The organism is Marinobacter sp. 2_MG-2023, from assembly GCF_030546935.1.
GTDB lineage: Bacteria > Pseudomonadota > Gammaproteobacteria > Pseudomonadales > Oleiphilaceae > Marinobacter.
The window spans coordinates 57,672-173,014 of the sequence record NZ_JAUOPH010000003.1 but is presented as its reverse complement, the minus strand read 5'-3'; the positions used below and the strand labels follow the sequence as shown (position 1 = coordinate 173,014).

The 115,343-nt window shown below is 51.9% G+C and carries 105 protein-coding genes, 1 tRNA gene, 1 pseudogene and 1 riboswitch (2 of these 108 cut by a window edge); of the genes and pseudogenes, 50 read left to right on the top strand and 57 right to left on the bottom strand.

What is annotated here, in order from left to right:
* From Q4501_RS08125 to Q4501_RS08105, 5 genes are all read right to left on the bottom strand, one after another.
* On the bottom strand, positions 1 to 553 hold the beginning of the coding sequence (locus Q4501_RS08125) for a flagellar hook protein FlgE (protein ID WP_303595724.1). Its footprint begins 1,379 nt before the window's first position; 553 of the gene's 1,932 nt are visible here — the first part of the coding sequence; the start codon lies at positions 551 to 553; its stop codon lies off the left edge, out of view.
* A 26-nt stretch (positions 554 to 579) separates the two neighbouring features.
* Positions 580 to 1,257, bottom strand: a complete 678-nt coding sequence (locus tag Q4501_RS08120; RefSeq protein WP_303595723.1) for a flagellar hook assembly protein FlgD — start codon at positions 1,255 to 1,257, stop codon at positions 580 to 582.
* Positions 1,258 to 1,276: 19 nt separating this feature from the next.
* On the bottom strand, positions 1,277 to 1,726 hold the full coding sequence (flgC, locus tag Q4501_RS08115) for a flagellar basal body rod protein FlgC (RefSeq protein WP_303595722.1): 450 nt from the start codon (positions 1,724 to 1,726) through the stop codon (positions 1,277 to 1,279).
* 34 nt (positions 1,727 to 1,760) lie between these two features.
* Complete coding sequence (flgB, locus tag Q4501_RS08110; protein ID WP_303595721.1) at positions 1,761 to 2,159, bottom strand: flagellar basal body rod protein FlgB; 399 nt, start codon at positions 2,157 to 2,159, stop codon at positions 1,761 to 1,763.
* Between the two features lie 226 nt (positions 2,160 to 2,385).
* Positions 2,386 to 2,949 (bottom strand): nitroreductase, encoded by a 564-nt coding sequence (locus Q4501_RS08105; protein ID WP_303595720.1) that lies wholly within the window; start codon positions 2,947 to 2,949, stop codon positions 2,386 to 2,388.
* A 152-nt stretch (positions 2,950 to 3,101) separates the two neighbouring features.
* Between Q4501_RS08105 and Q4501_RS08100 the strand changes: the two genes are divergently transcribed.
* Positions 3,102 to 4,547: an adenylate/guanylate cyclase domain-containing protein gene (locus tag Q4501_RS08100; RefSeq protein WP_303595719.1), complete on the top strand. Its 1,446-nt coding sequence runs from the start codon at positions 3,102 to 3,104 to the stop codon at positions 4,545 to 4,547.
* On the opposite strand, the gene queF is transcribed toward Q4501_RS08100, so the two are convergent.
* From queF to Q4501_RS08085, 3 genes are read right to left on the bottom strand one after another with little or no spacing between them, the layout of a single operon-like run.
* Positions 4,548 to 5,366 (bottom strand): NADPH-dependent 7-cyano-7-deazaguanine reductase QueF, encoded by an 819-nt coding sequence (queF, locus tag Q4501_RS08095; protein ID WP_303595718.1) that lies wholly within the window; start codon positions 5,364 to 5,366, stop codon positions 4,548 to 4,550. It lies immediately after the preceding gene.
* Between the two features lie 53 nt (positions 5,367 to 5,419).
* Complete coding sequence (locus Q4501_RS08090; protein ID WP_303595717.1) at positions 5,420 to 6,193, bottom strand: ABC transporter permease; 774 nt, start codon at positions 6,191 to 6,193, stop codon at positions 5,420 to 5,422.
* Positions 6,190 to 7,140, bottom strand: a complete 951-nt coding sequence (locus Q4501_RS08085) for an ABC transporter ATP-binding protein (protein ID WP_303595716.1) — start codon at positions 7,138 to 7,140, stop codon at positions 6,190 to 6,192. Before Q4501_RS08085 ends, Q4501_RS08090 begins: the two co-directional genes overlap by 4 nt.
* Positions 7,141 to 7,535: 395 nt before the next feature.
* Here Q4501_RS08085 and Q4501_RS08080 point away from each other — a divergent pair, with 395 nt between their 5' ends.
* On the top strand, positions 7,536 to 8,522 hold the full coding sequence (locus Q4501_RS08080) for an organic solvent ABC transporter permease (protein ID WP_303595715.1): 987 nt from the start codon (positions 7,536 to 7,538) through the stop codon (positions 8,520 to 8,522).
* On the opposite strand, the gene Q4501_RS08075 is transcribed toward Q4501_RS08080, so the two are convergent.
* The 3 genes from Q4501_RS08075 to Q4501_RS08065 form a co-directional block, all read right to left on the bottom strand.
* The gene (locus Q4501_RS08075) at positions 8,512 to 9,822 is read right to left on the bottom strand and encodes an HD-GYP domain-containing protein (protein ID WP_303595714.1); all 1,311 of its coding nucleotides are present in this window, start codon (positions 9,820 to 9,822) and stop codon (positions 8,512 to 8,514) included. The two genes, Q4501_RS08080 and Q4501_RS08075, sit on opposite strands and share 11 nt — an antisense overlap.
* Before the next feature lie 185 nt (positions 9,823 to 10,007).
* Positions 10,008 to 10,619 (bottom strand): hypothetical protein, encoded by a 612-nt coding sequence (locus Q4501_RS08070; RefSeq protein ID WP_303595713.1) that lies wholly within the window; start codon positions 10,617 to 10,619, stop codon positions 10,008 to 10,010.
* Positions 10,620 to 10,697: 78 nt separating this feature from the next.
* Complete coding sequence (locus Q4501_RS08065; RefSeq protein ID WP_303595712.1) at positions 10,698 to 10,976, bottom strand: PilZ domain-containing protein; 279 nt, start codon at positions 10,974 to 10,976, stop codon at positions 10,698 to 10,700.
* Positions 10,977 to 11,204: 228 nt separating this feature from the next.
* Between Q4501_RS08065 and Q4501_RS08060 the strand changes: the two genes are divergently transcribed.
* Together Q4501_RS08060 and Q4501_RS08055 are read left to right on the top strand one after the other, a co-directional pair.
* Complete coding sequence (locus Q4501_RS08060) at positions 11,205 to 12,221, top strand: Fe(3+) ABC transporter substrate-binding protein (RefSeq protein WP_303595711.1); 1,017 nt, start codon at positions 11,205 to 11,207, stop codon at positions 12,219 to 12,221.
* Between the two features lie 155 nt (positions 12,222 to 12,376).
* Entirely contained in the window at positions 12,377 to 14,065 is a 1,689-nt protein-coding gene (locus Q4501_RS08055; protein WP_303595710.1) for an iron ABC transporter permease, read from the top strand.
* A gap of 14 nt (positions 14,066 to 14,079) precedes the next feature.
* On the opposite strand, the gene Q4501_RS08050 is transcribed toward Q4501_RS08055, so the two are convergent.
* Together Q4501_RS08050 and Q4501_RS08045 are read right to left on the bottom strand one after the other, a co-directional pair.
* Positions 14,080 to 14,565 carry a thioesterase domain-containing protein gene (locus Q4501_RS08050; protein WP_303595709.1) on the bottom strand — a complete coding sequence of 162 codons (486 nt, stop codon included), beginning with the start codon at positions 14,563 to 14,565 and terminating at the stop codon, positions 14,080 to 14,082.
* A 130-nt stretch (positions 14,566 to 14,695) separates the two neighbouring features.
* Positions 14,696 to 16,363: an AMP-binding protein gene (locus Q4501_RS08045; RefSeq protein WP_303595708.1), complete on the bottom strand. Its 1,668-nt coding sequence runs from the start codon at positions 16,361 to 16,363 to the stop codon at positions 14,696 to 14,698.
* A gap of 240 nt (positions 16,364 to 16,603) precedes the next feature.
* Between Q4501_RS08045 and Q4501_RS08040 the strand changes: the two genes are divergently transcribed.
* The 12 genes from Q4501_RS08040 (at position 16,604) to Q4501_RS07985 (ending at position 32,379) form a co-directional block, all read left to right on the top strand.
* Positions 16,604 to 17,578 (top strand): ABC transporter substrate-binding protein, encoded by a 975-nt coding sequence (locus tag Q4501_RS08040; protein ID WP_303595707.1) that lies wholly within the window; start codon positions 16,604 to 16,606, stop codon positions 17,576 to 17,578.
* Between the two features lie 69 nt (positions 17,579 to 17,647).
* On the top strand, positions 17,648 to 18,550 hold the full coding sequence (locus Q4501_RS08035; protein WP_303595706.1) for an ABC transporter permease: 903 nt from the start codon (positions 17,648 to 17,650) through the stop codon (positions 18,548 to 18,550).
* A 9-nt stretch (positions 18,551 to 18,559) separates the two neighbouring features.
* A complete protein-coding gene (locus Q4501_RS08030; protein WP_303595705.1) occupies positions 18,560 to 19,354 on the top strand; it encodes an ABC transporter ATP-binding protein in 795 nt (264 codons plus the stop codon).
* A 541-nt stretch (positions 19,355 to 19,895) separates the two neighbouring features.
* Complete coding sequence (locus Q4501_RS08025; RefSeq protein WP_303595703.1) at positions 19,896 to 22,034, top strand: adenosylcobalamin-dependent ribonucleoside-diphosphate reductase; 2,139 nt, start codon at positions 19,896 to 19,898, stop codon at positions 22,032 to 22,034.
* Between the two features lie 28 nt (positions 22,035 to 22,062).
* On the top strand, positions 22,063 to 22,761 hold the full coding sequence (locus Q4501_RS08020) for an NrdJb (protein WP_303595701.1): 699 nt from the start codon (positions 22,063 to 22,065) through the stop codon (positions 22,759 to 22,761).
* Between the two features lie 724 nt (positions 22,762 to 23,485).
* Positions 23,486 to 24,133, top strand: coding sequence for a hypothetical protein (locus Q4501_RS08015; RefSeq protein WP_303595699.1), 648 nt, complete (start codon positions 23,486 to 23,488; stop codon positions 24,131 to 24,133).
* Between the two features lie 86 nt (positions 24,134 to 24,219).
* Positions 24,220 to 25,464, top strand: coding sequence for a site-specific integrase (locus Q4501_RS08010; RefSeq protein ID WP_303595697.1), 1,245 nt, complete (start codon positions 24,220 to 24,222; stop codon positions 25,462 to 25,464).
* A complete protein-coding gene (locus Q4501_RS08005) occupies positions 25,446 to 27,038 on the top strand; it encodes a site-specific integrase (RefSeq protein ID WP_303595695.1) in 1,593 nt (530 codons plus the stop codon). Before Q4501_RS08010 ends, Q4501_RS08005 begins: the two co-directional genes overlap by 19 nt.
* Positions 27,035 to 29,215 (top strand): hypothetical protein, encoded by a 2,181-nt coding sequence (locus Q4501_RS08000; RefSeq protein ID WP_303595693.1) that lies wholly within the window; start codon positions 27,035 to 27,037, stop codon positions 29,213 to 29,215. Before Q4501_RS08005 ends, Q4501_RS08000 begins: the two co-directional genes overlap by 4 nt.
* Before the next feature lie 10 nt (positions 29,216 to 29,225).
* On the top strand, positions 29,226 to 29,720 hold the full coding sequence (locus Q4501_RS07995) for a hypothetical protein (RefSeq protein WP_303595691.1): 495 nt from the start codon (positions 29,226 to 29,228) through the stop codon (positions 29,718 to 29,720).
* A gap of 2 nt (positions 29,721 to 29,722) precedes the next feature.
* Positions 29,723 to 30,178 carry a VPA1267 family protein gene (locus tag Q4501_RS07990; RefSeq protein WP_303595689.1) on the top strand — a complete coding sequence of 152 codons (456 nt, stop codon included), beginning with the start codon at positions 29,723 to 29,725 and terminating at the stop codon, positions 30,176 to 30,178.
* Positions 30,175 to 32,379, top strand: a complete 2,205-nt coding sequence (locus Q4501_RS07985) for an AAA family ATPase (RefSeq protein WP_303595688.1) — start codon at positions 30,175 to 30,177, stop codon at positions 32,377 to 32,379. The genes Q4501_RS07990 and Q4501_RS07985 overlap by 4 nt, the downstream gene beginning before the upstream one ends.
* Before the next feature lie 108 nt (positions 32,380 to 32,487).
* Here Q4501_RS07985 and Q4501_RS18500 read toward each other — a convergent pair.
* The 4 genes and pseudogenes from Q4501_RS18500 to Q4501_RS07970 form a co-directional block, all read right to left on the bottom strand.
* Positions 32,488 to 32,679: pseudogene (locus Q4501_RS18500) on the bottom strand (integrase core domain-containing protein); the annotation flags it as partial.
* 495 nt (positions 32,680 to 33,174) lie between these two features.
* The gene (locus tag Q4501_RS07980) at positions 33,175 to 33,924 is read right to left on the bottom strand and encodes a copper resistance protein B (protein WP_303595686.1); all 750 of its coding nucleotides are present in this window, start codon (positions 33,922 to 33,924) and stop codon (positions 33,175 to 33,177) included.
* Positions 33,921 to 35,678 carry a copper resistance system multicopper oxidase gene (locus tag Q4501_RS07975; protein ID WP_303595684.1) on the bottom strand — a complete coding sequence of 586 codons (1,758 nt, stop codon included), beginning with the start codon at positions 35,676 to 35,678 and terminating at the stop codon, positions 33,921 to 33,923. Before Q4501_RS07975 ends, Q4501_RS07980 begins: the two co-directional genes overlap by 4 nt.
* 87 nt (positions 35,679 to 35,765) lie before the next feature.
* Complete coding sequence (locus Q4501_RS07970) at positions 35,766 to 36,290, bottom strand: cupredoxin domain-containing protein (RefSeq protein ID WP_303595682.1); 525 nt, start codon at positions 36,288 to 36,290, stop codon at positions 35,766 to 35,768.
* 200 nt (positions 36,291 to 36,490) lie between these two features.
* On the opposite strand from Q4501_RS07970, the gene Q4501_RS07965 reads away from it, so the two are divergent.
* Together Q4501_RS07965 and Q4501_RS07960 are read left to right on the top strand one after the other, a co-directional pair.
* Complete coding sequence (locus tag Q4501_RS07965) at positions 36,491 to 37,156, top strand: response regulator transcription factor (protein ID WP_061331749.1); 666 nt, start codon at positions 36,491 to 36,493, stop codon at positions 37,154 to 37,156.
* Positions 37,143 to 38,495, top strand: coding sequence for a sensor histidine kinase (locus tag Q4501_RS07960; RefSeq protein WP_303595680.1), 1,353 nt, complete (start codon positions 37,143 to 37,145; stop codon positions 38,493 to 38,495). Before Q4501_RS07965 ends, Q4501_RS07960 begins: the two co-directional genes overlap by 14 nt.
* 270 nt (positions 38,496 to 38,765) lie before the next feature.
* On the opposite strand, the gene Q4501_RS07955 is transcribed toward Q4501_RS07960, so the two are convergent.
* The 18 genes from Q4501_RS07955 to Q4501_RS07870 all read right to left on the bottom strand — a co-directional run bounded on the left by Q4501_RS07955 (position 38,766) and on the right by Q4501_RS07870 (position 60,093).
* The gene (locus tag Q4501_RS07955) at positions 38,766 to 39,380 is read right to left on the bottom strand and encodes a tyrosine-type recombinase/integrase (protein ID WP_303595678.1); all 615 of its coding nucleotides are present in this window, start codon (positions 39,378 to 39,380) and stop codon (positions 38,766 to 38,768) included.
* A 267-nt stretch (positions 39,381 to 39,647) separates the two neighbouring features.
* Positions 39,648 to 40,040 (bottom strand): helix-turn-helix domain-containing protein, encoded by a 393-nt coding sequence (locus Q4501_RS07950; RefSeq protein WP_303595677.1) that lies wholly within the window; start codon positions 40,038 to 40,040, stop codon positions 39,648 to 39,650.
* A gap of 24 nt (positions 40,041 to 40,064) precedes the next feature.
* The gene (locus tag Q4501_RS07945) at positions 40,065 to 41,417 is read right to left on the bottom strand and encodes a HipA domain-containing protein (protein ID WP_303595675.1); all 1,353 of its coding nucleotides are present in this window, start codon (positions 41,415 to 41,417) and stop codon (positions 40,065 to 40,067) included.
* Positions 41,418 to 42,124: 707 nt separating this feature from the next.
* Entirely contained in the window at positions 42,125 to 42,685 is a 561-nt protein-coding gene (locus tag Q4501_RS07940; protein WP_303595673.1) for a hypothetical protein, read from the bottom strand.
* Between the two features lie 86 nt (positions 42,686 to 42,771).
* A complete protein-coding gene (locus tag Q4501_RS07935; protein WP_303595672.1) occupies positions 42,772 to 43,446 on the bottom strand; it encodes a hypothetical protein in 675 nt (224 codons plus the stop codon).
* 87 nt (positions 43,447 to 43,533) lie between these two features.
* The gene (locus tag Q4501_RS07930; protein WP_303595671.1) at positions 43,534 to 44,418 is read right to left on the bottom strand and encodes a HEPN domain-containing protein; all 885 of its coding nucleotides are present in this window, start codon (positions 44,416 to 44,418) and stop codon (positions 43,534 to 43,536) included.
* Positions 44,419 to 44,506: 88 nt separating this feature from the next.
* Positions 44,507 to 45,343: a hypothetical protein gene (locus Q4501_RS07925; RefSeq protein WP_303595670.1), complete on the bottom strand. Its 837-nt coding sequence runs from the start codon at positions 45,341 to 45,343 to the stop codon at positions 44,507 to 44,509.
* 70 nt (positions 45,344 to 45,413) lie between these two features.
* Positions 45,414 to 46,265 carry a DUF3800 domain-containing protein gene (locus Q4501_RS07920; protein WP_303595669.1) on the bottom strand — a complete coding sequence of 284 codons (852 nt, stop codon included), beginning with the start codon at positions 46,263 to 46,265 and terminating at the stop codon, positions 45,414 to 45,416.
* An 83-nt stretch (positions 46,266 to 46,348) separates the two neighbouring features.
* Positions 46,349 to 47,143, bottom strand: coding sequence for a hypothetical protein (locus Q4501_RS07915; RefSeq protein WP_303595667.1), 795 nt, complete (start codon positions 47,141 to 47,143; stop codon positions 46,349 to 46,351).
* A 376-nt stretch (positions 47,144 to 47,519) separates the two neighbouring features.
* On the bottom strand, positions 47,520 to 48,200 hold the full coding sequence (locus tag Q4501_RS07910; protein ID WP_303595665.1) for an SOS response-associated peptidase: 681 nt from the start codon (positions 48,198 to 48,200) through the stop codon (positions 47,520 to 47,522).
* Positions 48,201 to 48,237: 37 nt separating this feature from the next.
* Positions 48,238 to 49,176, bottom strand: a complete 939-nt coding sequence (locus Q4501_RS07905) for a hypothetical protein (RefSeq protein WP_303595664.1) — start codon at positions 49,174 to 49,176, stop codon at positions 48,238 to 48,240.
* Between the two features lie 417 nt (positions 49,177 to 49,593).
* Positions 49,594 to 50,232, bottom strand: a complete 639-nt coding sequence (locus tag Q4501_RS07900) for a hypothetical protein (RefSeq protein ID WP_303595662.1) — start codon at positions 50,230 to 50,232, stop codon at positions 49,594 to 49,596.
* A 77-nt stretch (positions 50,233 to 50,309) separates the two neighbouring features.
* Positions 50,310 to 52,397, bottom strand: coding sequence for a hypothetical protein (locus Q4501_RS07895; protein WP_303595661.1), 2,088 nt, complete (start codon positions 52,395 to 52,397; stop codon positions 50,310 to 50,312).
* Positions 52,398 to 53,049: 652 nt separating this feature from the next.
* Entirely contained in the window at positions 53,050 to 54,945 is a 1,896-nt protein-coding gene (locus Q4501_RS07890; RefSeq protein ID WP_368497341.1) for a UvrD-helicase domain-containing protein, read from the bottom strand.
* Between the two features lie 11 nt (positions 54,946 to 54,956).
* Positions 54,957 to 56,948, bottom strand: a complete 1,992-nt coding sequence (locus tag Q4501_RS07885) for an ATP-dependent endonuclease (RefSeq protein ID WP_303595659.1) — start codon at positions 56,946 to 56,948, stop codon at positions 54,957 to 54,959.
* Positions 56,949 to 57,281: 333 nt separating this feature from the next.
* Positions 57,282 to 57,677, bottom strand: a complete 396-nt coding sequence (locus tag Q4501_RS07880) for a group I intron-associated PD-(D/E)XK endonuclease (protein WP_303595658.1) — start codon at positions 57,675 to 57,677, stop codon at positions 57,282 to 57,284.
* A 365-nt stretch (positions 57,678 to 58,042) separates the two neighbouring features.
* Entirely contained in the window at positions 58,043 to 58,585 is a 543-nt protein-coding gene (locus tag Q4501_RS07875) for an HNH endonuclease family protein (protein ID WP_303595657.1), read from the bottom strand.
* A 617-nt stretch (positions 58,586 to 59,202) separates the two neighbouring features.
* Complete coding sequence (locus Q4501_RS07870) at positions 59,203 to 60,093, bottom strand: WYL domain-containing protein (RefSeq protein WP_303595656.1); 891 nt, start codon at positions 60,091 to 60,093, stop codon at positions 59,203 to 59,205.
* A gap of 699 nt (positions 60,094 to 60,792) precedes the next feature.
* Here Q4501_RS07870 and Q4501_RS07865 point away from each other — a divergent pair.
* Positions 60,793 to 62,502: a hypothetical protein gene (locus tag Q4501_RS07865; RefSeq protein ID WP_303595655.1), complete on the top strand. Its 1,710-nt coding sequence runs from the start codon at positions 60,793 to 60,795 to the stop codon at positions 62,500 to 62,502.
* A 658-nt stretch (positions 62,503 to 63,160) separates the two neighbouring features.
* Here Q4501_RS07865 and Q4501_RS07860 read toward each other — a convergent pair.
* Both Q4501_RS07860 and Q4501_RS07855 read right to left on the bottom strand, forming a co-directional pair.
* Positions 63,161 to 63,799, bottom strand: coding sequence for a metallophosphatase domain-containing protein (locus Q4501_RS07860; protein ID WP_303595653.1), 639 nt, complete (start codon positions 63,797 to 63,799; stop codon positions 63,161 to 63,163).
* 2 nt (positions 63,800 to 63,801) lie between these two features.
* A complete protein-coding gene (locus Q4501_RS07855) occupies positions 63,802 to 64,089 on the bottom strand; it encodes a hypothetical protein (RefSeq protein ID WP_303595651.1) in 288 nt (95 codons plus the stop codon).
* A 328-nt stretch (positions 64,090 to 64,417) separates the two neighbouring features.
* On the opposite strand from Q4501_RS07855, the gene Q4501_RS07850 reads away from it, so the two are divergent.
* The 10 genes from Q4501_RS07850 (at position 64,418) to Q4501_RS07805 (ending at position 72,096) form a co-directional block, all read left to right on the top strand.
* Complete coding sequence (locus Q4501_RS07850) at positions 64,418 to 64,831, top strand: hypothetical protein (RefSeq protein ID WP_303595650.1); 414 nt, start codon at positions 64,418 to 64,420, stop codon at positions 64,829 to 64,831.
* A gap of 777 nt (positions 64,832 to 65,608) precedes the next feature.
* Entirely contained in the window at positions 65,609 to 66,808 is a 1,200-nt protein-coding gene (locus Q4501_RS07845; RefSeq protein WP_303595648.1) for a RelA/SpoT domain-containing protein, read from the top strand.
* A gap of 63 nt (positions 66,809 to 66,871) precedes the next feature.
* A complete protein-coding gene (locus Q4501_RS07840; protein WP_303595646.1) occupies positions 66,872 to 67,165 on the top strand; it encodes a hypothetical protein in 294 nt (97 codons plus the stop codon).
* Positions 67,166 to 67,270: 105 nt separating this feature from the next.
* A complete protein-coding gene (locus tag Q4501_RS07835) occupies positions 67,271 to 67,753 on the top strand; it encodes a hypothetical protein (protein ID WP_113814885.1) in 483 nt (160 codons plus the stop codon).
* Between the two features lie 104 nt (positions 67,754 to 67,857).
* A complete protein-coding gene (locus tag Q4501_RS07830; RefSeq protein WP_303595643.1) occupies positions 67,858 to 68,253 on the top strand; it encodes a hypothetical protein in 396 nt (131 codons plus the stop codon).
* 63 nt (positions 68,254 to 68,316) lie between these two features.
* Positions 68,317 to 68,892, top strand: coding sequence for a hypothetical protein (locus Q4501_RS07825; RefSeq protein WP_303595641.1), 576 nt, complete (start codon positions 68,317 to 68,319; stop codon positions 68,890 to 68,892).
* A gap of 81 nt (positions 68,893 to 68,973) precedes the next feature.
* A complete protein-coding gene (locus Q4501_RS07820; RefSeq protein WP_303595640.1) occupies positions 68,974 to 69,519 on the top strand; it encodes a hypothetical protein in 546 nt (181 codons plus the stop codon).
* 98 nt (positions 69,520 to 69,617) lie between these two features.
* The gene (locus Q4501_RS07815; RefSeq protein WP_303595639.1) at positions 69,618 to 70,247 is read left to right on the top strand and encodes a LysE family translocator; all 630 of its coding nucleotides are present in this window, start codon (positions 69,618 to 69,620) and stop codon (positions 70,245 to 70,247) included.
* 133 nt (positions 70,248 to 70,380) lie between these two features.
* Positions 70,381 to 70,710 (top strand): multidrug efflux SMR transporter, encoded by a 330-nt coding sequence (locus Q4501_RS07810; RefSeq protein WP_303595638.1) that lies wholly within the window; start codon positions 70,381 to 70,383, stop codon positions 70,708 to 70,710.
* A gap of 174 nt (positions 70,711 to 70,884) precedes the next feature.
* Positions 70,885 to 72,096 carry an FAD-binding oxidoreductase gene (locus Q4501_RS07805; protein ID WP_303595636.1) on the top strand — a complete coding sequence of 404 codons (1,212 nt, stop codon included), beginning with the start codon at positions 70,885 to 70,887 and terminating at the stop codon, positions 72,094 to 72,096.
* A 67-nt stretch (positions 72,097 to 72,163) separates the two neighbouring features.
* Here the strand turns inward: Q4501_RS07805 and Q4501_RS07800 are convergent, their stop codons facing one another.
* Positions 72,164 to 73,327 (bottom strand): YbfB/YjiJ family MFS transporter, encoded by a 1,164-nt coding sequence (locus Q4501_RS07800; protein ID WP_303595634.1) that lies wholly within the window; start codon positions 73,325 to 73,327, stop codon positions 72,164 to 72,166.
* 110 nt (positions 73,328 to 73,437) lie between these two features.
* On the opposite strand from Q4501_RS07800, the gene Q4501_RS07795 reads away from it, so the two are divergent.
* Positions 73,438 to 74,304, top strand: coding sequence for a LysR family transcriptional regulator (locus Q4501_RS07795; RefSeq protein WP_303595633.1), 867 nt, complete (start codon positions 73,438 to 73,440; stop codon positions 74,302 to 74,304).
* Positions 74,305 to 74,362: 58 nt separating this feature from the next.
* Positions 74,363 to 74,779 (top strand): hypothetical protein, encoded by a 417-nt coding sequence (locus tag Q4501_RS07790; protein WP_303595632.1) that lies wholly within the window; start codon positions 74,363 to 74,365, stop codon positions 74,777 to 74,779.
* 100 nt (positions 74,780 to 74,879) lie between these two features.
* Here the strand turns inward: Q4501_RS07790 and Q4501_RS07785 are convergent, their stop codons facing one another.
* Positions 74,880 to 76,259 (bottom strand): NAD-dependent succinate-semialdehyde dehydrogenase, encoded by a 1,380-nt coding sequence (locus Q4501_RS07785; RefSeq protein ID WP_303595630.1) that lies wholly within the window; start codon positions 76,257 to 76,259, stop codon positions 74,880 to 74,882.
* A 318-nt stretch (positions 76,260 to 76,577) separates the two neighbouring features.
* Here Q4501_RS07785 and Q4501_RS07780 point away from each other — a divergent pair, with 318 nt between their 5' ends.
* The 3 genes from Q4501_RS07780 to Q4501_RS07770 all read left to right on the top strand — a co-directional run bounded on the left by Q4501_RS07780 (position 76,578) and on the right by Q4501_RS07770 (position 79,402).
* On the top strand, positions 76,578 to 77,402 hold the full coding sequence (locus Q4501_RS07780; protein WP_303595629.1) for an alpha/beta fold hydrolase: 825 nt from the start codon (positions 76,578 to 76,580) through the stop codon (positions 77,400 to 77,402).
* Between the two features lie 59 nt (positions 77,403 to 77,461).
* The gene (locus Q4501_RS07775) at positions 77,462 to 78,109 is read left to right on the top strand and encodes a glutathione S-transferase (RefSeq protein ID WP_303595627.1); all 648 of its coding nucleotides are present in this window, start codon (positions 77,462 to 77,464) and stop codon (positions 78,107 to 78,109) included.
* Positions 78,110 to 78,382: 273 nt separating this feature from the next.
* Positions 78,383 to 79,402: a PEP-CTERM sorting domain-containing protein gene (locus tag Q4501_RS07770; RefSeq protein ID WP_303595625.1), complete on the top strand. Its 1,020-nt coding sequence runs from the start codon at positions 78,383 to 78,385 to the stop codon at positions 79,400 to 79,402.
* Here the strand turns inward: Q4501_RS07770 and Q4501_RS07765 are convergent.
* Positions 79,364 to 81,142: a diguanylate cyclase gene (locus tag Q4501_RS07765; RefSeq protein WP_303595623.1), complete on the bottom strand. Its 1,779-nt coding sequence runs from the start codon at positions 81,140 to 81,142 to the stop codon at positions 79,364 to 79,366. The two genes, Q4501_RS07770 and Q4501_RS07765, sit on opposite strands and share 39 nt — an antisense overlap.
* Positions 81,143 to 81,329: 187 nt before the next feature.
* On the opposite strand from Q4501_RS07765, the gene cysK reads away from it, so the two are divergent.
* On the top strand, positions 81,330 to 82,301 hold the full coding sequence (gene cysK / locus Q4501_RS07760) for a cysteine synthase A (RefSeq protein ID WP_303595621.1): 972 nt from the start codon (positions 81,330 to 81,332) through the stop codon (positions 82,299 to 82,301).
* Positions 82,302 to 82,380: 79 nt separating this feature from the next.
* Positions 82,381 to 82,629, top strand: a complete 249-nt coding sequence (locus Q4501_RS07755; protein WP_303595620.1) for a DUF3297 family protein — start codon at positions 82,381 to 82,383, stop codon at positions 82,627 to 82,629.
* A gap of 43 nt (positions 82,630 to 82,672) precedes the next feature.
* On the opposite strand, the gene Q4501_RS07750 is transcribed toward Q4501_RS07755, so the two are convergent.
* Positions 82,673 to 83,566 (bottom strand): formate/nitrite transporter family protein, encoded by an 894-nt coding sequence (locus Q4501_RS07750; RefSeq protein ID WP_303595619.1) that lies wholly within the window; start codon positions 83,564 to 83,566, stop codon positions 82,673 to 82,675.
* 220 nt (positions 83,567 to 83,786) lie between these two features.
* Here Q4501_RS07750 and Q4501_RS07745 point away from each other — a divergent pair, with 220 nt between their 5' ends.
* A complete protein-coding gene (locus Q4501_RS07745; RefSeq protein ID WP_303595618.1) occupies positions 83,787 to 84,305 on the top strand; it encodes a DUF2238 domain-containing protein in 519 nt (172 codons plus the stop codon).
* 51 nt (positions 84,306 to 84,356) lie between these two features.
* Here the strand turns inward: Q4501_RS07745 and Q4501_RS07740 are convergent, their stop codons facing one another.
* Positions 84,357 to 85,601 (bottom strand): D-amino acid dehydrogenase, encoded by a 1,245-nt coding sequence (locus tag Q4501_RS07740; protein WP_303595617.1) that lies wholly within the window; start codon positions 85,599 to 85,601, stop codon positions 84,357 to 84,359.
* A 161-nt stretch (positions 85,602 to 85,762) separates the two neighbouring features.
* Positions 85,763 to 85,861: riboswitch (glycine riboswitch) on the bottom strand.
* A 167-nt stretch (positions 85,862 to 86,028) separates the two neighbouring features.
* Here Q4501_RS07740 and Q4501_RS07735 point away from each other — a divergent pair.
* From Q4501_RS07735 to Q4501_RS07725, 3 genes are read left to right on the top strand one after another with little or no spacing between them, the layout of a single operon-like run.
* Positions 86,029 to 87,243 carry a serine hydrolase gene (locus Q4501_RS07735; protein ID WP_303595616.1) on the top strand — a complete coding sequence of 405 codons (1,215 nt, stop codon included), beginning with the start codon at positions 86,029 to 86,031 and terminating at the stop codon, positions 87,241 to 87,243.
* 27 nt (positions 87,244 to 87,270) lie between these two features.
* Positions 87,271 to 87,633 carry a YajD family HNH nuclease gene (locus Q4501_RS07730; protein ID WP_303595615.1) on the top strand — a complete coding sequence of 121 codons (363 nt, stop codon included), beginning with the start codon at positions 87,271 to 87,273 and terminating at the stop codon, positions 87,631 to 87,633.
* 46 nt (positions 87,634 to 87,679) lie between these two features.
* On the top strand, positions 87,680 to 88,039 hold the full coding sequence (locus Q4501_RS07725) for a carboxymuconolactone decarboxylase family protein (RefSeq protein ID WP_303595613.1): 360 nt from the start codon (positions 87,680 to 87,682) through the stop codon (positions 88,037 to 88,039).
* 31 nt (positions 88,040 to 88,070) lie between these two features.
* Here Q4501_RS07725 and Q4501_RS07720 read toward each other — a convergent pair whose 3' ends face one another.
* The 3 genes from Q4501_RS07720 to Q4501_RS07710 are packed head-to-tail and all read right to left on the bottom strand — an operon-like array spanning position 88,071 to position 91,590.
* Entirely contained in the window at positions 88,071 to 88,733 is a 663-nt protein-coding gene (locus Q4501_RS07720) for a methyltransferase (protein WP_303595611.1), read from the bottom strand.
* On the bottom strand, positions 88,730 to 89,488 hold the full coding sequence (locus tag Q4501_RS07715) for a DUF1499 domain-containing protein (protein ID WP_303595609.1): 759 nt from the start codon (positions 89,486 to 89,488) through the stop codon (positions 88,730 to 88,732). The genes Q4501_RS07720 and Q4501_RS07715 overlap by 4 nt, the downstream gene beginning before the upstream one ends.
* Positions 89,489 to 89,526: 38 nt before the next feature.
* A complete protein-coding gene (locus Q4501_RS07710; protein ID WP_303595607.1) occupies positions 89,527 to 91,590 on the bottom strand; it encodes a dehydrogenase in 2,064 nt (687 codons plus the stop codon).
* A gap of 184 nt (positions 91,591 to 91,774) precedes the next feature.
* Here Q4501_RS07710 and Q4501_RS07705 point away from each other — a divergent pair, with 184 nt between their 5' ends.
* Positions 91,775 to 92,788: a class I fructose-bisphosphate aldolase gene (locus Q4501_RS07705; RefSeq protein ID WP_303596184.1), complete on the top strand. Its 1,014-nt coding sequence runs from the start codon at positions 91,775 to 91,777 to the stop codon at positions 92,786 to 92,788.
* 2 nt (positions 92,789 to 92,790) lie between these two features.
* Here the strand turns inward: Q4501_RS07705 and Q4501_RS07700 are convergent, their stop codons facing one another.
* From Q4501_RS07700 to Q4501_RS07670, 7 genes are all read right to left on the bottom strand, one after another.
* Positions 92,791 to 93,783 carry an MBL fold metallo-hydrolase gene (locus tag Q4501_RS07700; RefSeq protein WP_303595605.1) on the bottom strand — a complete coding sequence of 331 codons (993 nt, stop codon included), beginning with the start codon at positions 93,781 to 93,783 and terminating at the stop codon, positions 92,791 to 92,793.
* Positions 93,784 to 93,905: 122 nt separating this feature from the next.
* Positions 93,906 to 94,883 carry a tRNA-dihydrouridine synthase gene (locus Q4501_RS07695; protein WP_303595603.1) on the bottom strand — a complete coding sequence of 326 codons (978 nt, stop codon included), beginning with the start codon at positions 94,881 to 94,883 and terminating at the stop codon, positions 93,906 to 93,908.
* A gap of 135 nt (positions 94,884 to 95,018) precedes the next feature.
* Entirely contained in the window at positions 95,019 to 97,190 is a 2,172-nt protein-coding gene (katG, locus tag Q4501_RS07690; RefSeq protein WP_303595602.1) for a catalase/peroxidase HPI, read from the bottom strand.
* A gap of 379 nt (positions 97,191 to 97,569) precedes the next feature.
* Positions 97,570 to 97,788: a DUF2835 domain-containing protein gene (locus Q4501_RS07685; protein WP_303595600.1), complete on the bottom strand. Its 219-nt coding sequence runs from the start codon at positions 97,786 to 97,788 to the stop codon at positions 97,570 to 97,572.
* A 5-nt stretch (positions 97,789 to 97,793) separates the two neighbouring features.
* Positions 97,794 to 99,686, bottom strand: coding sequence for a molecular chaperone HtpG (htpG, locus tag Q4501_RS07680; protein WP_303595599.1), 1,893 nt, complete (start codon positions 99,684 to 99,686; stop codon positions 97,794 to 97,796).
* Between the two features lie 137 nt (positions 99,687 to 99,823).
* Positions 99,824 to 100,258 (bottom strand): PaaI family thioesterase, encoded by a 435-nt coding sequence (locus Q4501_RS07675; RefSeq protein WP_303595598.1) that lies wholly within the window; start codon positions 100,256 to 100,258, stop codon positions 99,824 to 99,826.
* Positions 100,255 to 100,725: a PaaI family thioesterase gene (locus tag Q4501_RS07670; protein WP_303595596.1), complete on the bottom strand. Its 471-nt coding sequence runs from the start codon at positions 100,723 to 100,725 to the stop codon at positions 100,255 to 100,257. Before Q4501_RS07670 ends, Q4501_RS07675 begins: the two co-directional genes overlap by 4 nt.
* A 151-nt stretch (positions 100,726 to 100,876) precedes the next feature.
* Between Q4501_RS07670 and Q4501_RS07665 the strand changes: the two genes are divergently transcribed.
* The 4 genes from Q4501_RS07665 (at position 100,877) to Q4501_RS07650 (ending at position 104,907) form a co-directional block, all read left to right on the top strand.
* Positions 100,877 to 102,109, top strand: coding sequence for a M48 family metalloprotease (locus Q4501_RS07665; RefSeq protein ID WP_303596183.1), 1,233 nt, complete (start codon positions 100,877 to 100,879; stop codon positions 102,107 to 102,109).
* 95 nt (positions 102,110 to 102,204) lie between these two features.
* A complete protein-coding gene (locus Q4501_RS07660; protein WP_303595595.1) occupies positions 102,205 to 102,750 on the top strand; it encodes a hypothetical protein in 546 nt (181 codons plus the stop codon).
* Positions 102,750 to 103,937: an iron-containing alcohol dehydrogenase gene (locus Q4501_RS07655; RefSeq protein ID WP_303595593.1), complete on the top strand. Its 1,188-nt coding sequence runs from the start codon at positions 102,750 to 102,752 to the stop codon at positions 103,935 to 103,937. Before Q4501_RS07660 ends, Q4501_RS07655 begins: the two co-directional genes overlap by 1 nt.
* A 187-nt stretch (positions 103,938 to 104,124) precedes the next feature.
* On the top strand, positions 104,125 to 104,907 hold the full coding sequence (locus Q4501_RS07650; protein ID WP_303595591.1) for an ABC transporter substrate-binding protein: 783 nt from the start codon (positions 104,125 to 104,127) through the stop codon (positions 104,905 to 104,907).
* A gap of 35 nt (positions 104,908 to 104,942) precedes the next feature.
* On the opposite strand, the gene Q4501_RS07645 is transcribed toward Q4501_RS07650, so the two are convergent.
* Both Q4501_RS07645 and Q4501_RS07640 read right to left on the bottom strand, forming a co-directional pair.
* Entirely contained in the window at positions 104,943 to 107,429 is a 2,487-nt protein-coding gene (locus tag Q4501_RS07645) for an ABC transporter permease (protein ID WP_303595589.1), read from the bottom strand.
* A complete protein-coding gene (locus tag Q4501_RS07640; RefSeq protein ID WP_303595588.1) occupies positions 107,429 to 108,148 on the bottom strand; it encodes an ABC transporter ATP-binding protein in 720 nt (239 codons plus the stop codon). Before Q4501_RS07640 ends, Q4501_RS07645 begins: the two co-directional genes overlap by 1 nt.
* Positions 108,149 to 108,205: 57 nt before the next feature.
* On the opposite strand from Q4501_RS07640, the gene Q4501_RS07635 reads away from it, so the two are divergent.
* The gene (locus Q4501_RS07635) at positions 108,206 to 108,835 is read left to right on the top strand and encodes an arylesterase (RefSeq protein ID WP_303595586.1); all 630 of its coding nucleotides are present in this window, start codon (positions 108,206 to 108,208) and stop codon (positions 108,833 to 108,835) included.
* A gap of 7 nt (positions 108,836 to 108,842) precedes the next feature.
* Here the strand turns inward: Q4501_RS07635 and Q4501_RS07630 are convergent, their stop codons facing one another.
* Positions 108,843 to 109,796 carry a YheT family hydrolase gene (locus Q4501_RS07630; protein ID WP_303595584.1) on the bottom strand — a complete coding sequence of 318 codons (954 nt, stop codon included), beginning with the start codon at positions 109,794 to 109,796 and terminating at the stop codon, positions 108,843 to 108,845.
* 85 nt (positions 109,797 to 109,881) lie between these two features.
* Here Q4501_RS07630 and Q4501_RS07625 point away from each other — a divergent pair.
* A tRNA-Asn gene (locus tag Q4501_RS07625) sits at positions 109,882 to 109,957 on the top strand.
* Between the two features lie 70 nt (positions 109,958 to 110,027).
* On the opposite strand, the gene Q4501_RS07620 is transcribed toward Q4501_RS07625, so the two are convergent.
* Positions 110,028 to 111,317 (bottom strand): M18 family aminopeptidase, encoded by a 1,290-nt coding sequence (locus tag Q4501_RS07620; RefSeq protein WP_303596182.1) that lies wholly within the window; start codon positions 111,315 to 111,317, stop codon positions 110,028 to 110,030.
* A gap of 137 nt (positions 111,318 to 111,454) precedes the next feature.
* Between Q4501_RS07620 and Q4501_RS07615 the strand changes: the two genes are divergently transcribed.
* Both Q4501_RS07615 and Q4501_RS07610 read left to right on the top strand, forming a co-directional pair.
* Positions 111,455 to 111,940, top strand: a complete 486-nt coding sequence (locus Q4501_RS07615; protein WP_303595582.1) for a hypothetical protein — start codon at positions 111,455 to 111,457, stop codon at positions 111,938 to 111,940.
* Between the two features lie 107 nt (positions 111,941 to 112,047).
* Positions 112,048 to 112,665: an outer membrane beta-barrel protein gene (locus Q4501_RS07610; RefSeq protein ID WP_303595581.1), complete on the top strand. Its 618-nt coding sequence runs from the start codon at positions 112,048 to 112,050 to the stop codon at positions 112,663 to 112,665.
* Between the two features lie 30 nt (positions 112,666 to 112,695).
* Here Q4501_RS07610 and rlmKL read toward each other — a convergent pair whose 3' ends face one another.
* The gene (rlmKL, locus tag Q4501_RS07605; protein WP_303595580.1) at positions 112,696 to 114,870 is read right to left on the bottom strand and encodes a bifunctional 23S rRNA (guanine(2069)-N(7))-methyltransferase RlmK/23S rRNA (guanine(2445)-N(2))-methyltransferase RlmL; all 2,175 of its coding nucleotides are present in this window, start codon (positions 114,868 to 114,870) and stop codon (positions 112,696 to 112,698) included.
* Positions 114,871 to 115,187: 317 nt separating this feature from the next.
* Here rlmKL and rmf point away from each other — a divergent pair, with 317 nt between their 5' ends.
* Positions 115,188 to 115,343, top strand: partial view of a ribosome modulation factor gene (rmf, locus tag Q4501_RS07600; RefSeq protein ID WP_048494371.1) — the 5' portion only. Its footprint extends 57 nt past the window's final position; the window shows 156 of its 213 coding nt (coding positions 1-156); the start codon lies at positions 115,188 to 115,190; its stop codon lies off the right edge, out of view.

The following is a 115,343-nucleotide window of genomic DNA, read 5'->3' as shown; positions in this document are numbered from 1 at the left end:
CGCTAATATCGTTGAATGCAAGCGGTCCCACATCCCGTACTCGGGATTCGAGCACGGACTCACGGGAATCCAGGTTCAGGTCCGTAGTCAGGCTGGTCGTTCTACGCGGCGCCAGGTTATCTGTAGCAATCTCAAGATCGCCACGGATACCGGAAAGGTTACCGTCATCGTCGGCGGTGTAACCTTGGACCCGCATGGACTGAGCGTTGACCACAAAGCCATCTTTATCGATGGTGAACTGACCAGCCCGGGAGTAACGGGTTTCGCCACCATTATTCAGTATAAAGAAGCCATCTCCACTGATGGCCATATCAAGACCGCTGTCAGTGAAGCTGATGTTGCCCTGACTGAACGACTGTTTTACGTCCTGAACGTTCACCCCGTCACCAACCGGTGCAGAGCCTCCGCTCAGAAAACCACTGGCATAGAGATCGCCAAACTGTACTCGGCTGCCTTTAAAACCTACGGTGCTGGCATTGGCAATATTGTTGCCGGTTACATCCAGATCTACCGCTGCCGCCCGCAGGCCGCTTAGTCCTGTATTAAAAGCCATAATTCACCTCTGGTCTGACACCGGTATTAATTGATTTGTTGTACATCTGACAGCGCAATGGAGCCCATGCCCGCCAGGTTCAGAGTCACCGACCCGCTCTGGCCCAGTGACACACTATCTACATTGGCGCTGACAAGGGTCGGAAGCTGAACGCTACCCTCAGAATAAGAGGCTTCAGCCACAATCTGATATGGACCCGGCGGCAAGCTGTTGCCGTTTCCATCTGTGCCATCCCAGCTGAACGCCATAACTCCCGCGGAGCTACTGCCCAGATCAATCTGACGTACCAGCTCCCCGCTCGCGCTTTGAATAGAGAGGCGCACACCACCAGTGGACGCAGGCACTTCAATGTTGCCGGAGATTTCGCCTTCAGCGCCGAGAATCCCCACTTCGGAAGGTGCGAGAACGGTTTTGCCTACCATCGCTGACGCCTGAAGCGCCTGGGAAGACCGGAACTGCCCGACCACATCATCAACGGTGCTGGTAAGCGCCTGCATTTCTTCAAGCGAGCTGAACTGTGCCAACTGGGAAATGAACTCACCGTTGTCCTGAGGCTCCAGCGGGTTCTGATTTTTCAACTGCGCCAGCATCAACTCCATGAACTCGTTCTTGCCGAGCTCACTATTGCTGCTGGTGCCACTCTGAGTCTGACTGCGATAATCAGCCAGTACATCTGAGGCTTCTGTTGCGTTAATTGTACTCATGATTCAATCCCCCGCCCCATTACTGCTGACCAAGTGTCAGGATGCGCTGCATCATGGATTTAGCCGTGTTCATAATGTCTACATTCATCTGAAAGCTTCTTGAGGAAGACATCATGTCTGCCATCTCTTCCACCACATTCACATTGGGATAGAACACATATCCGTCCTCATTTGCTGCCGGATGATGAGGTTCGTAGCGCATCTGCAGTTCCGCATCGCTTTCAACAATGCCCTCAACACGAACGCCAGCACCTGCATCCTCACTCGCCTGAACACCAAATCCTTGTTGCCCGGGGTTCAGAATTGACTGCTGAATTGCAGAGAAAACCGGCTTCCGCGCACGATAGGTTGTGTCAGTGCTGGAACTCGCCGTCTCTGCGTTGGCAATGTTTGAAGCGGTTGTATTCAGCCTCAGCGACTGCGCTGTCATTCCGGAACCGGCGATATCGAATATGCTGCCCAGTGACATGATAATTCTCCTTAGCTAATCGTAGACCCGCGGATTACTCGCCTTTGATGGCTTTAGTCAGGCCGGTAAACTTGCTGTTCAAAAACTGGAAGCTGGCCTGGTAATCCATCGCATTGCGCATAAACCGGGTCTGCTCTGCCTGGGCATCCACCGTATTACCGTCTACGGAGGGCTGGTTTGGTAACCGGTACATCAAATCTGAATCACCAGCGCCCGCTGAAGTATCCATGTGGCCTTCATGGGTTTTCTCCATGCCAAAGCCACTCATACTGTCCTGGGCCTTTTGCATCATGGCCTGAAAATCCATATCCCGGGCTTTGAAACCTGGCGTATCAGCATTGGCCATATTGTTCGCCAGAACTTCAGCGCGCTTTACTCTGGCTTCCAGCGCGTGCTGGTGAATGCCAAGAGCTTTGTCAAAAGTGATCGCCATACAACCTCCGAAATACTGTCTCCGGCGGCTTGAGGCCTTGCCGGTTTCGTTCTATGGCAGAATTAAAGCAATGCTGATGCCAGATTTTTGAAGCCCTTTAAAATAGCGACATTCAGAGGGTTACAGGAGGGGATTGAGGTAAGAGCGAAGTAAGGGGGAACGGCAAACCCGGGGAAAGCGGCAAGCTGCTTCCCCCACAGGAATAGCGGGGAAGCACACGAGGTAACTACGCAGGCCAGCGCGCCACAAACTCAGCCAGCTCTGGCCGGGGTACCGCGGGCTTGGCCGAGGATACAGAGCCGGTGTAAAGAAGCCCGATGATAGACTCTCCCTCTTCAAGCCCAAGCCCTTCGAGAACCACCGGGTTGTATACCAACTCACCGGTGCGCCACATCACGCCAAAGCCAGCATCCTCCAACGCCAGCCCCAGAAAACTCATGCCCGCGCCCGCTGAGAGTATCTGTTCAATTTCGGGGATCTTCTGATGCTCTTTGGGCGACGCGATTCCAACGATAACCATCGGTGCCCGCTTCGCTTTACCACGTATTATCTCTAGCTTCGCTTCATCGGTTTTACCCCTCATATCGGTGTACCCGGCGGCGAGCAAATCACCCAGGGCATTAAGACCTTCACCCTCGATAACCAGATAACGCCAGGGGCGCAGTAAGCCATGGTCCGGAGCACGCGATGCACACGCGAAGGCCCGGTCAAGCGTTGAGGCGTCGGGGCCCGGCGCTTCCAGCCGCGGCTCAGATGCCCGGTTGAGCAAAAAGTCAGTGACTGAACTCATATTAATAGTTTCCGCTAACTTAACGCTGGTCAGTTACAACTCAAAAAAGACCAGTGAATTGTGGGTTCTACGTAATACTGTTAACCTTTAGTCCTACTCGGCATAAAACAAATAAAATTCTACGGTTCCAGCGCCATGAGTGATCAGCGTACATGATGAGTGCTCCGGCAGATCTGCGCAATGCCAGCATCAGCGCAGGAAAATCTCTGACCTCAGAGGCCCTCAACAGCCCCATAGCTATTCCCCCGATGCCCGATTATAACGGTCGTCTAATTGCCTATACGGCAACGGCTGCCATTATTGTGGTGGGCGTATTGCAGGGGGCGTTCGAGCAATGGCACCTCTGGATGATTGTCGGCGCGCTGGCCTGGCCACATATTGCGCACCAGCTTATCCGGCAAACGTTTTTGAGAAACTCACCCCGCATTCGCCAGAAAATGCTCACGGCGGATTGCGTTATTGGTGGCGGGTTCATAGGTTGTATCGGGCTGGTTGCCATACCCTCGGTCTCGGTGGCATTGATGCTGATGTTCAGCGGTCTGATCATCGGCGGCATACGCCAATTCCTGATTGGCTCGGCCTTTATGGCGGCCTCTATTCTGGTTTTCTTCTTGGTTCTTGGGCCCGCAGACTCCTTCCAGTCCCCCCTGCTCACCAGTATGCTGTCCATCTCGTTGACCGGCTTCTATATCTGCGTCACTGCATTTTATTCGCACCAGCAGGCCCGCGCTCTGATGCTGGCAAAAACTCAGATACAAAACCAGCGCGAACAATCCATAGCGCTGTCCCACAAGCTTTCAAAATACCTTTCTCCTCAGGTCTGGCAGTCTATCTTCACCGGGGAAAGAGACGTTCGCCTTGAAACCCAGCGAAAAAAGCTTGCCGTCTTCTTCTCTGACATAAAAGGCTTTACCGAGCTTTCCGAGGAAATGGAACCGGAAGCACTCACCGAACTTCTCAACCACTACTTCAACGGTATGGCCGAAGTAGCTCTCAGGTACGGCGGCACCATCGACAAATTTGTGGGCGACTCCATTATGGTTTTCTTTGGCGACCCCACCAGCCGCGGCCAGCGGGAAGATGCGTTTGCTTGTGTATCCATGGCAATCGACATGCGCAAACACATGAAGATCATGCGGCAAAAGTGGCGCAGCCAGGGTATAAAAACCCCGCTCGAAATCCGCATGGGTATCAGCACCGGCTACACAACCGTGGGTAACTTCGGGGCTGAAAATCGCATGGATTACACCATTATCGGCAAAGAAGTAAACCTCGCCAGCCGGCTGGAATCCCTTGCAGAGCCGGGTGAAATACTCGTTTCCTACGAAACCTTCTCACTGATCAAAGACCGGATTATGTGCCGTGACAAGGGCGAAATCACCGTTAAGGGCTTCGTTAAACCCGTGCCCATTTACGAAGTTGTAGATTTCCGCAGAGACATGGGCCCGAACCGAAGCTTTATGGAACACGAACACAGTGGTTTCGCAATGTACCTGGATTCCGACAAGATCACCGAACGGGAGCGCCGGAGCATTCTCAGCGCTCTGGAAGATGCCGCAGACCGCCTGCGACAAGAAGAAGATTCAGCCCGGGACTGATTATTGACGAATCAGCCTTGGCCCCACCTGCTCCTCCGGCCCGGTACTACGCCAGGGGTTTATATCAAGCCCCCCACGGCGAGTATAACGGGCACACACAGTCAGGCTCTGCGGCTCGCAGCGATGTAACAGGTCGGTGAACAGCGTCTCTACGCAGTGTTCATGAAAGTCCTGTTTCTGTCGAAAACTCACGATATAGCGTAACAACCCGGCGCGATCGATGGCCGATCCGGTATAGCTGATCAGCACTGTGCCCCAATCCGGCTGGCCGGTCACCGGGCAGTTACTCTTCAGCAAGTGCGAGCATAGATGCTCGGTTACCACAGGCCCGGTTGCTTTCAGTGATTCAGGCGCGTAGTCATAAACCACGTATTCAACTGGCTCGTTATCAATCAGCTCATAGCCCGACGGGCGCCCGACGGCCATATCCGAATCGTCGACGCTCCGAAAGCGCACATTTACCGCTGCGCCACTGGCACTGGATAAATCCGCCGTAATAGTTTCGACAACCTGTTCGGCCGATGAAAACACCGTCTGGTTCAAGGAATTCAGGTACAGCTTGAGAGACTTGGATTCAATAATCGACGGCGCAGCGGCGGGAAACCGGATTTCCGCCCAGGCCAGGTCCGGAATGCCTCCCGGTCGAAGCCATGAGATTTCCCAGGCCTGCCAGAGATCGCCTCCGAACCAGGGCCAGCGCCCATCTTCCAGGCCGATACGGCGTCTATTCTCTGCCCGGGGCACCGGGAAAAGCAGGGCCGGATCATAGCGATCAGGGTACTCGCTGGCTTTGCCCAGCGGTGCGTTATCAAGAGCCATATAATTTCCTGAAATCAGTTCTGAATGCCAGCCTGCAAAAGCTCGCATTCACATCAGTGGCGAATACCTTTCCCTCGCGCCAGTAGTTTAAGCGCAATGAACGTAAGCACGGCGATAAAGGCGAGAATCATACCAAGAGATACAAACGGATTTACATCAGAAACGCCGAGTATGCCGAACCGGAAGCCATTCACCATGTACAGAATCGGGTTAACCATAGAAACACCCTGCCAGAACTCCGGCAGCAGATCGATGCTATAGAACACCCCGCCTAGATACGTCAGCGGTGTCAGAACGAAGGTAGGCACGATTGATACATCATCAAACTTGGTCGCCAGCAATGCATTGATAAAGCCGCCGACGGCGAACAGTGCAGAGGTGAGAAATACGGTTACCACAACCATCGGCAGGTTGTGAATCTCCAGGCGCGTGAACGCCAGCGACAGCAGGGTTACGATAAGGCCTATACCCAGGCCACGTGCCATGCCCCCGGTTACGTAGCCAGCAAGAATCACCCAGTTCGGCACCGGCGATACCAATAGCTCTTCCACGCTTCGCTGGAACTTCATGGAGAAAAAAGACGACACCACGTTCGAGTAGGAGCTGGTAATCACTGCCATCATGATCAGCCCCGGTACGATAAACGCCATATAGTCGAAACCGCCCATGTCACCGATTCTGGAACCAATCAGATTCCCGAAAATGATGAAGTACAACGTCATGGTGACCGCTGGCGGCAGCAGAGTTTGTGCCCAGATGCGGGTAAACCGGCGAATCTCTCTCAATACAATCGTGGTATAAGCGGTGAACAGAGCATTGGCATTCATTTTCCGCCCTCCATTACCGCTTCTTCAGCCGGTTCATTCTGTTCCACCATGCGGATGAACAACTCTTCCAGGCGATTTGCTTTAGTACGCATACTGACTACTTTGATTCCCTGCGCCTCCAACTGAATAAACACATCGTTAAGCACCTGTCCTTTGTGGACATCCACTTCAAGCACACCTTCACCATCCAGCCGGCATGAGAAACCATCCAGTTCCGGGGCACGCTCCAGAGTGGTTTCCGCATCCAGCAGAAAGGTCTCAAGGCTGAGCTGCTGCAGCAATTCCCGTTTGCTGGTATTCCGGACAATGCGACCGTGATCGATAATGGCAATGTTCCGGCAAAGTGCTTCCGCTTCTTCCAGATAGTGCGTGGTCAGAATGATGGTGGTGCCCTGCCGGTTCATTTCCTCAAGAAACGACCACATGGACCGCCTCAGCTCGATATCTACACCAGCCGTAGGTTCATCCAGAATCAGCAGTTTCGGTTCGTGCACCAGCGCGCGGGCAATCATCAGCCTTCGCTTCATGCCACCAGACAGCATCCGCGCTGGCGCATTTCGCTTGTCCCAGAGCCCGAGTTTCTTCAGGTATTTCTCAGCAGAGACAGCTGCTTTTTTCAGGGGTATCCCGTAATAGCCGGCCTGAATGGTGACAATATCAAACACCTTCTCAAACTGATTGAAGTTGAACTCCTGAGGCACAACGCCCAGATGGAGCTTGGCATCCGAGAGGTGGGTATCTATGTCGTAGCCGAACACTTTCACCTTGCCGCCAGACTTGGTAACCAGAGAACACACAATGCCAAGCGTGGTCGATTTCCCGGCGCCATTAGGTCCTAACAATGCAAAGAAATCCCCCTGTGCCACATGTAGGTCGATTCCCTTGAGAGCTTCAAACCCACTGCCGTAGGTTTTGGTTAGCCCCTCAATTTCCAGCGCATTGGTCATAACAGGTTCCGGTTCAAATAAGCAGTGTTGAAGAATCACTCATTCATTGAGGCACGCCCGACTTTTTCAAGGCTGACGCCCATCAGCACCAGCGCCGCGAAATACACAAACTGCGACAGATATCCCGATATAGCCATGGATGGCTCCCTATAATGCGGTTACAACAATTTACAATCGGCCGTCCACAACCGTTCCGCTGGTCCGGCCCGAACTCAGGGAATGCAAGACGAAACATGGCTGTCGCTCACCTCACTCCCCCATTACTGACTCTGCCCCGTGCGTTTCTGATCACACTATTTATCAGTCCACTTCTTTCCGGATGCTTTAGCGGTGACAGTGGCGGCACGAGCAGTGATACGAGCACGGGGAGAATCAATGCCCTGGGAATCAGCGGAATGTCCTATCAAACCGCCAGTCAGACCGGCAGAACAGATGCCAACGGGCAGTTCCTTTACTACCCGGGAGAAACACTCAGCCTCCAGGTCGGCAATCTGCTTATTGCGGAAGGTGTACCTGCTCAGGAGTGGGTAACGCCACTGGAGTTCATTCCGGAAATCAGAACACAGCTTGAGGTCCCATCTGTAGACGACGAAGGCCTCAGCACTCACACCATTACCGAACAACAACTCATTACCCGCATACCTCTAACGAACCTCACCCGCTTTCTCATAGCACTGAACTGGACGGATAACCTACGGGAGAATGAAGGCATAGAGATCCGGGATCGCGTTATCCAACAACTGAATGCAGCGCTGCCCAACCTCACAAGCCCGATCGACTTTACTGTCAGCGAAGCGGAATTCAACGCAACCGGTAATCAGCCGTCGCCTGCAAACCAGCTACTTGCCGCCATCTGTTTCTATCCTGAAGGCGATGAGCTGTGCGAGCAGCCACCCACGGAAGAGGAAATCAACAACGCGCCGGAACGCCCCGAAGATGAAGACGACTGGGCCCCAGACGTTGACTACAAGCAGGATCTGAGCGCCAGAAGGCAGAGAATTCTTGAAGCTGTCCGCTCAATGGATGAGGTTGACGCTGAAGATGCCCGGCTCTATCTCACGCGGGAGTTGAACGCCATCTCAACCACTATTGGAAACCGCTTTTACCTGGATAACCATATAGCCAGGCATCCAGACAGCGACACGAGCATAAAACAGGTGAAAATACGGCGTATACGCGGGGGCCTTGATCTTGCGAACCTGGAAGCCATTACCACCCGCCCGCAAGATGTAGTCTTGCATTCCTTCAGCTGGCAAACAGCAACAGTGGAGTATTACGTGTCAGGACCCACCGACGGCGAGTCCGAAATCGTTACAAGCTTTTTGCCAGAAGATACTTATCGATGGGTGCGCAAAAGCCTCAGGGTTGTTATTACCGACTGATCAGCCGGGAAAGGCTCCAACGCGACTCGCTGCTGGCCACATCGTAACCGGCAGGATCCAGGCCATCGGTTCCGTGAGCAAGGCATTCTTTGATGGCCAGAATTTCTGCTGCCGCCCGGCTTTCATTATACTTTGCCAGGTCAACAACCTTGGCGGCTTTCAAGGGCGCATGGTAACGGTCAGTCATCACCATGACGCGCGGCCACAACCTGCGCTTGGCCGAGGGAGAAACCACAATACCGCGCTGGCCATCTGTCAGTTCAACCAGGCTACCCGTCGGGTAAATCCCGATCGCCTGAATAAAGCTCTCGACCAGATCACCCTGAAACTCAATATTCCTCATATCGTAGAGCAGAGTCACAGCCTTCGCCGGCGTCATAGGCTCAGCAAAGCTCTCCCTCGGTTCGATAAGAGATTCGAAGAACTCAGCAAGCCCGGCTATTTTCGCCAGCAGAGGGATCCTGTCTCCACGCACGCCTTCAGGAAAGCCCGAGCCGTTATGTCGCTCACGATGCCCCTGCACCACGCTCAGTACCGCGCGTGAAAGGCCGCTGTCTTCGAGCATGGCCATACCTTTCTCAACGTAGGTACGGTAGAGCGCATACTCTTCTGGAACCAGCTGCCCTTCTCGGCTAAGTAACTCAGCAGGCAACCTGGTTTTACCAACCTGGGACAACAAACAGCCCAGGCCAAGATGATTCAGCAAACCTTCATTCAACCCCAGCTGGCGCCCGCATACGAGCGCCCACACCGACGTATTCAGAGCATGTCGATATACATGATCATCATGCTGCCGGATGCGGCTCAGCCACAGTAACGCGTCTGGCTGCCGAACTACGCTACTCACCATTTTGCTGATAACCGCAGCAACCGGCCGCAGGTCTTTGATGCCGTCAGTAGCAAAGGCCTGATAAAGGCCATCAAGCGCAACACCAGCGTCTTCCAGCAAACCATTCGACGCTTTCATTTCCCGCTTCAGCGTGGTCACGGTCCGGTAAGTTACAGGCTCTCGTATGCTCAGCGGGGGGAGGTTTAGCTCTTCTCGCCCCTCTCCCCTGCGTCGGCCTTTGGTACCAAAGGCAGGGCGTACAATTTTGGTGAGCTCTACGGAGTCCCGGGTTTCAGCGACGTCTATAGCAACCCACTTACAATGGGAGACCAGTGCGCGGATATCATCCTGGGAACGGATGTGAAAACCCTGAATGGGAAAGGGTGTCTGATGCCACGGGCGATCAAGATCGGACACAAACATGCCAACCTCAAGATCATGTACCGCAATTTTTCTCTGACAGACGCCCACGCTTCGCTCCTGAATGCGCAATTTCGATGAGTACTATTTTTATACGGATCAGCGGAATAGTCCATTACATTTTGATGTTTCAGCGTAACCGCAACAACACAGTCGGTAACGATAATCTTCAGCCCGAAACAATTTGTAGCAATGTGACAGATATCACAGGGCCACCACGAACAGCATCACTCTTATCAATCCGTACTGCAGACCGTGCGGTCAAATTCTGGAGGACGGGCGCTCATGGCCCCGCGCACCGTCTTCCGGCTGTATACAGAGTAAGGCACCGCCGAGGCGCGAATATAATCCACATTCATCGCATCCTTACCTTCACCCTTAACATCGGAAACCGTTTCACAGGAGACCAACAGTTCGAGTTGGCCGGATAGCTCTGCAATGCGTGCCTGTGGATCAGAAGGATTGACGGCCATGCATACATCACCAGAACCAGCCACCTCACCTTCGGGAGCACGCCGGTCATGGCCGCTCAAACCGCAGGCACGAATACCCTGGGCACAAGTACCCGCCTCGGCGTGGCTGTCATCGTACAAATGCCAGTCTCGCTCACTGCACTGGGTTTCAAGGAGAATTGGGGTAGCGCGGTCTGCGAGGAACCACCAGGAGGGGTATTCAGCAGTGTGCCAGGACAAACGGACTGCTCTGGGCGCGCCCCGGGAGTTCTCTGCAGAGAACATGGCGTAATGGGAATAGTAGGTGGCACAGCCAGCTTGCATAAAGAGCAACCCGGCAACAGCGAACAGGAAGGCAATGCCTTTAAAAGGTCGGTAGAGTTTTAGTGCAATCATGAGTCGCTCGTTGATCCTTAACGACAATCTCACTGAGGAAGCCCCATTATCCCTGGGAAAACGTGTCAAAAATGCCTGTCAGTTATCACTCTGATCAAACTGCAAGCCAAAGCCATCGATGGTTTTGCGAACCACAACCATGCTCAGCTCCGGTGCCGGCACGGGTAACCCCTGAACCTGAACTTTTACAGTGTCCCCCAGTTCGGGTGCAAACGGTTCTGTATCCACCACAACGAACACACCACCATCCGATATGTCCCGGGTCGAGAACACAAACTCCCCCTGTTGCTCGTGACTCACTTTTACTTTCGCACTCATCGCTGTTCGAAAGTGCTCTCTGCGGTCATCTACAGCCATCGGCCAGGTTCCAATGTGTGTCTGCGTTACGTAGCAGGTTATTGTATGTTGTTACGAATCATACCATTTAATAATGCATTTCAAAGGATAGCGCCGGTAACAGCATGTATCTCCTAGGTGATATTGACTTGGCAGGAAATACAAATGAGAATGGTTGGCGTTTTAACTCACCTATGATTATTTCGCTCACAGGTGCAAACCCGATCCGAAACATTTAAGGATGGCACTATGCGCATGAAACTGGCTGCAACCGCAGCAATCGCCCTTACCGCTCTGCCCCTCACAGCCTCTGCAGACGGCGACGTTAACATCTACTCCTACCGTCAGGCATACCTTCTTGAGCCACTGTTGAATGCGTTTGAAAAAGAAACCGGCATCAAGAGCAACGTCGTGTTTGCCAAGCAGGGCCTGGCTGAGCGACTGGAACGCGAAGGCCGCAACAGCCCGGCTGATATCGTAATGACCACCGACATCTCACGGCTTAACGACCTGGTTGAACGCGATCTTGTCCAGACCCTGGATAACGATGTACTTGAGGAAAACGTTCCGGAAAACCTGCGCCATCCAGAAGGCAAATGGTTCGGCCTGACAACCCGTGCGCGTATCATCTACACCTCTAAAGAGCGCGTCGAAGAGGGTGAAATCACCACTTACGAGCAACTGGCTGACGACAAGTGGGATAACCGCATCTGTACCCGCAGCGGCAAGCACCCGTATAACATTGCCCTTATCTCTTCCATGATTGCGCATCATGGTGAAGCTGAAACTGAAGAATGGCTGCAAGGTGTCAAAGACAACCTGGCTCGCAAGCCACAAGGCGGCGACCGCGACCAGATCAAGGCGATTGCTGAAGGCGTGTGCGATGTATCCATCGGCAACAGCTACTACTACGGCAACATGCTGAAAGATGATAGCCAGCGCCCCGCAGCTGAAGCCGTCCGCCTGGTATTCCCGAACGCTGATGGCCGCGGCACTCACATCAACATCAGTGGCATCTCGCTGACCAAAAGTGCTCCAAACAAAGACAACGCCATCAAGTTGATGGAGTTTCTGTCGTCTCCGGAAGCACAGAACATCTACGCCACAGCGAATACTGAATACCCTGCAAACCCGAACGTAACGCCCACAGGGCTGGTTGCAGAGTGGGGTGAGGTCCACCCAGACAGCTTGTCACTGCAGGTTATTGCAGAAAACCGCAACGCAGCAGTCAAACTGGTTGACCGTGTAGACTACGACGGCGAATAAATGCCTGAGCGAGGGCGGCTTGGCCGCCCTCTTATTCACCTTTAATCAACCCACTAAACTTTTAGCCAATCAACCTCGTTACTGATTCCGGTCATTGCAGCGGCTAATTGAGCTGACTACAATCGTCCCCCCTTTAACTCAATAACAGGATCCACATGAGCGAGGCTGCGACCAGCGTTAACCCCGGGCTTACCCCGCCCCTGCTGGCAAAGCGTACCTCCCGCCGCTGGATGATCAGCGCACTACTCACGACAGCCATAGTCGCGCTACCCGTCCTGTCCGTTATTGTTCTGGCCTTTTTTCCTGAAGAAAACATCTGGCCACACCTGATAGATACCACCTTGCCCCGTTACCTGGTCACCACCATCAAGCTGATGATCGGTGTCGGCATTATTACTCTGGCCATCGGCCTGTCTTCAGCCTGGGCCGTCACCATGTGTGAGTTCCCCGGGCGCAAGTTCTTTGAGTGGGCCATGCTGCTGCCTTTTGCTGTGCCGGCGTACGTAATTGCCTATGTGTACACCAGCCTTCTGGATTACGCAGGCCCGGTCCAGGGCGCTCTTAGAGACTGGTTTGGCTGGGCCAACGCTTCCGAATACTGGTTCCCCGAGATCCGTAGCCTGGAAGGCGCCACGCTGATGCTTGGCCTTGTACTCTATCCTTATGTATATCTTCTCGCTCGCGCCGCATTCCTGGACCAGTCACCTTCCCTGTTTGCCGTCAGCCGCAGCCTTGGCCATTCAGCACTCAGCACCTTTTTCAAAGTGGTTCTGCCCATTGCCCGCCCGGCCGTTGCCGTTGGTCTCTCGCTGGCGCTGATGGAAACCCTGAATGACTTTGGCACGGTCGACTTTTTTGCCGTCCAAACCCTTACCGCCGGCCTGTTCGATACCTGGATGAATCTCGGCAATCTCGGCGGTGCGGCTCAGATAGCCACAACCATGCTCATATTTGTTGTTATTCTGGTTACACTGGAGCGTTACTCCCGACAGCGCCAGCAGCAATTCGCCGCCAGAGACAACCGGGATCCGATCCGCCGCTTTACCATGTCCTTCCCACGCCAACTGATTTGCGTTGCCGTTTGCGCGGTACCGGTAGTATTCGGTTTCGTTATCCCCGGCGTCACACTGGGCGTTTATGCCTGGGAATATTTTGACGAGAGCTGGAACCCTGCATTTCTGCACAACACCCTTAACAGCCTGTTCCTCTCAGGCACTGCGGCTCTGACCACTCTATTGATCGGCATCACCCTCGCGTACAGCCGCAGGTTGCACAACACTCGCGGCATGCAGGTGCTCATGCGCCTCTCAAGTCTGGGTTACGCCATGCCAGGCGCCGTGCTTGCAGTTGGTGTTATTGTGCCCCTGGCAGGGTTTGATAACTGGCTGGACAACCTGATGCGAGATTTCTTTGGCGTCAGCACCGGCCTGCTGCTCAGCGGCTCGGCTTTCGCCATTGTATTTGCCTACACAGTGAGGTTCCTGGCCGTGTCTGCCGGAAGTGTGGAGAGCGCGCTGCAGAAAGTTACCCCAAGCATGGATATGGCATCCCGCTCACTGGGCAACAGCCCGGGCAAGACACTCGTGAAGGTGCACCTGCCCATGCTTCGTGGAACACTGATTACTGCCGCGCTGGTGGTTTTCGTGGATTGCATGAAAGAGTTGCCGGCCACGCTCATCCTTCGGCCTTTCAACTTTGAGACCCTGGCTACCTACGTGTACCAGTTTGCCTCAGACGAGCGCCTGTATCACAGCGCTCTGCCAGCGCTCATTATCGTGTTGGCGGGAATCATACCGATCATTCTGATGAGCCGTTCCATATCCAACACCCGCTCTATGGCCTGACAGACCCCACAAAACTAAGGCATCATCCTTGAGCGGGCGTCCTGCACTACAAACCGGCCCTGAAACACAGCAACCGGATCGCCTTGCGGCATGGTGTTGGGCGTTCCACAGAACACCTCGGTGGTCAAATCCAGCCGTCCCTTACCGTGCCTGGCAAGACTCTTTCTGAAGCGTTCGGGAATCTCATCCCCCGGCAGGCGGCAAATCGCGTAAAAATCCGAATTCACGGGATCAAGATAGTCGATACTACCTGTCTGAACGACGACCTTGCCTCTCAACCCAAGATCGCCAAGTGCAAGCTCGGTGACACCCCAGGCAGCCGTTACCGCAACCGAATAGACGCTTCCGCCAAAGCCAGTACCTTGATGATTGAGATTGGGCGCAAGCGGTGCACTTAACAACAGGGCGCTGCCGTCCCACGAGTGCAATTCAATTCCCAGCGCGCGAGAAAGGGGAATTTCCTCATGAATGCGCCTTTGAAATGCCGAAAGCTGAGTCATAAACTCCTCCTGATATCCATTAATTTTAGGCGCGCCACCCGCTTTCCCCAATGCGACTAACGTCGGTTCTGAAACGAACCAAGCCCGGCGAAGCCGGGCCTGGTCATAAATACGAGGATCAGACTATACCTTACTGCCAGATCACCTTCTGGCGCCGCGCATACCAATCATTCACCCTGTCCTCGTAGGCGTCTTCCACCACGTTACGCTTCAGCTTCATCGTCGGCGTCAGAAAGCTGTTCTCAATCGTCCACTCGTCACTGACTATTGTTACAAAGGCCAGCTGCTCGTGAGGGTCTACTGTTTTGTTTACCTTGGTCAAAAGCTCTGCAAAACTCTCCTCAAGCTCCTTCCTGAAGTGCTCATCCGCCATTTTCGGGCGAATTCCCTCAGCCAGCTGAATAATAGCAAAAGGCTGAGTCTGGTTGGCGCCGGAAACACAAACCATCTCAATGGACTGATGCGCCATCAAACGATTCTCAATCGGCGCGGGAGCAATATACTTACCCTTGCTGGACTTGAAAATCTCCTTCATCCGGCCCGTGATCTTGAGGCGACCCAGTTCGTCAATTTCGCCTTTGTCGCCGGTTTTCAGGAAGCCATCGTCGGTAAAGGTTTCCCTGGTTTTTTCTTCATCCTTGTAATAACCCACCATGGTGGCCGGGCTCTTTATCAGGATCTCGCCCTCAGGGCTGATTTTTGTTTCCACCCCAGGCATGCACTCGCCCACATAGCCAGTACGGGAACGCCCGGGCTTATTAATGTGAGAATAGGCGAAGTTCTCAGACATACCGTAGCCTTCAAGCAATTCAAGGCCAAGGTTGCGATACCAGTCGAGCACGTCGCTGGCCAGCGGCGCAGAGCCACTTCCTGCCAGCTTGACCTTGTCCAGGCCAAGGCCTTTGAGGATCTTTTTCTTGATCAGGCCACTCACCACCGGAATCTTCAGTAATGTCTCAAGTTTCTTCGGCGGCAACTTCTGGAGAACACCCTGCTGGAATTTAACCCACAGCCTGGGCACCGAGAGGAACAGCGTTGGTTGCGCGCGTTTCATATCCTCAACAAAGGTATCAAGGGATTCCGCAAAGAACAGGTGAAAGCCGGCGTACAAAGAAGCCAGCTCAACAAAGGTGCGCTCAAATACATGAGCCAATGGCAGGTAGGACAACATGCGCTCATCAGGGCCTACCTGCAGCACCTCCATACCACCAGCGGCCGCGAAAGCCATATTGCGGAAGCTGAGCATGACGCCTTTAGGCCTGCCGGTACTGCCCGAGGTATAAACTATGGTCGCCAGATCGTCCGCATCGCGGTGAACTTTCTCCTCCAGCGGCTGGAACCTGGCTACAATATCATCCCAGGTTTCAAAATCATTGGGCGGACTGAGCGGGAAAGAAATACAGCGCACAGATTCCGGGACCCCGGGCTTCATCATATCCCAGTCGTCCAGTTTGCCAACGAACAGAACCTCACATTCTGCATGGCCCAGCACGTAATTGACGGTGTCGGCATTCAGCGTTGGGTATAGCGGTACGGAAATATGGCCCGCCATCCAGATAGCCCAGTCTGTCATTATCCAATGAGCGCAGTTTTTGGAGATCAGGCCAATCCGGCTTTTTTCCGGGAGATTAAGTGACTTGAGGTAAGACGCCATGCGCCGGGCTTCATCAACCGCCCTGCTCCACGTGTACTCCACTACTTTGCCCCCGCCAACAGGCTGGGTCATATACAGAGAGTTGGCCTTGGCACTCTCCCAGTGGTACACCATGTCCAGTGGAAGTTTGGTTGTTGTATCCATGGATATTCCTTGCTTTCGTTATTTGAATTATCAGCACATTATTTAGACTTTAGTAGGGTATTTCAACACATTATAGCCAATGAAAGCGTGACTCAGGCCGACCACTCAGAAACTCCCTCACCGGAATATCCTGCCAGGTCAACTTCACGTTAACATGCGCTACCACCAAGGGTGCACGGCTGTGATAAACTCCGGCACCTTATCACTGCAATTACCGCAACAGACCTCGGAGATGGGCATATGGCCAAGCAAACCCTGCGCACCCTGTTGGGCGCCTCATTAATGGCACTGGCAAGCATTACACAGGCAGCAGAGCCTCGCGTTGTCGCCATTACGCAGATTGTGGAACACCCTGCGCTCGACGCCGTCTACCAGGGCGTAAAAGATGAGCTCGCAGAACGGGGCTATACAGAAGGTGACAACCTGACTGTCATGCATGAAAGCGCCCAGGGCAATTCCGCCATCGCCTCCCAGATTGCCCGCAAGTTTATCGGTGACAGTCCCGACGTGATCGTGGCCATCGCAACGCCTTCTGCACAAACTGTTGCTGCAGCCGCGCGCAATATCCCGGTCGTATTTGCTGCCGTAACCGACCCGGTTGGCGCAAAACTGGTGAAGGATGCAGAGGCTCCGGGTGCAAACATTACCGGCGTTAGCGACATGCTCCCCATCGATAAACACCTCGACATGCTGCTACGCATGGTGCCGGACGCCAAAAACATTGGCACTGTCTATAACCCCGGGGAAGCCAACGCAGTATCCTTGATTGAATTGCTTGATGAACGCCTGCAAGCCCGCGGCCTGACACTTGTTAAAGGTGCAGCCACCAAAACCTCCGAAGTTCTTGGCGCCGCCCGCTCGCTCGTAGGTAAAGTTGATGCTATCTACCTGACAACCGACAATACGGTCATCAGCGCCGCAGAAGCGGTTATCTCTGTAGGCGAGCGTGCAAAAATCCCGGTATTTGCAGCCGACACCGCGACCGTTGATCGTGGCGCCGTTGCCGCACTGGGCTTTGACTACTACGATCACGGCCGCCAGGCCGGTGTTATGGTTGCACGCATCCTTGAAGGTGAGAAGCCGGGCGACATGCCGGTAGAAACCATGGAAAAGCTTGACCTGTTTGTTAACCCGGAAGCCGGCGAACGCATGGGCATCACTATTGCTGATGATGTAATCGCCGAAGCTAAAGAAGTGGTCAAGAGCGACAAGTAACGCCATACCTACACGGGCGGCCTCTCTATCCGGAGCCCGCCCGTTTTTCTTTTACGGTGAATATCCCCCATGCTCAGTAACATTGCATTTTACGGCGCACTTGAGACAGGCCTTATTTACGGCCTGGTGGCCTTCGGCATCTATCTCTCTTTTCGCGTACTCGACTTCCCCGACCTGACCGTTGACGGCAGCTTTCCCCTGGGTGCTGCCGTTGCCGCCGTGCTTATCATCGAAGGCTGGAACCCATGGCTGGCAACCGGTTGCGCAGTGCTCGCCGGCATGGCCGCGGGTGCCGTAACCGCCATTCTCAACGTCAAGCTGAACATTCTTAACCTGTTAGCCTCCATCCTCACGATGATCGCCCTGTATTCCGTCAACCTCCGGGTAATGGGCCGACCGAACATCGCCCTGCTGGGAGAGGACACCGTGCTCACCCCCTGGTACTCATTGGGTCTTGAATACCATCAGGTGCCGGTGTTGCTGTTCGTGATTGTGATCTTCATTTCCCTGATATTGCTTTGGCGCTTCATGAAATCGGAAACCGGTCTCGCCATGCGTGCAACCGGTGCCAACGCAAGAATGGCCCGCGCCCAGGGCATTGCGACCGGTACCATGATCATTCTCGGTGTTGCAGTATCGAACGGACTGGTTGGTCTCGCCGGCGCACTGTTTGCACAGAGCCAGGGCGCTGCCGACGTAACCATGGGCGTTGGCGTGATTGTTATCGGCCTGGCATCGCTGATTGGTGGTGAAGCCGTGATCACACCGTCAACAGTTGTGCGCGCTCTTATCGCCTGCGTGGTTGGCGCCATTATCTATCGCCTGGCCATTGCCTTCGCCCTGAACGCAGATTTTCTCGGACTGCAAGCACAGGACCTGAACCTGATAACCGCCGTTCTGGTTACCCTGGCCATTGTATTGCCCGGCATCCGCACGTCTGTGGCGAGCAAACTCACCCGCAAGAAAGCCTGAGGAGGCACTATGATCAGCGCAACCGATCTGCGGCTTACCTTTGGTAAAGGCACACCGCTGGAAAACCCCGCTCTTCGGGGCATGAGCCTTACGGTTAATCAGGGCGAATTTGTTACCGTGATTGGCAGTAACGGTGCCGGCAAGTCCACGTTCCTGAACGCTCTGGCGGGCGAAGTTATCGTGGATAGCGGCACCATTGTTGTCGATAACCTCAACGTGACCAAACTGCCCACCCACAAACGGGCAGGCCGCGTGGCTCGTGTCTTCCAGGACCCGCTCGCCGGAACCTGCGAAGGCCTGAGCATCGAGGAAAACCTGTCGCTTGCCATCAAGCGCGGCCAGCGCCGTAGCCTTGGTACAGCCGTAAAGAAGCAGTACATGGAACAGTTCCGGGAAAGCCTCTCTTCACTGAACCTGGGGCTTGAGAACCGGCTCGGCGATAAAATGGGCCTGCTCTCCGGTGGGCAGCGCCAGGCAGTGAGTTTGCTGATGGCAAGTCTGACTCCCTCCGCCATTCTGCTGCTCGACGAGCACACCGCAGCGCTGGACCCCAAAACGGCCGCTTTTGTGCTGGAGCTCACCACGAAAATCATCGAAGAGCAGAAACTGACCGCTCTGATGGTAACCCACAGCATGAAACAGGCGCTGGAAGTAGGCACCCGAACCGTCATGCTGCACCAGGGCCAGGTGGTGTTCGATATTGCCGGCAAGGACCGCGAAGGTCTGGAAGTGAAAGATCTTCTGGAGCTGTTCGAAACCCAACGCGGGCTTTCCGTGGATGACGACAGCCTGCTTCTTGGTTAATGGTGAAGCGGGAGCCAGGCTCCCGCTTCTTTTTCTGCCTCTACAAAACCACTGATAACCGCCCTCTTCTGCACGATTTTCGTGCGTTTTTCAATCACAACATATAGTAATTCCCAGCTATCCAGCCCAAGCGGCGGATTTACTGGCGTTTTCCCTCTTGCAAGCCCTTAGCCCATTGAATTTCTTTGCGAGAAGTCGCTTATCAATAGTTCTGGTTAAATTCACAAAACACTATATCCTGTTATACTCTCAAAAAATAAGCCCATATATAGGGCCAACGACTTCACAGCTCACCTGCAGACAGGCAGGTGCACTAGCTGAAAAAAGCCGCGTAGGCAACCACAATCAGAGCGTAATGAGAGCGCGATCACCGGGAAATACAGCCTGCCCCGGCTTTACAAGCGCACAAGATATAGTGGTTTGCGAAGAAACTTGAAAAACAAGGGCAACTACGCAGGTTTTTGCAACGTTTTACAGAGATATGGCACCGTTAAAAGTGCCATCAACAGACAACAGACATACTTGAAAATCGAGGGTGGCAATGAACGCTAAGGCAGAGGCAGTAGTTACAACGATTCCGATGCAGGAAACTTCGCTAGACATCTGGACCAGCAAGTACCAGCTAAAAACCAAGACCGGCGAAGCGGTAGACAAGGACATCAACGCCACCTACCAGCGGGTTGCAACTGCCTTGGCGCAGGTTGAAAACAAATCTGTGCGCGCAGAGCACATGAAAAATTTCCTTTGGGCACTCAAACACGGGGCCATCCCCGCCGGCCGCATTACCTCCAATGCCGGTGCCGAAGCGCACAAGCCTGCAACCTCTACCATCAACTGCACCGTATCCGGTTCTGTTCAGGACTCCATGAACGACATCCTGGAGAAAAACCACGAAGCAGGCCTCACCCTCAAGGCTGGCTGTGGTATCGGTTATGAGTTCTCCACCCTGCGCCCGAAAGGTGCCTACGTTGCCGGCGCTGGTGCCACCACATCCGGCCCGCTGTCGTTCATGGATATCTTCGACCGCATGTGCTTCACCGTATCCTCTGCCGGTGGCCGTCGCGGTGCCCAAATGGCCACCTTTGATGTTCACCACCCGGACATCATCGATTTCATCCAGGCCAAGCGTGAAGATGGCCGCCTGCGCCAGTTCAACCTTTCCCTGCTGATCACGGAAGATTTCATCGAAGCCGTTCGTAACGACAGCGACTGGCACCTGTCTTTCCCGGTTACCGACAAAGAAGTCAAAGAAGAAGGCCTGGACCTGGCCGACCCCAGCCAGTTCGTATATCGCGACTTCCCGATACTCGATGGCTACGTGGTTAACGAAGAAGGCAAGGTGGCGTGCCGTATCTACCGCACCCTGAAAGCCCAGTTCATCTGGGACACCATCATGACCTCCACCTACGATTACGCAGAGCCTGGCTTCATCCTGATCGACAAGGTCAACCAGATGAACAACAACTGGTTCTGTGAAGACATCCGCGCCACAAACCCCTGTGGCGAGCAGCCCCTGCCCCCTTACGGCAGCTGCCTGCTGGGCTCTGTGAACCTGACCAAGTTTGTGGATTACCCGTTCACCGAGAAAGCCAGCTTCAACTACGAAAAGTATCGCAAGGTAGTGGGTATCTTCACCCGCATGCTGGACAACGTAGTAGAAATCAACGGCCTGCCCCTGGCCGAGCAGCGCCACGAAATCACCAACAAGCGCCGCCACGGCATGGGCATTCTGGGCCTGGGCTCAACCCTTGCCATGCTGCGCATGCCTTACGGATCTGAAGAGTCCGTACAGTTCACCGAAGACGTTGTTCGCGAAATGGCCGTGGAAGGCTGGCGCCAGTCACTTTCTCTGGCAGAAGAGAAAGGCGCGGCGCCAATCATGGACGAAGACTTCGAAATCACCCCGAAAATGATGGGCAAATGCCCGCAGCTGCAGAACGATGGCTACAAACTCGGCGACAAGCTCAAAGGCCGTGTACTGCACGCCAAATACAGCCGCTACATGCAGGAAATTGCCAAGGTAGAACCCGAACTGGTTGAACAGCTGGCAGAGAAAGGTGGCCGCTTTACCCACCACACTTCTATCGCACCAACCGGCACCATCAGCCTGTCGCTGGCCAACAACGCCAGTAACGGCATCGAGCCAAGCTTCTCGCACCATTACGCCCGCAACGTAATCCGCGAAGGCCGTAAAACCAAAGAAAAAGTCGACGTGTTCTCCTTCGAGCTGCTGGCCTACCGCCACCTGGTCAACCCGGGTGCTATGCCCTTCTCAGACGAAGAAGACAAAAAACTGCCCAGCTACTTCACCACCTCTGATGACGTAAGCCCGGCGCAGCACGTAGACATCCAGGCCGCCGCACAAAAGTGGGTAGATTCCTCGATCTCCAAAACCGCGAACGTACCAACCGATTTCGCCTATCAGGAGTTCAAAAACATCTACCTCTATGCCTACGACAAAGGCCTGAAAGGTTGCACCACCTTCCGCTTTAACCCGGAAGCCTTCCAGGGCGTGCTGGTAAAAGAGAAAGACCTTGAAAACACCCTCTACGAGTTCACCCTCGACGACGGCAGCAAGGTGAACCTGAAGGGCAACGAACAGGTAGAGTACGACGGCGAAATCCACACCGCCGCCAACCTGTTTGACGCGCTTAAAGAAGGCACCTACGGAAAGTATTGATCCGGAACACCGACACAGGACAGAAGACATGACAGTTAAAATCAGCAATAAAATCGTCGGCTACCGGGTTAAGAAAGCCGACACCGACGCACCCAGCGAACAGCAGGCACCGGCACAGCTGGAGCCAACGCTGCAGAAGATGAATGAATACATCGAACGGCCGGATTTTCTGGTGGGCACCACCTACAAAATCAAGCCGCCGGTGGCTGAGCATGCGATGTACATCACCATCAACGACATCCTGCTGAACGAAGACACAGACCACGAAAGCCGGCAGCCGTACGAAGTGTTCATCAACTCCAAATCCATGGAGCACTTCCAGTGGGTAATCGCCCTCACCCGCGTAATCTCTGCGGTATTCCGCAAAGGCGGCGACCTGACCTTCCTGGTGGAAGAACTGCGTTCCGTATACGACCCCAACGGCGGTTACTTCAAGAAAGGCGGCGTGTTCATGCCTTCGCTGGTGGCTGAAATTGGTGCCGTTATCGAGAAGCACCTGAAGGCCGTAGGCCTGATGGAAAGCGAGGAAATGAGCGAAACCACCAAGCGCATCCTCGCCGAAAAGCGCGCCGAATTTGAAGCCAACAACACCAAAGCAACCAACGACGACAAAGCCGGCGACTTCCCGCCCAACTCCACCATGTGCAGCAAGTGCAACACCAAAGCTGTCATCGTGATGGACGGTTGTGCGACTTGCCTGTCATGCGGCGACAGCAAGTGTCAATAGCCATAAAAAGTGGATACTTGTAACACTTAGCATCGCTAACTAAAAACCCTCAAGGAGTGATTCCTAGAGGGTTTTTTTATTTTATATGCATGTAACAATCAAAAGCCCATTACTGGAAAACAGCCATACTGCCTGAGTACTTGGACACACAATTGCCTAACCATATGTTGTGCAGGTTTTTTTAATAAAAAAAACTTGCCAAGGTCCACGAAAAATATCCAAATCCCAGGCTTCGCCTCGTAGTTTCAATCCTTTTCACCCGTCCCTATATTCCGTTCAAGATATTACGCTGCTGACAAATCGCGGTAACACTATAAAACGATAAGCTTAATCATCAGCGCAACTGCAACCAAGAGGTATTGAATAAGGGAAACGCCTCTCCCGCCCCCCTCTTTTCAACTAATGCTCTCTAACCCAGAAAGCTACTGATATGAAAATAGGGTTTAGCACGCTTAACCAACGCTCTCAGTAACGATCAAACGCACGCCTCAATTAATTACATATGTTTAATTTTTATTAATGCACTATTATTGTCTTAGTAAAAATACAAAATTATAAATATACATCGTTGATTTTAAAGAAAACAAAAACATACCATCTATTTAATTAAATATTAATTTATTCCACAATCTAAATTATATAACCAATATTTTCTAGCATCTACCATTTACATTTTAAAAAATCTAAGTCACGCTTCTAAAACCATTCATGTTGGATTTATTAAATGAATCATAATAACATTATTAATAATATTGCGGTTCTCAGGACGAAAGGCGGAAGCGGTGAACATAGAGCGGTAAATAAGATATATAAAGAAAACTTCGAGTCTTCCCACTCAGTCTTAGTTATAAGAAAGAGAGAGGATAACAAGTATATTCAGAATTCACTCCTCGAACATTTCGAACAACGTTTCCAGACAAAAACCAAAAACCACGATTCAAAACTCTATTTTAAATATATAGACGAGATTGACGAGGCAAAGAGCCAGGTCGCATCTAACTCTCTTTGGCAATGGGATCGATGGAACCAATACCAGATTTCAGCATTGAACACTTCGCTGCCAACGCACAAAATAATCTATACCTTAGGACTCGGATCTGCTGTAGATATCACAACATTCAAAAAATCATTAAACCTTTTTGACATTACATTCTTGACGGTTAATACAGAATGCACCTCTTCCATTTCTCATGCCGAATTTATTTTAAATAAGACAGAAACAGAAGAAATAAAAAACTGTTTTATCTTTGAGTGGCATGAGCATGACAAAGGAGATCATAAATGCTACAGCCACAGGATTTGTACCTCCGAAGATTGGATTCTGAGCAGAGACAACTGTGAAAGCCAACAAATATCGGAAATGTGTATTTAAAAAACTATCTTGGCTTTTAATAGTTAATATAAAGTTTTTAAATTAATTATTCGACAACCATAATCTTAAATATTAACCGAACAAAAATGAAATATAAACCAGCTTCACAGTTTAGAATTATTAAAATCTCGCACACTGAGTCTGGTGAGCGTCGCTTTATCGTTGTTAATCGTGAAACTTTGACACCAATGGAGGCGGCATCGATCTACGAGACGCATCTCAATCACCGATACGACTCCCCCGGCACACGGCAACAGCACCTTAATTCAATTGTTTACCTTTACTCTTGGGCTAAAACACAGGCCATAAATCTGGATAAACAACTATTATCTGGCGAGGGCCTTACTCAAGCTCAAGCCAGGTCTTTTGCAGCATGGCTACGCAAGTACCGAATCGAGGGTAATGGTGTCCTTCCCTATAAGAAACGCAGAACCATCAACAAAATCCTTAGTCTTTGCTCGGTCATATGTCGATGGTTCACTACTCAGTTCGCTCGCCCAGACTCCGGATCGACGCATGAACAAGTAATCAACATTCATATTTTAGTAGATGCTCAAAAGCGGATGTGGAAAGAACTGCAAACGAAGGTTAGACAAGAAATTTTCGCGCCTGACCTTTCCGATGAACAAATAAAAAAGGTTGAGCACTTTCTGCTACCGGAAAACCGGCACTCTTCGGTTGGGTGGGACATAGCGACTCGGGACTATTTAATCTGGCGAATGGCAATAGAGTTTGGCATGCGCATAGGGGAGATTCTGGCCATGCGTCTACAAGACTGCCCCGGGAGAAACTCGCCCTATTTTAAGATCGTCCGAATCGAGGAAAGAGGTCCTGATTACTTTGATCCTCGCAAGGTCCCAGCACGCCCCAAAACTCTTTCGAGACAATTGGGGATTCAATTGAGCAACACCAAATTCCCCAACCTCCTGACTGACTATGTATCAACGCACAGGTACATCAAAGCCATACATAAAGGTCGGAATATCAGAAAGTTTTTTCTTCCCCATCCGTTCTTGTTGATAGCTCGGAACGGTAACCCCCTATCCGGGAAAATGGCCGACAACGTCGCCCATAAGATCAAGGAAGGAACTGGCGTAGATTTCCATTGGCATCTTGCTCGCCATGCCTTTTTTAATCGCGCTTATTCCGCAGTAGCCGAAATCAAAGACCGTGACGAGCAGCAGGTAAAGCTTGCCGATCTGGTTGTTTGGGGAGGCTGGCAAGACCCGCAGAGCCTCGATATTTACAGCCGGAGAGCAAGGCGCGAAAGAGCCAGAACGGCTCTGCACCTCTGGCAAAAAGGTGGTGATGAATGGAACGCACTAAACTAAAAGAAGACTTCAAAACAGGCTTATTCCACGACGAAGAAGGGCGTAGCTTTGTGCGATGTGAATTCGACCCGCGCGACCCAGTGTGGATCGACGTTTCCAAGGATGTTTGGAGCGCCCAGTACGCAGGTTCTTTGCATACCATTGATTGGAGAGACGCTGACATATCGCGGGCATTATTGCCTGATCTTCAAACGCTGATTAAGGGGCGCTTGCAAAAGTCGTCGCCGCACTACCTCCGCAAAGTTGGCCATGCACTTATAACCTTCTTTAGAGCTGCTAGAGAGGCAGATGTCGATCTAGAGGAAGGCTTTGGCAAATTGGATGCACCCTCATTCCTTAAGGTCTGGGATGTCATTACGCCCGATTCTCGGAGCATTGTGAGATCCATCTATTCGGAATGCGCCGATAAACACATTGCCGGAGCTGACTATTCTCTGGCCCGCGAGATCAAAACCTGGAAAGCAAGGAGCGAAGTCGTATCCCTTCGCGAGGTCGTGCACTGGCACCCTGAGAAGGGCGCACTCACGGCCGCTGAATGGGAGCTTATCAGAGGATTCCTTGAGGAGTGGAACCTTGACGAACACCCCAACACCATCGCAACCAAAGTCTTCGGTCGAATCATGACCGAGACTCTGAAACGCCCCTCGCAAATATGGTCAATGCCAAAGAATGCGTTCTGGGTGGTACCCTCCCCAGATGGATCCAGTCCAGCCCAGTATTTTCTCCGAGTCCCAAAAGCAAAACGCCAGACAGGTGAGCCTCCAGGCACATGGCAGATCACTGAGTCACTGGGAAAAGCTATCCAGGAATACTCGCAAATTCCGGAAATTCGAGCCCTTCAAGACAGAGTCAACCGTCTTGCCGTTCTACCAGGTTACCGAGGCACTCCTCGGTGGATTCAGCACGGAGAAGTTGATGCTCAGACCGGTCAGCAATCACTTAAGAATCTGGTTAAGCAAAGAGGAATTGTAAGCCCACGTACAGGTGAAGTAATAAACCTCACGCCCTACAGAATTCGGCACACGGGGGGCACAGCGATGGCTTTGCAGGGCATTCCGAGGGAACAAATTCAGGAGGTCTTAGAGCATGACTCCCCCTTCACCGCAGATGCCTACATTCAGGCTGTCGGATCCGATCTGATGCCAGCGCTAGAAAAAGCCACGGATCGCGGCGTGGGTGAGGTATTCTCGATTCTGACCGATGCTTTTTTTTTCAAGGGTACCATCACTCAAGATATTGGAAATAAAGCAATCACAATTCCTGCCATCAATATCCATGAGCCCGCTGCTAACGAGACCCAAGCACCCGCCGTTGTGGGTGGATGTGGAAAGGATGGAGCCTGTTCAAAACACCCATTCTGGGCCTGCTACAACGGCTGCCCACATTTTCTTGCATGGAAAGAAGCAGACCATAGAAAGTCGCTGGAATACGTGGAGTCAGAACTTTCTCGTTGGGGTGAGGCAGAGGGCGGAAAGGAACGAAGTAAGCTGTACAAAGATTTCGATAGGACCGCAGCATCTATTCGAGAAGTTGAACAGCAAATCGAAGAAGCTAATGGGGATGCAAAAGAATGAATGCAGTCCAACTTGAAAACTGGCTCTCGGAGGTACCGATAGAGTCAGCGATTATTGATCTTGTCCCCAGATTATTAGCGGAAATCCCCGCGGGCTATTCCTTCGAAACCGATGAATGGGATGTTATCGAATGGGAGACGCGAGGGGTCTCCAAGAAACGCAGATCAACCTTGGCGTTTTCCAGAATCGCTCACACGGAGCTGAGAGAGATAGCCAAGCTTTGGGTATTGGATGGCCGACTCAAAAAGCAAACAGGTGTCGGCTCCGCCAAGTGGAAGATTTCAATCTTGGCCCCCTTGGCAGAAGTACTTGGTGCTCGCCCATTGCGCACGTTGAAGACAAATGACTTCTATGATGCAGAAAGCAAACTTCGAGAGGAATTCGCGCCAGGTACAGCCTTCAGAGGTTCCGGGTACTTAGAGTCCGCGTCCTCATGGCTGGGCAGGAGCCTAGGACTCCCCCTGGACTACCACAGCCGGCTCATAAACCCGAGTGTTCACGGGCGCTATGGCACGGATGAAGGCAAAGCCAACAAACTCGTTCCAGACTCGGTGTTCCGAGATTTGATTTTAGCAAGGCACCGAGAGGATCTGATCGCCAAAGACACCTTCTACTTAAACGTTCTGGTCATACAGATGGCGACCGGTTTTAGGATCAGCGAGCTAGCAGCGCTACCCGCAGATTGTCTACTCCGCGAAGGCGGCCATCTTCAAATTTTGCACTACCCGGCAAAGGGTGGACGCCCGGTCCCTCGCCCGATCCATCCAAGTATGAAAGATGTGGTTGAAGACGCAGTTTCAGCTCTGTCTGAGATCACCGCTGAAGCCCGAGCAGTAGCAAAGGAAATTCGCAGGGATCAAACTCTCGACTGGACTGCGATTTACGCCAATGAAACCGCATTGCGGTATTTCGTTGCTAAGTGGGCCAACGAATGGACCAGCAACCCGAAGCACCTAATGATTAATCCAAACGGCGCTTGGCTTAACAGAGATCAGTGTTTCGTTGATGCGATTGGCGTTCTTGAGAAAGCTGGAGGAGTCAAGACAAAGGCAGCTCAAACCCTCCAGGTCAGCAGGATAACCTTTGACAACCTGCTAGCCGCACAAGAGGCCGCTCGAAGGGGTGAGTTACCAGTTGTCGCAAACAGCAAATCCAAAGGACAGCAGAGAAACAGCTGGGATACCGATTTACGCGTAGTTTCCTTCCTGAATTTGGAAAAGCACACGTCAGTAGCAATTCGGCAAAAAAAACGAGCCTTAATCCGGGACATCCTAGATGAGGCCCAAAAAACCCAGTTGGCCGGCAAAGTCTATCCAGCACCTGACTATGACCGGGATTTCGAAGGAAGTTTCCGGTTTGAAGTGCGACCACTGATCAAAAACAAACAAGGAAAGCCCCTCATATATCCTCACGAGGCTCTGCTCGTTACCCAGAAATATGCGCTTTCAGAGCACCGTGGGACCAAGGCTGATGCGTTCACTGTAATCGGAGAGTCCGGCTTCAGTGATTGGCTTGGGGGTGTTGCTCGATCTCACGGGACTGGGAATCACGAAGACAGCGTTTTTCGACGCTTAGAAATTATTGATCGGCGCACAGGAGAGTGTGCGAAGTTCACCTCTCACGATGTGCGCCACTGGTTGAATACGATCTATCAGAACGGGGGTCTGACAGAGGACCAGATTGCACTTATCTTCAACCGAAAGCATAAGCAACAGAATGCTGTATATGACCAAACCTCGAACCGAGAGCGCTCTGAAAGGATGAAACAAGCGATCCGTGACAAGATCGCTTTGGGCGCAGCCACAGACACTTACTCTAGGCTTGCGGAATTCTCGCGGGACGATGCTGAGGATTATCTGGAAGCTGTTGTCAGAATGGTCAATCCCATGCCACATGGCGTGTGTATGCTTGATTGGAGCACCTCCCCCTGCCCCCACCACCTAAGTTGCTTCAGTTGCGAAACGGAAGATAAAGGCCCCTGCGAACATTTAATTGTCGATCCGGGCAATGAAAATCACCTAGAGGAAATGAAGCGAATCGCTAAAGAGGCTGATCTTATAGTTGAGGCAATTGAAGCACAGGGCATCGATGAGTCTCCACAGATTGACCATTTCAAGCAAGTTCGCACGAATGTGAACGTAATGCTCGAGCGAATCCCAGCGGTTGAGGTTGATTAGGAGAACTCCAATGCCAAAAGACTCCAGGCGACAGCTGCGAAGCGCAGCTCTAGAAAAACGAATTGCAACGGTCATCCGCGAGCGTGCTGACACGGCGAAAAAAGCTGGAAAGACCTTTGTCTACAACGCAACCAAAGTTGCAGAGCAAGTTCCAACGACACGCAAGACTCTGAGATCCCATGACGACCTTGTCGAACGGGTTTTGGCTGATCTCGACGCCCGCCGCCGAATGGTCGACGGAAATGCCACCGTCGAACATTTGCAGGACAAAATCGCCCGCCTGAGCGATCAACTTGAAGAAAGTGAAAGGACCATACTCGCTCTAAGGTCACACCATGCTGATATCTATGAGCGTCTATACGCCAACTCGATCGACGGAGCGCACCTCATTCGCCCGATAATCGAATCGGAAATCAGGGATGCAGGCTATTGCACGCTTTGTGGGGGCGAGAACACCAGCTCACGACAACCAAGTAATGTCGTCTCTCTGAAGGAGGGAAAGTAACCATGGCGAGTGGTAAGCAGATAGCAGCTGAAAACATTACCAAGTTCGAGGCGTGGTGTGAGGAACGCAATGCTGCTGGGGACTGGAGTGATTACATTCGCCGTGGCCAGTTGAATCGGACCGAGATTGCCAATGAATGTGGCTTCGCCAAATCTGCCCTTCGACAAAACCCAGTTCTAAAGGCCGCTTTAGAGCACCAGGAAGACACATTGAGGTCTGAGGGCACTCTCACCCTCGAAACTGGGAAAAACGCCGCAGAAGGCAATTCAGGGACACCAGAGAGCGCCATCGATAACCGAATCGTCGCTATCAATGAAAAAACGGAAAAACGCGTGAAGGCGTTTGAAGAGCAGAACGCGGCTCTCAAAGCTGAGGTCATGGAACTTCGAGAGAAACTCAAACGCTACGAGCTCATCGAAAAGCACCTCACTGAAACTGGAAGAATGGTGCGTCCGTGACCGATATATCAGTTGAGTTAACGATTAACTCCATCATCAGCCGCGGCAAAATCGGCGGTGTCATCATGGCCGGAAGTTCACCGGATGGCTTTCGGTATGTGGTTCAGTGCGACTGGCAGTTGGTTCCAGATGCCAGCCTCCCCTCGAAAGGACAACGTTGGCTTGTAAACGGGCCTGTTGAGGTTAGGAAGATCTTTGTTAATGGGTTTAGTAGACACGAGCATCAGATCAATGCGGAGAAAGCTGAACTACTTCGGCCCTCGGGCGAAAACATTATCGCCTGGATCACTGAAAACCCGCAGATCAGAGGTGTTGGGCAGGTCAAAGCACGGAAACTATATGACCGATTCGGCCCCGAACTACTGAATCTTATCGAACAAAAAGACATAGCAGAGCTCTCTACTATCGTTACTGAGGAGGCGGCTCAATTAATCTGTCACGCCTTTCAACAGCATAATGTGGGAGAGGTTCTTTTGTGGCTTGATCAAATGGGAATCAAGCGTCCGATCGGCCAAAAGGTGATCTCGTGTTATGGCGACACGGCCAGAGTAAAGGTCAAATCGAACCCTTATCTACTGATCAGCTTTGAGGCGAAGTGGAAGATCGTTGATGGAATCGCAATCACCCGCTTCGGCATCTCTGAGAATGATCCACGCCGCCTCGAAGCAGCAGTGGAGGAAGCATTGTATCGTGGCCTTCAAAATGGCCACACCTGCCTTCCCGAAAACAATCTCAGGCAGGCAGTTAAGCGGTTGTTGCTAAAGAACGATTTGGTGGATCTGGCCCTAGAGCAAGGCGAAAGCACTCAGTATCGAAAAATATTAGATCGCTACCAGCCGATTGGCACCTACCTTATTGAGCACACGGTTGCTCAGCGTCTTCACCAAATCGTTGAAGGTGAAAGCGAACAGCAAGCATCAATCTTTAAAGCTGATTCAATCAATCAAAAGGATATCGACGCAGCGATCGAACAGTACGAACAGTCACAAGGCTTTGAACTTTCACTTGAGCAAAGGCAAGCGGTTGAATGCAGCGTTGCCGCAAAGGCGAGCCTTATCTTAGGCGGAGCAGGAACCGGCAAAACAACAGTTCTCAAGGCACTTTACGAATCTATAGAAACAATTTCACCGGCGACAGCCATCTATCAGGTCGCGCTTGCAGGCCGGGCCGCACAACGAATGAGCGAAGCCACAGGCCGCGATTCCATGACCATTGCGGCATTTCTCCACTCAGTCGAAGAAACGATGCTTGGGGAGGGAACACTGATCGTCGTGGATGAAGTGTCTATGGTGGACGTGATTTTGTTCTATCGTCTTCTCGCTCACATACCTCCGGGAACGCGACTGGTGCTTGTTGGGGATCCAAGCCAACTGCCGCCAATTGGACCGGGTTTGGTTCTTCACGCCCTTGAAGGACACCCCGCCATCCCACAAACCGAGTTGAAAGTGGTGAAACGTCAATCTAAAGCCAGCGGTATTCCTGTAGTAGCCGCTTCGGTTAGAGCCCATCAACTGCCGGAATTCGCTCCTTTTGACGGGATTGGGAATGGTGTTTCGATGGTTGAGTGCCGTGAAAGTGCCCTCAACACTACGGTTCAATCTCTCTATCGCCAGTTGGGCGGCACTGGCAGCGACTACAATGTCCAAATCCTTTCTACCACTCGAACAGGAAATGGTGGCGTTCAACACATCAACCAATTGTTCCGTGATCATCTCCAACTCAACGCAGAGCCCGTATATGCCCATAGCCAAGAATTTGGCCGTGTCCAGGGCATGACGCTGGCGCGAATGCTGCTTTCAGTTGGCGACCTTGTCATGTTCACCAAGAATGATTACACCATCGACCTACGGAATGGCTCTCTGGCCCGTATCGTTTCAGCCCTGCCCGTAAATAACGAACAATCTGACTGTTGCGTCGTTGATTTCGAGGGGGTCGAGATCGCTCTTAAATCCCATCAGCTAGAAGCCCTAACCCATTCCTACTCGATTACCGTGCACAAGTCTCAGGGTTCCCAGTTCACCCGAGTTATCGTCCCAATTAGAGAGTCACGCATACTTGACCAAACATTGGTCTACACGGCTATTACACGGGGCGTTGATCAGGTCGTTCTCGTGGGTGATCGAAAGGCGGCCGAAGCAGCTATCTTAGCGCCTGCCTCGGCTGCCGGACGAAATGTCACACTTCCGGAGCTTCTGTACTAACGATTTTAACACCACCATTACCGGTAGAGCCTCACCATGGGGGCATCGTGCTTCGGGAGTCTCAGCCGGCTGGACATTCTCAAATGTGACCCTGACCTCGTATTGGGTCTACCCAGAATTGGAAAATTTGGGCTCCAATTGCTTCTGTTTTCTGCGTGAAACCGCACGCTTCCTGGAGTAGTTCGAGGGCGTGGACCACTCCAATGCGGAATGGGGTCGGACTTGGTTATAGACCCCCCTCCACGCTTCGATTTTTTCTCTGGCGCCTGCCAGTGACAATAAACAGTTTTCATGCCGACACTCCTGCCGGTGTCGTCAATTAAAAAAAGTTCCACGGTTGCGTTGTCGGTTGGTTTTCCGGGCCGTGAGAGGTTGATTTCGATGTTTCGACCATAGGCCCAGCGACCCATGACCTTGCCGGCCTGCGACCTACACCCGACGACTCGACCAGCCCCCCTCAAACAGGACCTAATACGGGGCCAGGATCACTTCTCAGCGTAGCAGGTGACTCCAAAGCTGAATGCAAAGTGCCTAACGTTGATTTGCGGGGGCACACAACTGACGCTACGGTCGCAAAGCGAACATTCAGACTTGGAGGCAAAGCCAGGCTATAGGGCTGCTTTTTGGGCTTTGTGCATGAGAACGCACCTCTCAGCCTGCTTAATTACTACCCGTAATCACAACATGCGAACCTGAACTGCAACTAAAAATAGGGTCTACAGTTGATGGATTTCCATTGCATCGAATTGCCCTAAAAAAAGCCGAGAGTAGATTCTCGGCTTCTAATTCACCCGATCAGAACGCGATTCGCGCTCCAATCACGGCAAACCAGTCTTCGGTACTGCCACCGTCCGCTTCGGCGAAGTCGGCACTATCGCCATACTTGCGCTCATGCACCACGCCCACATAGGGCGAGAACGAGCGGTCGATCAGGTCATAGCTTAGCCGAAGGCCTGTTTCGGTAGAAACCAGTCCTTTGCCAACGCCAATTTCCCGGTCTTCGCTGAACGCGACCGTGGCATCCAGAGTAGCCGCCAGGATCCAGTAGTTAGTGAAAAGCAACTCGTACTCTGCATCGAGTTCGGTTGACGTATCGCCGTCCTTGCTCACATATAGGTTGGCATCGATCTCAAACCACTGGGGCGCCAAACCCGCAACGCCCAAAACAGCATAGGTCCGGTCTGGCCCTTCGGGAGTATCGAAACGAACACCCGCTTTGGCGTCGAAGAACTTGGAGATGGGCACTTGGCCCACAACCTGATTCTCCAGCGTTTCGTAGGCCTGCTCCTCAATCTCATACTCGCCTTTGGTGAGCCACCGGACTTTCAGATCGTCCGTGCCGTAAAACAGATCGGCATTCCAGACGCCCAACTCCTCATCATCATCGCTGTAGCGGTATTCAAACTCCTCGAACTGAACGCCCCAGGTTGTGAGCGGCTGTTTGCGGGCGGTGGTGTCGGAGATCATTTCCTGAGCTGTCGCCGCCGCTGAGAATCCAATGGAGGCAAGAAAACTGACAGCAACAAGTGATCGAATAGATCTCATGCATCACCTCCTTCCGCGATTGTTGCGTCCGCCTTTGCTTGAGTCGACTCAGGGCCACCCTCAACAATCACTTTGCGGAACATACCGGCCGCCGCGTGATAGGACAGATGGCAGTGAAAAGCCCACTGGCCGGGCTCGTCGACCTCGGTTTCCATATACACCGTGGTGCCTGGCTGCACGCTGACCGTGTGCTTGATCGGATTCCATTGACCAGCGCCAACATCGAGGATGGACCACATGCCATGCAAGTGCATGGGGTGCGTCATCATGGTTTCATTGACGAACTTGAAGCGAACGCGCTCCCCGTATTTCAGGCGAATGGGGTCAGCGTCCTCGTACTTCACACCGTTAATACTCCAGGTGTAACGTTCCATGTTGCCAGTCAAACGAAGCTCGACTTCGCGCGTCGGTTCGCGGTCTTCATACAGTGGGTCCTGAGCCTTCAGGTCTGCGTAAGACAGGAACTTGCCGCCATTGGCTGCCGTGGGCACAAGGCCGCTTCCCTTGGCATAAAAGGGATCGCTTGGGCCTTCTTTGCCCATCGCCATGGAGCCATGGTCCATGCCGGACATGCCCGAATGATCCATTCCTTCCATATTTGAGTGGTCCATTCCTTCCATTGAAGAATGATCCATGCCGGACATCTCTTCTGAGCTATTCATATCCATGTTGCCATGATCCATGCCAGCCATACTGCCGTGATCCATGCCGTGCATACCGCCCATGTCTGCCATGGTCAGGCGTGCCGGTTCACGCAGCTGTGGCACGGCCGCTTCCATACCCTCTTCGGGAGCTAATGTGGCTCTGGCGTAGCCTGAGCGTCCCATGGATTCGGCAAAGATGGTGTAGGCCTTGGCATCTTTCGGACGCACGATGACGTCGTAGGTTTCCGCAACGCCAATCCGGAACTCGTCTACATTGACAGGCTGAACGTTATTGCCGTCGGCCTGCACAACCGTCATATCGAGACCGGGGATACGAATGTCGAAGTAGGTCATCGCAGAGGAGTTGATGAACCGAAGCCGGATCCGCTCGCCGGGTTCGAAAAGTCCTGTCCAGTTCTGGGCCGGTCCTTTGCCGTTGATCAGGCCCGTAAAGCCTTGGAGGTCCTCAACATCTGCTTTCATCATGCGCATGCCACCCCAGGCCATCCGGTCACTGACGGTGTTCATCAAACCGTTTTCGGACACGTCCGAGAAAAACTCGCCGACAGTCTGCTGCTCGCGGTTGTAGTAATCCGGCATCATCTTCAGGTTGCGCATGATGCGGTCGCCGGAGTGTGGGTGCTTGTCAGTGAGCTGAACAACGTATTCACGGTTGTAACGGAACGGCTCACGGCCTTCAGGCTCAATCACAATGGAACCATAGGCGCCATCTGGCTCTTGGAAACCAGAGTGGCTGTGGAACCAGTAGGTGCCCGCCTGCTGGATCGGAAACTCGTAAGTAAAGGTTTCACCCGGCTTGATGCCCGGAAAGCTGATGCCTGGCACACCGTCCTGATCAAAAGGAAGGATCAGACCGTGCCAGTGGATTGATGTCATCTCATCCAGGTTGTTGGTCACATTGATCCTGACGTTCTCCCCTTCCTTGAAGCGCATCACCGGCCCAGGGGATTTTCCGTTGTACCCAATGCCTTCCTTAACGAAATCACCGGTGTCAATTTCAACCCGGTCGACCGTTAGGTCGTATTCGCCGGCCAGAACCAGTGCCGGAATCAAAAGGCTCAGAAGCGCCGTCAGTAGACGTGTTTTCATCTGTTTTACTCCAAACTTCACTTCGTTGAAGCTGGGCTGGGAAACGTTCGCCAACCCATGCATTCGTAGGGTTTTCAGCACACCAGGTCACTCAAAGTTAACGTCACCGTACATGCCAGCCTGGTAATGCCCCGGCACGTTACAGGCAAACTCGATATCGCCCTTTTCGGTAAATTTCCAGACAACTTCCTTACTTTGTCCCGGCTCCAGCAACACGCTGTTCGGATCGTCGTGTTTCATGGAGTGCCCGTTGCCCATATCCATGTTCATCATGTCGTGATTCAGCTTGCCGCCCTGGATCACGCCATGTTCGACCATCATCATTTCCTCTTGATGAGCTTCGTGCATGCCGGGTGTGCCCACATTGAATTCATGGACAAGGTTCCCCTTGTTCTCCACCACAAAGCGCACGGTTTCGCCTGGCTTCACACTGATTTCTTCCGGTTCGTAGTAGTTGTCGTACATTTCGACGGTAATAGTGCGAGAGGCTTCTGATGCCTTGCCCGGTTCGCCACTGCTGGCGCCGTGGCCACCGCCATGGGCACCAGCGGCGAGGGTCACTGCTGACATCGACATGGCAGCGGCTGCGACAATCAATTTGGATGCGTTCATCTTGTCTTCTCCTCGAATTACTGGCCGGAAATACCGGCAACGGTTAGCCCTGAACTCAGAGCAATGCCAAAATACGAATGACACCATCGCGCACCAACCTGAATTCTTGCTGAAAATACCCAACTCTTTTGTTGTTCAGCCTAAATTCAGGTAAGTGGGTGACACTGTTCGCCCATCCGGTTCAAGAGAAGGACAGCCCGATGCGATTACTGCTCGTTGAAGATGACCGTTTGCTGGCTGATGGATTGAGCGGCCAGCTCGAAAAGGCGGGATTCAGCGTTGATACGACATACACGGCCAGAGAAGCCATGGTTTTGGGAGAACAGGAGAATTATCGGGCTGTTATCCTTGATCTTGGCCTCCCGGATGGCAACGGTCTGGACATCCTGCGAAAGTGGAGAAGAAATCGTATCGCCTTTCCGGTGCTCATCCTGACCGCTCGTGGAGACTGGCACGACAAAGTCGAAGGCCTCAAGGCAGGGGCAGACGACTACCTGGCCAAGCCCTTCCAGACCGAAGAGCTGATTGCCCGGCTTAACGCCATTGTGCGTCGCAGTGAAGGCCGAATTCACTCGATGGTGAAAGCTGGGCGCTATGAGTTGGACGAAAATCGCCAGAGCCTGAAATCCGACGATGGCACGGAACACAGCCTGACCGGTACTGAATTTCGCCTGCTGCGCTGCCTGATGAGCCGTCCCGGCCATGTATTTTCAAAAGAGCAGTTGATGGAACAGCTCTACAATCTGAACGACACCCCGAATGAGAACGTGATCGAAGCTTACATCCGCAGATTGCGAAAACTGGTGGGCAACGACGCCATTTCAACCCGTCGCGGCCAGGGGTACCTGTTCAATGACACTGTTTAGAAAGCCCACATCCGTCAAGGGCACCCTGCTGGTAATGCTGTTGCCTGCGGGCATTGCTCTGATGGGGCTGGCTTGGCTGGTTCATGGCCTGCTACTGGACCGTATGTCACAGGAATTCGTGGAGACACGCCTCAAGGATGAAGTCGCCTTCCTGGAGCACCAAATCCGCGATTCTGGCGGTAAGCTGGATAGTCTCCAGACGGGCGATTACTTCCAGGAGGTCTTTCATCACGCCTTTGCCATACATGCACCATCCCAAACCATCATTTCACCGGACTCCTGGGCCGCGGTGTTAATGGCCATTATCGAATCCAAGCAGGAAGGAACCATTCGGGTGCGGGGTGTGGAAACGACAGAAGCGCCGGAAGATATTCTTGCATTCCGCAAGTCATTCCGATTGGGCGACACCCCCATCGTGGTGATTGTGGCGGAGGATCTGGGAGCCTTGAAACGCAGCCAAGCCGAGTTGCACGTCTGGACAGCCATCGTTTCTATACTGCTGATTCTGCTGCTGGTTGCCGTGATTTGGTTCGGCATCAATTTGTCCATGCGCCCCGTTGTCGAGCTGAAGGCTACGTTAAAAAGGCTTCAGGACGGCGAGGTTTCTCGGATTCATGTCCAGACGCCCGAGGAATTTCGCCCGCTGGTTCAACAACTCAACCAGCTACTCGATTCCTTGGATCAGCGCCTCGAACGTTCCAGGGATGCGCTGGCCAACCTGTCTCACAGCGTCAAGACTCCCATTGCAGCCGTCCGGCAGGTACTTGAGGACACGAGCCGCCCGCTTCCCAATGAACTCCGGCTCCAGATGACGGCGAGACTCAACGACATCGACAAACAGCTTGAAGCCGAAATGCGACGAAGTCGTTTTGCCGGACCACAGATCGGGAAAAGCGCCTACCCACTGAAACAGGCACGGGACCTGCTCTGGATGCTGGGGCGACTGTACCCTGAAAAATCCTTTGAACTGTCGAGCTCTCTGCCAGAGGACGTCCGCTGGCCGATTGAAGAACACGACCTGAATGAAATTATGGGTAATCTTCTGGACAACGCTGGCAAATGGTCAGAACGCTGCGTGGAGCTGTCATTGGCGCAACACTCCGGAACACTGCACATAGGTGTTATCGACGATGGACCGGGCGTTGCTGACGCCGAAATCGGCAAGCTGGGTCAACGGGGATTGCGGCTGGACGAGCAGACACCGGGCCATGGCCTCGGGCTCGCCATAGTTCGGGAAATCGTCGAACGCTACGGAGGAACCCTCCACTTTACGGTCGCTAAGGACAGCGGTTTGTGCGCGACAATCGACATTCCCTCTGCGATATTGGCGGCCAGTTAGTAAACTAGCCGCCTTAGATGCAATTCAGGGAGGATAATTGCTTGGCAAATCAGGATGAATCACTTTTCGTTCAAATCTCGCTGATGTTGCAGCATCGGCTCCATCATCATCTGCATTGGATCCATTCGCTCTTGCATCGATTCCCAGTGTTCACGCATCTTGTTTAAGACATCAGAGGTTGTCTGGGAAAACCAAGTGTATGATTATCGATTGACTCCGAGAGCAGCTTATATTCCCTGCGATTCGGATTGAAGGACCACATTACAGCAATCAGATCTCAATACTTTCAGCTATTTCTAGAGCATCCTCCACCTCGACACCAAGGTATCGCACGGTACTGGACATATTTGTGTGTCCCAGTAGCAACTGGACTGCTCGAAGATTTTTGGTCTTCTTGTAGATCAATGTTGCCTTGCTCCGTCTCATTGACTGAGTGGCATAGACGGAAGAATCGAGTCCGATGCTGATTATCCACTTCTTGACGAGGCGGGCGTATTGATGAGTAGTGATGTGGTCAAACTTTCGCATCCGGCTCGGCCACAAATAATCCATCCCTGAGAGTCCGCGAAATTCGATCCACGCTTCGACGGATTCGCGAGTCTTTTTGGTTATCTCGAACTGAACAGGCTGACTGGTTTTCTGCTGGATGACTTGCGCCCGATCCAAAACCTCACCGTTTCTGGAAATATCTCGAACCAAGAGCTTCACCATATCGCAAGACCGAAGTTTGCAATCAATCGCCATGTTGAACATCGCCAGCTCGCGGATGTTCTTAGCGATCTCCAACCGAATGCGGATAGCCCATATTTGTTCGAGTTTGAGAGGTAACTTCTGGCCAACGAGCTTCCCCTTGTTCCAGGGAGCTTTGCTGATAGGAAATGTCATGATGTGGCCCTCTTCGGAGGGTAAGGGCCTTTAAGTATGGTTCAGAAGATTGTTCTCTGCTGGCCAACCTGGTCGCAAAGCGAACGTTCAGGCGGATAGACCACGACTTGCTCTTGGAGAAAATCAGCCTCTTTTTAGGAATGTCCGCAGTAACGGGGTAGAACCCTATGTATTCGCTCCATACATAGGGTTCTACTTTATTCGTGGTTAAGGCGAGGCAGTCGATGTATGAGAGCGTCTAATTTTCGGCACGAAAAGTCCGATCAATCAGGTACCAGATACCACACGGTCAATGGCTTCTTTTGCCTCCTCGGGCGAGAGAAAACGTCGCTTCTTCCCAGCCGGGGAGACACTCACTGTCTGAGTTTCACTGCTTCGATTAATCATCCCCATTGTCAGTTGCATACCAAACTTTCGAAGAATCTTATTGATCGTTCGAACAGTGCCCGACTCTGGGTCCCTCTCAATCGCAGAGATAGTCGTGGCAGAGAACCCCGCAAGTCTTCCGAATTGTTTCTGGTTCAACCCTGTGAACTTCAGGCGAAACCGACGAAGGGCCTGGCCCAGATGAATTTTTCCGGCTTCGAGCTCTGCAAAGGTCTGTTCTCGAATCAGTGACCGTTCGTTTGGCGTTAGCGGTGTTCGTTTCAATTTAGGCATGCTAAATACACTCCCCACTATGACTCAGCACGGATACAACAAGCGTTCCAGCTGATCATGAACCAATTCCGGCTCATGCATCCTGATCGCAATATGAGTCAGCATTGCGTCCGGAGCTCCATACCGCTTCAAGCCAGCCTTCATGTCCATCAACTTCAGCAGCTCACCTTCCATGATGCTCGCAGCTGCTTTGGGATTAACAGCAAGCTCCTCCAGAATCAGCGAATAATCTGGATTCCGCCGTTGGTCCAGCAGGTGATGTGGCCACCATGTAGACATCGCGATCGATTCAGGGTCCAACACCATAGGGGCTATGTCATAGGCCGGCGCCAACTCAATATCATGACCTCGCTTAATCAGTGACGTGTTGCGACCGTGGTTGTCGCGATTACCCGTTGCGGTGTTCAAAACATCCCGAACCAGGTAATCCGCGAGCAGAGCATCTTTGTCCTCAGGCTTGGTCACACAGTTCTGGAGTTTCCGGATCACGTCGACGTGATCCAGGCGAGCACCATCGCCGATCATGCCCATCATCGAATAAACAGACTCTATTCCATGACGCAAGATGCCTTCTTGCCTAACTTCTCGGTCAAAACGCGGTAACCAAAGAGCAACATCGCCGTAGATGTCATCGAAAGCAGCCCCGGTGATGGATTTAAAGCCCTGTTCCTCAAGGAACTGGTAAACAGCGGCCTCACCCTCAAGTACCCAAATATCGTCTCGGGTCCTCTTTCCCCTCGGAAATTTAACCAGCCAGTGCCGGGCAATCTCTTCGTCAGGAATGGTTCCCTCAAGCGCATACCGGCCATAATGGTTTTCGACCAACAAAAGCTTGGGCGCGTCACCCCCAGCGCCCGTTGCGCCGCCAATTGCAACATGCAGGCTGTGAGCATATTGGATAAGGCTGTCGGCCCGGGTACACACTTCTTCACGGTCGAATAAAACAACCTCTGACCTTGCAACTTCAGACTCGAACGCTTCCGCCGCTTCTTTGATTCGCAAGTTGCCAACTGGACCAACACACCCCTCAGCCAAGAGCTGGTAATCGATTAGATGCTCGGGATCGCGGTCATATCCAAGGCTTTTAACCCAGTGCCGGCGACCAGCTCCCTGAGAAATGATGTCTCTAAGGATCGGGACAATCTCACCATTCATGTAGTCGCCTGCCAAAATGCAAGGCAGATTCACTCCCACAGCTGTCCGGTCCATTAAGTCCTGATGGTCAAAATCTCCAATCCGCTCCAGGGCTTTCAGAGCGTACTCCATGTCATAAGAGAATGTCGGGTTGCCTCTGAGACCTTGGTCAGGGCCTCTGAATTCGATAACGCCGGCATCATGCCACTGGTTGTCCCAGTGAATTTGGAGGGTAAGGCTCATGCGCGACCACCATACATTGCAAGAATACTTGCAGTATTATTGGATATCGAGGGAAATATTGCAAGTATACTTATAATTATAGAGCGACCGGACAAAAACCCAACAAGTATACTTGCAATATAGTTATGGTGGTAAAGGGGAGGGAGTGGCCGCCAAGATAGGGGGCATGGCGACCTAATCGGGGAGCTAATTTAGTCCTTTTTTCGCCATGACGTTCTCACAAGAAGAACAGACCATAAAGCGCGTATTGGGGGTCATCTTCCATCGCTCGTGCGAGTTTCGCGTTTGCAAATTGACCACTTGCTATCTTTCTTGAAGTAGTGAACGCAATTGGTGGGAAGGTGGCGCTGATAATGTTCTTGAACCCATTTTTTGGCCGGCCGTTGGTACTGAAGTGTGTCCGCCTTTTTGCTCGGTGTTCCTGACACCATTGGAAATTCCGGCTGGCTTCCAGAATGCTGAGAAGGAGTCGAACTTAACGGCATAACTCAGGAGTGAGCGGTCCAGCGATTGGCGGCGGGGCACTGGCGAAATACCAAGGGTGGAAAACGTTAATCAGCGGTGCGACTGAAACAGGAATGTTCGCAGGTTGATTGGCTGAGGTACAAACTGAAGCTACGGTCGCAAAGCGAACATTCAGATAGTGCGATAACGCTTGGGCTTAGCCGCTTCAAAGCGGCAGCGGAAAATTGGTCGGTTCTCCTTGGTTATGCCTCTTCGAGTTTAGCTCTAACCCTTGCGGCCAAACTTGCATATTCTCGAGCAGTTTCCGAAGTAATTTCCGCATCACTGCTATGGACTGCCTCGTTTCGTATTCGCCTCAGCTTTTGCAGCATCTGCAATACGCCTTGCCCCAATGAAGATTTGTCTAGATCGCTCCACTGGATACTTTGAATCCTTTGATGAGGAGGCGCATGGGACGTCGCGTACTCGATACCATGCCTTTTCTCATACCCTGTCATCGCTTCTTCCACTGAGAGCCATGCATCTAAGATAGCACCCCGAGGACTGTCCTCGGCTAGTCTGCTAGCCCTACCCTGTTCCGAATCCAAACCAACCTTCGCAGAATTACCTAAGACTTTGTCAGCACTATTTGCCGCAGCTTGAACCTCTTGCGCCAGGTCAATTTCAGAATCTTTATGTTTGATCTTCGTAATTCGCCCAAGTAAGTTCGCCACCTCAGTCCGCAAAATAACCACAGCGATTACCACAGCTGATGGCCAGGCCAATGCTTTGATCACTTCAGCGGTGAATTCTAACGGTTCCATATCTTTCCTTGGACATAACGCGGAGCGCACCGGTGCGGCCTTGCCATAACATAGGGAAAACAAGGACATCCGCGTGACGCAAATTATTAACTTTCTTTCCCAGCCCCGCCGTCAGAAATGTAACGAAACAAAAGGCGGCCCAAAGCGGAGATTTCTAAAGTTTGACTATTCTGTTTTAAGGTCGCTAATCCCAGACGCAAAAGTGTATTTTTGTAGCCATCTTGCAGAGCAGAACGATCAGCTTCCTCTTGAGACCTACCATAACTTCTAGATGCCGGGTGAAGAACATCCGGATACTGCTCCATTAATTTTTGGTGGTACGGCGAGCTTAGTGTTTGGGGCTCCGAAATGTAGATTAACCAAATCAGTTCTGGGTCGGCCAGCTCCCGGTAGAGATTCAAGAGTTTTCGGCTCTCCTCATACTTTAGTGATTCCGACGAAAGGGAGCTGCCCACGATTGCAGCCAGCCACTTTTGGCGGTCCTTGGATACGGATCGAGCCGCTTGGAGCATCCCTTCCTCCAAGATATCTAGCCCTTCGGGAGTTGCAGAGTTACGCTCGATGCAATCCAGTCGAGACTGGAGGTTAGCAAAGTCCTCTTCTAGGGTTTTCAGGAAGCTGACTACTCGATCTAATCGCTGATTCGGAATTAGTTGTCCTATTGCTTCCGAAAGTATTGGTCCGACAACTGGACACGCCCCCGAAACTCCTTGAGCAACAGAGACCAATCGATCGCGAGTGTTTGTATCCAGGTCCGACATTTGGACTCCTAAAAGTAAACGCTAATGATACACGGCTACCGACTTAGGCGTCGGTGGGGGAAGTGCAGAACGAACTGGAACAATTTGTTAGGCTTTTCGTTCCACAAACTCCGTGACCCCGTTAAGGACGACAATCGACGCATGGTGCGCGTCCAAGGCGTCTCCTCGTGAAACGATTTCCTCTCCGTATCGGACACCCGCCGAGCATTGTATATGGGTAACGGCATCCTGAAGATCATGACCCAGGCCTTGGTTTCCCGCATCCACATAGAGCTTTTGCAGATTATGGCCACGAGGATGCGAGCCAGTCTGCGACTGGATCGCATATTTTAACGATTTCTCAGCAGCCTGAAGTGATGCCCATTTCGATAAGCCGTACTCGCGCTGATTGTCGCTTAAATGATTTGCGGCTGTACTGACGTCAGTTAAAGCCAAGGACATGAGCTGATGGTCCTTTGCCAACGAACGTGCTCTCAGCATTGTAGACAGGGCGAATACGAACAAGCTGTGGATGTGAAGGAGTTCCTCGTCCGTTAGTGATTGCCGGAGCCCATCTGCAAGATCCTTGAAAGCATCAAGCACGTTAAATTTACGCTGCCCCTGGGAAGCATTCGATGACTTAGCTTGCCGCTGCCTCTCGGCGTAAAACGATACTGCTCCATAAACTATTGGAAGTTTGACGGTATAGATATCATCGCGGATCGGAACCGCGATCGTTCCTTGACTAAAGTCCTGCTTAACCCTGTCACCGTATCGGTGCTCATACCATTGATAGATCGATTCTACGATTGGCCAATTAGTAGCAGAAGGGTGTTGGTCAGCCTGTTGGGGTTTTGTTATGGGCAGAGACAAACCTAAGGTTTGACCGACCTTCATAACCGCATGGATTGGCCTTTGAGGGATTGTGTAACCATCCCCGGCTAATTCTGCGTCTATTCCAACGAGCAGTTCAGATATTTGGCTATTATTCATATAGAAAGCCTAACGCTGGCGTAACGGGCCGTTTTGTAGAGCGCAGCGGAACAACCGGTCCCGTTGACGCATTGATTAGGCATTGCGCTCAAATTCCCCACTCAAGAGAGCTTTGCTCCCTTAGGCTAGCGGGGGTTCGGAAGCTATCGATATATGGCCCCGACCTAGTGTGATTCATCAAGCGCCAAAACCATTGTTTGGGAACCTCGTGGTTGAAACCCTCGGGGAACTCAAACCTGTACGAGAATCCATCCTCCTGATGCTTGTATGACACTGCATACAAGGGCTCCAAGTACCTTTGAATTCCCCAGCGAATCTCATTCAACAACTCAGCCATCCAAGTTGCATAGTAGGTGAAGTAATTTTGCTCAAGATGCTCCTGAAAATCTTCTAAGGCGAGTGGGATTAACTCAATAGGAACATCGTAGCCATGCTCAGAAAGGATTGTGCGGATGCCTTTCGAAACACCCGTTAATCTCGAAATATTATGCTTTGAACTGTTTCCGGATATTTTGAGAAACTCGATTCTTGATACTTCTATCTCCGCATCCAGATTCAAAGTGGGCAACCAAAGCTTTATAGGCGACTTTTGATCTAACCAATGCTTAAGGTTATTAACGGCGCTTTTGAGTTCTCGAACGCTGTCGTCCGTGCCAAGTTCACTTTCCACACAGACCTTTTCAAGAATATCAACACAGGAACCGGAAACGCCCGTCAACTTGCTATCTCCGGCCTCTTTTGCAAAATCAAGAATTCGAATAATAAACAGAGAGCGATGAACCAAGTCCTTGAAATATATCAGGGCTTCACCAGGAATTCTTGAGCTTTTCCTGACATCTAGTACGGCATGATTAACAATTTCGTTAACCGCCTCTAGGCAAATGCACAGCCCTATGGATTCTCGTTCCTTATTGCTCAGATCCATCCGTATAATCCTGTCGCCTAGCCTGGGCTACGCCGCTTGGAGAACCCGCACAAACCCGTTGACCACTTTGTTAACTGCTGACCCCATAACGTTTTTTCCAGCCTGCTTTATGTTTGCTTTGAACGGTTTCCAAATAGTCATTCAATCCTTTGTAGGGAGCACCATCCCTACTCACAATGCTCTTCTTTTTGAGTTTTCCATAAATCTTGTAGTAACAATCGGCGTAGAATTTCTTTACCATTTCAGGCGGATTTTTATAGCCCTCTTCGATCTCGAGAAATCTGCGAGCACACAGTATTACTAGATCAGAAAGTTGGATCATAGGATTTTTCACTGAGTCTACAGCTGAGGCGAACTCTACAATCCATTTCACGCGGTGACTTTTAATATCTTCAAACCTTCGGTGGTAAAAAACCTCTTCAACCTTGGGCATGTGCTCTTCTTTTTCATCGAGAATAATCATGCCTCGAGCTGACTGCCCTAGATTACTTTTTACCACCTCATTGATATAGGTGATGAGGTAGTCAAAACCTAGAAGATAAGGAATTTTTGGATCAAAATTCAGGTCGCTTCCGCACTGATTTTCAGCCATTCTCGCTTTATCAAAAGCGATCAAATGCACGTCGTGTTTCCGCTCGAGGATCAGATCAATAGCTTGATTGGCGAGATCCAACCGACGCTCAATGGCATGCCCCTCGAAAAAACCCTCTCCCTCTGGGGATAGCAGATCGCAGGAATGCATTTCGAAGCCTGTGGGAACGTTGCCTCCGAAATAGCTGATTATTCTTTTTTCCCATTCGGCGTGGGTTTTGTTCCAACCTTCATCTCTCAGGCTGATGCCCCCTAGCACAAATATTGGTTGATCTTTATCGGTAAGGTTAGCCCCTGTATCCCCCGACTCGTCCATGTAGAAGAAATGCACAGTTCCCCCTCAGTTAACGCCCGGCAAACGCGCCAGTTTGGAGCTGCGAAGCGGCGGAAAATCGGTCGCCGTGCAGCCGATCGTTAGGTGATTTTCTCGCTCACGCCTTCAGGGTATGCCTTGGCTACCGCCTCAAACGTGCTTTGGCCCTCAGTATGTACCCGGATTAGTTTAGCGGTGCCGAGGCAATTCGTAATGGCAAGATCGCAACCAGTCGGAACTACGCAGACTCCCAGCTTCTTCGCCCACGCTTCCATAACTGTATTTGAAGCACTGAATGCGTTGAGACCGTCTGTAAGTGCGGCCTCAATCTCAAGAATTCGTGGCAATCCAAGACTTCTCAGTTTTGTAGCCAGAGACTTATCTGAAAGCCAAAAATACGCAGACTCGCCTCCCCAGCTCCCAAGAAGAGCCGAAACGTCTCCATCGCTGCAATGCCGTGGAACGATGACAGTCCACAACCTCCCCGACCCAGAGTCCCTTTGTGAATGAAAGGGGCTCTCATTAAATACCTTATCGGCTTCCTCTTGGGTCAGCAGCTCCATAGCAACAAGATCATGAAGTCGTTCTTTCAAAAACTCCAACGATGAAGGCACGAGCCTTCGTTGCATCGCATCCACCTCTTGCTCCAACAATCTGGCGTAGTGCCATACTCGTATTCGAGTCTGGGCCAGTATCGGTGTCAGCTCATGCTCCTGAAACGATAAGTATGCTGAAGAAAATCGATTCGGCTTTAGGCTTTGATAAGGCGAGCTATTCAGATGCTCGTCCATCAATCTGCGTGCTTCAGAGTGATAGTCGAAAACTAGCTGTGATTCCGCTGTAAGCACACGCTGAAGTTCAAAGCTAAAAGTGTTTGGATTCCAGGGATCTATCACGGTGCAGCGTATCCTTCCCACCTACCAGCAATTAGGCAGCGCGCTTTATCATTGCAGAAATTTGACTGTGTCATTATTACTGACTTTGAACCATCAATCGCGCTGCACATAAATCAATAAAACAACAGCTTAGCCGAGCATGGCCATCTCTGCCATGTAATCATTCAGCGTCTGCAATTTGCTCGGCCAATCATACTGGATGAAATGGCTGTGATTGGCTTGCAGTCTGTAAAAAAGCCTTGGCTCGAATGTCCGCTTTTGTTTAAATACACCTCGATATCACGCCTCGCATCGATAACACCATATCTAGGCTATACCTGGCCAGTTTATGGTTACAAGGCGCTGTCAAATTATGGTTGCACTGCCATACTCCTGATCAGGCATCGTCCGCTTCAATTCTTTCGACTTCACCCGCTATCTCAAGTTTCTCCGGAGACTTTATCGGCTCAACGAAGAGAGGCTCACCTATCCTCGTCTTGAATAGATGCTGCAACGGATCGGTATTCGTCAGCTGAGGGTCCAGCCACAGTTCAAAATCCTCCGGTCTCAACATTAATGGAATGCTTTTCGGATGAATGTGCCTAAAGTTCGGATGTGGCGGCAGGGTGACGATGGTAAACGAAGGTACGAGATCACCCTGGAAACCCCAGAGCTCATAAAGCCCGGCAAACGCGATTGCGCTATTAACGGGATGAATGTTGTAGCACTGCTTGCGCCCATTTTCCCCGGTCCATTCGTGGAATCCACTGGCCGGGATAATGGCCCGCTGGGAGTGAAACCGTTTTTTCCAGAGTGGGCTGGTGCCCAGGCTTCCTGATCGGGCGTTGAACGTGCTGTATTTTGGTGAGGGGCGATAGCCTCTACCATCGGGTTTTGGTTCGATGAGCAGTGACCAGATAGCGTCTTCCAGGGCTCTTCCCTGGTTTGTCTCGTAGACGATCTGGCCTTTTGCACCTGGTGCTATGTTGAGGCGGGATTGAACGCGTGTAGGTATGCCCAGGATTTCTAGAAGATCCTGGACTAAAGGGTCGTCGATTACGTTGTAGCGGCCACACATAACGCTGTCCTTCTATGAGAACGAGCTATCGAGCAAATCAAAGATTACGGGCATTAACCTGATCTCGATGGATTCGGTACATGACACCAGAGCAAAGTTCACAAAAGCATTGTTGAGCATTTAGAAAAACCTGATGGTTACAACGTCGACAATAAAACAGATATTCACCCCGGTCGTTTCGATACATTCCTGAACCTACTGATTTCCGTACCGAAGGAATTACTTGAGATGGTTGATGGTTCTGTTTTTGGACCTGGAACTGTGGTGAATCTTCCCGATAGCTGGATTTCTCCACGTCACGATCGTGTGACTCAAGATAGTGAGCCATCCTTGGGTGATAGAGCCATCTTTTACAGTCCAACTCTTTCGCCATGGATTTCGCGAGAACGACTTTGAGAGGTGTCTCTGAATGCTGAAATTGCGACCTAGCACTAGAGATATCAATGGCAAGAACAACCACCTTATGATCGTGACAATTCCAGTCTGAAAAATCCGGCACACCTTGTTTTTCAGGGTGTACCAGCTTTATGCCAACTTGCACGCCTTTAAATTCACCCGTTACATCGAAAGTTTCACCCAGTTGGTTTCTGTTTACGTGAATGTTTTCCAATGTAATGGTACAGGCCTGAGAACATACGTAATCAGGATCGTGAACAGATGACCAAGGGCTTGGCGGGGGATAAACGTAATCTGGCATAGCCACATCAAATGACTCGGACTCGGAGAATATCTGCCGAGCCATCGCAGCAACTGACACCCAATACGAAAACGTGCACTCCTCATAGACTTTTTTGTCTTGTCCACGAGTATTGTGTGCAAAGTGGTCAACACGCCCAACCATACAGTGTCTGGCAATAAGAGGAAGATCACAACCAGGGCACTTACAACCACATCGCGCCCCACTGGGCACCTCCCTTACGTCCACAAATCGGTCAGATTCAATGTGGTATCCAAAAGGGATTTTGGTATCAGCCACGCCCAATCTCCAATTCGAGTGACTATAAGTTTAGATAGCTAATCGAATGGGGAGGTGAGTGTCAACAAGGTGTCGACCCATTGATGGGTTCATGTGGTGCTGCGAAGACCTGCCACAGGGCTCCCACAACCCTTTAGGCCCTTAGTTCGAGTCCAGGTGGGCCTAACATTCGATACAGTAACCTCAACCTCGCCAGCGATATTGATACCATAACTTGGCCGTTTTGGCCGCTAAGCTTACATAGGCAAGCATGAATGAGCGCTTCCCATGCTTAGTAAAAGCTGAGGTCGCAAGGCGAACATCCATAAATTTGCGACAACGCTTGCGGCATGTCCACCAAAGGAAAGGATCCGAAGGTGCGGTGTAGTGAGCGTCGCCGTATCTACACTTGTATTCGCTTTTAAGGTCAATTGTTTGTCAATCGATTCTGCGTTGGACCGAAAATATCGAGTTCGCATCGCTGAAAATATATTCATCAAGAGAATTTTTGGTGCCAGAAAGCAGAATTGCTCCCTTAATTTGCTTTCCATATCTTCTAGCGAGGTATGCGGTCAGCTTCTCTTGAAGCCATCCATCAAAGGCAGGCATCGAATCATCAGCTTTCTGAATTTCCATACAGAGGGCGGGCCAATCTACGCCTGTAATTTTAATAATTTCAATATCTTCCTCCAAAATGCAGCAAAACAAAGCCCGGAACAAATCATTTCGCCAAGAAATAGTTCCATCTTCGTTAAATTTTCTAAGGTCTCGTCCAAACGCATAGTCCACCGCGTAACAAAGATTGGAGGTAAACATTGCATTAGGCCTAAGGCCCAAAATCTCCTCTTTAGAACGCGCTCCGTGGTATAGAGATTCACCTTTTTTTAGCGTAATCGTCGGAAACTTAGAAAGTTCTCTATCAGCTATTGCGAGGGCAGCATTATTCATAATTCCTGAACCGTATAATTCTCGTGGAGCATTGAAGCCATGACCTTTTGGCATTGCGGCGCATCGGATCGCCGGTGCAGGTAAACCCGACACCAGCCACTGGCCAAGTCTTGTCAGTTCGAATTCCAAAATTCAGCTCGAAACCCAGACTTATCTCAGCATTCTGAACTCGTGACTCGCGTATCGAGATTCCAAGCCATCTGTGCTTATTCATCATCCAAGTTAAGTTCTTGAGAGTTATCAGAGAAATAAATTTCTTCGGCATTCGCATTGATTCTGAAGACCCTGCGCCCGTTCTCGTTTTCACCTCTCTGAAGTAAGTGCCGCTCTTCTAGAGTCGCGCCTCTTTTCCCCACAAGCTGATAAGAACAATCCATTTCTTGGGCTATCTCCTTTGCGAACATATCCCTTCTTTCGTCTGAAAGAATTTTAAGTATTCCTAAGTCGTTTCGGGGAAGAAGGTTTTCCTCGTCTACATTTTTAATTAGTTCTTCGTACTTTCTTGAAAGATTAATTATTCTACACTGTCCCTTTTTGCACTCTGGGCACAGCATGTTAAAAACCTTGATATTTGCAAGCATGTCGAGTCCATGCTTAGCATGACATGTGTCACAAACAATTTCCTGATTAAATTCAATATATTTCTTTATTATTGGATTGTAGTCGAAAATTCTTTCGACATAATACAGGCGATGCTCTCTCTTATCGTTCGGTCTACCATAAGAAATCGACTGTTGTTGGCACAGACCGTAATTCAATGCGTATATTGATACGTCTTGGCCGTCACGGTCCTTCATTTCGTAATATTTGGTTAAAAAGAAATTAAGTTCAAGCGAAGATAGCACAGAATCGTAGTCTCTTGAGATGTTAAAGTGACTTGTCGGTGGTCTACCTTTTAGCTCCCTGATTAATTTTGATCCATCATAATTCCTGAGTTCTTTGGCTCGTTTTACAATCTGCTCAAATAGCTCTTTCAGACTAAATATAGACGACCGCTCCTCGAAGGTTTCATGTAAAAATTTGTTGAGACTAAAATACTGAGCGATTTTGTCTTCATAGTATTTTCGAGCGGCGCTAGCAATTGTTGTTCGCTTAATTGTATCACCATAAATGACCGACGCCTCATAGGCGTAGTATAGAATATATCCAGCAATCCTTGGATTCGCAGAGCATGCATGGAAAATGGTTCTCCAGATTTCATCATTATCTACATCAATAAGATCATGCCAAGATTTTCCACAATAAAAATCCAGTCTTTTCTCTATCAAACGTTTAGTAAAGTTTATAGATTTCTCTTCCATCGAGCTTACGTCACTTCGTCCAAATGCTCTGTGTATATCTAGATATAACTCGTCTACTTTGGAGCGGTCTATATTCCCGGTGTAGATTCTTCCTGGATATACCGCTACCTTCAATTTAATAAACTCATCTGACCAGTTATTAAATGGTGCCAAAAGAGTATCTACAACCTCTTCCATCTCTGACTTTGGAAGCTCTGAGAAATCGTCGATGAAAATATAGATGTGTTTTATTTTTAGTTTCTTAAGTATTCCCTGGAGATTTTTTATTAATTCTCTGATCCCGAAGAGTCTGATGTATACTTCGGAAAAGTTTTCGCTATGTTTTTCTTGTGCCTCTAGGAGCAGGCTTACCAAAACTTCCATACTTACATTCTGGCTGGATGCGCCTGATTTAAGTTGAGCTTCCAACTTCTCTAAACCCTGAGTTTCAGACTCTTTGTTTGTCTCTTTGATAGCCGTTGCGTTTATGAATTTATCTTCTTCAATTGATCTTATGAAATCATCAAGCTCTCCAAATACCTTCTCTTTTTTTCCTGAAAATTTATCTTTGAAGCTTTCCCATGCGCTACTTTTAATTCTCAGCTCGATCTGGTTTTTTAGCTCCTGCGTTATATCTCGGAGAAATGTTTTAAATACATTTATTTTTCTGAGAGTATCGATGGATAAGCTTTTTCCGGAAAATTTATTTGAGAAGTTTGCGATATCGGATGTAGAGGATTCATACAAAGACTTGATATCAATATAGGCCCATGTCACGTCTTTTTTTTTGTCCAGCTCTCGCTGGGCCCTCTGAAAAATTGTCGACTTTCCAGTGCCTTTACGGCCAACTAGGAAAGTTGTATTCGGCTTGATTATTGTCTTTAAAAGGTGCTCATTTGGGAATAGGTCGACGTATAGATCTTCAATTAAATTATTTCCCTGTTCATCGCTCAGCTCAGAACGCCTGAATAATTTCAAAGTGTCTATAGCTTTTTCAAAGTTCTCTATTGTCATGACCAGCCCCTAGGAATTCGTACTTAGAAAAATCCGATATTAATTATATGCTCAGAAAATCGTTTCTTGATATTTCGTGAAGTAGATAGTCTTTTTAACATGTCTGATAGTAAACGACCATAGTCGACTTTGACCCATACAGGACCACAGTTAACCATATCCGAAATTTAAAGTCTTTGAACGACTGGACGTAAACACCGAGGAAACGGAAAGGTTCTAAAGGTCAGGAAGGCGTTCGACCCCGTTGTTGCGGACACCTCTAAAAAATGGGATTCGACGGGCCTCCACCGGAAGCTCCGGTTTGGCCCTGCTTATGCTGGCGCTGGAGCACCTACCCAGCTCCCAAATAGCACTGTTGTTGATAAAAATAAAAAAGTGAAGGACTTAGTCGCATTTGCATGGAACGCAGGAAGATGAAGTAAGCTCTCTTGGCCAAAAATCGGGCCTTTGGACAACTCTAAACGTTCGCTTTTGTTTAGCTGAGTTCAGAGGATGCCCTGGTCGCAAAGCGGACATTCCGAATGGGCGATCCCAGCCCACCACCGCGTATAGCCCAAACAAATTGAGTTGACACGATCTACACGCAGAAGCGCTTGCAAAGAAAAAAACAATAATGAAAAAAGATTTGTATTCGGCCATATTGTCTTTTTGATCAAGCAACGTTGGTCGATTGGACTCCTGCTTTTGTCAGGAGTGCATAGAGAGCGGCAATCCCGGTTCTTGTGCCACGCTGTGCGCAATATGTGAAAACGACCCGTTGTTTTGCCCGTGTGAACGCAACAAAGAACCCCGCTGTTGCCTCCACCTGATCTTTCGAGAAACTCCACCAAGCGCCATCATCCAACCCGATGAAAATTACACTGTGGTATTCAAGTCCCTTGCTTTTATGGATCGTCATAAGAGGTACCGTATGTGTGCCCTCATACGCATCGAGTGCAGAGCGCCAGTGGTCCTCAGCGCAAGAAGATGCAAACAGATGCTCAACGGTTGAATCCAAAATATTGCTCAGCCAATCACCCTGACCATATGCGGGGTAAGCTGCGACTAGTCTCCTCCGTCCAATAAAATCTACAATAGTGTCCACGACCGATCGTGCAGAATCCCTGGATTTCGGCGGGATGGGGTGGACTGACCGAAGTTTTCGCACGAAGGAGTCCAGTGTTTGAGCAAGCTTGGTTCGTGCTAGGTCATCCTCATAAGAAACCCCATGCAGTATGCTTAGCAACTCTTGGCATTCTGTCCAAAATCGACCGCTCCGACTCAACATGGCCAATCGTAAAAACTTAATAACCAACTCTGAGGCTGGTTCAACTAGCAAATCCTGGAGCATTACTGTTCCAACAAAGCCTGCTTCATTGCGCAGAGGTATCCCTGCTGCTGTGAAGGAAGGACCCAGCACATCCGCGTATTCGCTAGCCTTCTGACGCACCAGCAGAACAAAGTCGCGTGGATTGAGTGAGTGAGCACTCATCTCAGATTTTACAAAGTTGGATAAGCTCGCAGCTTCCATCTGCGGAGTGGAAAAATCCCAAATCACGCAACTTTCACCGGCAATTGTTCCTGCGCTTTTAGAAACGGGGGTCACAGCTCCGGCGTCCAAGGATTGCGCCAAGATGTGTTGAATACGAACAAGTTCTGGCGACGATCGATAGTTGTTGTACAGAGGCGTTCGGGTTGCTTGAAAGTCCCGTTCGAAGGCTGCAAAGGGATCGTCCATTGCCATCGCCCAGCGCATGATCTGCTGTTTATTGTCGCCGACCGCAGTGATCACACTATCAGTCCCAAGAAAGATAGTACGGACCAGGTCATATTGAACCTGGGTGGTGTCCTGAAATTCATCCATGAAAAGATGTGAATAGGTCAGTCGAAGAGCATCACGGATCATCGGGTTCACCCGTAACAGAAGCTCCGCCAACCTCCCGATCATAGGGAAGGACAGAAGAGTTGTTCGACCCTCGTGCAGCGACACTTGCCAAAAACGATCGGCAGCCCACTCGGTATGGGTCGGCTGAGTCCACCCATTTACTGGGAGTGGCGAGCCTACTACATGGCGACGCTCAAAGCTTTTAACCGGTATGGCCCTTATATCATCATGCGAGCCTACAGAAGCTGGAGGAGGCCCGGCCCCTCGAGTCAAAAACTCACGGTATTCTCGGTCTTTTGGAAAAGTGATTTCATAATCCGGATTTGGTCGCCACCTCTCTGGCAATGCTTGTCCAAATCGATCAATAAGCCCTTTTGCAAAAGCGTCGAAAGTCATCGAGTCAAAACGCTTTGCGTGATCCCGATGGCAGCGTCGTTGAATCCTCTCGGCTAGATTTTTGGCAGAATCGCGCTTGAAGCTAATTGCGAGAATACGTCTGGGCGCCGGCGAGGTATCTGTTTGCAGGAGATATGCAGCACGCTGCGCAAGCAGTTCAGTTTTGCCTGCACCTGGGCCTGCGATGACAGACCGATTATCTGTGGAGAATACGGTCTGCATTCCATTTGCTTCAAGCTCGTTCACACCCACCGGCTTCCAGTCTTCCGGATGGATTCGTCGTGACATAATTGTCATTCCTAGTCCTTCCTTAGGCACCTGGAAATATGCGTGATGACCTCTTTAAGAGACATAGGCATTCCGTCTCTGAGCTCGCCTTTTTCAATATACGTCAGAGCTGCCAAATGAGTCGCCGGTTTACTATGGGTGAGGAAGTGATAGCGATAGGCCGGAAGAAGTTTGGGATAGTTTTTGAAGGGACCGCTATAGCTATTCAAGCCCGCGCCACCAGTACCGAGAACAACCTCTGCCGCTTTATCAGCGGACATCCTTGGGCCGCCGCCTTCAGGGATGATTGCTTCGTATGCATCAGGGAAGGACTTTAACATGGCCAGATCAAGATCAAGTGGCGCTGAAAAGTAAACACCATACGATTGAAGGCTGTCGACCCATGATTTCAGCGTCGAGTGATCCTCATCACCCGGCCAAGTGTGCATCTGCGCGAAAGCGTCGTCAGGCAACACTCCCCCCTTAATAGCGAGAAGTTCTTTCTTGGAATAACCTACGTCAATGAGGTTTTTTATAGCTGTCTTTACTCGACCAAAGGCGCCTCCATCTCGCCCCATGTCAAGATCTAGCAGAGTCGCATAAGGAATGCCGAGGCCAGATAACAAACGCCAGAAATGCTGTACGTGACGCCCACCCAACGGAACAATGGCCACGAAGGCTGGATCGATTAGAAGATCAAGCGCCTCTGCCAGAGGAGGTAAAACAATCCTCTCGGAATCACCTTCAACCAGAAGCACGAATCGTGCGAAATATAATTCAGGGTATGCAAGCATAGCTCCCCTAACGAACTTCGCGGCTTCACCCGCATCTTTGGGCATTGTCACTCCTCTGACTGAGGAAGTACGCGTTTTCGGATCGCAACGACAATACCGAACCTCATTGGGATCAACACGACTAAGAACTGCCGGAGAATGGCTCGTAATAATCGCCTGCGCCCCACTTTCATTTGTCAGCGAGCGAACCTGGCGGATGATGCGGGCGAGGAAATAAGGCGACAGATGGTTCTCTGGTTCTTCCTGGGCGAAAAGTGTCAAAGCTGGAATGTGAAGACTGCCTTGACGAAAACCCTCAACTTCGCCTGCAACAACCTTGCGTTCCAGATCGAAGACGGCCGCAGCAAGTGCAAAATAAAAGAGCGACTGCTGCCCATCACTCAAGTCGTCAAGGGAACGCTCTTTCCCTTCCGGTCCCCGTTCGAACACGACGGCAATTTTATTAACAACCTCTTCGAATCGGCGGCTTACTAGACTTAGACGGGGTTTGGTGTCGACCTCATCGTCATGCAACCCCAACCACCGGTGCTGTAACGCTTTGCCAATCGACGCAATTGCGGACTCATCCTCAAATGCAGACGCTAACTCCTCGGTTGCCTTTACAACAGCACCCTCCGTGCTTGAGGACCATTCAATCGCACGTAAAAGACGAGCTGCAAGCGCTCCAGTTGTGGCTTGGATCTGAGAAGATGCATCTCGGCTGGCCGGTGTGTAGTAAAGCTGAATCAATCCCCGGTCTGATGCCGAAACAGGATGGCAGTCTTCTTCGAGAGGCTCCTCATCCAATGTGTCAACCCAGAAAAGCTCCTGCGAAACCTCACCCTCAACTGTCCCATCATCTTCCCATCGCGCCTGAAGACGCATGCGACAAACAGGACAATCACCTTCACGGGCAATCTGCATGTGATTAAACGCAGGGGCTATTGTTTCAGCCCTTGCTGTGCCATCCGCCAACTCTGGAATTCCGATCAATACATCAATGAATAGGTCGCTGTTTTCCCGATTATCCGGGTCTTCCCCAACGCCAACGTGAAAGTCAGAGCGATGCAAGGTGCGCTGCGAGCGGGTCACACCGAACATCTTGGAGAGAGCATGCAAAAGTGCGGTTTTACCCGCCGCGTTGGGGCCGATGACGGCTGTTACATTTGAAGAGAACGATACTGTGGTCGGGGCTGGTCCAAAACAACGAAAGCCCGATATTCTCACGGATTCAATACGCACTTCACTCATTCCTTTGTCGTCGGTAAGTTCCTGAATTCTACAAGCTTGCCGCCTACACAGTTGATGAGTCAACGTCAAACCAATGGGTTGGAAGCAATATCATTTCCAACTCCCAATTTTCCAGTTAACTCAATGCTTCCATAGGTCTAGCTATGAAATATCAACCATGAAAACACGGACGGGTATTATTTTATCTGGAGCTTCAGCCGGATTGTTTTGAAAATGAGCGCTACTGAAACGGGGTCAGGTGAATAGCCCCCAGTATTCCAGACACTCACCAGACTCTCTCGCTTGTTCAACCATACCAACAAAGCCTTACTGTTCGCGGCAAACGGGTAAAGCTCACGCTTTATCGAACGCCTTTGAAAAGGGCTTCTGATGTTGATGGAAGCGCACATGGCCCGCAGAGCTGAGCCTGCGCCTAGCTTCTGAAAAGGCTGGAGTGATATAGCCCCAGTTGGCGGTGCGCGAGAAGTAGATAACATAGTCGATGTTGGCCTCTCGCCACTTATTCTCAACGAACACGTTATCATCGCCACTTTCTAGTGACTTCACTTGTATGCGGTAGTAGTGGTTGTCGTCTGCCACAACAAGATCGGTTTTCCGGTCATGGTCTGTGACTGGCATAAACACTTCCCAGCCATCAGCCGTAAACCAGCTAGCAGCTAGGTTTTCGTAAGAAATTTGCTTGTAGTGTTGGAATGCGGGGGCAGTACGCTGTGCGTTTTTAATGGGCATGGTGGCACCTATAAATTGATGCCGTATGTCGGGCTATGGCTCCCCGAATACGAACCGGATCACCCTGAAGGTTGATCCCCAATTTACAATCACCATGCAGCTATCACTGACATCTAGCGACAAAGGCTGCCAGCCTCGAAGAACCCCGGATGGGATCTCTTTCGTGAATGTCGCTATCAGACCCTATCAGGCCGTGATCAAGTTGAGTTCGAAATTTATCAGCGATAGGGCGTAGCGTCAATCCATGTGTCGGGCAAAATGTTGGTGGTCACAGCCATTATTGCATTGCTATAACGGACCTTGGGTGTCCATCCAACAAATTGACTGTCGCCAGGTCGAGGTAACCCCTCCAATCTAATAGGTAGTCAGCTTCGGCAGTCATTCAGAAACGCTCTTATCCAATCGTTTTCAGCCAGTCGCGGCTCGAGTTTGTAGATCTTCACTATCCGGTAAAAGCGAGCCACATAACCCCACTGCCCAGCAGGCGGTAACCATTCGTTAGGCCCTTTCGCTCCTTTGCTTCGATTCAAACTTGCCTCGACTGGCCAAAGATTCACTGGGTCATTCGCAAATCGTTCACGCTTTTCACGTGACCATTGCCCTGCCCCACGATCCCAAGACCAAGCTAACGGCACCACATGGTCGATATCAATGTCGGATGCGTTCTGGATAACCTGGTTTGTGAACGGGCTGATCCAACGGCTGGTAACAACACGACAGCGCTTGCCCGTCGCAAACCGCACCGGTGTAGTAGAGATCGCAATAAGGGCTTCAGCCCGACTGTCCTGGCAATCCCCGTCGGCATCATCCCAACCATGCCCGAAAGCAGAGCGATCGTAGTTTTGTGCCATTGCCAGAGTTTGTTGAGGCGGGATCAGTGTGGTTTTTCCCATTACGCCTTTAGGCAACTTGCCTCCGGCATCTAAGCAGTCATCCAGCGATTTATAAGCCCGATAGTTTTGTGTTCTTTCATACCAACTGCTCTGTGGAGGATGGCATAGGCCGCTGCTGGACATTTTCACTACGCCGGCAATCGCCGTTTGGCTGAGCAGTCCGAAAGCGCTTATAACCAAGAAGGGTACTATTCTGATACTGTGTTTCATTGGTCAATCTTGTCCGCGGGGGACTGTGTCTAAAGCCGCCCCAGAAAAGCCAGTAATGCCCGCTGCTTATACATCATTGCGGGGAGCCAGGCGGCCGAGAATTATATTGGACGGCCTACAGTGATCACAACTATTGGAGTCCGTGGCTGTCTTAGCGAGCGTTCGTTGCGTCGATGAATTCGAAGAATCAAGCTTACAACTCCGGAGTTACAGAGTGTGCAAAAGCTTACGTTGGCGCGAGATTTTGCTTACAGAAATATTGGCACGCAGCGTGTAATCTGTCGAAGAGTCGATTTGCATGGTCAATGTCGGCTCACCTCCGGCATGGATGCCCGGAAAGCGCGACACCTGCCGAGTGGTGTGACTGCCAAGGAGAGGCTTGTCTTCGTTTTCTGCACAATAGACCCAGATTATGCGCAGCGTCAGTCTGTATGTCCTGACTTCAGTTTAACTTCTGATTTCTGGATATAGCCGGGAGCTAGTACGGCACTTTCCACGTCGTAGAGTGCGAGCGGATTTCTCAAACAGAGCTGATACTGGCCGCCGCGCTTTGATTGCTCCGGAGAACAATCAACGTTCCATAGGCGAAGCCAGTAACCTGCATTCGCTGCCCGCACTTCCTTAATCATCATGCCGCTCTCCATGCCGTACTCAAATTCGATGGCCTTCGGGTTTTTTAGATTTTCAGAGCTTGGATGGGGCGCCAATTCCAGTTTAACAATACGCTTCCATTGATTGTCGGCGTCGACGGACTCAATTTGACTTATTGAATCGAGTATCACCGTCGCATTGGATATTCGTCCTAAAACAAAGTCCCAGAATATTTTTCGTGACCGGTCGAAGGCACGCACATGCCAGCGGATTCCGTTATCTACCAATGAATGGGGGACGATTTCGATGTTTTTGCAAGTGCCAGAGGCATGCATATACCGCACTCGTATTGCGTTTTTGTTGGCAATCGCACGAGTCACACAAGCTAAAACATCAACATTAGGCAAGGATAGTCTAGGAGCGCCATTCGCGAGACTCAGGCCTAATAACTCGCTGTATTTTGGACCCCGTAACTTCGATAAAACCGACTGAGCACGGTGTGTAAAGCACGGTTTGAACGAGTCGACGTCGATTTCCCACCGTTTGGTTACATTATTCAAATTCATGTTGCCAGGACAAGATGCGTTGTACTGGCGGAAATCTCTGGTAGCAGCCGCTTCACCTATTCCAAAAGCTTCCACCAAGTCTTGTCGAGAAATGGACCCGCGGAAAAGCAGGACGAATTCTATGTGTTCAAGTCGAGATTCGGCGGCATTAGACATCGGTGGCTCCAGTTTCTATTCTTCTCCTATTATAGAACATAAATGATCCGTTGACACGATCATTTTGATCGGGTATGTTCAGAAAGTACACTGAACCACGGTGTGCTTATGCAAACCAATATAAGAGGTAATTAGCAATGGCAACGAATAAACCGTATGGAGATAACCGACGACAAGGAGCAGTCCGAAGTCGTTCACAGTTTCAGATGCCTTCTGGAAATTGGGCGAAAAGGGATGCGGATACAGGGCAGATAATGGACGTTAAACAGGACGGAACGCCATTTAAAGGAGTAAGACGAGAAAAGTAGGCACTGACACCACATCAATGCCTACTTAGATTGATGGACACCCAGTTCGCGAAAAACTGCGGTGCCGGCCTTATGTGAGGAGGATCTTAGCCCAGCCGTACAAGGCTTACATCAGGTAACGCGATGAAGCATAGACGGTAGCATCATTCTTTTCAAGGAATCCCTCCTCTGCACTGATTTTAGGAGGAGCATATGGCTAAGCCGAAAATTGTACGTGTGAGTAGTTACGTTCGTTTTCGCTTTGGGCGCTTGGAAAGCGTCATAACACATTGGCGCTCTGCGCCAGCTTGAATGGTATGGGAACCTTACGGAGGAGGTTCCCATGTTTCAGACAGCGTACCAATAAGAAGATGAGCTAATAAATCAATTTATTGCGGGATCAGTTTGTCGCGTGAGTTCAGAAGCCAACAACCGTTCAACCCTGAACAAGCTCCGGGTGCCTTTCGGTGAAAAAGAAGGACGCTTGTACCTCCCAGATAGCGTGGACCGGGGACTGAAGTGTGGTTGTCACTGTCCGGAATGCAAGGTTCTCCTGGTCGCCAAATGCAGCGTGGCGGGACGCTTCTATTTTGCCCATCATCGCAGGGCCGAGTGCCCCGGTGGGTATGAAACCGCCCTGCACAAGATGGCCAAGCAGATCCTGCTGGATGCCGGCCGCGTGTGGATACCGAAGCGGAATGTGTTGCTCTCCTTCCCTCTGGTATTCGGTGAAACACTGTCCAAAACACTCCACTTCAAAACACGGGAGGTTCATTTCGTATCCGCCGTCTCTGAAAAACGGTTGGAAAATAGTCTTACGCCTGACGTTACTGCCCTTCTGAAGAACGATACCGCTCTGCATATTGAGATTCTGGTCACGCACGCCGTCGAGGAAGACAAAAGTCAGGTGCTCGACAACGTCATGGAGATTGACTTGAGTAGGCTGTCGGAAGAGACCGTATTGGACCCGGTCGCACTTGAAGCTGAGGTGCTGAAAACCGCTCCGCGCTGGTGGCACCAGTGCTCTTTGATTGATGAACTTTCGAAGGTTGAGTCCGCACGGGAAGCGCTGGAAGCCAGGGTGCCAGAAGAGATCAAACGCCTGAAATGGAAGCGGGAACGCGAAGAGGCGGCCAAGCTCAAGAACGAGCGTGCTGCGCAGCAAAAGGAGGAACGCAAACAGGCCCTGATCCGAAAGAAAAAGGAAGCCCGAACGCCGTTCGAGATTGCCTTGAGAAACCTGGAGCAAGTGGAGTCTATGGGCTGGCTGACCATGAGCGATCGGTTAGCCGAACGAGCAAAGCCCCAACTGGATCAGATTGCACAGCTCTTGGACTTCGAGCCAGGGAAATGGCCGACATTCATGGACCTTACTGTTCACCAGGAGTGGGTATTCAAGGAAGATCGGCGGCTGTGGCAAAGCGCGGTGTTTGAGTCTCTGATCCTGAAGAAGGAACCGGGCTATATTTTCTCGGTGGCCCAGGCACTGACTTATGCGGAAAAAGCCGCCGGGGTTCGTGAGTGGGCGCTGAAACTGAGTCAGCTCAAGCAGGCCCACCTGAAGCAGCCCTACAATCAAAGAAAGGACTATGAGAGCCGTGGAGTATGGTTTTTGACCCCCGCCGAGAATCGCGCTATTCGGTCGCCGTACGCGATAGTTTTGTCGTACCTCAAGAAACTGTGTAAGCGTGGCGTGCTTACGGAGGAACGCCAGGCCAAGACGTTCCGGGTTCTGGCTTCAGCGGCTGAAATCTGGGCAGCCCATCAAAAAGAGCAAAAGCAGGTCAAGGTCAACGCGGTTCGGGCGGAAAGAGCAAGAGCGACTTTACAGGCGTTGCTAGGCGATATTTTTCCGGAAGATGAGAAGTATCAGAAAGCCGAACAGGAATGGCGGGAGCGAAAGGAGGCTGTTACTCAGCGGCTTGATAATTCGGTAAGCGATGCAAACGCTATTGCCGCTGCCGGTCACGAGGCTGCTTTATTCTGTCAGAGCTGTAAGCGGCACCATTTGCCGGCGCCCATAAAGGAGTGCCCTGTTTGCGACAGTCACCGGGTTCGGTTGGTGGAGCTGACGCAGGACTACCTTGGCACCCTACTGCACCGTCTCAAGTGTATGCCTTGATTGGAATTCAGCAGAAACCCTAGTGAAGCGGATCTAGAATGTGACCTGCCTGCCACGATTGCATCAAATCCTGCGCATTCTGGTGATGGACTTACGGTGTTCTTTAAGGTGGACAAATTGGCGGTTATGTCTTTGGAGAGACCAGTCCTAGATCCCGAGACGAGCGCGAACGGCTGCACAGCTCGGGTTAGCGCTGCTGCCAAATTGGATAAGCTCGCCCTCGAAGAAGTCCTGACCCTTTCCCTCAATGTTGTCGTCTATGAGGAGGTCCCCTTAAGAAGCCCCTTATGAACGCATAGAATGAGCTTTTCGCCAAAGCCGAATCCGAAATAAAGCTCAATCCACTCTCACTTTTCAGCATAACTGATAGGATTTCTCGAGCTGGGGGCAGAAAGGATATAAGGATCGTATTGCTCCGAATTGATCAAGTCCTTGACCGCCTTTATCGCCCCCTCTATCGGCTCAAGGTTGGCAAAAAATAGATACTGTGACTGCGTGTATTTGGATGCTCGGATTCACCCTTAAGGCCTCAAAGAAGGCGCCTTTAAAGTCACACAAGGTATCATCCATATCAACATACACAATCTTCATCTGTGCTCCCGTTCGATTTGTCGTTTCTGCACGAAACTCCACCCCCTGAGCAGCTGCGTCATAACTCTCACAGGTCGATGATGATTGGCGGGTTGACTGGACGATAGCTGGCATTACACGTGCTTGCGTTCGCAAACTTTAGCCCGTCGCTTTCGCGAATCGCAAAACCATAGCTTTCGTGAATATGACCGCAGATGTGAGCCTTGAGCTGCGGCAACTCCTCGATTCTTTTAGCGAGTACATAGCAACCGACGTGTTCATCTATATCCGGAATCCAGTCGAAAATCCCCAAGACTGGTCCGTGCGTCACAAGTACGTCAGTATCCTCCGGGACAAGCTTGAGTCGCTCCCATCTTTCATCTTCTTGCGCGTTGAAGCTCATCCATCGAAAGACCGGCTGCCAGGGAAAGCCGTAGAACTTCAAACTACCAATCGTTGCCTCTTTCCCTTGGAGATAGGTTATTCCGTTTTTATCACACATTTCCCGGGACCAACCGGGGTATCGAACAAAGCAGTGGTCGTGATTACCTGCGATGAGAACTTTGTGCTTGTGCTTCTGTGAGCCCATCCAGCGCGTAAAGTCATCGAGTTGTGGCAGAGAGCCTGACCCGGTGCAATCTCCCGCGTGCACCAAAACCTCCCCATCCGGGAGTGGCAGCATCTTCTCATGCAGGCTGTGCGTGTCGGATATGCAAACAATCCTCATCGCTACTCCCACGGACAGTCTGAACTGCCCCACTCTAAGCCCACAGGTCCCCCGACGGCACCTTGGAGCTTTCTTTTTTTGATCCAGTCTATCGCGATTTTGTCCATATCATTAGATGGGATTTCAACGACAAGTACATCCAAGGATTTGCCTTTGAAAGTCTCTTTTTCGACTCGAAATTCCTGCGGATCATTCAGTTCTAGAAGAACTGACTTTGGTTGCGCGCTGAGTAGCTCCTGGTAATACAGGTCGTAATTCTCGCCGCTGGAAATTGAAGCTTTTGTACTCATGTATTGGCTCTCTGATCGTCAATGCTCGCGAAAAGTTTTACACGTTCATGACATTCCATAATGGAAATTATTTCCTTAGTTATTTCAATACTTTACGTCAGGTTCAGTGTATGCAAAAATTGGAAATTCTTCCAGTAGAAAGTTGCAAGAATTTTGGCTTCCTGGCACGGGGACATGCGAGGGATTCGGAGCTCGATCCCACGGATTTCGAGGAACGCCACCGACCGAGGTTTCAATTATGAATAGACAAAAACAGAAAAGGCTTCTTTGCATGGGCTCACGCACTAAAGTAACGATATGCTGAGACTCTTGAGCAGAGAAACTTATTATGACTGAAAATCTTTTGGGACTAGGCGACAATGACATCGCTGACTACGACCGTCGCAAGCGCGAGGAGCTTCGCCAACGCAATCCTGAAAATCGCGCCGAAGTGACTCTTGAGATGTGGACGCTAGCTATCCTCCTGCGCGATGACCAAGTAGTTAAAAAGGTCGTGTACGGTGTTGTGACCGATTGCCTGACCGGTGATTACACAATCGGTGAGGTCGCATGCAGCCAATCTCTGATTAATGTGCCCCAGCACCCGGGCCGGCGCATTTTCGTCAGTCAGAAACTGCGATACGAATGCAAAGGGCCCGGAACTACTGTGACGATCCCGGAACATGAACTTAACACGCACTTGCCCTATCCCGATGACGACATCGAAGCCATAAAGCGGCGAGTTGAAAGCGGTAAATTATGAGAATGCTGCTCTGCTTAGATCTGGAAGGGACTCTGATTAGCAATGCGGTCAGCCAGGAAAAAACATTTTTCGAGCAGGCACACCTGTTACGAAGATTCTTGGCTCAAGATAACAGGAGAATCAGGACTTTCCTTCAAAAACACCACAATCCGCACTAGACTTAGTCAATCGATTAGTCTCGCGCAACCCACATCAATCTTTTGGTGATTATCTGCTCTCGTTGGAAGAAACGAAGGAAGAACTTGGAGCCTGATTCGGGTTTGTGTGCAATTTCGTGATCGGCTTACCAAAGAAACAAAGGCTTTTAGGGAGCCCCAGGGGAGGAACTCTGTTAAAAATCCGCTAAGTATCCACCCATCCTCCTTTATTTTCTACCCAGTTAATGCCACCAAAATATTCTTAGAACGCCTCAGTCACTCACTCACTCACGCAAACTATCCAGTTTTTCATGGGTATACTCAAATGCGGTTGAAGTAAGTGATTGGTAGGTAAACAGCAAGGCCCGGAGCGAAAGCCTCGGGCCTTTTTTATGGCCAGCGACCACCGAGGCTTCGTATTCGCGTGACTGCTTCGTTATTACGCGGTGATATTACGAAATTTGACAGCTCCAGACTGGTAACTTGCTGTTTTTGCGCTAGTTTTATAAGTAGGTTGTTTGGTAAGTACGTAATCGTGATGCGTGGAAATGTGGAAGTCACGATATTGAATAACGAAGAACGCGGTCTAATACGCTGTTAGTCCGCTAGCCGATAAGTTTAGAATTTGATTGAGGACATCATGCAAATAACTAAAGACTCATTAGCTTCCTTTCTCGATAGAAACAACATTTCTAAGTCTGATTGGGAAAAGGCGAAAATCAGTATCGATAATCTAAACTTAATCGCAAAAGACTATGCTGATAATGTCCCACATTTGAATGAGTCAGCTGAATTTCTAGCTAAAGTATTGCAGAAGTGTAAGCAAGTACACTCGGTTCGATGGCGCGTTAAAGATCCTGAACACTTGCTTGAAAAGATAATTCGGAAAAGGGCATCCGGCTCGGAAAAATACCAAGAGATTAATGATAATAACTATTTTGAAATAATTACGGACTTGGTTGGTGTTCGAATTTTGCACCTTTTTAAATACGAATGGCTGGACATCCACTCCTATATTTTAAGTAGCTGGAAGCCATTGGAATGTGTTAAGGCATATATTAGAGAGGGTGATGAAGGGTCGATAATAGATAGTTATAAAGAAAATGGATGCGATGTCGAGCCTCACCCGTCGGGATATAGATCGATACACTATATTATTTCAACGCAACCAACATTAAAAAGAATTATTTCTGAGATACAAGTTAGAACTATATTTGAGGAAGGTTGGAGTGAAATAGACCATAAAGTTAGATATCCGAACTTCTCGGACAATAAGTTAATATCCTATTTTCTTACTATTTTCAATAGAATGGCAGGGAGTGCAGATGAAATGGGAACCTTTGTGAAGGATTTAACTGCTGAAATCTCGCTGCAAGAGTTAAGATATAGGGATGCTCAAAAGAAGCATGAAGCACATTTGTCGAAAATTGAATCATTAGCTTTACAGTTGAGCAAAGAGAAACGGCAAAACAGAGCTAAAGAAGATAGTCTTGAGAAGCTGAATAACGAAATAGAAGAGCTAAGAAGAAGCACTAATCTATCCGATCGCTATGCTTCGGCCGTTGCAGGACTTGATTTAGATTCGCTGCGCCGTAGCACTGAATCGGCTCTAGCCGGACTTGATTCTGATTCTCTGCGGCGCATTACAGAATCGGCATCATTTGGTCTTGATTTGGATTCTTTGAGAAAAAGGACGCAATCAGCATTAGCCGGACTTGATTTGGAAAATATAGGCAGGCTTTCAGTGTCAGGGTTAGAAGGACTGGAGTCGCCCTCAAGACGGAGGTCTAAAGCCAAGAAAGGAAAGGATAGTGATTCCTCACCTGATGATAATGACTAACAAAACACGGAAGACGGACGCGTGAGACGCGCCGCTTCGTTTTGGCGTTAGAGCTGACGAACCATGAAGCCCAGAAAGGTTATTCTAGCCACCAACAGACGATACTCTGAGCAGTACGAGCCGCTGTTGGAAGAACTATTCAACCGGCGCATAGAGTTGTTTTGCACATGGGGAACGCATTGTGAGCAGTGGGAGTCAGCAATGGACCTGTTTGTAACCGACCCTGATCGTATGGAAGAGCATCATATAACAACGACCAGCCACGTGGATGAGTCACTGGAGGATGTTCAGAACATGGCTAGCATGTGGGTTGTCGAGGGCGGTGGCAGAAATGACGTTGAGATCATCAGGCTCTAACCAGTCGGTCAACCGGACGCCAAAAGCGTGGCGCTTTTGGTTCCCTCCGCTGGCGCTCCGGCGCCGGTTACCTCAGCGTTATGTGCAAGGAAAGCTCGCAGAATCATGAAAGCTTTAAAGGTTACCGGAGCAATTGTCGTTGCTCTAATCGGAGCTTGGTACCTACTCGAGGATTACTGGTATAGAAAAGCTATTCCAGAAAATATTGGTCTCAGTTACCGCATATCTATCACCTCGGATTCTGGGCTTAGGGAAGGTTGTGGTACGGCTGTCTACAAATTGGGCGGTAAAACAGCAGAAGCCATCAAAGAGCAAGGTGTTAAGTTTTTCGAGGAATCAGGCCAGGCTCGAGGTCATTCTGACCGGTACTATACATATGGCGAGTGGATGGAAACTCCAAGAGATGACTGGACTAGGTCGGAAAATTGGTCATATGAACTGCTTTGCGGCGGGAGTATCGGTGGCTCTTTGCATGACGACATAGTAGAGAGCGGACGAACCGGTGGTTCGTACTATTCGTTCAAGGATGAGGCCGTCCTGATGGTGATACCCGACAAAAAACTGGTGGTTTTCAGTCACAATGGTTAAAGCACATAACCAGTGCAGGCACGGCGACGCCCACTACATTGCGCCTTCGGCTCCATTCCGTGTGCGCGCATGCTGCAAGCGGTTAAAAGGAGAAACATGCGCTCATGAAAGATTTCGGCGATGAACAGGTGAAAGGAATGGATCGCTTCATTCCCACCCGCCGGAGCGCTGTGTTGCTGGTGGCTTTGATCACCGCGCCTCCGTCTCTTTTCGCATTCTTAGTGCAAAAGCATGACTTTGTTTTGGGCGATCTTACGGAGGCCTCCCGGCTTCCAACTATCGCTGCTGTCACGCTGGGCCTTGCCTTAGTTATCGCAGTTACACTTTGCCTTGAGTTGGCAGTTGCGCTGAACCATTCGAAACACCGGAAAATTAAGCATGTCAGCAACGAGCACTCGCAAATGTCGTTTAAGTGGCTTGCCAGCAACGCCTCCACTCGACATTACCTGTTTATCGCCTCGGTATTCACGCTGGGGGCGGCTCTTGGCCACTACTTTTAACAATTCGCGTCAGTACGCGGCCTTTGGCCGCCGCTGCGCTTCGCGTTAGCATCAAGGTGAAACATGGATGAATTCCTAGCAAAAATATATCTCGAACAAGCTAAGCAAGAATGCGAAAGATGCTTTCATTCCATTCAAATAATGAATGCAATTACCCAAAAGAAGCTTGATGATGACTTCTTTCAACATGCCCTTGATTTGATCCATCACGCCGCTGCCGTATCCCGAATCTTTTGGCCGCCTGGTGGGAGGAATCAGCCAAGTACTAAGCGAGCGCATCGCAGAGGTCAGGCGCTGCGGGATATGCTTCAGCTTCAAAGCGGCCATGCTGTTCAAAATCGTTCATTGCGAGACCACTTTGAACACTTTGATGAGCGTTTAGATGATTGGGCTGAAAACAGTAGAAATAGAAATATTGTTCATCGCCTTTTTGGGCCGCGATCTGCTATAGGTGGTGATGCTATTCAAGATTCTGACATCATTCACCATTTCGACCCCGCAACAAACATATTTGGTTTCAGGGGCGAACATTACAATATACAAGAACTCGCGACAGGGATTGATGATATTTATCAGAAAACGATTGCCAAAATTGAAGAGCTCGATGCTAACAAAGCATTGCAGCGGACAAGCCGCTGAATGCGGCGTTAAGCTCTCCAAGAGGAACCGTCATGGAAGCAATATTAATGCAGTTTTTTTTCCGCATTGGTTGGAGCTTTGGTGGTCTATATTTTCGGAGTACGAAAATCCTCTATCGATGTGAGGAATGCCTTTTTTCAGAAACAAGCATCCGAGTTTTACTCTCCGATCGCCGGTTACCGCAAGCGCATACATTCCAAAGCTCAAATTCGAGAAAAAGTGTCTTCGGTTGCTGAGGAGGCATGGAAAGAGGCCATAGCCAAAAAAAATCCCGCTTGGGAAACAAAAGAAAACCAAGAAAATGAATTCGAGCCATATGGGAAGATCATCGAATACGATAACGCGCAACTTCGCGACGAACTCATTCCTCTGTATCGAGAAATACTTCGTGTTTTCACAGAAAAATATTGGCTTGCCGATGAGGACACTCGTGAGTACTACGAACCCTTTTCGGAGTTTATTGAGATTTGGGAGCGTTATCTATCTGAAGCGCTACCTGCAGATGTTCTAAAAAAGCTCCACCATTCAGAAGAAACGCTTCATGGTTTCTATGAGCATGTAGAGAGAAAGCTCTCTCGCCTCCAGGGTGAGATTGTTTCTCCGAGTTTCTGGAAAGTGTGGCTTTGAATCAGCTTAACAAGGGGCTGCAGCGGACCAATTTTCCGGCGCGGTGCTCCTCCAAATCGGCCGCTGAGCCCGGGCGTTAGCTTTCTGGAGGAACTTTCGTGGTACTTGAATCATGGTTTGCGTTCGTTATTGCATCGGCAGTTCTGCTTGTTATTCCCGGTCCCACAATCCTCGCAGTTATAAGCTATTCCATGGCTCACGGTCGCCAAGCCAACATACCATTGGTGATTGCCGTTGCACTCGGCGATTCAACCGCGCTATTCGCGTCTATTATAGGGTTGGGTGCCTTGTTCGCAATATCGGCTTTCTGGTTCACAGTAGTCAAAGTGGCTGGCGGTATGTACTTGCTCTACCTTGGTATCAAGTTGTTTCGCTCAGGCTTTTTGGTGGCTGAAACCGTCGCTCCGGATTTTGCCTCTTCGCGTTTGAAATTGTTTGCTAACACCTATCTTGTTACTGCGCTCAATCCAAAGGGCATCGTTTTTTTCGTAGCATTCTTGCCGCAGTTCATCACTCCGGGAGCAAACAGCACATCGCAATTGTGGCTGCTCGCTGTCACCTTCGTTACGTTGGCGACGATAAATGCCACGCTGTACACCGTTTTCGCATCATCTGCTCGCCGGTTGCTCTCATCTGCCAAGGCACAGCAGAGGTTTAATTTTGCGGGTGGTGCGTTACTCTCAACAGCAGGGGTCTGGGCATTGTTCGCCAAACGTCCGACTATATAAAAGCTAACAATCCGCGTCACGGGGATGGCCTTTACGTCGCTCCGCTATGCAAAGGCCACTGATCTTTCACCTCTTTAGTGGACGGTCATTTACCGCACTGTTGAGCAAAGCGTTATACACAGCGAGGAGCGTAATGAGTTATTTATATTTGGCTATAGCTATTGTCGCTGAAGTTGCTGGTACAGCAGCTCTGAAATCCTCAGAGGGATTTACTAATTTGTTGCCCAGTATTGTTGTTGTCGTGGGTTACAGTATAGCCTTTTACTTTTTATCATTGGTGCTTAAAACTATTCCGGTTGGCGTCGCATATGCTATTTGGTCTGGAGCTGGAATCGTTCTAATCTCGGTTTTCGGTTTGGCTATATTTGGTCAAAATTTAGATCTTCCAGCAATAGTTGGTATGGCTCTTATTATTATCGGAATTGTAATAATGAATGTGTTTTCAACTTCGATTCAACACTAATGCATACACGGCCATTAAGGTAGTTCCGGGCCGGTGGCCTCCACCGGGCGCCCTTACGAGGGCGCCGCTTATGGCTCGCGTTAAAAATCTACAAACATTCATGCTCTGCCTCCTTCACAAGAACCTATACTGCATACACCCCTCTCCCATTCGCCCTCTAAAAAGGATTACGATATGGACCTCAAAAGCGGTTACCCCTTCTGGGCCATCAAAAATGGCCTCATGTGCGCTTTCCCCCAGCTCAAGGCGAATATCACCTGTGATGTGGTGGTGATAGGAGGCGGTATTACCGGGTCGTTGATCGCCGACAATCTGGGTAAGAACGGTTTTGATGTGGTGGTGGTTGAGCAGCGCGATATCGCCTGGGGCAGCTCCGCTGCGAGCACGGCATTGTTGCAGTACGAAATTGACACCCACATGGCCGATCTCGCGCGGATGTACGGCGAGTTCCATGCGGTGGCGGCCTACAAGGCCTGTGCCGCCGCGATCACGGATCTTCGGGATCTTGCTGATGAGCTGGGCGATGTGGATTTCGGCATGCGGGAGAGCCTGTACTTCGCCAGTAAACGTAGCCACAAGGCCGAGCTGCGAGAAGAGTACGACCTTCGAATAAAGCATGAGTTTGACGCTGAGTGGCTTGATGCGGGTGGCGTGAAGGAGCGCTTTGGCTTCAAGGCGCCTTGCGCGATTCTAACCAAATTGGCGGCCCAGGTTGATCCATATCGTATGGCTTCCAAGCTGCTCCTCCGGCTGGCAGAACGCGGCGGCAGGGTGTTTGATCGCACGGTTATTCATACCATCGAACCATCGGAAGACAAGGTGACTCTGCAAACACCGGAAGGTTTCAAAATTCAGGCCAGGCATGTGGTGATGGCCGCTGGATATGCCTCGCAGAAATGGCTGAAGCAGTCGGTGGCGAAGAACCGCAGCAGTTATGCCTTTATTACCGACCCGATAGAAGAGTCAGCCCTCGGCCCCTTAGCGTCCACTATGATGTGGGAATCAGCCAGGCCTTACCTGTACATGCGCACGACGGGCAATGGCCGGCTTCTGGTCGGTGGAGATGACGACGATATCGACATCCCGGCGCGTCGGGACCGACGAGTGGATAGCAAGGCCAAAGGTTTATGCAAGAAGGTCAGGAAACTGTTTCCGGACCTGCAGATGCGCCCGGCGTTTTCCTGGGGCGGCACGTTTGCAGAAACCAAGGATGGCCTGCCTTTTTTCGGCGAGCATCCGCAGTATGGTCCCAGGGTGCAATTCGCCCTCGCCTACGGCGGTAACGGTATCAGCTACAGTATGATTGGTGCGGATTTACTGAGGGCCAATATCGAAGGCCGCTTGCATCCCTTGGCAGGCTTATTCGGTTTTTCGCGGGCAGGCTAGCTGTGACCTACCCGGGTGCATGCCTGGTGGGGCGTTGCCTCAGGAAATAGCATTCAGGAATCCCGCCTCATACGGGGAGTCTTTCCAGGCGCACCAATCCCAGCAAGAAGGTAACACCTATAATCATGATTCCCGCTGAAAAGTATAATCCAAGGTTGTAGCTGCCAAACGCTTCAGTAAGGTACCCGGTAAAGGCGGGCGCGATGATTTGCGCTGCCCCGTAAGCCAGTGTCATCACGCCCATAAATCGGGCTGGATTGCTTGGGAAGAACTTTCCAGCCATGGTGAGTACCAGGCTGACACAGGCAATAAAGGTTCCGCCAAACAGGAATGCACTTAACAATAACGCCGTTAAGCTGTCGTTAATGGCGGGCAGAATAATGCCAACCACCTGAAGAATGTAAGCCGCCAGGAGTGCATAAAGATAGCCGGTTCTTCTCGCAATTCTGTCCCACACCAGTGTCGCTGGCATGGCGGCAATCCCTACCAGCAAAAACGCCAGTGTCCCCTGCCCCTCCAGCCCCTTTGTTCTTTCTACAATGTCCACAATGAAGGTGGAGCTGACAGCGTATCCGTACCCGGCACAAAAATAAGCAAGCATCATGAGCGTGGTAAACACTCGGCCCGGGGGGTTATCTTTTGTGGTCGTTACGTCCCGCCCATCCACCAGAGGGTGCGGAATCCATAACCATGCGGGAATAGCGACAACGCCCGCCATCACGGCCAGCGCCAGCCACTGTTGCTGCCAGTTGGCCGACAGAGTCAGCATTACTTCAACTAAAACGGATGTGGCTATGATGCTCACACCGATACCGGCGAAATGAATGCCTAATTCAGCGCGATGATCATTCTTCACCAGCCATTTCAGAATCAGGCCGGATGCAATGATAAGGCCCCCGGATGCACAAACCCCGGCAATGAATCGTAATACAGCCCAGACAACAACATCCGTTGTCATCACCATGGCTGCTGACGTACCTATGCTTAACAGAAGATAGGCCCTGTGCAGGTTGTATTTGTAGTTGAGGTTGTTCAGCCTGGAGGCAAGCAGCACCCCGGCCATGTACCCCATAAAATTAGTGGTCGCCAGCCAGCCACCACCTACTTCGGTGAGGCTTGCCCCGCTCTGCATGATGGGCAGTACAAGACTGTAGGAAAGACGGGCCACGCCAACGGTTACGATCAGGCTGCAGATTCCGGCCAGGTAGACTCGAGTCCGTGTAAGCTCCATCAAGATTCCCACCATACTGTTATTAAATGATTTTCAGCAAAGATTACTCCCGTCTGCTAATCTTAAATATTGAATTATCAAGAACATTTATTTCTTTTTAAGAGAACTGTATGGAAATCCTGGCATTGAAGACCTTTAAAGCGCTGGTCGATGAAGGTGGCATCAAAGGCGCAGCAGATAAGCTTCATACGGTTCAGTCGAACATCACCAGTCGGATTAAAAAGCTGGAAAGTGAGTTGGATACCAGGCTGTTCACCCTGGCAGGCAGAAAGCTGCAGCTAACCCCCAGCGGGCAACAGCTCTACCAGTATGCGGACGAGATTCTAGAGCTGGAGTACCAGGCTAAATCTGCCATTTTGCGTGATAAAGGAAACTATGAGTTAAGGGTGGGAATGCCAGAAACCTTTGCTGCAGTTCACATGCCTTTAGCACTCAAGCAGCTCAAACAGGATTACCCGAATATCCAGACCAAGATCTTTACGGACACCAGCGACAGGCTCGTAGGTGCCGTGTTGAACAACAAGGTGGACTGCGCCGCCATAGGCAATGCACCCGCACATGAAAAGCTTTGTGTTATTCCTATTGTGAATGAAGAGCTGGTTATGGTGACCCCTGCGGGAAGCCATTATGACCCTGTACTCTTTGTGCGCGAAGAAGGTTGCGGTTACAGGAACCATGCGCTTTTATGGCAGCAAAAAGTAGGACGCGTCAGCGATGAACTCATGATCATGAGCAGTGCGGATGGGGTTTTGGGCTGTATCTCGGCCGGTTTGGGTTACACCATTATTGGCAAAAATATGGTGGTCGGAAGCCGATATGAAAAGTCTCTGGTGATGACGCCCGTGACACAGGGTCCAAAGCATGTTCAGCTATCTATCGTTTACCGAAAAGGCAGCCCCCTGGAAGCAGGCACGCTGGCACTTGCGGACATTTTCACAAACAGGGGCCAGTTAGAGCCTGCCCCCTGCAATTTTTAGGCGCAGGTTTTACCGGAAGAATACTAATCTCAATGAACATCATAAAAGGATGACAGGTATGATCTTCTCTGATGCTGCCCGTTGGCGGGCCGCTACCACTGTGGTGGCATTGTGCGGGTCGCTGGCCAGTTGCGCGGCTCTTTCGCCTGCGCCGAACTTGACCACCGATGAAAAGAAAGCCCTCAGTACCAATCTGAACGAGAAATACGTAGCGTATCAGGATTGCATGGCCAGTGAAGCCGATCGCTTCAGCCATATCACATCCGCACCACCTTCAGACATCGCCAAGGGCGCACAAGCGGGCTGTGAAGCTGCTTTCAGGAGTTATCATCAGGCTGTGACCAAACAGTTTACGTCCTTTGTTTCAAGCGCCGGTCAGGCAGAAGCCCGGAGCCGGGCTGAGCAGCATGCCAGCGATGCAAAAGATCGCACCTGGAGTCATGTCATCCAGCGGGTTCTGCTCCAAAGACAATAAGCCAGATCATGAGAAAGCTTGAAGGCTTTGTTGGGGGTGTGGTTGAGGGTGTGCTTGGGTAACGTGGCGTGACCCAAGCACATTGCTGGCTATACCTGCATCAGGACTCGCTCACCATAACAGACTTCACATTCACAAATTCGAGCATGCCAAAGCCGCCATGTTCGCGGCCATAACCACTCTGCTTCACGCCACCAAATGGCAGGTTAGGCTGGGCCAGATTATAGCCATTGATATTAACCATACCCGTGTCGAATTCATCCCGGGCCAGGCGCACAGCCTCATCTTCGTCGGTGCTAAAGATGCCACCGCCCAGGCCATAAATGGAATCATTTGCCACTCGCATAGCCTCGGCTACATCTTTTACCTTGATCAACGCCGCTACCGGACCAAACAGCTCATCGTCATACGCTGGCTGCCCGGGCGCCACGTTTTCCAGGATCGTGGGTGGGTAGTAGTAACCTTTGTCTTCGGGAATTTCACCACCCAAAGAACAGATTGCGCCGTTCTCGATCGACTTGCGAACCTGCTCATGCAGCCCGTCTCTGAGGTCTTCGCGAGCCATGGGGCCCATTTTGGTATCACTGTGTGTGGGATCACCAAAATTAAGCTTTTCCATTTCAGCCAGGTAGGCATCCCTGAACTCTTCATACACGGGTTCTTCAACGATAAAGCGCTTCGCAGCGACGCAGGTCTGGCCCGCATTGTAGGTGCGGCCCTGAACGCATAATTGCACGGCCTTCTTGATGTTGGCATCTGCCAATACCAGATAGGCATCATTGCTGCCCAGTTCCAACACGGTCTTCTTCAGCACTTTAGCTGCTCGCTGGGCCACTGCCCTGCCAGCGTTGGGGCTACCCGTCAGAGTTACGCCACGCACCAGTTTGTGTTCAATAACGGCGTCTGACACCTCGTGGTCAATTAACAGTGTGCGGAAGGCGTGCTCCGGCATGCCGGCATCGCGGTAAAGTTTTTCAACTTCCAGAGCCATGCCCCATACGTTATTGGCATGCTTCAGCAGTACGGTGTTACCCGCCATAAGGTTGGCAGCGCTGTAGCGAATAACCTGGTAAAGCGGAAAATTCCACGGCTGTATGCCGTAAATCACGCCTTGCGGCTGATAGGAAACCACAGCACGGCCGCCTTCCAGCTCTCTTGTTTCATCCGCCAGTTCGGTGGGGCCCTGTTCAGCGGTGTACTCACAAATCGCCGCACACAACTCACATTCCTGTTTGCCCTGTGCCAGGGTTTTTCCCATTTCCCGGGTCATCAGTTCGGCGTAGTCATCCTGGCGCTCCCGAATCAGGGCAGCGGTTTTGCGTAGGGCATCCGCACGCTCTTCAAATCCGGTCTGGCGCCAGTTCAGAAACGCATGGTGCGCCTGTTCAATGATACCCTCGGCATCTTGCCTGGACATCAGGGTATAGGTTTCAAGAACTTCTTCTGTGGCAGGATTGATTGTCTTATGAGTATTCGACATCAGTTTGCCTCCTGAATAATTAATGACAGCGGAACCGGTATTGGGTCGGCCGTCATAAATTGAAGTTGCCGGATGAACCTAACATTTCCAGATACCCTTAAGGGCGAAGGTTACCTAACCGTATAACTCCACCGCGACCTGGCCGAAAGTTACCTTGTTGGATCAGGCTGTCTCGTAAGGTGACGATGGAAACTGGCAGCGTTTGAGTGATTACTCAAATATAATTTGAATCCTGAGTTTTCACTCAGTAGCGTAAATGTTCAACAGATCACTTTGGAAAACGTGAACTGCGAACTGTGAAATGAGAGGAGCGCTACGATGAGTGAATCAAACTTTGAGCACCAATACCTGCATGTAGACGGCCACCGTATTGCCTACCTGGATCAAGGCGAAGGAACACCGCTGATCCTGCTTCACGGCATCCCGATGTCCGGCCTGCTCTGGCGCAAGATCATCCCGCAGCTGGCGCAGACACACCGGGTGATCGTGCCAGACATGCTGAATTACGGTGAATCCGATAAACCGCTTGATGCGGATGTTTCGATCGCTGCACAAAGCACGATACTGCTCGGCCTTATGGACGCATTGGGCGTACGCTGTGCAGATCTTGTGGCCCATGATATCGGCGGTGGTGTTGCCCAGATACTGGCGGTAAATCACCCGGAACGCATAAACCGGCTGGTGCTTGCCGATGCTGTCTGCTTCGATTCCTGGCCGATTCCAGACTTCAAGCCCTTGCAGGAACCGGGGGCGGAAGATCAGATGAGCGTACAGGAACTGGAGCAGATGCTTCGCGACTTCCTGCCCAAGGGCATGCATGATGAATCACATGCCACCTCTGAGCTTGCCGATATTGTTGTGCACCCCTGGCAGGGTGAAACAGGCAAGCGAGCGTTTTTCAGAAACCTGCGCAGGCTCAATCCGGAATACACACTCGCAATTGCTGATGAACTGAAGAATATTCCCCATGAAACCCTTGTGCTATGGGGACAACATGATAAGTTCCAGAAGCCGGAATACGCTGAGAAGCTGAAAGGCGCGATACCGAACACGCGCCTGGAGTGGGTCGACGCGGCGCACTGGATAACCGAAGAGCGCCCTGACGATGTCGCGAAAAAGCTCATCGCGTTTCTGGATAGTTAGGGGACCACTGGAGTCCCCGACTCTGTTCCCTTTTATCTAGATTCAACAGCGAAAATACCATGGCCTCTTCATTTCATAGCCTCTACTCTTTTCGCCGCTGCCCCTATGCCATGCGCGCCCGGCTCGGTCTTTTGTTTGCCGGGCTGCAGGTGGAGCTGCGAGAGATAACACTGAAAAACAAGCCGGCGCAAATGCTCGCGGTTAGCCCGAAAGGCACCGTGCCTGTTTTACAGTGTTGTGATGGGGCTGTGATTGAAGAGAGCCGAGAAATAATGGTGTGGGCGCTTGAACAGCAAGACCCGCAAGGGCTTTTAGATGCACAGGTTTTGCAGCAGGCCAACGCCCTGATCGAGCAAAACGACAGCGAATTCAAGTATTGGCTGGATCGCTATAAATACGCCGATAGGCATCTGGAAATGTCCCAGACAGAATATCGTCAACGGGGCGAAGCCTTTTTGCAGGTTTTAGAGACATTACTGACGAATAACCGTTTTCTGCTGGGGCCTGACGCGACCGTCGCAGATATTGGCATCATGCCGTTCGTTCGCCAATTCGCCCATGTTGATCGCGATGTTTTTTACGGCCTACCCTACCCCAACCTGCAGCTATGGCTACAACACTGGCTGGAGCATCCGCTCTTTCTACAAACCATGACGAAATTCCAGCCATGGCAAGAGGGAGATGACGTGGTGGTTTTCCCTTCTTAACGCTAAGCGCTTTGTAATAGTCTGCAATTTCACTACTCACCAGGAAGCGCTAGGCAGCGTCCGACGTGCGACCAGTGGAAATCTGATTGCGCCCCTGAACCCTGGCCTTCACGTCGGGAAATTTTACAACCTTTTTCCGTTGACGAAATTACGATCAAAGTAAACCAGACTAGGTCACTGAGTTTTAATACGCTGCCTGTAGCTGGTGCGATTCATGCTGTTTATTGGATTCATGCAGTTTATTGAGTGCATACAGCTTCGGGTGAAACCAACATGAGACTATTTATACGGATATTTACAGCACTTATAACGATGCTATGGTTCAGTGCGAGTATCGCTGTTCCTGTCAATGCTAATAGCGGTGTCTCGTTTTACCACGACATCATTATTGCGTCCGGAGGACAACTTCCTGTAGGTCTTGAGTCACGCGATAATCCTACAGATAATAGTTTTTTTTCCGCAAGCAGTGATCTACAGGCGCCTGATGCTGTGGATTTCAATGATACGCATATATTGATTAACGGGTTGGGGCCGGAGACGCCTTCAGTTTTTTCAGCTATTAGCACCGATACACGAAATGCAGCTACAGAGGGCTCTTTTGCCAGCAATAATACCCAGCTTTATCTCGTACATGAGCTAGAAATAGTTCCTGATGGGACTAACGACACCTCTGAAGAAGGCATAGGGGGTAATGGCCAGGCGCAAGCAACTCTGAGTACAGAATTATATGATACTCAGGGAGTTTCGGATGTATTTTTTGAGCGAACCTTTACCTTTTCAAACCAAAATCTGTCTGCGTTAACCTTTGGCATTCAAGGTGACTTTGAGATGGATTTGTTTGCTACGGCCGATGGTCAAAATAGTTTTGCAAATACCTTTGCCCAAGTGGATATGTTTTTCAGTTCTCAAAATCCGCTGGATATCGTGTTTGCGGACACCTCGCCCTATGTCAACAATCAAAACGAGGTGGGTGATAATGCGCTGTTTTATCTTCAGCGCGAAACCGATGTTGCCAATACTGGACACTTGAGTCTTACAGGCAGCGCAAGTGCTATAGGCACCAACATCGGCGGCCTTACACAAGCATTTGGCAACAGTGCTATGTCCTACGCCTTGGGTATTACTCTTTTACCGGGCGAAGAAATCACTATGTCGCATAGAGTAACGTATTCCAACCTGGCGATGATTGGAGAGGGCGCGGTGAAGGTACCTGAGCCTTCAAGTGGCTTATTAATGCTCTTCGCTTTTGGCTTGTTAGTGTTCAGAAGACAAAAGCAAAGTCTGGGTGGCTGAGGCAGCGTCCGACGTGCGACCAGTGGAAATCTGATTGCGCCCCTGAACCTTGGCCTGGTATAGCTCTTCGTCCGCCCTGGAAATAGCGTGTTCCAGGGTGACATGCTGAGCATGGCGGCTGGCGATACCCACACTGATGGTGCATCGAATCGTCCTGCCGCAATCGTTGACCTCCAGTTGCTCAATATTACGGCGGAAACGCTCAGCCACTGAGAGGGCTTCGGCCTCGTCTGTTTCCGGCAACAAAAGAGTGAATTCTTCACCGCCCCAGCGAGCCAGAACGTCGCCTTTGCGCCGGGATTTTTCAAGCTCGTCGGCAATTTTCTTCAATACCCTGTCGCCGACTGCATGGCCATATTGATCGTTGATGCTCTTGAAATGGTCAATATCGATCATAGCCACACACACATTGCTGCCCTTGCGCGTAGCCAGGCTCCACAGTGATTCTGCAACAGACAGAAAACCACGCCGATTGTTGAGCCCCGTCAGCAGATCGACCTGGGCCGTCCGTTCAGCTGTCACCCGGGCCTCTTTATTTTTACGGGCCAGATCGGCCAGCGCCAACATCAACAGTATGGCATCCACTACCATACCGATATCCAGGGCATAGTAGCCAAGCTGAGAATATGAAATCACGCCGGCTACCGTCAGGGCCGTCACAAAGGCACCAATAACAGAGGCCAGTGTTCCTAGCATGAAATACCGTGCGGATTGGTTGCCGCCCATCCAGCTCGACACGCCCATGTAGAGCATGAGTACCGTGAATACCGGCACAACCAGGAATGCCAGTTGCAGCGCCAGGCCCTGTTTGTCTAAGGCGAAACAAATACCAAAGAAGGTGAAATAGGCCACACCGATTGTCTTAATAACTTTGTGAAGCCCTGGGCGCCGCACCCGGGTCTTTAGAAAACTCGTCGCAAAGGCCAGGCCAGAGCTTACGAAGCAGAGCATGAACAGGGGCGGCGCCCACTGTTGCCAGCGCACAGCATCGGGCCACAACAAGGCCATGCCGATACCGTTGTAGGACGCCGTCACGACTACGAAAATGGCCGTGTAGAGCGAGTAAAACAGATAGCGCCGTTTTCGAAAGCCTGCGAATAGCATCAGGTTGTAGGTGGACAGCGCAAACATTACACCGTAGATAAAGCTGAAGAAGATCGCCTCGAACTGCTCTCGACTATGGCTGACGGCGATGCTGGAAAAGTAGAGTGGCACCACCATTGGATCTGCAGTCTCAACGCGCAGCAATAGACGTGTCTCGCCGGGCGGAAACCGATAGTCTGCGCTGGGTATCCGTTTGGCAATGGCGCGTTGCTCCAACGCAATACGGTCACCACTGACGAATTGCTGTAGCAACTGGCGGTCGGTCAGGAAATAGAAGTCGACCCTTTCCAGCCAACCGGTTCCGACGGACACGCGCCGCAAAATGGGGCCGTCGGTCGAATTGGATACGTTCGCCACCAACCATATCGCATCAGAATTGAGGCCGTTGGCTAACACCCCGCTCTGAGGGCGCATCAGGAGAGCCGGATTCGTACTGATCAAAGACTGAACTTCGTCGAAGGAGAGCGCTTCACCTTGCTCAACGAGATAGGCTACCCGATCAGCCATTGCGCCCTCGTAGTCGGCTCGAGCGTCAATCAGGGGTAATGCGCTTTCGTCCTTTGCAGGTTCCGCCAGAACGCATGTGGTCAGATTCACAGCGATCAGGAGGAAAAAGAGGAACCAATGCTGGTGCACTTGATTATATTTCCGTAAGTATTTCTAAATAGGTTATAGGCAAACCTGTGCCTTGTCATACGGTGCTGTGTAGCGAATTGTGGTGATTACGAGCGACTATCTGTAGCTACCCGCTGATACCTGGCACTGCCGCTCGTTTTTCCTTCAGACCATGGTACGATCTCCAAAAAAACCAAGGAGATAACCAATGCCCCGCATATATGAAGACAACTCTCAGTCTATTGGCAACACGCCGCTGGTCAGGTTGAACCGCGTTAATGACGGCGCTACGATCTGGGCCAAGATTGAAGGCCGCAACCCGGCCTATTCGGTGAAGTGCCGAATTGGCACGGCCATGGTTCTGGATGCTGAAAAGCGGGGCGTGCTTAAGCCGGGGATGACCATTATCGAGCCTACCAGTGGCAACACTGGCATCGCACTGGCTTTTGTTGCTGCAGCCAGAGGTTACAAAATTACTCTCACCATGCCGGCTTCCATGAGCCTGGAGCGCCGCAAGGTATTAAAAGCCCTGGGTGCGGATCTTCTGCTTACAGAACCTGCCAAAGGCATGCCCGGCGCGATCGCCAAAGCGGAAGAACTGGCGACCGCCGAGCCCGAAAAGTACTTTCTGCCCCAGCAGTTTAACAATCCCGCAAACCCGCAGATTCATGAAGACACAACCGGCCCTGAAATCTGGAACGATACCGACGGCGCTGTAGATATTTTCGTCGCCGGCGTAGGCACGGGGGGTACGCTGACCGGCGTATCACGCTACCTCAAGAACACCAAAGGCAAAGCTATCACCACTATCGCGGTTGAGCCTTCCGACTCACCGATCATCACCCAGGTGCGAAATGGCGACGCTCCCAAGCCCGCCCCGCACAAGATACAAGGCCTCGGCGCTGGCTTTGTGCCGAAGAATCTCGACATGAGCCTGGTTGATCAGGTGGAAACGGTAAGCAACGACGATGCTATGGCCATGGCGCATCGGTTGATGCGGGAAGAAGGTATTCTCTGTGGCATTTCCTGTGGGGCGGCTGTCGCTGCCGCAATCCGGGTTAGCCAGCAACCCGAGCATAAGGGCAAGAATATTGTAGTAATACTGCCGGATTCTGCCGAGCGCTACCTGTCGACCGCGCTGTTTGCCGATCAGTTTGGCGATATGGAAAACGTGCAGTAAAGATGGCGGCTGTAATTCTTGAGCGCTAAATCTATATTGCCTAGAATGGCGCTCTTTCTATTCAATGCAGGTCAACAACATGAACGATACTAAATCGCTGCCAGCGCTACCGGATCGCCTTTCAGGCAATCCTAATAGCCCGCACCATGTAGCAGAAGTTTTCGAGAACGATATTGGCATTCTGCTAAACGGTAAAGAGCGGACCAACGTTGAGGAATATTGCATCAGTGAAGGCTGGATTAAAATATCTTCGCCTAAAGCACTGGACCGTCGCGGACAGCCGCTTCTGATGACCCTGAAAGGAAAGGTTGAAGCCTTCTATCGTTAACCAATCTTTTGCAGTCTGGGGGTTGCTGGTGCAATGCCCCCAGTCACATTTCCTCATGAACCTGGCCATAGGCCAGCATCGCGAACAGGCCTGTTCCGCCGAGAATGTTGCCGATCAATACCGGGCTGATGTGGAAGACCAGGCCGGTCAAAATGTTCATCTCCCCATTCAACACCAGAGTGAAAATCTCGTTTGACCCTGCAATGACATGAGTGAAATCGCCTGCTGCAATCAGCCAGGTAAACATAACGATCACCAAGACTTCAGATCCCTTCGCCGAAGGCATCATCCACACCATTGCAGCTATGAAAAACCCTGATGGAATGCCTCGCAAAAAGGCCTCAGCCGGGGTCAGTTCCGCCACGTGACGGGAGATTTCCAGGATTGCCGCAAAGGTGTCAGCAGGAATAATGCCCCCGTGAACGCTAATGGCAGCGGTTAAGAATGTGCCCACCAGATTGGCCGCAAGTACAATGCCCCAGAGGCGGGCAGCGCAGTAAAAGCGGTTACGCGATGGTTCTGCCAGTACGGGAAGGACGACCGTGATGGTGTTTTCGGTAAATAACTGAAGCCGGCAGAGGATAACCAGCACAAACCCGAACGCGTAGCCCAGGCTCTCAATCAACGTCAGGTAGGGGTGATCTGAGCCAAGATTGGCGCGAATAATTCCCTCGGCGAGTACAGAAGTCGATATCCCTACCCCTGCTGCCACACCAGACCACCATAACGATGTATTCGGGCGCCGGAGTTCGTCCTCGCCCTCGCGCAGGACAACGGAGTAAACGGTCAGCGGCGATAGGTTTCCGTGTTCGGCTACAGAAGCCCTCTCTTTGCGAGTCAGCGACTTTTCACTGGTCGTTGGCGTCTGTTCCCGGGACTCTCGATCTTTGCGCTTGGCAACTGCCTGGCGCTCCCTTGCCGCTTCCTCATCGTTCATTTAATGGTCCTTTGGACAGCCATACACAGGCACCCAGGTTGCTTTAACATTTAGTCTTCCGGAGCTCTGATATAAGAACTATGATTTGAGAACTATGATAGTCCAGGACGGTGGGTTTGGATCACTCTCAAGGAGAAGCACCATCAAATATCTATGGATTGGCCTTTTCCTGGCCGTTTTGACCTGGTCAGGGATAAACCCGAATGATCAGATTACGTGGATGCTGGAGGTTTTTCCCGCAGTTGCCGGCGCCATCCTTCTGGCTTTGACCTACCGTAGCTTCAGGCTTACCTCCCTCCTGTACATTCTCATCCTTGCCCATTGCATCGTGCTGATGATTGGCGGCCACTACACTTATGCGGAAGTTCCTTTCTTTGACGGGCTTTTCGGGGCCGAGAGGAACAACTATGACAAGCTGGGCCATTTATTCCAGGGATTTGTGCCAGCAATGATTGCCAGAGAAGTTCTGATCAGAAAACACGTGGTGAACGGGCGTTGGTGGCTAAGCCTGTTTGTAATCTGTGTTGCGCTGGCTTTCAGCGCGTTTTACGAACTAATCGAATGGTGGGTCGCCCTGTTATCCGGCGAGGGTGCGCATGCCTTTTTGGGGACCCAGGGCTATATCTGGGATACACAGTCGGATATGGCTTGTGCATTGATTGGTGCTATATCGGCGCTGATAATCCTGTCCAGGTACCATGATAAACAGATCGAGGCGTTAGATACGCTACCCGAATAGCCAGATCGCTTGCCCCGCATTGCGAGGCATGGCGATGGCTATAACCGGAAACTAACGTGCAAGGCTTACGGTAGCGCCTGCCGATGCTGTTTCAACGGCATCTGCAAGCTTCTCTGCGGTAATCGCAGACAGTGTCCAGCCCAGGTGACCATGGCCCGTGTTGTAGAACACCGTGGGAAGGCTGCCCGGCCCTACTCTCGGCATCATGTCAGGCAGCATGGGGCGCAACCCGGCCCAGGGCACAACCCGCCGTGTACAAACGCCTGGAAAGCATTGTTCTACCCAGCGGGTAAGAGGTCGAATACGGTCATCCCGGATATTGCGGTTGTAACCATTGAACTCTGCGGTACCCGCGATCCGGAAACGGGTATCACCCAGCCGGCTGGTTACGAGCTTAGTGGCATCATCCAGCAGACTGACGGTCGGTGCCGCTTTTTGTGAGACTTCATCGTCCAGCTCAACGGTAATGGAATAGCCCTTCACCGGATAAATGTTAACGCGGTCGCCCAGCTTTGCCGCCAGCGCCCGGCTACCAACGCCGGCACAAATCACCACGCCATCGTATGTTTCGCGGGTTTGCTGTTCGTCGTCGTAGGAGGTTACCCAGGCATGGGATTGATCTGCGCTGAGTTCAGTCACCGTATGGCCGTAGCAGGTCTTCACGCCAAGGCGCAGGATGGCCTCTGCCAAACCGTTGGTGAATTTGTGGATATCGCCGGTTGAATCACTTTCGGTGAAAAATCCACCGTAATAGGTGCCGGCAAGGGTGGGCTCGATTGCACGCATCTCCTCTGGAGTAACGGCCCGGCGCTCAAGGCCGCCAGCGGCAAGGAGTTTCGAGACATTCGCTGCGTGGTCGAAACCGGCTTTGTCGCGATAGATGTGCAGAATGCCCTGCTTCTTGAGGTCGAAATCGATACCTTCTTCTTTCGCCCACTCAAACAGATATTCACGGGCAGCAATGGCCAGGCGCGTAGTTTCAGTGGTGTTCTCTTCGTATTTGGGCATGGCGGCGCAGAATTCGGCAAACCAGCTCAGTTTGTGCCAGGACGGCTTGGGATTAACCAGCAACGGGGCGTCATTGTGAAACATCCACTTGATGCCCTTGGCGATGGTCTGCCAGTTGTTCCAGACTTCAGCATTGGAAGCCGACAGCTGGCCACCGTTGGCGAAAGAGGTTTCCATCGCCGCATAACGGTGCCTTTCATAAACGGTGACATCCAGGCCACGCTTGGCCAGCGTATACGCGGTCGTGATACCGGTAATACCGCCGCCAATAACTGCAATTCGCTTCATAGCAATCTCCAAAGAGCGTCCAGAGTTCACTTCTACGTAGAGCCGTAGAAATCACCCCTTCCGTCACGGGACCTGAGAGATTCACGCGCTGTTTTACAAAACAGCCGCTTGCTCCTTCGGTGTGCCGACTAACGCAGTCGCCGACAGCTCTTCGGAAAGTCTTCATGTTAGCGGTCCGTTTGCCTGAGAGTTTCCGGGGCAGTTGCTCCTTCGGCGCCGATCACACAACCGTGCGATTCAGTCTCTCCCGCTAACACGTTGGATTTGCATTTAATCCTATCCTGCTTCACAACATAGCAAATAATTCGGCTCTACAACATCTCCTCTGCCACTGGAACATGCTAACGTCCTTGCTGACAGAGCATGTTGTTATGCCTGATCAGCGATATGATTGATTTCAAAAACGAGACAATAAGGTGCCTTCTCTATGACGGAACTTACACAGGTTGCCGGCCTTAACCCAAACCAGCTTCTCAATATTGAAGGCCACCTGGACCGTCGTTACATTCAGCCCGGGAAGTTACCCGGTGCGCTTACGCTGGTAGCCAGGCATGGCGAAATTGCCTATGTAAAAGCCCAGGGGCTGATGGATGTGGAGCGCAACAAACCCGTCTGCCGGGATACAGTGTTTCGCATCTATTCCATGACCAAGCCGATCACGTCTATCGCCATGATGCAGCTCTACGAACAGGGCCGGTTTCTGCTGGATGATCCGGTACACAAATACATTCCATCCTGGAAAGGCCTGCGGGTGTACAAAAGTGGTGTCTATCCGGATTTTCTGACCACACCAGCAACCAGCTCCATGACCATTCGCGACCTGTTCACGCATATGTCAGGTTTAACCTACGGCTTTATGAACCGTACCAACGTTGACGCTGCCTACCGCAAATTGCGGCTGGACGGCAGCCGGAACCTGACATTGGAATCACTGATCAATCAGCTGGGGGAGTTGCCACTGGAATTCTCACCAGGTACCGCCTGGAATTACTCAGTCAGCACGGATGTGCTGGGGTATCTCGTGGAGTTGCTGTCTGGCCAGCCCTTTGATGAATACCTGCAAGAACATATCTTTGCGCCTCTTGGCATGGTGGATACAGGCTTCCACGTTCGTGATGATCAGCTTGAGCGCTTTGCCGCCTGCTACCAATATCAGGCCGGCGATCACTTCAAGCTACAGGATGACCCGGAAACCTCGCCTTTCCGGCGCCAGGGGAAGTTTCTGTCGGGCGGCGGAGGGCTGGTCTCTACCATTGATGACTATTTCCGTTTTGCCCAGGCTCTTTGCCAGGGCGGGGAGTTTCTGGGGCAACGGATTATTGGTCGCAAAACTCTGGAGTTCATGCGCAGTAACCACCTCCCCGGCAATCAGGATTTACCCGGTCTCTCTGTAGGCGCGTTCAGCGAGACACCTTATGCCGGCAGCGGTTTTGGTCTGGGCTTTTCGGTAAAGACTGACGTTGCCAAATCACAGGCCAACGGATCGGTCGGCGAGTACGGCTGGGGTGGCCTGGCGAGTACCAACTTTTTTATTGATCCTGTGGAAGAACTGGTGGTGATCTTCATGACCCAACTTATTCCCTCCTCAAGTTACCCGATTCGTCAGGAATTGCGGGCCATCGTTAATGGTGCGCTGGTGTAGACTTTCAATTGATTGAGGAGATTCAACATGAGCCAGAACCCCAGCAAGGTGGACAGGCTACTGGCTGAGCAACGTGATTACATCGCGAAACGCGAAGCTGGTTACCGCGAGCGGGCTCTGAAAATGTATCCCTGGGTGTGCGGGCGATGCGCCCGTGAGTTCACTCGCGTCAATTTGCGGGAGCTCACAGTGCATCATGTTGATCACGACCACGACAACAACCCCGCCGATGGCAGCAACTGGGAGTTGTTGTGCGTGTATTGCCACGACGAAGAACATAACAAGTTTGAGGATTTTGTGCGCTACGGAGGTAGCTCCGCGAAAAAACGGGAAGCAGCGACCTACAACCCCTTTGCAGGTCTCAAGGAAGCGCTTGAGAAGAAAAACTAGGCGGATTTTGATCTATGATTAAAAGTCTCTTACACAGGAGACTGATATGAAGAACTTTCCCGCACACTTTGAAGAACTGAATACCTGGATGGGCAAACTTGGTGCCGCCATTCCGGACGTAATGGAAGGCTTTGGCGCTCTGCATAAGGCGAGCATCGCAGACGGTGCCCTGGACAGCAAAACCAAAGAGTTGATCGCGCTGGGGATCGCCATCACGGTGCGCTGCGACGGCTGTATCTCATTCCACGTACACGATGCCTTGACGGCCGGCGCCACCAGGGAAGAGATCGCCGAAACCGTATCCGTAGCGATTCTCATGGGAGGCGGGCCGTCTATGGTCTACGGTATTGAGGCCATGCAGGCAACAGAACAGTTCATGGAGCGTTCGAGCCAGGGCGACTCATAATCTGCTGCTAATAGAGGGGCTTTGGCGGGTTTTAGTTACCGTCCCGCCAAAACCTTAGGATGTGTCCCTTGAAAGGCTGTTCCAGATAATCGGTATGCTCTGGTTTCTCTTGTGAAAAGCTGTACCCATGGGTTTCCATTCGCCGGCAGAATTTATTTTTACGACCTCTTCCCGGATCAACCAGAATCACTTCACAGGCCCTGTTGGAGTGCTTGTGAATGAAGTCGGCCAAGAGGTTTATATGCGCGTCTTCGTATAGCAGGTCACTGCCAATAATGATGTCAAACAAGCCGAGATCACTGGCCTCATCCGCCCAGCCAATGCGCTGGTAACCTATGGCTTTTCCATGGTTAAGCTGCGTGTTTCGCTCGAGAAAAACGCCCACTTCAGGGTGGTAATCGGTTGCAGTGATATCGTCATTGCGTTGGTTCAGCAACAGGCTGGACAGCGCCATCCCACAACCAATTTCAAGAATTCTCTTGCCCTTGGTTTCATGGCAAGCGATGTAATGCGCAAGTACCAGGCTTGAAGGCCAGATCACGCCAAAAATCGGCCAGGTTGCAGACGAAATGCCCAGTTTGAGAGCTATGTCGTTTGGGTCATCGAACTGCTGATTATCACGCAGGGTGCAAACGTGGATGTCCACGTCGCCGAACTCAATGGTTTGATAACGCAGGCGCAGCGGCGATGTCATCGCTTCGCCAAATCCTCAAGGAAAGCCTGAACTCTCTCGGCGTTGGCGCCAAGGTCGCTCTTACCTACTCTTGATGCGGAACGCATGTCTACCTGCACACCGGTTTCTGTTTCAGCCATGCGGATTACCACGTCGTCTTTGAAACCGAACCAACGGGTGGTCGCGGTGGCTTCAATGGTGTTAGCGGTGGTTCCGGCAATTTCCCAGCCCCGCGCCTGAATAATCGATCTTGCAGCTTCCATAACGCTGGCCATGGGCATGCTGAGGGTCATCGCCTTTAACTGCGGATAGGCAGCCTGTTGCTGGCGTGCGGTTTCCGCTCCCGGATAATCCACTGCATTGGGCGCTTCCTCACGGGCGGCAGCCAGCAATATGAAGGCGGGTGGGTTGTTGGTATCCGTTGTGATGTCGTGGATGGGCGGCACGCTCTGCGCACGCTGTTTCATCTGCATGGGCATGGCGATCATGGCGCCAACGACTATGCAGACGAGAGCTCCCACGAGTGCCGGGCGCCAGCGGCGAAGAACAAGTGCAAGCACCAGAGTTATCAGCCCCAACACGGCCGCACCTGCTGCCAGCTGGGCACCTTGGCGCAACCAGGTGAATGACGTACCTAACTCTATCAGCTCAGCCCTGTAGGCTGGCCCCGCAACGGCCATCAACACGCCCGCAGTGATCAGAAGGATCACACCAAGCCAGGCGATAATCGCAGGCCATTTTCCGCCACGGCGGGGCGGATTTGTTTTTGTCAGCATTCTGGCTCCTTTAACGGACACAACCTTTTGGCTGGCTATTACTCGACAGTCTCACCAGCATCGCTTTTGGCCGCCAGCACTCTGACGCGTTCGAAATCTTCTTCACTGAACACGCCGTTCACGCCGGATATCGCCGCGAGCGTCATTCCGTGTTTCAGGCCCAGCTTGTAGATATCCCGAACTTTGCCCCACTCAATGTTGCGCCCCAGTGTGAAGTTCTCGAATCGGCCTTCCAGTGCCAGCACGATTGTTTCCGCCAGGCAGGCATAGGCAACGCCTTCAGGCAGGCCGATGTTTTTCATATACACGTCGCCCGGCAATTGAACCTCTCCGGATTCAATCACCAATACGTCGGGGCGTTTGGCTACATCTTCTGCCGATATATCCAGGGGACGGGCCACGTCAGTGATCACACAACCAGGCTTTACCCTGGTGATATCCAGGATTCGTTTCCCGGCACCAGAGGTGGCTGTCACTATCATGTCCATGTCTTCGATATCCCGGTCGGCAGAACCTGCCACATGCACGATGGCGCCCGGGGTTTCCTGTTCTATGCTTTCTTTCAGAGCCAGCAGCTTGGCGGGCTCAGGTGCCGCCAGATAGATCTCGTCCACCGCTTTGGCCAGCAACCTTGCGCAGACTGAGCCAATTGCGCCCGTTGCCCCCACAACCATGGCCTTGCCTGCCATTTTTCCATTTTCGCCAATCTTGGCCCTGCCGATATTTTGCACGGCATCCTTCGCGGCCCAGAGTGCACCAGAAGCACTGTAACTGTTGCCGGTGGTAATGGGTAGCGGTGCCCGTTTGGCTACGGTGATACCGGCATCTCCCACCACTTTGGTAAAGGCACCCAGGCCCATTATCTGAGCGCCCAACTTTTTCGCGAGATTGGCTGCAGCCAGCAACCGGCTGTACGTAAATTCAGGATCGTGAGCCATTATTTCTTTAGGCGTGCCGCCGACGGTAATCAACCAGCCCTCTACTTCGTCTCCTGTAGGCGATTTTATGCCAGTGACTTTTGAATAGATAAACGGCGGAGAATAAGCGATGGCCTTTTCTACCAGATTCATCACCATTGGGGGTGACACATCGGCAACCCAATCCAGCGGCCGTGTCTTGGTGAGGTACTGTTGTGAGAGCGGATGGATCACGAAGGCAAACCGGTTTATCCGGCGATAGCCATTCGGGTAGAGAATCCGGGGTTCAATGCCCAGGCTTTGAATAACATTAAGATAATCATCTGCACCCAGTTGTTCTGGGGCACGGGAAAGCGCCGCACTGATCATCGCTTCCATCACATTAACGCCCACGGGGCGGCCTTCCAGCCAGGGGCTGTAATCAACGACCATCGCCACCTTGCGTGTGCGCAGCCACTCCATAGCCGTTTCCGATACACGGGACGTAATGATGGTTTTACCGTCCAGTTCCTTATCGGTGAAATTCTCCAGGTCGCCCAAGTGGGAAACAATCACATGGGCATCTTTCACCGCCTGGTGCAGCGACCCCTTGATCAACCCTTCGCCAAGACGATACAGCGGCGTTCGAAGCACGGTTTCGACCATCTTCACTGCTGATGGGCGGAACATAATCGGGGCCGTCAGCGAACTGTAGGTCTCAAGCTGTTTCAGCGACGTCAGCAGGCGTGGTACACCGAAATCCATATAAGGATCGGCAAAAAAAAGGTTTTCGGTATGCTCGGAGAGAGCTTTTGCTACACGGTAACCGGCCTGCCCGTTCATGAAGACTACCCGGGCATTATCAAAGAAGTGACCCAATTCCGACTGGGTATGGCGCACTGCCCACTCCTGAAGAATGCCCCGCAAACCTGAACCGCTGGTTATCGGCTTGTCTGGAATACAGGCTTCAAGCCTGGCCGTGTCCGGATGCTCCAGCTGCACCGAACCGATCTTGTAGTGATCGGATACCATGCTGAGGCCAAAGGCATCTGCCCGGTCATGGTAAGTTTTCAGCAAGGATACGGCGCGGGAGAGGTCGCCATCGGTACCCGCACGAATAACCCGGAAACTCTGCCCCAAAAACTCTGTTTCGAGATCGTAATCGTATTCGGATGAGCCCTGACTTACGCTAATAACTGTCTTCATACCAAGTCCTTGTTCTTATCGTGCCTTAGTTAGAATCAGCGTATGGCATTATCTGAAAAATTGCCTTAGCTCAGGTCAAATTATGACCGGAATCGCAGCGCCCGCAGCCAATGAACGGGCTACACTGATGAAAGAAGAGAGAGCTGTAAAAGACCACAACACTTATCATGACACAGGAGTGAGCATGAGTATTCAGAACGAACTTCATTCCACGATTCAACGCCTTGTGCAGCCAGGCAAGGGAATTCTTGCTGCGGACGAAAGTCATCCTACCATCGCAAAGCGTTTCAAAGCGGTTGGTGTTGAGTCTACCGAAGACCTGCGCCGTGAATATCGCAGCCTGATCTTCACCCCACCTGGGCTTGGCGACTTTATCAGTGGCGTGATTCTTTTTGAGGAAACTCTTGGCCAGAACAGCCTGGATAATGTGCCAATCCCCAAGCTACTGGAAAGCCAGGGCATTGTTCCGGGTATCAAGGTCGATAAAGGGAAAAAGCCGCTGGTTAATGCGCCGGGGGACGAAATAACCTACGGGCTGGACGGCCTCGACGACCGGCTGGAGATTTACAAAAGCCAGGGTGCCCGTTTTGCCAAATGGCGCGCTGTGTACAACATCTCTGACACCCTGCCCTCACGCCAGGCGATGGAGGCTAACGCTGAGATGCTGGCCCGCTATGCAGCGCTCTGCCAATCCATTGGCATTGTGCCGATTGTAGAGCCGGAGGTGCTGATTAACGGGAATCACTCTATCGAGCGTTCTGCAGAAGTGAACGAAGTGGTGATTGCGGAGGTTTTCAATGCCCTTCGCCGGCACCGTGTGCAACTGGAAGCCATGATTCTCAAGCCCAGTATGGTAACGCCGGGCAGCGACTGCGCGAAAGCTTCTCCGGAAGAAGTAGCTGAAGCCACTCTGCAGGTTTTTCGGCGAGTTGTTCCGGCAGCCGTGCCCGGCATTAACTTTCTTTCCGGAGGCCAGACCCCCGAAGAAGCCACTCGCAACCTGAACGCCATGAACAGCGGTGGCCAACAACCCTGGAACCTCAGCTTTTCCTATGGCCGGGCCCTGCAGGAACCCGCCCAGAAAGCCTGGGCAGGAAAACTGGACAACGCAAACGCTGTCCAGCATGCCATGCTTGAACGGGCCAGGCTCAACGGCGCAGCCTGCTCCGGAAGCTACAAGGCCGATATGGAAAGCTGATCTCAGTTACATCCGGTCGTACAGCCACCGTCGCCGTTGAAGGCGATGGTGCGCCCACTCAAGGGAACGTGCATAGGCACTTTAACCAGATCCCTGAACAAGGCAGTTTTTGTGCCCTGCTTCACCTCGCCGCCTGATGTAGCTGGCTCATTGGCATGAGAGGCGATAACGGCTTTTGGATCAATCAGATCATTGATCACATAAGCGGCCTCTTTTGGCCCGGTCGTGTAGGTATCACCAATGTTCATAACCACCAGCTCAGCTCCGTAGTGATCGTTCACCACCAGTTTTTGCTCAGCCGTAATACCGGTATCGCCAGAAAGGTAGACCACCAGGCCATTTGAGAAAGTCAGCACGTAGCCGGTAGGCGGCCCAACACTCGCACCAACGCCTGCGGCTTGCAGATATTCCGCCAGCGGACCAGTGAGGAAGGATGGTGAAACCCCATTACTGTGAACGGCCGGAACGGTCGTGATGGCAACACCACCAACGTTCACCTCTGCGCCAAAGCGCACCAGCATGGAATTGGCAGCATCACCGCCTGCCGCCTTCAGCTTGGCGGCAAAAAACGCCGGCATTTCACTGCCCGTCACGATTTTTGAATTTTTCTTCAGGGCAATGTCCACGGTGTTCGATTGCGGCAAAGTAACCACGGGGAATTCAGGGCCACCGCAAGTCCCGGCATTGGTTTCCTTGATGCGTCGGTCACCCAGGTGATCACCGTGCATATGCGACACCAGCACCACGTCAATTTTGCCAAGGCGGGGGTCATCCGGGCCAGCTACGGTACGGCCGGCATCGTAAAGGATACGGGTGCCATTTGGGTCTTCAAACACCATGGCTCGGTCCAGGGGGCAGAATTCGCCATCATGGCTTCCCAGCGGCGTAACCTTTACATCACCTTCTGCTGCGCCTGCACCGGTCACGAGCCCCAGCGACAGACAAACTCCACTCAGGAGCCCTTTGAAGGCCCCGGATTTCATTTTTTTGGTCATTAAAGATCCCTCCTTCGTGGTTTTTTTTACGGACCACAGTATTTACGAACACATGGCAGCTCTGTACCAGTGTAGTTCGCAATCAGGAAGGACAAGGAATAAAAGGTCGAAAACAGAAAGCTTCAGGCGGCGCACTCTGCACTGCGGGATAGCGGCAGCTTTTGCTCAAGGCAGTCGAGCATTGGTGCTACTTCGCGGATTTTACGGGCGTCCTTCCAGATTGCTTCAGCTTCTGGAAAGCCCTGTCGCAGAAAGTTCATCCATTGCTTGATACGGCCGGTGACGTACTTGTCTTCAAGCCAGCCTTGCAGTACTTCCGCATACTCCCGAACCAGAACTACTGCTTCGGGCCAGGTCATATCCGGAATTTCAATGCCCTCTTGGCTCGCCTTGATCTTGCGAGCCAGATCCGGCCGGGCAATCAGGCCCCGGCCGATCATCACATCATCACAACCAGACACTTCCCGGCAGCGCCAGTAGTCCGCTACAGTCCAGATCTCGCCGTTGGCAATAACATGAGCCGACACCGCCTGCCGAACTCTGGCAATTTCCTCCCAGTAGGCTGGTGGCTTGTAGCCATCTACCTTGCTGCGGGCGTGAATAACGATTTCCTGTGCCCCGGCTGCTTCCAACGCCTGAGCACAGGCAACGCCCATGGAGCGATCGTCATACCCGAGGCGCATTTTTGCCGTTACTGGCACACCTGCGGGAACGGCCTTACGCACGGCAGCCGCAATCTCATGCATCAACTCGGGTTCACGCATCAGCACACAGCCACCTTTATGCTTGTTCACTGTTTTCGCCGGGCAACCGAAATTGATATCCACCTGGGTAGCGCCCAACTCTGCAGCTTTAAGGCCATGCTGACCCATCTGTTGCGGATCGGAACCCAGGAGTTGAACGGCCACTGGCGTACCTACCTGAGTGAGTGACTGATTATGAAGCTCGGGCGCATACTTGTAGAAAATCCGGGGCGGCAGCATGCCGTGAGTCACGCGAATAAACTCGGTAACACACCGGTCGATACCGCCGACTTTAGTCAGGGTTTCACGGATAGGTGCGTCGACCAGCCCTTCCATCGGGGCAAGGATGATTCGCATGTAAACTCCAGAAGCGGAAAGACAGAATGAGAATGCTGCTGATCAAAAATCAGGCGGAGGGGATTGTAAGGAATATAAAGGAAAGTTGATAGCCGGACACTCCACTAGAGAAGTGCCCGGCCTGTTGCTTTCGACTTACTGCTGTACGTCGAAACGGTCTGCGTTCATGACTTTGGTCCAGGCAGATATGAAGTCTTTAACAAACTTCTCCTGGTTATCATCCTGGGCGTACACCTCAGCGTATGAGCGCAGGATGGAGTTCGAACCGAACACCAGGTCCACACGGCTAGCGCTCCACTTGAGCTGATCGGTTTTGCGATCACGAATCTCATAGAGGTTGTTGCCCACAGGCTTCCAGCTATTACCCATGTCAGTCAGGTTAACGAAAAAGTCATTCGTCAGCTGGCCTTCACGGTCGCTCCAGATTCCGTGCTTGGTTCCATCGTAATTGGTTCCAAGCATGCGCATACCGCCAATGAGAACGGTCATTTCCGGTGCTGTCAGGCCCATCAGCTGAGCACGGTCCAACAATAGCTCTTCTGCCTTCACCACGTAATCTTTCTTCAGCCAGTTGCGGAAAGCATCTGCAACAGGTTCCAGCGGCTCGAAAGAATCCGCGTCCGTCATCTCGTCCGTGGCATCGCCGCGGCCTTTCAGGAATGGTACGCGAAGGTAATAACCGGCAGCTTTCGCAGCCTTCTCGATGCCTACGCTGCCTGCCAGCACAATCACATCGGCTATGCTAGCGCCGGTGTCGGCTGAAATCTGCTCATATACCTTGAGCACCTTTGCCAGCCGGGCGGGCTCGTTGCCTTCCCAATCTTTCTGGGGAGCCAGACGAATACGCGCACCGTTGGCACCACCACGCATGTCCGAACCACGGTAGGTCCGCGCGCTATCCCAGGCCGTGCTGACCATCTCACCGATGCTAAGACCACTTTCAGCAATCTTTTCCTTAACGACTTCTTCGCAGTAGTCGGTGCGGCCAGCAGGAACCGGATCTTGCCAGATCAGCTCTTCGGCCGGCACTTCCGGTCCGATGTAGCGAGCTTTGGGCCCAAGATCACGGTGCGTCAGCTTGAACCAGGCGCGGGCGAAGCAGTCCTTGAAGTATTCTGGGTCCGCCATGAACTTTTCACAGATGGCCCGGTACTTGGGGTCCACCTTCATGGCCATATCTGCGTCGGTCATGATCGGGTTGTGGCGAACGGAAGGGTCGCTGGCGTCAACCGGCTTGTCCTCTTCCTTCATGTCGATGGGCTCCCATTGCCAGGCGCCCGCCGGACTCTTTTTCAGCTCCCACTCATAGCCAAACAGCAGATCGAAATAACCCATATCAAAGGTGGTCGGGTGCGTGGTCCAGGCACCTTCAATACCCGAAGTCACCGCATTGCTGGCTTTACCCTTCATATTGGGGTTGCTCCAGCCCATACCCTGCTCTTCCACACCACCCGCTTCAGGCTCTGCGCCAAGCGCGCCGGCATCACCATTACCATGGCATTTGCCAACGGTGTGTCCACCAGCGGTAAGAGCTGCAGTTTCTTCATCATCCATTGCCATGCGGGCAAAGGTCACTCGTACCTGCTCACCTGTCTTGAGCGGATCCGGCTTGCCGTTCACGCCTTCTGGGTTTACATAGATCAAGCCCATCTGTACGGCTGCGAGCGGGTTTTCCATGGTGTCTGGTTTATCAACGTCTTCGTAACGCTCATCCGAGGGTGCCAGCCACTCCTTCTCAGCGCCCCAGTAGATATCTTTTTCAGGGTGCCAGATATCTTCGCGGCCAAAGGAAAAGCCGAAAGAAGGCAGACCCATGGACTCATAGGCAACCGTACCCGCCAGGATTATAAGATCGGCCCAGCTGATCTTGTTGCCGTACCTTTTCTTGATGGGCCACAGTAGGCGACGGGCCTTGTCCAGGCTGACGTTATCCGGCCACGAACTGATGGGCGCAAAACGTTGGTTACCAGTACCGCCGCCCCCACGGCCATCCGCAATGCGATAAGTGCCTGCGGAGTGCCAGGCCATACGGATCATCAGGCCACCATAGTGACCCCAGTCTGCCGGCCACCAGTCCTGGCTGTCTGTCATCAATGCGTGGAGGTCTTTTTTGATGGCGTCAAAATCGAGGGTTTTGACTTCTTCGCGGTAATCAAAGTCTTCGCCCAGCGGATTGGTCTTGCGGTCATGCTGGTGCAGGATGTCGAGGTTGAGCCCTTCTGGCCACCAATTCATGACGTTACGGTTTTCAGTAGAGTTAGCTCCGTGCATCACGGGGCATTTACCACCAGTATTGTTTTGCGACATGGTATTCTCCTGATTTATCCATCATTAAAATATTCGTCTTCGCCACTAAGGTAATCATAGCTACTGACTGCCCAAGTGCTGCTTCAAATCTCTGCTACTTTCGGTATTACAACTGTTTGCCTGCCCCTACCCCTTCACGGAGAAGGCCCTACTTCTCTTCAATGTGCAATCGCATAATTCTCCCAGTAGTCAGCCAGAACAACGAAAGTGTCTTTCCATTTCGGGGAGATCATTGGGTTCAGTGCCTGCATCGTCCCGTTTCCTGCTTTAGTACCACGGACTCAGGTTAACCCTTCAGATAACAAGAGAAACAATTAATTAAAAGTACGAATGTGAAAGTTTTTGTTTATCGATCAGCGCGACAGAAAAGCGGAATGAATCAGAATCTTTCGATGGAGGAGAACTTGCCGGAATCGTCGAACAGAATACGGAAGCTGCCCCGCACACCGTCCTGGAGATAAAATCTGGAGAGAATACGAGCCGGGAAACGAACAGAGCGTCCGTCCCGGGCTCGGGTGTGAACATCGGTAGCAACGCCCTGATAGAGCTTTATCCACTCATCAGGGCTGATGCTTATGTCCACAATAATCTGGTGCATAAGGCTTAGTTAGCCAATTCCAGCAACAGACGGTTCAGGCGGGTTACGTAAGCACCCGGGTCTTGCAGCTGTTCGCCGCTGGCCAGTGTGGCCTGGTCCAGCAGAACAGCAGAAAGCTCGCCGAAGCGCTCGTCGCCCTTCTCGCTTTCAAGGCGCTGAACCAATGGGTGATCCACATTGATTTCAAAGATCGGTTTGCTGTCAGGAACTTTCTGGCCCGCCGCTTCCATGATCTTCTTCATCTGGGCGCCCATATCAAAGTCGCCGGTTACCAGGCACGCCGGTGAATCAGTCAGGCGATTGGTTACCCGCACTTCCTGAACCCGGTCGGTAAGTGCTGTTTTGATGCGCTCCAGAAGATCTTTATGTTCCTCGGCAGCTTCTTCCTTGTGCTTCTTGTCTTCCTCAGTTTCTACTTCACCAAGGTCGAGATCACCGCGGGCAACATCCTGTAGGGATTTGCCATCATATTCGGTCAGATAGCCCATCATCCACTCGTCGATACGATCGGAGAGGATCAGTACTTCAATACCTTTCTTGCGGAATACTTCCAGGTGCGGGCTGCTCTTGGCGGCCATGAAGTTATCAGCCGTGATGTAGTAGATCTTGTTCTGACCTTCTTTCATCCGCTCGATGTACTGGTCAAGAGATACGTTCTGGGTGCTGTCACCTGTATGGGTGGAAGCGAAACGCAGCAGGCCGGCGATCTTCTCGCGGTTACTGAAATCCTCGGCAGGACCTTCCTTCAGCACAGTGCCAAACTCACCCCAGAATTTCTGGTACTCGTCAGAATCTTTCTTGGACAGTTTTGCAAGCATATCCAGTACTCGCTTGGTAAGCGCGGTACGGATGCTGTCTACCGTGGCGTCGTTCTGCAGGATCTCTCGGGAAACGTTCAGCGACAGATCGTTGGAATCCACCACGCCCTTCGCGAAACGCAGGTACAGCGGCAAAAACTGCTCAGCGTCGTCCATGATAAACACACGCTGCACATAGAGCTTCAGCCCGCGAGGTGCCTCGCGGTTATACATATCAAATGGCGCGCGAGCCGGAATATACAGCAGGCTGGTGTAGTCGAGCTTGCCTTCAACCTTGTTGTGAGACCAGGTCAGCGGGTCTTCAAAATCATGCGCTATGTGCTTGTAGAACTCTTTGTATTCCTCGTCTTTGATCTCGGTACGGGGCAGAGTCCACAGTGCGGTTGCATCGTTAACGGTTTCGTCTTTTACCTCTTCACCCTCTTCGGTGGGCTCGGATTTCATGACCACCGGGAAGGAGATGTGATCGGAATACTTTTTCACCAGGTTGCGCAGGCGGAAGCCATCGGCAAATTCTGTGGCATCCGGCTTCAGGTGAATAACAATCTCTGTGCCGCGCTTTTCGCGAGCGACCTGCTCAATGGTAAATTCGCCGTCACCTGCTGATTGCCAGTGCACGCCCTCTTCTACCGGCGCGCCTGCACGGCGAGTGAATACATCAACCTTGTCGGCAACAATAAAAGCAGAGTAGAAACCTACACCAAACTGACCAATCAGCTTGCTGTCTTTCTTTTCGTCGCCGGAAAGCTGCTGAAGAAACTCTGCAGTGCCGGAACGCGCGATGGTACCCAGATTCTGGACAACATCCTCACGGGTCATGCCGATGCCGTTGTCGGCCAAAGTGATAGTATTGGCTTCTTTGTCGAACTCGAGGCGAATTTGCAGGTCGGAGTCGCCTTCGTAAAGGCCGTCATCTTTGAGTGCGGCAAATCGCAATTTATCTTCGGCATCGGAGGCGTTTGAAATTAGCTCACGAAGGAAGATTTCTTTGTTTGAGTACAGCGAATGAATCATCAGTTGAAGTAGTTGCTTAACTTCGGTCTGAAAACCCAGAGTTTCTTTCTGCGATTCAACAGTCATTTTATTTGTCTCTCCTGCATGGAACATGTGGGGGGACGCGTGAGCGAAGGAGCTCCCGCGTCATCCGACTTCGGAATTAGTCATGCTGGAAAAGTGGGGGCTTACCGAGGCATTTCAAGCCCTGCATGCCAACTCAGTCAGTCTTCCAGCAGGAAGTGCGCTCGTGCAGTGGAAATCGGCTTGGAACGGGATTGCTGCCAGGCGGTGATCATTACGTTGGCGACGCGATTTCCCTGGCGGGTTAACTGGCACTCGGCGTAGGTCTCGCGGTCGAGGCCTGCGCGGAGATAGTCGAGGGAGAAATTGACAATACGGGGCATGCGAATGGTTTCCTGAGCCAGCATCAGGTATATCGCCGCCGAAAGCTCCATAAAGCCACCGATGACGCCGCCGTGAATGGCGGGCAGCACCGGGTTGCCGAGATTCTGGTCTTTGGCAGGTAGACGGAATATCAGGTCGTCGCCAAACTGGCTGCACTGCAAGCCAATAAAGGTTGCATAGGGAATGCTGGTGATCAATTTGGAAAAGTCACCGCTTTCACGGGTATAGCGCAAGATTTCCGGATCTGTCATACCGGGCCTCCGGTGATTTTTTCGCGGTAGGCTTTTGGCAGTGCGTCAGGGCCGATGCGCATGAAGGTTCCAACGCAATTTGCAACGGTTTCGCCGCCTTCCTGATAGGCTTCACAACGGGTAAAGATGATGTTGCGGGTAATTTTGTAGACTTCCGCGCGGGCATACACGGGCTTGTGTGGTTCGGCCGGACGCATGTAATCAACCCGCAGGTCCAGCGTGGGGCAAAGTTCGAACACGTCGAGGGCGCAGAGGAGGACCGAGCCGGATGTGGTGTCCATCAACGTTGTTATAGCGCCGCCATGAATTACGCCGGTGTCCGGGTTGCCGATGATCCGGTCGTTGTATGGCAGGCACAGGGTCAGGCTGCAGTCGGTGGTTTCGGTAACCGACAAGCCAAGCTCTTTGGCCTGGTTGAGTGTTTCGATGAACCGGGTAACCCGGTCGGTTCGGATTTGATTGTCCATTCGGAACAAGCCTGTAGTTCGGGTGTTGGTTCCGGAGTGCCGGTGTTTAAAGCCGGCAGCAGCCGTGTAATTATAGCTTTCAGGAATTCAATCACAGGAGTCGAGAGTGAAAAACACTGCCTTGCATCGCTGTATTCCAGTCATAACGCTTATGCTGCTGCTTACGGGTTGTTCTGTAAACCCGGTAACCGGCGAGAGGCAACTTTCTCTGATTGGAGAGAGCCAGGAGCTCGCCATCGGCGCCGAGCAGTATACGCCCACTCAGCAGACTCAGGGCGGGCAATTCTACATTGATCCTGAGCTTACGCTTTACGTGAGTGAGGTTGGTCAGAAGCTGGCGCGGGTCAGCGATCGCCCCGACCTGCCCTACGAATTTGTAGTGCTGAACAGCAGCGTGCCTAACGCATGGGCCCTACCCGGGGGCAAGATTGCCATCAACCGTGGGCTGCTGACCAAGTTTGATGATGAAGCTCAACTGGCTTCCGTGCTTGGCCACGAAATTGTTCACGCAGCAGCAAGCCACAGTATTCAGCGCATGCAACAAAGCATGCTGATCAGTGTCGGTGTTGCCGGTTTAGGGTTTGCACTTTCCGATAATGAGTGGGCTGGACTGCTTATGGGAGGAGCTGCGATGGGGGCACAATTGGCATTGGCGCAATACAGCCAGGGTGATGAACTGGAGTCGGATCATTACGGCATTCGTTATATGAAAGAAGCCGGCTACGACCCACAAGCCGCAGTGGAGTTGCAGGAAATCTTTCTCGAACTCTCCCAGGGCCAGAACACGAGCTTTGTTGATGGTCTGTTCGCCACGCACCCACCCTCCGCCCGACGTGTTCAGGAGAACAGTGAGCTGGTGAGCAAGATCGGCGGCGGAGGCTATCGGGGCGCTGACGTCTACCAGAAGAAAACCGCAACCCTCCGCCAGCTCCAACCGGCCTACGACGCCCACGACGAGGCCATGAAACTGGCTTCTGATGGCGACATGGATGCAGCCCTCAAAAAGGTCAATGAAGCGATTGATCTGTTACCAAGGGAAGCCATGTTTTTCTCCCTGCGTGGTCGTATCTACCAGGAACAAAACAATCATGACAAAGCCTCAGCCGATTTCGACAAAGCGGTTTCGCTGTATCCCGAAATGTTTGCGTACCGGCTACACAACGGTTTGAGCGCGCTCAAACTCAATAATCTGGACAAGGCACGGGAGAACCTGATCCAGGCCAATCAGGTTGTGCCTACGTCCATTGCGTTTTTACGCCTGGGCGATATTGCAGTGGAGGACAACAACCGCGATGAAGCTATCGCCTACTACAGCAAAGCCGCGGAATCCAGCGGCGAAATAGCAGAGGAAGCGCGTCGCAAGCTGGCCGCCCTTACCCAGTAAAGCGGCGTTTATTGTGCTGCCGGCATCAGGAACATTGACTTCTAGAGCAATAACTCTAAAAATCAGCTCATAACAATCAAATTCAGGTGAAGGACATGTTAACGAAACGTATCCAGCCTATGGCTTCGCAGGCAAAGCGCTTGTATGTGGAGCTGATGTTCCAGGTTATGGGACGAGCTCTTCAAGCTGTCAGTGAGGTTGATAGCGTGGTGCAGACAGAAGCGAAAGCGCTTCCTGAAGGCTTCCTGTTTGAAATGATGGTGATGCCCGATGGCTCAAAGCTGATCGTGGAACACATGGGTGAAGGCCGCTTCCACTACCACGGCGACACCGCTCCCCGGCCTGTAGACGTATCGATCAAGTTCAAACACCTTACTCACGCCTTTCTGGTGCTATCGTTCCAGGAAAAGACGTCGGTCGCATTTGCCCATGATCGCATGCTGGTAGACGGAGATGTGAGCTACGCGGTGCGTATGACCCGCGTGCTCAATAGACTTGAGTCTTTCATTCTTCCCAAGATCATTGCCAAGCGCGCTGTAAAAGAATACCCGGTAGATCTTCACCTGCCGGAAAAACTGACCAGTGCCGCCCGGATCTACCTGAAGGTTGCCACCCACTTTGTCCAGTCAGCGAGAGCATAATGACCAACACTTACTATGAGTTCTTCTGCCCGGTAAAGGTTATTGCCGGCAAAGCCGCCCTTGAGCATATCCCCTACGAGCTGAGCGGATTGGGTGCCAAGCGACCGATGATTGTGACTGACAAGGGCGTTCGTGCCGCCGGCCTGCTGGACCCCGTGATTGCAGCCTGCGAAGAAAGCAATCTGGACATCGTCTGCATTTATGATGATGTGCCACCAGACTCCTCAACCACTGTAGTTCGTGACATTGCTGCCGTTTATCGCAAGGAAAAATGTGACTCCATCATTGCGATTGGTGGTGGCTCCGCTATCGACACAGGTAAAGCAGTCAACATTCTGGTTTCCGAGGGCGGCACAGACATCGCAAAATACTCAGGCGCCGGTGTAATCAAGCATCCGCTCAAGCCGTTTTTTGTTGTGCCTACCACAGCAGGAACCGGTTCGGAAGTTACCTCGATTGCGGTGATTACAGATGAGACAAAAGGCGTAAAACTACCCTTCACTTCATCGTTCCTGCTGCCCAACGCGGCGATTATCGACCCGCGTATGACGATGACGTTGCCACCTCACATTACTGCGGCAACAGCCATGGATGCCATGACTCATTCGGTCGAGTCCTTCACCTGCATGGCAAAGAACCCGCTGAGCGATGCCTACGCTACAGCAGCCATCAAGAAAGTAAGCCAGTCGCTCTTGCAGGTTATGGATAACCCAAAAGATAGCGACGGCAGGCTCGAACTGGCCCAGGCATCCACCATGGCCGGCATTGCCTTCTCCAACTCCATGGTTGGGCTGGTGCACTCCCTTGGCCACGCTACTGGCGCCATCTGCCATCTGCCCCATGGCCTGTGCATGAGCCTGTATCTGCCTTACGTGCTCGAGTACAACCTGGAGACCATCCGCCAGCCACTAGGCGAGTTGTTGTTGTATCTGGAAGGGCCGGAGGTATATGCGGACACGCCAGCCAGCCGCCGTGCAGAAGCCAGCATTTCGGCGCTGCGCAAGTTGCGGGATGCCCTGTACAAACGTTGCCAGCTGCCCCGAACACTGAAAGAAACAGGCAAAGTGACCGAGGATCAACTGGATCATATCGCGGAAATGGCGCTCGACGATGGCTCCATCATGTTCAACCCGAAAGAAGTGACACTCAAGGATGCCCGCGCCGTGCTGCAACGCGCCTGGGCCTGATCTGTCTACCCCTCGAAACAGGGCTCGGCGGCAAGCCGGGCTCTGTACCTGAACAACCACAGGTTACGCTCTTAACATTGAAATTGTCGGGCAATCGGGTAACATCAACCGTGTTTCTGGCAGGGATATAGCCGGGTCAGTTCGTTCACTGACAACATTGCCCGCAGCCCGCAGAGAGCCCCTCTTGATGAAGCATTCAGATTATCCAGAGCCTAAAACCTACTCAAGACGTTTTGCCTCCGCCTTTTTCCTCTTTTCCTTTCTGCTGAGCACCAGCGCAGCTGGCGAAAGCGCCCGAAAAATTTTCCACTTCAATATCTCACCCAATGGCTACCCGCCCTACATGATTGTGGATCAGGAAGCGCCTTCGGGGATAATGTGGGATGTGGTATCGCTGATTTCCGAACGCATAGGGTACGAAACTGTCGCGAGAAAAATTCCCCGTAAACGTGTCGACCAGATGTTGCTGGATGGCTACATAGATGGCACACCACGGGCCATAGAATGGACGCACGAGCCAAAAAACTTTCTTTTTACCGATCCCGTGGTCCATATTCAGGAAGTGTTCTTTACACCCAAACACAAAGGCGAAACGTACCATTCACCGGAGGACCTTTTTTCCAAAACGGTCGTCGCGCCGCTGGGATATCTGTACCCCGAACTTGAGCCATATTTCGAATCCGGCGCCATAAAGCGTTTTGACGTTCCAGGGGAAAAGGACATGTTTAACTTTTTGCTCCACGGCGATCGTTTTGACGCCGCTGTGGCCGATGTACTCGTGGGTAAATGGATACTGAGAAACGAAGGGTTGCGGGAACATTTTACGGTATCTTCCGGAAGCCTGAATTCCTATGGCTTCCGGATAATGCTACGCAAAGAGAACCACTCTTTCGTCAAAGATTTCAATGCGGAACTTACGCGTATGCGTGAGAATGGAGAGCTCGACGCCATCCTGGCGAACTATCGGTAAGCGGCCACCGCCGCTTACCGACCGCGACTTCTGTTCTACTCGAGGCGCCTCAGCAGAAGCATAGGCGATACACTCAACACTGGCCTCAATTGCCAGCGACCGAACAGCGCCAGAACCACAGCACTGATCACAGGTATGGGTAGCACAACCTGCCAATGCCAGCTGAAAGCACCCTCGAACATCCGGAACTGCAAAGCCCATACCGCGGCCTCCGCTGCTGCTACGCCGAGAATCCCGGCAAAACCGCCGAGCAGAGCAAACTCCAGCATGGTGCTTCTTACCAACAATCTCTGCCGACCGCCAAGTGTGCGCAAAAGTGCGCCTTCCCTCTGGCGATCCTGGAGCGTGGCGCTGACAACCGCTGCCATTACGACCAACGCCGCGGCCAATATCAGTACAAGAATCGCTTCTATAGCCTGGGTAACCTGTCGGACAATCTCCTGTATACGCTCAATAACGTTGTCGATTTCCAACAACGACACGGTCGGGAAGCGCCGGGAGAATTCATTCAGCTCGCTTTTGCGATCTCTGGGCAGATAGAAGCTGGTTATCCAGGTGGCAGGCATATTGGTGAGACCGCCTTCCGGTGGAAACGCCATGTAGAAGTTGGGTTTCATGCTGTCCCACTGAACCGTGCGGATACTTGTGACGGTTTCAGTGACCTTGTCAGAACCTATGGTAAACGTAAGCTCATCACCCAACACAAGGCCAAGTTTGCCGGCCAGCTCTGACTCTACGGATACACCCTCGGTTTGACCCTCCTGAAACCATTGGCCTTCTACAATTTCGTTGTCAGCCGGAAGCGAGGGCATCCAGGTCAGGTTCAGTTCCCGGTTCAGAGCCCCTACCCGCTGGTCTTTACTCACCACTTGTTTGACCGGCTGCCCGTTCAATTCTGTCAAACGGCCTCGCACCATGGGGTAAAGCTGATCCAAGGGCTGACCGCGCTCTTCCCAGTAACCCGCAACCTCATCCACCGCATCCGGGGAAATGTTGATCAGAAAGTGGTTGGGGGCGTCATCCGGTAGTTGAGCCTGCCAGTCGTCCAGCAATGAGGTTCGCACCAGAATCAGCGTTGTCGCCAACATGAGCGTCATGGCAAATACAGCAATTTGCGAGAGGCTGGCTCGGCGATGTCGATACAGCCCGACCAAAGCCAGGCGCCATGATTGCCCTCCACCGCGAACCTTCCGGAGGGCTGCAACAAGAACACCGCCCAACAGGGCCAGGGCTCCGAGCAGCAATGCCAGACCACCAAGCAAGGAAACAACCAGTGACAGATCACCGGCGTACATCCACACCAGGCCGAACACTGCCACTATGGCGATCAGCATATCCGGCAGAGCTTCCCGACCTGTCTCACCTGGCTGGCTGCGCAGGACGCGCATTGCCGGAACGTTCCGGAGTCGCCGAATGGGCGGGTAGGCAAAGGCAAACAGAGAAATCACCGCTGTGAGGAGTGCCGGGGCAAGCGCGGACGAATCCAGCTGAAACTCAACTGGCCGGTCCAGGGCCTGGCCCAGCAGCTGAGTGAGCAGCCAGAACAACGGCACGGCAACCAGAAGCCCCCCGATCATGCCAGTCACTCCCCAGAGCGCCAGCCGCTTCAGATAGAGCCGTCCGATCCCGGCACTGCCCAGACCCAGGGTTTTGAGAAGAGCCACAGTATCGCGCTGAGAAAGCGCGTACTGTCGGCTCGCAACAGCGACCGCTACAGCAGCCAGCAGGACCGCCAGGCTACCACCCAGAAGCAGGAAACTTTCAGCCCGATCGAGAGATCGTGAAAAAGTTTCGCCATCGCGAACGCCTTCCCACTCGTGACTGGGTTCAAGTTGCGGCTGAAGCCACTGGTAATAACCCTCAAGGGCCGCCTCCTCGCCTGCAAACAGGTAAACGTATTCCACCCGGCTTCCTTCCTGGAGTACTCCGGTAGAAGCCACGTCATCCACATGCATCATGACCCGGGGAGCGAGTGCGGAGAGACTAAAGCCGCCGTCTGGCTCACGCAGCAACAAGCCGGACACAGTCAGGTTCAGGCTTCCTACTTCGAGCGTTTCGCCAATCTGGAGATCCAGCAACCTTAGCAACCTGGGATTAATCCAGACTTCACCCGGCTCTGGCCCGCTTTGCACCTGTATCCGGGAGCCCTCGGATGCACCTTGAATTTCCAGTTCACCGCGCAATGGATACTCATTGCTGACGGCCTTGATCGAAACAAGCTGGAAAGCATCGCTGCCAAATACCATGGTAGAGAACTCCACCATGCGACCAGTTTCCAGCCCACGTTCCGCAGCTTCTGTAATCCATTGCTCGGGTACGGGGCGCCCGTTTTCAGCTTCCAGTTGTCGGTCTGCCGCCAGGAAGGAGCTGGCAGAAGATACCAGGGTGCGTTGTAACTGGCTGGCGAACAGGGCAATGGTAGCAACCGTGGCTACGGCAATAATAAGCGCCGCAAGTACCACACGCACATCACGCTCTCGCCAGTCCCGGCGCACTGACATCAGCTTTTTTGCAGCAGCCATCAGTCAGCAAGCTCCATTTCTTTAACTGGCTCGGTCAGCTCGCCAGCCTCAATATGAAACTGCCGGCCACAGCGAGCGGCCAACTGTTCATCGTGAGTGACCATCACCAAAGTGGTGCCCTGCTCCTGATTTAACGCCATCAACAGATCCGAGATTTCCTGGCCCGTTCGGTTATCCAGGTTACCGGTGGGCTCGTCGGCAAACAGAATCACCGGGTCAGAAGCGAACGCACGCGCAATAGCAACCCGTTGCTGCTCACCGCCGGAGAGCTGCCTTGGCGTGTGGCTGACCCGCTCGCCCAACCCCACTCGCTCAAGGAGCTCATGAGCACGCTTTTCCGGCGCATCCAGGCCCGCAAGCTCCAGCGGTAACATAACGTTTTCCAATGCAGTCAACGCCGGAAGCAGCTGGAAAGACTGGAATACAAACCCGACCCGGTGGGCACGCAATTTGGCCCGTTCATCTTCGCTCAGGCCGCTGATGATGGATCCGTCAAGTTCAACGGTGCCTTCGGTCGGTGTGTCGAGGCCGGCGAGCAAACCCAACAGTGTGGTTTTGCCGGAACCGGAGCGGCCAACAATGGCTACGGATTCTCCCCGATTGATTTCAAGACTGACCCCCTTCAATATCGTGAGCGTATCTGTTTCCAGGCTTACGCGATGGGTCAGGTTTTCAACTCGCAGCATTGCGCGCTGGCTATCAGGGTTTATAGTCTGCATCTTGCTAACGGGGCTCCCGGAAAAACACGTTCATTTATCAAGGTATACGGATCTTCTATGCATACGGTGTTGCTGTACGTCAGATCAATCACATTCCTTCTGGTGGCATTCTTTGCCATGCCTTTGATGGCTGGCCAGCAAACACTTCTGGTTGTAGGTGACAGCCTCAGTGCCGCCTACGGCGTACCTTCAGAGACCGCCTGGGTACAACTTCTGCGCCAGCGTCTGCAAGGCAACGGCTTGAGCCACTGGGATGTGGTAAATGCCAGTATAAGCGGCGAAACTACGGACGGAGGCGCTCGCCGGCTGCCCGATTTGCTTGAGAAGAATAACCCCTCGGTGGTCATCATCGAGCTGGGTGGTAACGACGGCCTTCGCGGCTTCCCCCCTAACGTGATCAAGTCCAATCTTGCGTCGATGGTTGAAAACGTTCAAAACTCCGGTGCCCGCGCCATTCTGGTTGGTATGCAGATACCCCCGAACTATGGCCAACGCTACACTCAGATGTTTGCCGACATCTTTCCAGCGCTATCAGACAGCTATAGCACCGCTCTGGTTCCCTTCTTTCTTGACGGAATCTATGACCAGGCGAACCTGATGCAGGGCGATGGCATTCATCCTACGGAAGAAGCCCAGCCCAAACTGCTTGAGAATGTGTGGCCAGCACTCGAACCCTTACTTGAGTAGCGCGGAATCACGACACACCCTGAAGAAAGGCGAGAGCCCTGCGTTCAGACCAGTAGTACCCGTCATTGCCGAGTTCTACAAACCCGACATGGCCACCCCATTTTGGCGCGTCCAGACGTACATGGGCTCCGAGCACAGCCCGGGATTCCGGAAAGCACTTTTGCGACAAAAACGGATCGTCCGCTGCGTTCACCATCAAAGACGGAACCCGGATATCTTTTAGCCGGCCTGAGGCAGAACATTGAGCCCAATAATCAGGGGCGGATTTGAACCCGTGCAGCGGCGCAGTGTAACGATCATCAAATTCATGAAAACTATGAATCGCGTCAAAATCGGAAATATCGATAAGATCGGGAAATTTTCGTGCCTTTTCGTCCATTTTTACCCGAAGATCTCTCAAAAACCTCTGCATATAAATTTTCCGGCTGGGCAGGGCCAGCATATCCGCACTACCCGCCAGATCGCAGGGTACTGAGTAGGTCACTGCGCCACAGATTCTACTGTCAACCCGCTCGCCCTGTTCACCGAGATACAGCAGTGTCAGGTTCCCTCCCATACTGAAGCCAGATAAAAACACGGTGCTGTAACCTTGGGCCAGGCCATGATCCACAACCTGACGGAGATCTTCAGTAGCCCCACTGTGATAAAACCGCGGCTGCAGGTTCATAACGCCGCCACAGGAGCGGAAATTCCAGGCCAGTACATCCCAACCTTCTGCTAACAAGGCCCGCGTCAGCCCTAGCACATAAGGCCGCCGACTATGGCCTTCCAGACCGTGGGAAACAATGGCCAAACGACTGCTACCCTGGCGATGCCAGTCCAGGTGTAGCTCATCGTTATCGGGCGTTGGAAGCACTTCCGATTCAGGATTTTCCACTCGAACCTTGCGAAACAACGCCGGCCATACAGACTGAATATGCCCGCTGCGTAACCAGGGAGGAGGACGATATTGATGAGCCATACTGCAGTACAAATTTTGACCTTTTATATCAGGGGGTTGACCGGCTAATTCAAAGCGCTTAATATGCCGCCCGACTTGATGCTGTTCCCCGATAGCTCAGTTGGTAGAGCAACGGACTGTTAATCCGTTTGTCGCTGGTTCGAGCCCAGCTCGGGGAGCCACTTATTCCGAAATGCCGCTGCTTCCTGTGAAGTAGCGGCATTTTTCGTTTCGGGACTTGTAAAGCGACCCTCAGAAAACCTGCTCACGCTGCATGAACTCTGTCAGCACGCGGAACAATGTAAAGCCATCTTCATTTCCGATCAGTTCACGTATGGAATGCATACCGAACTGTGGTACGCCAATATCCAGCGTTGTCACACCCAGATTTGCTGCCGTCAAGGGCCCGATTGTGCTGCCGCACCCCATATCACTGCGCACCACGAAGGTCTGGTGCGGCAACCCCAGTTCATCACTGATATGCCGGTATACCGCGGCCGAGCGGCTGTTAGTGGCATAACGCTGATTGTGGTTCACTTTGATAACCGGGCCCTTATTCAGAATGGGGCCATGGTTTTCATCGTGTTTGTCCATGTAGTTCGGGTGCACGCCATGCGCATTATCTGCGGAGATCATCATGGAGCGGGCAAGGGCCTTTGCCTTGCCTGAGCCACACCAGCGATCGAGAACCGCGGTGAGAAACGGCCCTTGGGCGCCTTCGGAAGACACACTTCCCACTTCCTCATGGTCGTTACACACCAACAATGCTGCTTCATCGCCAGACGTGTTCAGCAGCGCCTGCAGCCCGATGTAACAACTCAACAGGTTATCCAGCCGTGCCGATGCAATAAATTCATCGCGCAGCCCCACGTACCCGGCTTCCTGAGCATCGTAAAAACCCAGTTCATAGCCAAGTACCTTGCGAACTCCGACACCGGATTCCCTGACAATTTGCTCGCTCAGAAGATCGTTAAAGCTGGTTGCATCGTCTTGCGGAGCCTGCATCAGAACCGGCGGCAGGTCCGTCTGGGCATTTACCGTGCGATTGCTGTTGGCTTCTCTATCCAGATGAATTGCCAGGCTGGGGATGAAGGCGACAGGCTTCTGGAAATCAACCAGGGTGTCAGTGACCTTGTTATGCTCGTCGAGAAAGGTCACTCTCCCCGCCAGCGAAAGATCCCGGTCGAACCAGGGGTTCATCAGGACACCACCGTATACCTCGACCCCAAGCTGGAAATAGCCTTTGCGGCGCAGCTCCGGGTTGGGTTTTACCTTCAGGCATGGGCTGTCTGTGTGCGCACCGACCATGCGTATACCCGACGCGGCGGCATCTCGGGTGCCGGTGCGGAAAGCGACGATGGATGACCCGTTTCGCAATACGTAATAGCTGCGGTTCTGAGCAAGGGTCCAGTCGTTTTTCTCATCCAGCTCTTCGAAGCCGGCTGCATTCAGCTGCTGCTTCATGGTGGCCACAGCATGCCAGGGCGTGGGTGATGCGTTCAGAAACTTCAGCAAATCTTTGTTGAATTCAGCGTGTTCCATGATGTCCCTGATAGAATGATAGTTATTGCCATAGTATGTCATGAAGCCTGGGCGCCTCATACCGAAGCAACAGAACTTACCCGCCCGGGCCACAAATTCTGCAGCTTCTATCTGCCACCCACAACACGGAGACTGACATGCCTGCACCAAAGTTCCTGGACATCGAATATTGCCAGACTGACGACGCCCTGTTCCCGACTGCCATCGCCTGGTCGCTGGAAGACGGCCAGATGAAAACTGTAGTCATTGCTCCTGCAGAAGAGTGGCTGCCTGAAGATGGCGACTTTGGCGACCTGGATATCCCCTACCTTGAGGAACAGGGTGTGCCTTTGCTGGAGCTTATTCAGGAGCTACACCAGGACCTGACCGACCAGACGATATACGTTGACGGCATCGATCCGGACGAAATTCTGATGGATATGATTTTCGGCGCTCTGGAACAAGACGCTCCGTTTGAAATAGGGCCCATCAGCGAGCTGATCACCGGCATGAGCAATGAAGTGCTGGAAGATCGCCGCCGTGAGTTGCTTTTTGAAGAAGGTCTCGAACCCCAGCTACCCGAAAACGGTGTTTACGCTTTGTTGTTGATGGCCCAGGAAGCTGGCCTGTTCAACCAGGACTGATAGCTCAAGTGAACCGACACAGGGAAGTGTGACACGGGTCGACGTAACAAACGGTTACACAAGGCAGACTCAGCCCGTAACCGCTCACGTCAGGAATCCCGATAACAATGAACAAGGTTGTGCGATCGCACCGATTACTCACACTGGTGCCTGTTTGTCTGCTTTCCGCCCAGGCTGCTCTGGCCCAGGAAACTGAGGAAACGCCCCGTGCAGACAAGCATTACATAGGCCTACTGGCAACGGCGTTCAACTTCCGCTCGATAGGCTCTGCTTCTAATGAGCAAGCCACGGGAAGCGGTGGAACGCTGATTGCAGGCAGCCACATCAATGATATGTTCCATGCAGAGCTGCGCGCAGGGGGTGGCCTCAGAGACGCTGAAGTGCCAAGTAGCGACCTCACCCTTTCTGTCGACTACTTTGCCAGCTGGTATATTGGCCTGCACTACCCTGTTACGGACTATGCCAACGTTTACGGCCAGGCAGGATTCTCTTTCATTCACGGTACAGCCGAACTCGAAAATACCGATGAAAATCAGAACGCCCAATTCCAGGATCTGGAAGGCGATTTCCCGGACAGCAGCTTCAGCATTAGCTGGGTGCTCGGGCTGGATGTCAAAGTTATGAGCGACACCTATCTGGTGCTTGAAGGCGGAAAACTGTTTGAAGATACCAGCACCGATGCCAATACCTTTCAGTTTTCCGCCGGGCTCAAATACGAGTTCTAACGGGCCCCAGGCCTGATTTAAGCATTATTGTTATGCATTTTTTCGGATATGCCAGCACCGGTGAATCCGGGCGTTCCGCTGAAAATCCTTATCGAGGGTGCTGGCGCTCACTTCTTCCACTTCAAACTCCGAGGCCAGCTCCTCATCAAGCTTGAAGCGCCGGAAGTTGTTGGAAAAAATTAACAAACCATCCGAGCTCAGTCTGGCCATTGCCTGACGGATCAGCTTTGCGTGATCTTTCTGTACGTCCAGCACTCCCGTCATACGGGCGGAGTTGGAGAAGGTGGGCGGATCCATGAAAATCAGGTCATACAGCTGATCCGGAGACGGCCTGGAAGCGAGCCACGCCAGACAATCTGTCTGCTCTACTTTATGTTTGCGGGGATCAGCCTTGTTCAGCGCCAGATTATCCTGTGCCCAACCCACATACGTGTTCGACAGGTCCAGGCTCAAGGAACGGCTGGCACCACCAACAACCGCATGGACAGTTGCGGCGCCGGTATAACAGAAGAGGTTCAGAAAACGCTTACCCCTGGCGTTCTTCTGGATCCAGTGGCGCACTGGGCGATGGTCCAGGAACAGGCCGGTGTCCAGATAATCTTTGAGATTTACCTTCAGGATGCAGCCATGCTCATGTACCTGGAAGAATTCGCCGCTGACGTCCTGCTTTTCATACTGACTGATACCTGTCTGGCGCTGCCTGTGCTTGCAGATCATCCGATCCGGCTCGATGCCCAGGGCTTCGGGAATAACGGCCAGGGCCTCAGCCAGACGCTCCCGCGCCGAACGCTCATCAACCGACTTGGGGGCGGCATATTCCTGCACATGCACCCAATCCTCGTAGATATCAATCGCAATCGCGTACTCGGGCATATCCGCATCGTACAGTCGATAGCAGCCAATCTGCTGTTTTCGCGCCCACTGGCCGATGGATTTCATATTTTTCTTAAGCCGGTTGCGCAGCATGGCTGCGCGCTCCTCGTTCGCAATCCGGGGTGATACCTCACCCGGCGCTGAGGGCTCTCGGGGCGTGCGCACACTGGCTTCGTCTATGGTAAACAGCAAAAGTTGCGCCGGCAGCTTGCCGTTAAAAAGTTTGTACTGTTTAAAGCTTCGCAAGCCAATGGATTTGCCGAATTCTGGCGCGCCGGTAAACACGCCAAGCTGCCAGCCTGATGCTGTTTTTTTAACTGCATCACCCAGTGACTCATACAGACTTGCAAGAGCCGCCCTGTCGCTGAGCCGCTCACCATAAGGAGGATTCACAAGTACCAGACCGGTTTTCGACCGGTCGTCTCCCAGTGAAAGCTCTTCAATTGGTTGAGCCTGGAACTCAACCAGCCCCTCAAGGCCAGCTCTCTGGGCATTATTACGCGCGGTGGAAATAACCCTGCTGTCCTGATCAAATCCAAGAAACCTGGGTACTATGCCTTGCTTCCCTTCGTAGGCGCGTCTTTCGGCCTCCTGGCGCAGGGCAAGCCAGGTTTCAGGTTGGTGCCCAAGCCATTTTTCGAAGCCAAAGCGCTCCTGACGACGACCCGGGGCGATATCCAACGCCATCAAGGCGGCTTCTATGACCAGGGTGCCGGAACCGCACATAGGATCGACAAAATCGCCGCCTGCGGCTGCAAGCTCAGGCCAACCTGCACGCAGCAACAAAGCCGCCGCAAGGTTCTCCTTCAAGGGCGCCAGCCCCTGCTCTGTGCGGTAGCCACGTTGATGCAAACTGTGGCCACTGATATCAATACCCAATGAAAGGCGGCCACGATGTAGCCGTGCCGATACGGTTACATCCGGCATCTTTGCTTCTACCGCAGGGCGCTTTCCGCCGCTCATGGTGAAACGATCCACAATACCGTCTTTTACGCGTTGGGCACCGAACTGGGTGTTACGGATCGCCTCGTTCTCACCAATGAAATTGACGCGAAAACTACCATCCACCGAAATATGCTGCTGCCAGTCAAGATGAACCACACCATCGTAGAGTTCATCGGCATTGGTGGCCGCGACTTCATCAATATGGAGGATTACCCGGTTTGCCAGGCGAGACCAGAGACAAGCCCGGTATCCGGCCTCCAGCGGCCCCTCTACCCATGCACCAGCAGGCGCATTTCTCACCAGCCCAAGACCAAACGTGGTGAGCTCGTCCGCCAGAAGGTATTCAACACCCTTTGGGCAGGTTACAAAAAAGACAGATTTGGACAAGTTCAACTCCAGGTTCTTTGGCGATTTCCGGTAAGTACCGGTAATAGCAGCGGTCATAGGTTTTGGGTAATTTTTTTATCGCTTATCGATCTACAAAAACATTTATTAAGATCAAAACGATTGTGTACTTCTACTTAAGGTTAAGCTTACCTTGTAGGTGACGCGTCGTTCGGGAGGAGTAAGTTCTCCCGTTAACAGGATCCTGACTGCTCTGGCTGGAGCTTACAATAGTGGGTTGTCCCTGAGGGAATGCCACACTCCGTAGCCATGGTAGAAGTGTACACGCTTGTTCTGTTAATCCATTAGTGAGGAACGGCATGAAAAGACAGAAAAGAGACATGTATGCTCGTGCATTCAAGCGGGGTTACCTCGCTGGCGTGTCCGGCAAATCCAAAGACAGCTGTCCGCTCGAACAGGCTGAAGTTCGCCAGGAATGGTTGAATGGCTGGCGTGAAGGCCGCACAGATCAATGG

Coding starts and splice junctions, on each gene's coding strand:
- Q4501_RS07970 (WP_303595682.1), bottom strand. CDS start 36,290: ATGAACGCATCCAAATTGATTGTCGCAGCCGCTGCCATGTCGATGTCA.
- Q4501_RS07720 (WP_303595611.1), bottom strand. CDS start 88,733: ATGACATCGCCGCTGCGCCTGCGTTATCAAACCATTGAGTTCGGCGAC.
- katG (WP_303595602.1), bottom strand. CDS start 97,190: ATGTCGCAAAACAATACTGGTGGTAAATGCCCCGTGATGCACGGAGCT.
- Q4501_RS07910 (WP_303595665.1), bottom strand. CDS start 48,200: ATGTGTGGCCGCTACAACGTAATCGACGACCCTTTAGTCCAGGATCTT.
- Q4501_RS08025 (WP_303595703.1), top strand. CDS start 19,896: ATGAACGCTAAGGCAGAGGCAGTAGTTACAACGATTCCGATGCAGGAA.
- Q4501_RS07800 (WP_303595634.1), bottom strand. CDS start 73,327: ATGGAGCTTACACGGACTCGAGTCTACCTGGCCGGAATCTGCAGCCTG.
- Q4501_RS07995 (WP_303595691.1), top strand. CDS start 29,226: ATGCCAAAAGACTCCAGGCGACAGCTGCGAAGCGCAGCTCTAGAAAAA.
- Q4501_RS07635 (WP_303595586.1), top strand. CDS start 108,206: ATGCATACGGTGTTGCTGTACGTCAGATCAATCACATTCCTTCTGGTG.
- Q4501_RS07685 (WP_303595600.1), bottom strand. CDS start 97,788: ATGCACCAGATTATTGTGGACATAAGCATCAGCCCTGATGAGTGGATA.
- Q4501_RS07735 (WP_303595616.1), top strand. CDS start 86,029: ATGACGGAACTTACACAGGTTGCCGGCCTTAACCCAAACCAGCTTCTC.
- Q4501_RS07730 (WP_303595615.1), top strand. CDS start 87,271: ATGAGCCAGAACCCCAGCAAGGTGGACAGGCTACTGGCTGAGCAACGT.
- Q4501_RS08055 (WP_303595710.1), top strand. CDS start 12,377: ATGAGCGAGGCTGCGACCAGCGTTAACCCCGGGCTTACCCCGCCCCTG.
- Q4501_RS07665 (WP_303596183.1), top strand. CDS start 100,877: ATGCTGCTGCTTACGGGTTGTTCTGTAAACCCGGTAACCGGCGAGAGG.
- Q4501_RS07655 (WP_303595593.1), top strand. CDS start 102,750: ATGACCAACACTTACTATGAGTTCTTCTGCCCGGTAAAGGTTATTGCC.
- Q4501_RS07620 (WP_303596182.1), bottom strand. CDS start 111,317: ATGGAACACGCTGAATTCAACAAAGATTTGCTGAAGTTTCTGAACGCA.
- Q4501_RS08010 (WP_303595697.1), top strand. CDS start 24,220: ATGAAATATAAACCAGCTTCACAGTTTAGAATTATTAAAATCTCGCAC.
- Q4501_RS07675 (WP_303595598.1), bottom strand. CDS start 100,258: ATGACAGATCCGGAAATCTTGCGCTATACCCGTGAAAGCGGTGACTTT.
- Q4501_RS08090 (WP_303595717.1), bottom strand. CDS start 6,193: ATGAATGCCAATGCTCTGTTCACCGCTTATACCACGATTGTATTGAGA.
- Q4501_RS07940 (WP_303595673.1), bottom strand. CDS start 42,685: ATGGAACCGTTAGAATTCACCGCTGAAGTGATCAAAGCATTGGCCTGG.
- Q4501_RS07630 (WP_303595584.1), bottom strand. CDS start 109,796: ATGGCTCATCAATATCGTCCTCCTCCCTGGTTACGCAGCGGGCATATT.
- Q4501_RS07955 (WP_303595678.1), bottom strand. CDS start 39,380: ATGACATTTCCTATCAGCAAAGCTCCCTGGAACAAGGGGAAGCTCGTT.
- Q4501_RS07845 (WP_303595648.1), top strand. CDS start 65,609: ATGCAAATAACTAAAGACTCATTAGCTTCCTTTCTCGATAGAAACAAC.
- flgC (WP_303595722.1), bottom strand. CDS start 1,726: ATGTCACTGGGCAGCATATTCGATATCGCCGGTTCCGGAATGACAGCG.
- Q4501_RS07830 (WP_303595643.1), top strand. CDS start 67,858: ATGAAAGATTTCGGCGATGAACAGGTGAAAGGAATGGATCGCTTCATT.
- Q4501_RS08100 (WP_303595719.1), top strand. CDS start 3,102: ATGATGAGTGCTCCGGCAGATCTGCGCAATGCCAGCATCAGCGCAGGA.
- Q4501_RS07810 (WP_303595638.1), top strand. CDS start 70,381: ATGAGTTATTTATATTTGGCTATAGCTATTGTCGCTGAAGTTGCTGGT.
- Q4501_RS07615 (WP_303595582.1), top strand. CDS start 111,455: ATGCCTGCACCAAAGTTCCTGGACATCGAATATTGCCAGACTGACGAC.
- Q4501_RS07870 (WP_303595656.1), bottom strand. CDS start 60,093: ATGTCTAATGCCGCCGAATCTCGACTTGAACACATAGAATTCGTCCTG.
- Q4501_RS07890 (WP_368497341.1), bottom strand. CDS start 54,945: ATGTCACGACGAATCCATCCGGAAGACTGGAAGCCGGTGGGTGTGAAC.
- Q4501_RS08005 (WP_303595695.1), top strand. CDS start 25,446: ATGGAACGCACTAAACTAAAAGAAGACTTCAAAACAGGCTTATTCCAC.
- Q4501_RS07965 (WP_061331749.1), top strand. CDS start 36,491: ATGCGATTACTGCTCGTTGAAGATGACCGTTTGCTGGCTGATGGATTG.
- Q4501_RS07885 (WP_303595659.1), bottom strand. CDS start 56,948: ATGAGTGAAGTGCGTATTGAATCCGTGAGAATATCGGGCTTTCGTTGT.
- Q4501_RS07750 (WP_303595619.1), bottom strand. CDS start 83,566: ATGAACGATGAGGAAGCGGCAAGGGAGCGCCAGGCAGTTGCCAAGCGC.
- Q4501_RS07670 (WP_303595596.1), bottom strand. CDS start 100,725: ATGGACAATCAAATCCGAACCGACCGGGTTACCCGGTTCATCGAAACA.
- Q4501_RS07725 (WP_303595613.1), top strand. CDS start 87,680: ATGAAGAACTTTCCCGCACACTTTGAAGAACTGAATACCTGGATGGGC.
- Q4501_RS08120 (WP_303595723.1), bottom strand. CDS start 1,257: ATGAGTACAATTAACGCAACAGAAGCCTCAGATGTACTGGCTGATTAT.
- Q4501_RS07795 (WP_303595633.1), top strand. CDS start 73,438: ATGGAAATCCTGGCATTGAAGACCTTTAAAGCGCTGGTCGATGAAGGT.
- Q4501_RS08000 (WP_303595693.1), top strand. CDS start 27,035: ATGAATGCAGTCCAACTTGAAAACTGGCTCTCGGAGGTACCGATAGAG.
- Q4501_RS07700 (WP_303595605.1), bottom strand. CDS start 93,783: ATGACCAAAAAAATGAAATCCGGGGCCTTCAAAGGGCTCCTGAGTGGA.
- Q4501_RS07850 (WP_303595650.1), top strand. CDS start 64,418: ATGACTGAAAATCTTTTGGGACTAGGCGACAATGACATCGCTGACTAC.
- Q4501_RS08035 (WP_303595706.1), top strand. CDS start 17,648: ATGCTCAGTAACATTGCATTTTACGGCGCACTTGAGACAGGCCTTATT.
- Q4501_RS07790 (WP_303595632.1), top strand. CDS start 74,363: ATGATCTTCTCTGATGCTGCCCGTTGGCGGGCCGCTACCACTGTGGTG.
- Q4501_RS07930 (WP_303595671.1), bottom strand. CDS start 44,418: ATGAATAATAGCCAAATATCTGAACTGCTCGTTGGAATAGACGCAGAA.
- Q4501_RS08105 (WP_303595720.1), bottom strand. CDS start 2,949: ATGAGTTCAGTCACTGACTTTTTGCTCAACCGGGCATCTGAGCCGCGG.
- cysK (WP_303595621.1), top strand. CDS start 81,330: ATGCCCCGCATATATGAAGACAACTCTCAGTCTATTGGCAACACGCCG.
- queF (WP_303595718.1), bottom strand. CDS start 5,366: ATGGCTCTTGATAACGCACCGCTGGGCAAAGCCAGCGAGTACCCTGAT.
- Q4501_RS07980 (WP_303595686.1), bottom strand. CDS start 33,924: ATGAGATCTATTCGATCACTTGTTGCTGTCAGTTTTCTTGCCTCCATT.
- Q4501_RS07780 (WP_303595629.1), top strand. CDS start 76,578: ATGAGTGAATCAAACTTTGAGCACCAATACCTGCATGTAGACGGCCAC.
- Q4501_RS08045 (WP_303595708.1), bottom strand. CDS start 16,363: ATGGATACAACAACCAAACTTCCACTGGACATGGTGTACCACTGGGAG.
- Q4501_RS07645 (WP_303595589.1), bottom strand. CDS start 107,429: ATGGCTGCTGCAAAAAAGCTGATGTCAGTGCGCCGGGACTGGCGAGAG.
- Q4501_RS07755 (WP_303595620.1), top strand. CDS start 82,381: ATGAACGATACTAAATCGCTGCCAGCGCTACCGGATCGCCTTTCAGGC.
- Q4501_RS07610 (WP_303595581.1), top strand. CDS start 112,048: ATGAACAAGGTTGTGCGATCGCACCGATTACTCACACTGGTGCCTGTT.
- Q4501_RS08040 (WP_303595707.1), top strand. CDS start 16,604: ATGGCCAAGCAAACCCTGCGCACCCTGTTGGGCGCCTCATTAATGGCA.
- Q4501_RS08085 (WP_303595716.1), bottom strand. CDS start 7,140: ATGACCAATGCGCTGGAAATTGAGGGGCTAACCAAAACCTACGGCAGT.
- Q4501_RS07640 (WP_303595588.1), bottom strand. CDS start 108,148: ATGCAGACTATAAACCCTGATAGCCAGCGCGCAATGCTGCGAGTTGAA.
- Q4501_RS07825 (WP_303595641.1), top strand. CDS start 68,317: ATGGATGAATTCCTAGCAAAAATATATCTCGAACAAGCTAAGCAAGAA.
- Q4501_RS07740 (WP_303595617.1), bottom strand. CDS start 85,601: ATGAAGCGAATTGCAGTTATTGGCGGCGGTATTACCGGTATCACGACC.
- htpG (WP_303595599.1), bottom strand. CDS start 99,686: ATGACTGTTGAATCGCAGAAAGAAACTCTGGGTTTTCAGACCGAAGTT.
- Q4501_RS07650 (WP_303595591.1), top strand. CDS start 104,125: ATGAAGCATTCAGATTATCCAGAGCCTAAAACCTACTCAAGACGTTTT.
- Q4501_RS07895 (WP_303595661.1), bottom strand. CDS start 52,397: ATGACAATAGAGAACTTTGAAAAAGCTATAGACACTTTGAAATTATTC.
- Q4501_RS08060 (WP_303595711.1), top strand. CDS start 11,205: ATGCGCATGAAACTGGCTGCAACCGCAGCAATCGCCCTTACCGCTCTG.
- Q4501_RS08080 (WP_303595715.1), top strand. CDS start 7,536: ATGTCCTATCAAACCGCCAGTCAGACCGGCAGAACAGATGCCAACGGG.
- Q4501_RS08065 (WP_303595712.1), bottom strand. CDS start 10,976: ATGGCTGTAGATGACCGCAGAGAGCACTTTCGAACAGCGATGAGTGCG.
- Q4501_RS08020 (WP_303595701.1), top strand. CDS start 22,063: ATGACAGTTAAAATCAGCAATAAAATCGTCGGCTACCGGGTTAAGAAA.
- Q4501_RS07880 (WP_303595658.1), bottom strand. CDS start 57,677: ATGCCCATTAAAAACGCACAGCGTACTGCCCCCGCATTCCAACACTAC.
- Q4501_RS07925 (WP_303595670.1), bottom strand. CDS start 45,343: ATGGATCTGAGCAATAAGGAACGAGAATCCATAGGGCTGTGCATTTGC.
- Q4501_RS07770 (WP_303595625.1), top strand. CDS start 78,383: ATGAGACTATTTATACGGATATTTACAGCACTTATAACGATGCTATGG.
- Q4501_RS07785 (WP_303595630.1), bottom strand. CDS start 76,259: ATGTCGAATACTCATAAGACAATCAATCCTGCCACAGAAGAAGTTCTT.
- Q4501_RS08015 (WP_303595699.1), top strand. CDS start 23,486: ATGAATCATAATAACATTATTAATAATATTGCGGTTCTCAGGACGAAA.
- Q4501_RS07935 (WP_303595672.1), bottom strand. CDS start 43,446: ATGTCGGACCTGGATACAAACACTCGCGATCGATTGGTCTCTGTTGCT.
- Q4501_RS07990 (WP_303595689.1), top strand. CDS start 29,723: ATGGCGAGTGGTAAGCAGATAGCAGCTGAAAACATTACCAAGTTCGAG.
- Q4501_RS08070 (WP_303595713.1), bottom strand. CDS start 10,619: ATGATTGCACTAAAACTCTACCGACCTTTTAAAGGCATTGCCTTCCTG.
- Q4501_RS07860 (WP_303595653.1), bottom strand. CDS start 63,799: ATGAGGATTGTTTGCATATCCGACACGCACAGCCTGCATGAGAAGATG.
- flgB (WP_303595721.1), bottom strand. CDS start 2,159: ATGGCGATCACTTTTGACAAAGCTCTTGGCATTCACCAGCACGCGCTG.
- Q4501_RS07715 (WP_303595609.1), bottom strand. CDS start 89,488: ATGCTGACAAAAACAAATCCGCCCCGCCGTGGCGGAAAATGGCCTGCG.
- Q4501_RS07960 (WP_303595680.1), top strand. CDS start 37,143: ATGACACTGTTTAGAAAGCCCACATCCGTCAAGGGCACCCTGCTGGTA.
- Q4501_RS07835 (WP_113814885.1), top strand. CDS start 67,271: ATGAAAGCTTTAAAGGTTACCGGAGCAATTGTCGTTGCTCTAATCGGA.
- Q4501_RS07950 (WP_303595677.1), bottom strand. CDS start 40,040: ATGCCTAAATTGAAACGAACACCGCTAACGCCAAACGAACGGTCACTG.
- Q4501_RS08030 (WP_303595705.1), top strand. CDS start 18,560: ATGATCAGCGCAACCGATCTGCGGCTTACCTTTGGTAAAGGCACACCG.
- Q4501_RS07945 (WP_303595675.1), bottom strand. CDS start 41,417: ATGAGCCTTACCCTCCAAATTCACTGGGACAACCAGTGGCATGATGCC.
- Q4501_RS07805 (WP_303595636.1), top strand. CDS start 70,885: ATGGACCTCAAAAGCGGTTACCCCTTCTGGGCCATCAAAAATGGCCTC.
- Q4501_RS07710 (WP_303595607.1), bottom strand. CDS start 91,590: ATGAAGACAGTTATTAGCGTAAGTCAGGGCTCATCCGAATACGATTAC.
- Q4501_RS08050 (WP_303595709.1), bottom strand. CDS start 14,565: ATGACTCAGCTTTCGGCATTTCAAAGGCGCATTCATGAGGAAATTCCC.
- Q4501_RS07855 (WP_303595651.1), bottom strand. CDS start 64,089: ATGAGTACAAAAGCTTCAATTTCCAGCGGCGAGAATTACGACCTGTAT.
- Q4501_RS07745 (WP_303595618.1), top strand. CDS start 83,787: ATGCTGGAGGTTTTTCCCGCAGTTGCCGGCGCCATCCTTCTGGCTTTG.
- Q4501_RS07775 (WP_303595627.1), top strand. CDS start 77,462: ATGGCCTCTTCATTTCATAGCCTCTACTCTTTTCGCCGCTGCCCCTAT.
- Q4501_RS07695 (WP_303595603.1), bottom strand. CDS start 94,883: ATGCGAATCATCCTTGCCCCGATGGAAGGGCTGGTCGACGCACCTATC.
- Q4501_RS07840 (WP_303595646.1), top strand. CDS start 66,872: ATGAAGCCCAGAAAGGTTATTCTAGCCACCAACAGACGATACTCTGAG.
- Q4501_RS07975 (WP_303595684.1), bottom strand. CDS start 35,678: ATGAAAACACGTCTACTGACGGCGCTTCTGAGCCTTTTGATTCCGGCA.
- Q4501_RS07660 (WP_303595595.1), top strand. CDS start 102,205: ATGTTAACGAAACGTATCCAGCCTATGGCTTCGCAGGCAAAGCGCTTG.
- Q4501_RS07705 (WP_303596184.1), top strand. CDS start 91,775: ATGAGTATTCAGAACGAACTTCATTCCACGATTCAACGCCTTGTGCAG.